Here is a 103,155-nt window from a genome sequence, read left to right on the forward strand (position 1 = left end):
CTGGCAAACTGGATAGACCCAGCGCCCGAAACAACCATTCCACTGGTTAATGATCTCGACATTACCTTTCACGCCGCGCAACACTCTGAACTCTGCTTTGGCTTTGTCATCAGTCGTGCTGACATTCCTCTGATTGGTTACACTGCCGACAGCGGCTGCTTTGCACCTTTATATGAAACCCTCTCTCACTGCCAGGTAGCCATATATGATGCACGTCCGAAAGGAAGCCTCTGGCATGCCGGACTCGATGAAGTAGCTCCTTTCCTTAATGACCACGCTTATATTATTGGCCACGACATGGATGAACAAAGCATCCCTGAAGGCAGCCGACTGCTTCGACCCGGACAGTACATCAACCTTGCAGGGGATCATTAAGATGAACTTCGCCGAGAGCGTTAAGCGAATGATTCAAGCTATCTTTATGCTGTCTCCCTATTACTGGGCTGACCGTTATCTGAAGATGCGTGAATTTAGTTTTGCAGAGGGTAGCGACGAACAGAAGTTATGGCGTAACCGTCGGTTAATCGTTTCGGAAAAGTACATTGTTTACTGGCTGTTTGGCGCTATCGCACTGTTCGTGCTTTCGCCGGCGTTGCCGCAATGGGCTGCTATTCTGCTACTACTTCGTGCACTGGGCATCATCAATAAAGAACTTGGGGTGCTTCTATTTGGCACCTGCAAAATAACCGAAGGCACTATGGTGGCCGCTTCCGGCCGAGTCATTGTGTTGGGCTTGGTCAACTTTTTAACCGCCATGTTTCTCTTTGCTGGCACCTACGCGCTGATCGGCACCTTTGATAACATTCCTGCCTATACCGAACGAATGCTACCCCTGTGGGCACTCATACAAGCGATGAATGTGCAGTTCACCTTGTCGAGCGCCTTCGAACCAGCCAACCTATTAACCTGGTTTATCTCCTTATTCCAAAGCGGCTTCTGCTTTCTATTTGGCACCATCGTTATCTCGATGTTTGTTTCGTTATTGAATATTCAGCCACTGCATAAGTGATACCAACAACAAACAGTCACTAAACCGTCGCCATGATCACCCACTTAATAACGCTGACGGCGGTCCAATACACCTTCGACCACGGGATTATCTTTAACCTGTTTGATAAATAGAGCCAAGACAATTAAAACCATTGCGGTCAGCTCTAATCGATCTAAGTGATCGCCCAATAAGATAGCGCCAGTGAGCAGGGCAACCACCAGCTCTAATGAGCCAGTTAAGGCATTCTTATCGGCACATGACCGGGGCGCGCCCATCATAAACAGTACTTGCGGGATAGCTGCTGCCAGAAGGGCAATGCCTAACACCGCCAGAATACCGATCGTAGAAACCGGTAAAACTTGCGCTGGCGCAACCCAGATAGCAATCGGTAGCAACACCAATACGTGACCCATGGTTATCCAAGCCATGCGATTACGGGTAGGAATCACTGCCCTCGGATTGGACAGATACTGCACCTGTGTCGCGACCACTATGGGTGCCAGAAAGCAGGCGACAACGGCTAATAGCGAACCCGCGGGTAAAGCTTCAGGCCGTATCGTTAATGAAGCGGCAATGGCCACTAACGCCGCCGAGACCAGTGCATTTTGAGAGGGTCTTCGGTGAAACACTAACCAGCCGATCAATACGCTAAACACAGGGTAACTGTAATAGATCAGAATAGCGGTCGCGGCAGGAATCGTATCCAGTGCATGAAAATAGCCAAAAATGGAGATCCCACTGAACACCCCCAATATCAAACATCTAACCGCTTCGGCTAAGTTCACCCGCGGCGTACGCAGAAAAAACAGGAGAAACATGGCCGGCAGAATAAAACGATACAGACTGACCATCTCTGCGCCCAAACCGTCCTTGAATAACAGCTGAGCAAAAAAGGGGTTAAGCCCGTAAAGGCAGGCGGCCATTAGCACCAGATACTGACCATCGATGGTTGATTTACTGTTCACGTGAATCTCATTCCATTGGATTGAAACAGAACAATAACGCGACACTGATTAAATAAATAGTGAATAACTTACCTTGCTGATTAAGTTTATGCATGTATAAATAACGCTTCATCAACAATAAAAGCTTGGGATAAATCCATGCGACTAGATACCAAACATTGGGAGATGCTCAATGCCATCGATAAAACAGGAACCCTACGGCAAGCTGCATACTTATTGGGCATAACACAATCAGCGATTAGCCACCGACTGGCCGAAGCCGAAAGGCGTTTGGGTGGTTTATTATTTGAAAGAGAGGGGCGCCGACTAAGGCAGACGGCGGCAGGGCGCGCCATAACTCAGACAGCCAATCAGATTGTGCCGATATTACAACGGGCTGAATTTGATTTTCAGCAAATGGCCATTAGTGAAACGACCGTGGTCCGCTTTGGTGTTGCTGCTTATAGTTGCTATCACTGGTTACCTGCTTTTTTGCAAACCATGGCCAAACAAGAGCCGGACATTCAACTGGAACTGGTCGCCTCCGCCACACAGAATCCATTGCAAAACCTACAGGATGGCACCGTCGATGTTGTCTTAGCTCCTGGGCATTTGGCGATCCCGGGTATCGATTCCATTCCGGTGTTTAAAGACGAGCTGGTACTCATCACACCTCGCCAACATAGCTTGGCAAGCAAACCTTTTATTGAAGCTACCGATCTTGAAGGGGAGCACTACCTAACCTATAGCAAATCGGCGCAACCAGGGTTTGAATATGAACGTTTCATTCGTCCCTCCGGCGTTATACCTCATCTCCTCACCGTAGTGGAGGTAACCGACGCCATCATCGAACTGATCGCCGCTGGCTTTGGCGTTGGTATCCTCTCCCGCTGGGCCGTTCAATCCGCCATTAAAAATGGCAGCATCGCCGCCATCAGTGCTAGTGAAGCTAAACTAGATCTTGATTGGTCCGCACTTATCCGTGAATCAGAACCTTCAACTGCCGCGGCAAGGGTTGTATCACGCCGACTCGCCGAGTGGTTTCAAGCTTAGCTGAAATAACCAAGCGTCAAATAAGCCATAACGGGAACTGACAACGACCTACAGGCTAAAAACCAAAAAAGCAGCCGAAAAGGGCTGCTTTTTACTCGCTAGAGACAATCTATCATCTCACACAATAAATGACAGATACTCTCATCAGATATCCAAGTTAGAGACGTTCAGGGCGTTGGTTTCGATAAATGCACGACGCGGCTCTACTTCATCGCCCATCAGGGTGGTGAACAGTAGGTCGGCGGCGATCGCATCATCGATAGTAACCTGCAACATCCGGCGCTGCTCTGGGTCCATGGTGGTTTCCCATAGCTGTTCTGGATTCATCTCACCCAGTCCTTTGTAGCGCTGGATATAGTAACCACGCTTAGATTGCTCCATCAGCCAGTTCAGGCCGGTGGTGAACTCCGTGGTGGGCAGGGTACGCTCGCCACGCTTAAAGTAAGCGGTCTCTTCCAGTAAGCCGTCGAGAGTATCGCCTAGGTTGGTTAGCGCAGCGTAGTCTTTCGATTCAAAGAAGGATTGATCGAAGGTGTAGTTATGGCTAACACCATGCTGAACCACATTGACGCTCGGTAAATAGGTACCGTGGCGTTCTTGGTTTTCAGCCGCCGATGAGGTGAATACATCGCCGCCATCAAGAGTATCTCCTAGACCATCACAGACCTTATCGATCCACTCCGCAACAGCCTGTTCATCTTGCAACTGTTCGACGGTTAAACGTGGGGTGTACACCATCTGACGCAGAATCTGCTCTGGATAAACACGGGATAAACGGGTCAACATTTTATCCACGGCGCGATAGCGGTTAACAATCTCTTCAAGGCCGGTGCCCGCAATCGGTGGCGCATCAGCATTCACATGCATAGAAGCCCCTTCAAGCGCGCCCTGAAGCAGGTAGTTATCCAGCGCATCATCATCTTTCAGATACTGCTCTTGCTTACCTTTTTTGATCTTGTAGAGCGGCGGCTGGGCAATAAAGACATGACCGCGTTCTATGATCTCTGGCATCTGCCGGAAGAAAAAGGTGAGCAGTAGGGTACGGATGTGTGATCCATCCACGTCGGCATCGGTCATGATGATGATGGAGTGATAACGCAGTTTGTCCGGATTAAACTCTTCGCGGCCAATACCAGTACCTAGCGCCGTAATCAGAGTGCCCACTTCGGCGGAAGCCAGCATCTTATCGAAACGGGCTTTCTCGACGTTAAGGATCTTACCCTTAAGTGGCAGAATCGCCTGAGACTTACGGTTACGGCCCTGTTTGGCAGAACCACCCGCAGAATCACCCTCCACCAAGTATATTTCAGAGAGAGCGGGGTCTTTCTCTTGGCAGTCGGCGAGTTTGCCAGGCAAGCCGGCAATATCCAGCGCGCCTTTGCGGCGAGTCATTTCACGGGCCTTACGGGCCGCTTCACGGGCACGGGCCGCATCGATCATCTTCGAGACGACCGCTTTAGCATCCTGCGGGTTTTCTTGCAGATAGTCGTTTAGCTGCTCATACATCGCTTGCTCAACCGCGGTTTTCACCTCCGAAGACACCAGTTTATCTTTGGTTTGCGATGAGAACTTAGGATCGGGCACTTTCACCGAGACAATGGCGGTCAGACCTTCACGGCAATCATCACCGGTGGTTGACGCTTTACCATTCTTATTGAGCTTTTCCGCTTCAATATAGTTATTCAAAGCACGGGTAAGGGCGGTTCGGAAACCGGCCAAGTGAGTACCACCATCCCGCTGGGGAATGTTGTTCGTAAAGGCGTGGATACTTTCTTGATAGCTATCATTCCACTGCATCGCCACTTCCACACCCACGCCATTTTCATGCATGACGTTAACGTGGAACATCTTGTTTGCCGGTGTTTTGTTCGTGTTGAGGTAATCAACAAAGGAACTCAGACCACCTTCATAAGCAAACAACTCTTCATCGCCGCTACGTTCGTCTTTCAGACGAATAGCCACACCGGAGTTAAGGAAGGAGAGTTCCCGTAGGCGCTTCGCCAGGATATCGAATTTATATTCTAAGTGGTTATGGAAGGTGTCTTCGGAAGGCCAAAAGCGTACCGATGTACCGGAAGTTTCTGTCCGGCCAACCACTTTCAAGGGTTCATCAGGTACACCGTGACGGTAGGTTTGCTCAAACACTTCACCTTTACGGCGAATGGTCAGCTTGAGTTCCGCGGAGAGGGCGTTAACAACCGACACACCCACACCGTGCAAACCACCGGACACTTTATAAGAGTTATCATCAAACTTACCACCGGCATGCAGTACGGTCATGATAACTTCGGCAGCGGAAACGCCTTCCTCTTCATGCATTTCGGTGGGAATACCCCGACCGTTATCCGAAACAGTCACACTGTTGTCCGGATGAATAATCACTTGAACCTCGCTGCAATAACCCGCCAGAGCTTCATCGATGGAGTTATCCACAATCTCGAAAACCATATGATGCAGACCAGTACCGTCGTCGGTGTCGCCTATATACATTCCTGGGCGCTTACGAACCGCATCCAGCCCTTTTAGGACTTTAATACTGGAAGAATCGTATTCCTGATTTTCGCCGCTCATTCAAATCTCCTGGCTGTATTACTGAGTGCTAAACGCACCCTCTTGTATATTGAAAAAACGTAACTCGGCCTGGTCGGACCAGTAACCGGTGAGTGCCTCTTTATCCACACTGGTGATAAAGCATTGGCTCGCCGTTTTTTCTAAATAATGACAGAACAGTCTGCTATGCTGCTGATCTAGCTCTGACGGAAGGTCATCAATCAGATAGATGCAGGCGCGACTGTTCAACTTGTAAAATAAAACGCCTTGCGCCAACTTGAGGCTGCTCACCACTATCTTCTTCTGTCCCCTTGAGAGACGTTCTGCAGCGGTGTGGCCATCAACTTTAAGTCGCAAGTCAGCCCTTTGAGGTCCGGCGCTGGTATAACCCTGACGCAAATCGCGTTCAAAATTATCATCCAATACCTGATCAAGGCCGCGTTTTTTATCCCATCCGGGACTAAAACTCAGATCGATGCTGACGCCTTCAAGCAGATCAGCAAGGATCAGATCAAATTCGGGTTTTAATGCTTCAATATACAGCTCGCGAAGCGTATTTAACTGTTCGGCGTAGGTAATAAATTCCTGGTCCCAGACTGCCCGAATTCGTTGCTCAATTTTACCATATTTCAGTAAAGAATTTCGCTGTTTTAATACCCGCTTAAAACCACGCCAAAGCCTTATAAATTCAGGATTTGAATGGAATGAACCCCAGTCCAAAAACTGGCGTCTAACCGCTGGGCTACCCTCCAAAATCATAAAGGTTTCGGCGTTGATCACCTGAACCGGTAACAGCTCTGCTAGCGTGGTTATATCGATGTTATTTCCGGCATAACGAATACGACAATCGCTTTCGAGATTACGCTCAACCCCCAATGGCTGACTCATACCACTACCCATCGCATCCACTTGAGCAAACACCGTGCACTGGGTCTCGCCGGTTTGTATCAGGTGATTTAATTTATTGGTACGAAATGAGCGGCATAACCCGAGCATATGGATCGCTTCAAGCACACTGCTTTTACCACTACCGTTTGGGCCGTGGATAATATTGATACCGGGTGAGGGAGACAGGCTCAGCTCGCTAAGATTGCGAACGGCGCGAATATTCAGCTGGGTTATTGGCATATAAAGGAGGTAGAAGAAGGGGCCTAAGGGCCCCTGGCAGGATCACATCCGCATCGGCATCACAACATAGAGAGAGTTGGCATCATCGAGGCCCTCAATCAATGCACTGCTGTTTGAGTCGGCTAGGGTGAAACGTACCACCTCTGAACTGACGATTGATAACACATCCAGCAGATAGTTAACGTTAAAGCCTATTTCTAGCGTATCGCCTTCATAATCGACGGCAACGGTTTCTTCCGCTTCTTCCTGCTCGGGGTTGTTCGCCATCACCTGTAGGTAACCATTGGTTAAAGACAAACGAACACCACGGTATTTCTCGTTCGACAAAATAGCGATCCGGCTAAACACCTGACGCAATTCTTGCCGAGTCCCCAACATGAACTTATCGCCACCTTGAGGGATAACGCGCTGATAATCGGGGAACTTACCGTCAACCAGTTTAGAGGTGAAGGTGAAATCACCGGCATGGGCACGGATATGATTCGCACCGACCACGAGTTTGACTTGCTCATCACCGCTTTGCAGTAGACGCGCCAGTTCAAGAATACCTTTACGTGGCACGATAAACTGATGATTCGCCGGACCATTCGTATCGACTTCAGCCACACTGGTCGCCAGACGGTGACCATCGGTTGAAACCGCCCGCAGGCTGTTTTCGGTAATCTCGAGCAACATACCGTTAAGGTAGTAACGAACGTCCTGCTGCGCCATCGAGAAGCCGGTCTGATCAATCAGGTGACGCAGCTGGCTTTGCAGTACATTGAGCTCAAATGATTCAGGACTATCCTCAACATTTGGAAACTCAGCCGCCGGCAGGGTAGAGAGAGTAAAACGACTGCGGCCTGCTTTAATAACCATTTTCTGGCCTGTCAGCGTCAACTCAATCTGAGCAGAGTCTGGCAGGGATTTACAGATATCCATCAGCTTACGGGCTGGGACAGTAATCGAACCCGCTTCAGCCGGCTCATCCAACTGCACCCGACCAACCAGTTCAACTTCCAGATCTGTACCGGTCATCGACAACTGATCACCTTCAGCGACCAGCAGGATATTGGAAAGCACTGGCAGTGTCTGACGACGTTCCACAACCCCTGCAACCAACTGCAACGGCTTAATTAGCGCTTCTCGCGAAATAACAAATTTCATCTTTTGCTACCCTTAATTGATCAGACCACTACGCCGTCAGATGACGCAATAAGTTCTGATAATCCTCTCTTATATCCGTATCGGTCTCACGCAGCGAAGCTACTTTACGACAACCATGCAGTACTGTTGTGTGATCCCGTCCGCCAAAAGCGTCACCAATCTCAGGCAAACTGTGATTGGTCAGCTCTTTAGACAGAGTCATAGCAACCTGTCTCGGCCGAGCCACAGAACGACTGCGTCGTTTCGAAAGTAGATCCGATACTTTGATCTTATAATAATCGGCGACAACCCGCTGAATATTATCAATACTAACCTGTTTATCCTGCAATGCCAGCAGGTCTTTCAGTGATTCTTTAATAAAAGGCGTGGTTATTGCATTTCCAGTGAAGTGAGCATTCGCAATCACTCGCTTCAGCGCCCCTTCAAGCTCCCGCACGTTGGAGCGAATCTTTTGTGCCAAGAAGAAAGCAGAATCATCCGGTAGGCGTACCTGCGCTTCTTCGGCCTTTTTCATCAGGATCGCCACACGGGTTTCAAGCTCTGGCGGCTCAATAGCCACCGTTAGGCCCCAGCCAAAGCGAGATTTAAGCCGTTCTTCAACACCATTAATCTCTTTCGGATATCGGTCACTGGTCAGAATCATCTGCTGACCACCTTCCAACAGCGCGTTGAAGGTATGGAAAAACTCTTCTTGTGAACGCTCTTTACCGGCAAAGAACTGAATATCATCGATCAACAGTGCATCGACCGACCGGTAATAACGTTTAAAGTCATTAATCGCATTAAGTTGTAACGCTTTAACCATATCGGCAACAAAGCGCTCGGAGTGCAGATAGACGATCTTGGCCTTCGGATTTCGCTGCAACATCTCCATACCCACCGCGTGCATCAAGTGGGTTTTACCCAAGCCAACGCCGCCGTAGATAAACAGTGGGTTATATGAACCACCCGGATTGTCCGCCACTTGCTGCGCTGCCGCTAATGCCAACTGGTTAGACTTACCCTGAACAAATGAGTTGAAGGTAAATGATTGGTTCAAGTTGGACTGATGCCGAACACTACCTTCTACATCAACATTACGTGAGGGCGAACCAGACATCGTTGTCGGAGTAATAATTTCACGGTGGTTGATCGGCTGGAAACTACTGTCATCAATCGCCAACTGATAGGGTGGGTTTTCCTCTATCGGCGGATTAACTGGCTGAGCGGGGCGATTGCGCGGTGCTGAAGAAAAAGACTGACTATCATCAAAACGAGTATCTGCGCGGCGGGCCGGTGCCGGCGGTGGAGCAGGGCGAACCGGTCGCTGTGAAAAGCCGCTAGCTCGCCCGGCGATATCGATACTGACCGTGCCAGCAATATCACCACTAACCGCATTCACGACTTCGTTAATACGTTTAAGGTATTTATCGCTCACCCAGTCTTTGACAAAACGATTAGGCGCCAGCAATACCAAACCCGCGTCAGACTCCGAAGACACCTTCAGAGGCCGGATCCAGGTATTGTATTGTTGTGAGGGGAACTCATCTTGAAGATTTTGAAGACACTGTTCCCACAACTCAGCCGACATAGCTAATCCTTAAACATCCTCTGTTTTCACTCTACTTGAGTGATCGAGAATAAGATCGAATACATAAAAAATATCAGCAGATAATACCCTGTAACAGCCCGCTTATCCACAGTTAGAATCAATCTGTTGCTAATTCTTTTTCCGCCTGTTTTTCAATCAGTTAGCCTCAAATCCAGATATTATGCGGGAAACAGGTCGATCGTTTAAAAACTATCCATACTTTAAATACAGTTAATATTCAGACATATCAACAAACTATATATATGATTTATAATAAGTTTATTGACTTAATAACAAATTATTATGCATATCTGAATAGATTCTTAAATCATTAAAAAACAGCTGCTCCTTCTTCCATATAGGTAACTTCGATTTAGCGTTGAAAACGATTTAGAACCGCTTTTTTAACTTTATTGTCAGTAAGGGTTTGCAATGCCAATATGTTTTCCCTATAATTTCGCGTCTGTTTTTGACCGTGGGATTCAGCCAACCTTACTGATACCACCACACTGTATGTTAGTAGGACTGACCAATGAAAAGAACATTTCAACCAAGTAATCTTAAGCGTAAACGCACTCATGGTTTTCGTGCCCGTATGGCAACTAAGAACGGCCGCGTTATTATTAACCGTCGCCGTGCTAAAGGCCGTAAGCGTCTGTCAGCATAATTTTTGCCTGTCAGGCTCTCTGAATGAATGAATTCAGCTATCCCCGTCAGTTGAGACTTTTGACTGGTGGGGATTTTAAACAGGTATTCAGCCGAGCCAGCCTCAAGGTATCAGATAAGCATCTGTTGATCCTTGCACGTCCAAACGAGCTAGAGCATTCCCGCGTTGGCTTTGTCTTCTCCAAAAAAAATATCCGTTTAGCTGTTAATCGTAACCGCGTTCGGCGTATTATTCGCGAGTCTTTCCGTCTTAATCAGTATAAGTTACCCAACGTTGATATCGTCATTCTGGCCAGACCCGGTTTAGGTGATCTCGATAACAGCGAAGTTCAAGCGCTTATTTTAAAAAGCTGGAACAGACTGATTGGCCGGGCCAAGGCAAAATCCGATAAAACAAAATCAAACTCATAACTGAATGGTCCAGAAACCATGGATGTACAGCGCATTATATTGATCGCAGCACTGGCAATAATCTCCTATATGCTGGTGCTTCAATGGAACCAAGATTACGGTGTTAAAACCGTACCTGTTGCCCAAGCAGAATCGGTTTCAGCTTACGGGTCTACAGTAGATCCAGTAGCAACAGCAGGTAGTGACCTGCCGACAACAGACGGTGCAACCTCTGCCAATACTGATCTGCCAGAAGCGAAAGCTAATGCTGCAGCAGCACAGCAGCAACTGGTTTCAATTAAGACCGATGTGCTTGAACTGCTAATCGATACCAAAGGTGGTGACATCATTGAACTGGCCCTGCCAAAGCACAAAGCAGCGCTAGATAATGATCAGCCTTTTGTCTTGCTTGAGCAGAATGGCAACCGTACCTACGTTTCCCAAAGCGGTCTGATTGGTAAAAATGGTCTCGATGCCAGCCCGAGTGGTCGCCCACAATACACCTCCGCTAAAAACAGCTATCAGCTGGAAGGCGATGAACTAGTCGTCGACTTAGTTCATAACGGTGATGATGGTGTGGTGATTACTAAACGTTTCCGCTTCACGGCTGGCAGCTACAAGATTGAACAGGATTTTCTGGTCAATAATGGCTCTGCTGAAGCGTGGCAGGCGAAACTGTTTGGTCAGATCAAACGTGACGGTTCGAAAGATCCATCACAAACCACCAGTATGGGTATGCAAGCCTTCCTTGGCGCGGTGTTCTCCACAGAAGATGAGCACTACGAAAAAGTAACTTTCGATGATATGCAAGAAGCTAACATCAAGAAAGTCAGCCAAGATGGCTGGGTGGCTATGTCACAACACTATTTCTTGAGTGCTTGGATTCCAGCGCCTGGCGCAGAATACAGCTATAGCAGCCGCGTTAGTAACGGTAACTATATCGCCGGTTTTGTGTCTCCAGAGTTTACGGTTGCTCCTGGCGAAACGAAAACGGTTAACGCCAGCTTCTATGCCGGTCCTAAAGATACCGACTTGCTCGAACAGGCTGCGCCTAACCTAGAATTGACCGTTGATTATGGCATTCTCTGGTTCATCGCTACACCGCTGGCTTGGTTGCTAAAAACCATCCATGGCTTTGTAGGTAACTGGGGTGTTTCAATCATCTTCATTACCATCATTGTTAAAGCGCTGCTGTTCCAAGTGAACGCGAAAGCCTTTAAATCGATGGCGAAGATGCGTAAATTTGGCCCAGAGATGACTCGTCTGAAAGAGCTTCACGGTGATGACCGTCAGAAGATGTCTCAAGCGATGATGGAACTCTACAAGAAAGAGAAGATCAACCCGCTAGGCGGCTGTCTGCCTATCGTGGCGCAGATGCCGGTGTTTATCGCCCTGTACTGGACCTTGATGGAATCGGTTGAGCTACGTCATGCGCCATTCGCATTGTGGATTAATGACCTTTCCGTCATGGACCCTTACTTCATGCTACCTATCCTGATGGGTGCTACGATGTTTATTCAGCAACTGCTGAACCCAACACCTCCAGATCCTATGCAGGCGAAGATTATGAAGATGCTACCCATCGTCTTCACCTTCTTCTTCCTATGGTTCCCTGCAGGTCTGGTTCTGTACTGGTTGGTTAACAACATCCTGTCGATCACTCAGCAGTATATAATCAACAAACAAATTGAAGGCGAAGGCAGTAGTAAATAAGCCTACCCGCTGCTTGATAAAAAGGTCTCTTCGGAGGCCTTTTTTTTGCCCATTGCTCTCCTACCTATGCAACAGCGTTATTTCCAATCGCTATGTTTAAACCCTTACTGAAACCATTTAACAATGGCTTTTTCGAACAACGGGCAAGTCACACTTTTTGTGACCTTGATACAACGAGCAGCGGCGCTTGACGTCTCTTAAGTTCGAGCAACAAGCGACTCATATGCTAAAATCCTCAGCTTCAACTATATTGCTTAACCATTTTCCGAGGTATCAATGACGCTGATTAACCAGGACACCATCGCCGCTCAGGCAACCCCTCCCGGACGCGGCGGCGTTGGTATTGTTCGCGTGTCAGGCAAGCTCGCTGCCACCATTGCCGAACAGGTGGTCGGATTTATTCCCAAGCCTCGTTATGCTCACTATGGCCCCTTTTTTGATGCCGAAAAGCATCAACTAGACCAAGGGCTGGCCCTCTATTTTCCAGGCCCGAACTCCTTTACCGGCGAAGATGTGCTCGAACTTCAGGGCCATGGCGGCCCGATTATTATGGATTTCATCCTCCGTCGCGTCGTCGAATGTGGCGCCCGACTGGCTAATCCCGGTGAGTTCTCTGAACGCGCCTTCCTCAATGACAAACTCGACCTCACCCAAGCAGAGGCGATTGCCGACCTGATCGACTCCAGCTCTGAACAGGCTGCCCGTTGTGCTCTGAAATCCCTACAAGGGGCCTTCTCTGATCGCATTCATCAACTTGTGGAAGCGCTGACACAACTGCGTATCTATGTTGAAGCGGCAATCGATTTTCCCGAAGAGGAGATCGATTTTCTCGCCGATGGCAAAGTGGCGGGGGATCTACAACAGATCATCGATAAACTATTGGAAGTTAAACAGGAAGCTCGTCAAGGCAGTCTTATCCGTGAAGGGATGAATGTGGTCATTGCAGGCCGGCCTAATGCGGGTAAATCCAGCCTATTAAACGCCCTAGCGGGTAAAGAATCGGCCATCGTCACCGATATTGCCGGCACCACTCGGGATGTTTTACGCGAACATATTCATATCGACGGTATGCCACTGCACATCATCGATACCGCCGGTTTACGGGATTCCCCTGATGAAGTAGAGCGGATCGGTATCAGCCGTGCTTGGGATGAAATTCAGAAAGCCGACCGCGTACTGTTAATGGTCGATGGCAGCACCACGGCTACCGATGATCCACAACAGATCTGGCCCGAGTTCGTCAGTCGCTTAGACGATCAAAGCAAAATCACCGTTATCCGCAATAAATGCGACCTAACGTCAGAAGATCCAGTTATCGGTGAACATCATGGACATACTTTGATATCACTATCAGCCAAGGCCGATATCGGGGTTAACAACCTACGCCAGCACCTTAAGGACTGCATGGGTTATGCAAGTACGACAGAGGGAGGCTTCCTCGCTAGACGCCGCCATATCGATGCGCTCAACCGCGCAGAGAGCCTATTATTAACCGGACAAGAGCAGCTTATCTATGGTGGTGCAGGGGAGTTACTCGCAGAAGATCTACGCGAGGCTCAGCACCACCTGAGTGAGATTACTGGCGAATTTAGCTCTGATGACCTTTTAGGTCGGATTTTCAGTTCGTTTTGTATCGGGAAGTAAACCAAACCAAGGCTTGTTTTAACAATCGATAACAAGCCTTGGGCTTTAAAACGTACCTTTCAATAACGACCAATACCCGTGCGCAAAAATATTACCTATCAACGATTTTCTGGCTTAAAAACCCGATTAACCCACTCAATATCGTTATTTTTTATCTACTCTGCGCAGCTGAATCTCTATTGATAATGGATAAGAAGAGGGTCGTTAACAGCGATAGACTAATCAGTATTCTCTGTGGCCAACTAAAAACAGGGAAAAGCATCACTTAGCTTTTCTGCATAAGTACATTAAGCATTAATACGTAACTTTGATCAAAACGCCGTTTATATATAAAAACAAGTCGATTGCGTATCACAGACAATGCTTTACCTCGGTATAAGATAATTCCACGATTACATAAAAAAAACGTCGAATCTTATTAGGATAGTCTAATGCAGTCACTTGATAACACTTTAGAAATAGCATCCTTTACGCCCTATCATATTAAACAACTCCCTATCGACGTGAGCCTCAATGATGCGTCACTGACGATTACATGGGATGATGATCATAAGAGTGAGTTTCACTATTTATGGTTACGTGATAACTGTCATTGCTCCAAATGCATCGCTCAACTGACCAGAGAGCAAATGTTTGAGATCTGTGACGTCCCATTGGATATAAAACCCGCTGAAGCCTATATCTCTGACGAACATCGATTAGTGATTACTTGGGATCATCAAGCGCATATCAGCCACTTCCACCCGGGTTGGTTACGAAGCCATTGCTATAGTGAAGCGAGCCTACAAGCCAAACAGTGGCAGCCAAAGATATGGGACAAAGCGCGGATTCAGGCAGAACTGCCTAAGCATCAAGCCAAAGAGGTCCTAGAAGATGACCCATCGCTGCTTAACTGGTTAAAAGAGCTAAGAGATTACGGCCTTACGCTGGTCGAGCAAGTCTCAACCGAACCCAATTCTTTAGTTAACGTGGCTAACCGAATTTCATTTATTCGTGAAACTAATTTTGGCACCATTTTTAATGTGCAAGCAAAGGCCGACGCCAACAGTGCAGCTTATACCGATTTGCGACTCCCTCTGCACACCGACTTGCCAACGAGAGAACTACAACCCGGCCTACAGTTTCTGCATTGCTTAGTGAATGATGCTGAAGGAGGGGAGTCCATTCTGATTGATGGCTTCAAAATTGCTCAACACATGAAAGAACATTACCCAGATGACTTTCACAGCCTGAGCACCTTCCCGATGTCGTTTTACAATAAAGACAAGCTCACTGACTATCGCTTTCGAGGCACGGCCATCGTGACAGATAGTAATAATGAAGTCGTAGAGGTCCGCTTAGCCAACTTTTTGAGAGGCCCTATCGATGTGCCTGCCCATCAAACAGTTCCTCTCTATCAAGCTTACCGACGCTTCATTGCCTTAACTCGAGACCCTCAGTTTCAATTCTTTTACCGCCTGAATGCCGGTGACCTCATTGTGTTTGATAACCGTCGTGTATTGCACGCACGCAACGCCTTTAATTTAGAAAAAGGGCACCGACATCTGCAAGGTTGTTATGTTGATCGCGATGAATTGCTCTCGCGTATCCGTGTGCTAGAAAGAGAATAGCGGCCACTTAATAGCAATCAATCTTCAAGGTTGTTCCCAATTCTGGGAGCTCAACCTTGAAGATTATTTAATCATCGAACGATATTTAGACGCGGTCATGCCGTAATGCTCTTTGTAACGACAACTAAAGTGAGCCGTTGAACTAAAACCTGTGGCCAACGCAATTTCTGTCACGCTTAAACTGCTGTCCGACAATAAATGTTTACCATGCTCAACACGTAAACCTAAATAGTAAGCAGCAGGGGTGCACTTAAAATATTGCATAAACAGACGCTCTAACTGTCGACTGGAAATACAGAGAAGAGTCGATATCTCTTTCGTCGTCAGCGGGTTTTCAATATTTTCAGACATTAGTTTCAATGCCTTAAGGACTTTTGGATGATGAATATTCATTCTTTTCATCCAATCCATTTTTTGGTTATCCGAACGATTGCGCATGCCATTCTTAATCAATTGATCGCATACTAATTTAGCTAAATCAGAGCCTCCGTATTCAGCAATTAGATACAGCACCATATCGCTGGCCGCCGTACCTCCAGCACAGGTCATGTAGTTGCCATCGATTTCAAATAGCTCATGGGTTACCTCAATTTGGGGATACCTTTCCTGAAACGAGGGTAGCGCCTCCCAATGGAGAGTGACTTTGCGATGATCTAACAATCTAGCCTTTGCTAATAGATAACAACCGGTATCTAAAGCGCCAATGATGCCACCTTGATGCTGTAGCGTTCTGAGCCATTGAATCGTTCTCTCATTGATATGGCGTTCCGGGTGAAAACTGGCATTAACAAACAGATTACGGGGTGCGCTAACTTGCTGAAAATGATGACTCGGTTGCAACGCCATACCGTTGCTGGCCGTCACCAATTCGCCATCATCACTTAAACATTGCCAACGAAAAACCTCTTTTTCGAGTAAACGGTTAGCAATACGTAACGGCTCAATCGCCGATAATAAGGACACCATTGCGTACTCTGGTAAGAGTAAAAACGATAATGTAAAAGCACCGTCATCATCAGCCACTAATGTCGATAATGCGATTGGAGAATCACTATCCATACCTTTATCTCACATCAAAAAAAACGACACGCGAAAATCACGTGTCGTATTGGCTAAAACCGATCAAGCTCGATCCAATCGATCCTATACAGCTTGCGATTCCACTAGTTTTTTTGGCTCAGTCAGTAAGGATTTTAAGACCCCTAACGTCATGATAATGATAATAAAACTTAAGGGTAGAGCAGCCGCTATATTAGCCGTTTGCAGGGCGCTTAGCCCTCCCGCCACCAGCAAGGCAGCAGCCACAAAACCAATAACAATACCCCAAAAAATACGGAATGCTTTGGGTGGCTCTTCATTACCTAAAGACAGAATAGTCGTTAATACCAATGTACCGGAATCTGATGACGTTACGAACCAGCTCATTAACAAGAAGACCATCATAGCTGAGACAAGCCAACCCACCGATCCATCACCGAAAATACCATCGGAGCTAGCAAATAAAGCCGCAGGCAAGTTCCACGCATTTACCAGATCAATAATCCCAGCGGTACCAACACCGTTATCGGCAGCCAACTCTTGATAGAGCGCTGTGCCACCAAAGATACCTAACCAGACAAAGATAATAATGGTCGGCACTAACAACACACCGATCACAAACTCTCTCATGGTACGGCCACGTGAAATACGCGCAATAAACAAACCAACAAAAGGAGCCCAAGCTAGCCACCAGCCCCAATAAAAGACAGTCCAGCCATTTTGCCACTTCGCTGGGCCTTCTTCTTCAGGAAACCAAAGCCCCATAGGCACAAAGTTAACTAAATAATCACCCAAAGAATCCATAAAGATGCCGACTAACCAACTCGTTGGTCCTCCGAATAAGAAGAATGCGACCACCACAAGGGAGATAATAATGTTCCATTGGGAAATAATGCGAATACCTTTACCCACGCCTGATAAAGCAGAGAGGATCGAGATAATGGAAATGATAACAATTAAAACCAACTGTGTGGTCAAGCCAGAATCAACGCCAATCAGTCGCTCTAAACCAACCGACATTTGACTGACGCCTAAGCCCAAAGATGTCGCGACACCAAAGACACAGCCTAACACGCCGAATATATCCACCGCATGACCTATGGGCCCATAAATACGATCGCCAATAAAGGGATACAAAGAAGAACGTAATGCGAGCGGTAGTTTTTTACGGTAGGCAAAGTAGGCTAACGACATTCCAACAATCACATAGACGGCCCAACCATGGAACCCCCAGTGAAAGAATGTCACTCTTAATGCATCGACAGCACGTTCATAACCCATTTCCCCAGCACCGGCTAGGTCGGCATAAGGGTTATTGGGATAACCAAAAGCGCCGCTGTTATCGAGGTAAAAAATAGGTTCAGCGACACCAAAAAACAAGATACCGATGCCGATACCCGCTGAAAATAACATTGAAAACCAAGCAAAATTACTAAAATCTGGACGACTGTCGTCGTCTCCTAAGCGAACACTACCGAAACGACTAAAGACCACAAACGCACACATGGCAATCAAGAAGACGATGGTTACCATGTAATACCAACCAAAAGTCACTTCAATCCATGTTCGAATCGTGCCAAAAAGCGATCCCGCTAGCTCCGTATTCGTTCCAGTAAACAGTACAAATAGCAGGACTAGCAGGGTAGACGAAATTGTCATACCTTTATGCATACCTTTAAAAAGGCCATGTTTTGCTAATGTATCCGATTTAAACACCCCTGATTCAGATGATTCAAAACCGGATTTAAGATTAGACGACATAAGCGTATTCTCCGTTTTTATAGTGAGGCTTTTTGTGATTTATTTTCTGTTTATAACAACGTACCTTTGTCGAGAGCATCCTTGCTTGTAAAACATCCCATAACGGAAAAGTCCGCTAACTTAACGCTTAATACCTTTTTCTTCTCGGTATTCGTTGAGTGTCTGCATAATGCGAATTAAACAATCATCTCGTTCTTGAATAAGCTCATTAATCGAGGCGCCGTTTGCCTGCGTTAAACAACCTTCAACCATGTCATCTTTAAGTTTTTGTGTTAATTTCGGCGCTTTCAGACGGGTCCAAGGCTCTTCTAAGGACTCTTCAAAATGATCCAATAAATGTGCCATCCCCCCCTGTCCACCACCGAGATGATACGTCAAACAATGACCCATGATTGCCCAACGTAAGCCAGGTCCATAAGCGATCGCCTTATCGATGTCTTCCACAGAACATTCGTTATTCGCCACCATATGTAGCGCTTCTCGCCACAACGCTTCCTGTAGGCGGTTACCAATGAAGCCCGGCAGCTCTTTATCCATTTTAGCGACTTGTTTTTCGGTGAATTCATAAAATTCAGCCGTCCAATCCACGACGTCCTGACTGGTTCGTTCGCCACCACAGACTTCACAAAAAGGCACTAGGTAAGGCGGGTTAAACGGGTGTCCAACCACAAAACGTTCTGGTTGAAGTTCAAGATTCACCGCCATATCCGTCATAGCAAAACCCGAGGTGCTCGAAATAATAACCACCTCCGGTGGCGCAATTCGATCAAGCTCGGCGAATAATTGCCGTTTCGCATCCAGTTTTTCTGGCGTACTTTCTTGAATCACTTGGACGCTGTTGGCCAGCTCTTCTAGTGAATCAACAAAGCGTAAATTCTGTTTACTGGCACCTTCTCGAAGGCCTAATTTGGTGATGGTAGGCCAGATGTGGTCAACCATCGCTAATAGCTTTTCTTCGGAATTTGGGCCTGGATCATAAGCAACAACTTCCATGCCCATGCGTAAGTAATGCAGTGCCCACGCACCACCGATCACTCCCGTACCAATGACACCTACTTTTGTTACTTCGTTTGGATTAGGACGAGCCATCATTCATCTCCTACACTTTAAATATTATTGAATGCCACTTAGGCCAAGTTTTTCACGAGCTTCGGTCGGATTAAGAATACGAGCACCCATGTTTTCAATAATATTGACTGAACGTTCAACCAACTGACCGTTGGTCGCAAGCACGCCTTTTCCTAAATACAGATTATCTTCTAACCCAACGCGCACATGGCCACCTAATAACGCCGATTGTGCAACCCAAGGCAATTGGTTGCGGCCTAATGCAAAGGCGGTCCAATTTGTATTCGCCGGTAGCATATCAACCATCCCTTTTAGCAAAGCAAAGTTGGGTGGTGTTCCCCAAGGGATGCCTTGGCACAACTGGAACATAGCATTGTCGTCCAATAGGCCTTCTTTCATCATTTGTAGGGCGAACCAAAGGTTGCCGGTATCAAAAATTTCTAGCTCAACGGTGACCCCTAATTCTTGAATACGAGCGGCACCAATGCGTAGCATCTCAGGCGTCGACACATAGACTAGATTGCTATCACCAAAATTTAATGAACCACAATCTAAGGTACAAATTTCAGGTTTCAACTGTTCGATATGTACCAAACGTTCATGAGCACCGACTAAATCAGTATCCTGAGTAAAAGCCGTCGGGTTTTCATCTGGGCCGATATAGAGATCACCACCCATGCCTGCGGTTAAGTTAATAACGATGTCGCAGCTAGAGGCTCTTAATCGCTCACAAACTTCGGCGTACAGCTCAACACGTCTAGAGCCTTGAGTCGTCTCAGGATCTCGTACATGGATGTGAGCAATAGCCGCTCCGGCATTCCAAGCTTCAATAGCAGAATTGGCTATTTGCTCAGGCGTCACAGGGACATGTTTATTACGTTCTGCGGTATCCGCTGCACCATTTATAGCGCAAGTGATAATGACGTCTTGATTCATCATTCAAAGCTCTTTTATAAGTTCAATACACACTAAAGCGACGCTACTGTGATCGCTCTAACCATCAACAGTTATAAAAGTTACAGATTAAATGAGTTCAATTTTGTCTAAAGACGATGACTCTTAGCTTAAAAAAACAACATTGACCAAGTAACAGGCTAAATAACACCTACAGATAAAGCCCGAAGATCTCGCGGGTGAATAGGTGAATGAACAAACCGTTAGCGTTCATCGCTGGGTTTTTTACAAAAGGTCTGTTGATAGCTACGGGTAAAATGGGACAACGAAATGAAGCCACATGCCATCGCAATCGAGGTCACACTGCTTCGGGTTTGTTGTAGCATCCAACGGGCTTTTTCTAGCCTTAGGTTGCGATAGAAAGACTTTGGCGTCTGCTGTAAATGACTCTTAAATAGACGCTCTAACTCCCGGCCCGAAATGCCGAGATGGTCGGCAAGCTCCGTTATTAACAGAGGCTCTTCAATATTTTGCTCCATTAGCTGCACGGCATCTATTAGATGAGGATTGCGAGTGTCTAATCGTAATTGCATCGAACGGCGCTGCGGCTCCGTATGGGCTCTTTCATGGGTATAGACCAACGCATCCGCGACCTGTGAGGCTAACGCTTTACCATACTGGGTCGATACCAAATAAAGCATCATATCTAATCCAGACAGCGCCCCAGGGCAAGAAAAGCGTTTTCGATCTATGACGAGTAACTCTTGAACAAAAGTTACTTTTGGAAAAGTCTGCGATGCACTTTCATGGTTCTCCCAATGTATGGTGGTTCGGTAACCATCTAATACGCCCGCAGCCGCGGCAATATAAGCCCCCGTATCCTGGCAGCCAATGTCCGCACCAAAGTTATTCTGCTGTCGAATAAAACCGAGTAAAGCCGCCGTTTTCGATAACCAAGGATCGCGCCCCGAGCAAATAATCAACGTTTCACATTTATCGACGTCCTTAATGCTCACATTGGTCATAATATCTATATTGTCACTGCTACGAATTAAGCCTCCGGATTCAGACACGAGAAACCATTCGTACAGATCATCATCACTAGTCCCGTTCGCATGCCGTAAAGGACCTAACATGGAGGTTAGGCCAAACAATGAAAAACCCGGAAGCAATAAAAAATGAATTTTTTGTGGCCCAGCCTTTAATCGATCACCAAACACCTAGCCCCCTCGTATTTACAGACTGCGCTTAATTTCAGTCTATAAAAATCAATTAGTATGCGATTTTAGTCAATTCTATTTAACATTACATTTTATGATTGGCCACTGAACTCCCACTTCTTACTGTTTAGGAATCATAATGTCGCAACTAATAAATTTATTTGAAAGTGATGTACTCACGGATTGGATAGACTATAACGGTCATATGAACGATGCCTACTATGTCGTCGCTTTTAGTCAAGCTATTGACGCTTTTATGGTTCACATTGGCCTAGATGAACCTTTTCGAGCAGAGCATCAGGTTTCTATCTACACCCTACAAAGCATGGTGCAGTATTTAAAGGAAGTGAGTGAAGGTGAACCTCTTATCATCAAAGGCCAATTGCTCGAGAGTGACAACAAAAAACTGCGTCTCTATATGACCATGTTCCATGGCCAAACCCATGACGAACTAGCCACAATGGAAACCTTACTGCTTCACATGAATATGGAACTTCATCGAGCGGCACCGTTTCTACCTGTCACCCAGGCCATTGTCGATAACATTCAAGCATCTCATAATGAACTGGAAACACCCGTCACAGCGGGCAAAGGAATTAGCTTAAAACGTAAGTGAGACCTCGGTATTAAAAGCGCTCACAACACAAATGAGCGCTTTACTTGCTACACCACTAAACAGTATCAGCTCTGAAACCCATACAATATTTCGCCTAATATAGGCGAACCCTTTTTTCCTACTCGTCTAATGCAGCCGCTCAAGCTCAAATGATCCCGATATCACTAACCATAAGCCGTCTATGACTAGGGAATAACCTCTAGACTCAGCTGTCCATATCGCTAATGCATGCTGGTGGCTAATCCCGCCCACCCCTGATGGAAACGGAGCAAACTCACACAAAGTAATCCAAAACGTTAACACTAATGCCAAGCAAACCGGTTGAACCCGATGCTTAGCATTTTTACGTTGGCTCTTTATCGATAAGAAATACGCTACCCTGACATGTGATTTCGGAGTAAAGTCTTATATAGCACATTGCTAATATGAGTAACCTATTGAGAAAAACCGATCGATAGGCTAGATCACTAAGTACGTTTAGTTAGTAAGGACTCACCATGACTACCAGTATCTGCTGTCCCAACTGTTCAGCCACCAATAATGTTCCCACCGCCCGACTCAGTGATGGTCCCAAATGCGGTAAGTGTAAACAACCGCTGTTTCAAGGATCTACCACCGCTCTAACCGCCGCTAATTATCAGAGCATGATTAACCGCAATGATATCCCTGTTTTAGTGGATTGCTGGGCGAGCTGGTGTGGACCCTGTCAGCAATTTGGACCTATCTTTGAACAGGCCGCAGGGCAGTTTGAACCCAAAATCCGATTAGTAAAACTCGATACCGAAGCAGAGCAGACCATCGGTGCTCAATTACAGATTCGCTCGATCCCAACGTTAATCCTATTTCGTCAAGGCAAAGAGGTCGCTAGAGTCAGTGGCGCACTTCCGTTAGGACAGCTAAAGCAGTGGTTAATACAAAATGGGGTCGATCTTTGATCGCCCCTGAATAAAATTCACTTATCCACCTAAAACCTGACAAAAATAGATTTGCCAGGAACATCGCTAGTTACCCACAGCTTATATTCAGCTTCATCCCATCAGCCTTCCAAGCACCTTCCCCTAAAGTTACGAACAGTTCTCAAAAACAGAACGTTAATATTTTATCTATATTTATCATATAGTTAGATAATAAACTTTATTAACACCTTATAATTACTCACAGCAAACTGTGGATAGCCTATGGATTAAGGGTCTATAAAGTGTGTAGATCCGGTGTTTAGCTGATAACAATAATCACGGTGCTTCAGCTACTGAAACAATCAAGCCTTATCGCCGGTACCTGGATTGCATCACTAAACACAGAGTAAGTTATTGTTAATCAATATATTTATCCTAAAAAAACCCTTGGAAGTATCTGTTATCAGTCTTAAGTAGCTTTGTTAGTTATCCTCAGCCTAAAGATCCTTACCAAAGACTTTGACAGTGGATCAGATGAACTCAGCAAGGGTTCATTTTTATCCACCAAACCCTGTGCGTAAACTGTATAACTATCGTGGAGTAACCGGTTGATGAAGCTGTGCATAATATGGCCTGTGCATAAACAGCCTAGTTACGCACAGCTCTGTGACACCCTATCCATCGGTTAATCGCAGTTATACAACAGCCTTTTATTCGTTGTAACTATCTGAAAACAATATTCTTTATAGGCTTATCAACTGAAAAGTGGCTGCTTAATAGTAATCATAAAAATAAAGAACATATCTTAAGAACATATTTAATTAATATATATAAAAACATAAAAAGAGAAGTTGATTAAAAGGTGTTCAAAGTTTAACCATTTCTATATTGACCCCTTAGGTTTATACTTAGCGCCTTTTTCTGAGCCACTGCCTACAGGCATAAAAATTCAGGCTCTCTTTAATTAGATAATGAGGTTAAGCAGTGGATTATCCTGACCACTTTGATGTGATTGTAATTGGTGGTGGCCATGCTGGAACGGAAGCAGCACTGGCTGCTGCTCGTACAGGCGTTAAAACACTTTTGTTAACCCATAACATTGAAACGTTGGGTCAGATGTCTTGTAACCCTGCTATCGGTGGTATTGGTAAAAGTCATCTGGTGAAGGAGATCGATGCGTTAGGCGGAGCAATGGCTATTGCCACCGATAAAGGTGGTATTCAATTTCGTACGCTTAATTCTCGAAAAGGTCCGGCTGTTCGAGCAACCCGTGCTCAAGCGGATCGTATTTTATATAAAGCGGCCATCCGTGAAATTCTAGAGAACCAGCCAAACCTACAGCTGTTTCAGCAAGCCGCTGATGATCTGATTATTGAAGGTGATGACGTCAAAGGGGTGGTTACCCAAGCGGGATTACGTTTCTTTGCTAATAATATTGTGCTGACGGTTGGTACCTTTCTCGGAGGTAAGATCCATATTGGGTTAGACAACTATTCAGGCGGTCGAGCTGGAGATCCCCCATCGATTGCATTGGCTGACCGTTTACGTGAATTACCGCTACGGGTTGACCGTTTAAAAACCGGCACCCCTCCACGTATTGATGCTCGCAGTGTTGATTTCAGTTTGTTACAGGAACAGCCTGGCGATACACCCACACCGGTTATGTCGTTTATGGGATCGGTCGCGGATCATCCCCGTCAGATCAGTTGTTATATTACTCATACCAATGAGCGCACCCATGATATTCTGCGCTCGGGTCTTGATCGCTCACCGATGTACACCGGTGTGATCGATGGTGTTGGCCCACGTTACTGTCCATCAGTTGAAGACAAGATTGTTCGCTTTGCGGATAAAACCAGTCATCAGGTATTTGTTGAACCTGAAGGGCTGACAACCCATGAGCTGTATCCCAACGGTATTTCGACCAGTTTGCCATTTGATATTCAGCTGGCGGCGGTGCGGTCGATCAAAGGGTTTGAACATGCTTTTATCACCCGACCAGGCTATGCCATTGAATATGATTTCTTCAATCCGCAGGATCTAAAGCACACCTTAGAGACCAAAGTGATCAATGGTCTCTATTTTGCCGGTCAGATCAACGGTACGACCGGTTATGAAGAAGCTGGGGCTCAGGGGTTACTGGCGGGTGTTAATGCCTCCCTGCGTGCTCAGGAGAAGGATCAGTGGTATCCACGACGTGATGAAGCCTATCTCGGTGTGCTAGTCGATGACCTTATTACCATGGGCACGTCAGAACCTTACCGTATGTTTACCAGTCGAGCGGAATACCGTTTGATTTTACGAGAAGACAATGCGGATCTACGTTTGACCGAAAAAGGTCGTGAGTTGGGCTTGGTCAACGATGAACGCTGGCAGCGTTTCTGCGATAAGCGTGAAGCCGTTGAGCTGGAAAACCAACGTCTGAAAGAAACTTGGATACAGCCGGGCACACCGGAAGCCGACGTGTTGAATGCAAAATTACAACAACCGATTAACCGTGAATATAATCTCAAAGACTTGGTTAAGCGCCCAGAATTGAATTACGCCGCGGTAGCGGGTTTGAAAGGCGTACCGGTAACCGATCCACAGGTGGCTGAACAGGTTGAGATTCAGATCAAATATGCGGGTTACATCGACCGTCAAAAAGAAGATATCGAAAAAGTGCGGCGTCAGGAAGATACGCTGTTACCGCTCGACTTTGATTATGCCTCGGTTGGTGGTTTGTCCAATGAACTGACGTCTAAGCTCGAACAGGTCAGACCCGAAAGTATTGCTCAAGCGGCACGGATTCAGGGCATGACACCCGCGGCCATTTCGTTGTTATTGATTCACTTGAAGAAGAAACAGATGACCCAGAAGAAGGCGTTGAATTGATGCCGCAGTACCGTGATTTACTCGAACAACAGTGCCAACAAATTGATCTACAGCTCAGCGATGAGCAGTACATCCAATTGCTGAAGTATCATGCATTACTGGTTAAATGGAATAAAACCTTTAACCTCACGGCAGTGCGCTCGCCTGAAGAGATGATCAGCCGGCACCTGATCGATAGCTTGAGTGTGTTGCCCTATATCGATGTTGAACGTTTAATTGATGTGGGCAGTGGTCCAGGACTGCCGGGAATACCGCTGGCGATCTGCCGTCCTGATCTGCCGATTACACTGCTGGACAGTAATATTAAAAAAAGCCGCTTTCAGTTTCAGGCGAAAGCGGAGCTTGGGTTGGATAATGTTGATGTAATCCATGAACGGGTTGAGAAATACACACCTGACGTACTCTTTGATGGGGTGATATCAAGGGCATTTGCATCATTACAAGATATGCTTCACTGGACAACGCACCTGTGTGCCAACGACGGTATTTTTCTTGCAATGAAAGGCATGTATCCTGTTGAAGAGATTGAGTTATTACCCGAGTCTATTAATCTGCGTCAAAGTGTCCGTCTGAATGTGCCAGGCACTGAAGGCGAGCGGCATCTGCTGATGTTAGGGAGAACTTGAACGTGACCAAAATATTAACCATCACCAACCAAAAAGGTGGCGTAGGCAAAACAACGACCTGCGTTAACCTAGCGGCGTCTCTCGCTGCCACCAAGAAACGGGTGCTGATGATTGATATGGACCCACAGGGCAATGCGACCATGGGGAGTGGGGTCGATAAGCATCATCTGAAAAACTCAGTCTATGAGGTGCTTATTGGTGAAGCGACCATGGAAGAGTCTATTATCACCGATGCACCCGCTGGATATGATCTGGTTGGGGCTAATGGTGATTTAACCGCCGCCGAAGTCGAGCTATTACAGTTGCCGCGCCGTGAATTCAGAATGAAAATGGCGCTGGAGAAAGTAAAGGCTAACTATGACTTCATTCTGATTGATAACCCGCCTTCACTTAATTTATTGACGGTCAATGCGCTGGCCGCCTCTAGCGGTGTGATTATTCCGATGCAGTGTGAGTACTATGCATTGGAGGGGATCAGTTCACTCGTTGGTACCATCAATAAAATTAACAAACGCTTGAATCCCTCATTGAAAATTGAAGGTATTCTACGCACCATGTTCGACCCTCGAATGAGTCTGACGAAAGATGTTTCAGATCATTTGGTTGAATACTTTGGTGATCAGGTTTACCGCACGGTTATTCCTCGGAATGTTCGTTTGGCGGAAGCGCCTAGTCATGGGCTACCGGCGTTGATGTATGATAAAAACTCGCGAGGCTCGGTGGCCTACCTAGCACTAGCGGGAGAGTTGATTCGTAAATCGAAGCAACATGATAAAAAACAGGCAGATAAACAGGAACAGGAAGACTGATTGATGGCGGCTAAAAAGCGTGGTTTAGGACGAGGACTGGATGCACTGTTATCAACCAGTACTAAATATGCAGAGGAAGCTGTAACAGAGATTCAACAAGACGGTAAAGATGGCTACTGTCTGATGTCGGTCGATCAGATTCAGCGAGGAAAATATCAGCCCCGTCGCGATCTTGAGCCGCAAGCATTAGAAGAGTTGGCCAACTCCATCAGAGCTCAAGGTGTAATGCAGCCGATTGTGGTGCGTCCGATTGCGGATAATCTGTATGAGATTATTGCTGGCGAACGTCGCTGGCGCGCGAGCCAGATGGCTGGCTTAGAGACGATTCCTGCGATTATTCGTGATGTACCCGATGAAGCAGCGATTGCGATGGCGCTAATTGAAAACATCCAGCGTGAAAATCTTAACCCGATGGAAGAAGCGATCGCACTCGATCGACTGAAAATAGAATTTGAGCTGACGCAGCAAGAAGTGGCTGATGCAGTCGGCAAATCCCGCTCAGCGGTGACCAATCTGCTGCGCTTGATGCATCTCTCTGATGAAGTAAAGAAAATGCTTGAGCATGGCGATCTCGAAATGGGGCATGCGCGCGCATTACTTACATTAGATACAAATGCTCAGTTAAAAGCCGCCCAAGGTGTCGCTGGCCGTGGACTCTCTGTCCGTCAAACCGAAGAATTGGTACGAAAGTTACGCGAATCAGAAGGGCAAGCGACACCGCCGCCGGCAGCAAAGAAAAAAGATCCTCAGCTTGAACAGTTAGCAACGGAGCTATCGCAGCGTTTTGCGGCGAAAGTTGCGATCAATCAGAATCCTAAAGGTAAGGGCAAGATTACTATAAATTACGAATCTGCCGATGCTTTAACGGCCATTTTGGCCCACTTAAGGTAATAAAGTATCAAGTAGTATCGATCCGCTTAATACATTAGTGCAAAACCCTTATTGACTGGTTGAGTCTGAAGCCTTAACCCCATATAATCGGCTCGCTGATTAGGATGATCTATGCAAAATTCGGCATTTAAAGAGCTAAGTATTCGAACGTATCTGTGAAACAAGTAAAAAAAAGAGTACCTGGAGCCAAGTTTACTCAGTGGACACGGGCGAAGGTAAAGAGAATTTTTCAGATACAGATGGCGGTAACATTAGCCATCGCTTTAGCGGCACTGCTACATAGTGTTGTTGCGGCATACTCGGCTTTAATCGGTGGCATTTTATATTTGTTGCCGAATGCTTTTTTTGCGTGGCGAGTCTTGGGTCGCCAGACGAATACCCCTAGAGGGGTGCTGGCGGATATGTATATTGGTGAAATATGGAAAATGGTGATATCGATTTTCTGCTTTGCAGCGGTCTTTATCTTGGTTCAACCAGTGAGCCCATTTCCCTTATTTCTTACTTTTATTTTGTTACAGGTGCTTAACTGGTATCTGCAAATGAAAGTAGACGACCAATTCCTAAAACTTTGAAACGAGAGAACTGAGAATGGCGAGTAGCGGTGACACATTAACATCCTCAGAGTATATATCCCACCACTTGACGAATCTGACTTTCGGCTACCATGAGGGTACCGATAGCTGGCGTTTTGTTGATACCTCACACGGTATCATGCCAGAGGATTTTGGCTTCTGGGCAATACACGTGGATACAATGCTCTGGTCTATTGGACTGGGTTTGTTTTTTATCTGGTTATTTAAGAAAGTTGCAAACGCTGCAACCTCTGGCGTACCGGGTAGCGTACAAAACTTTGTCGAATCGATAGTCGAATTCGTTGATGACAATGTAAACAGTATTTTTCATTATAAAAATGCGTTGATAGCGCCGCTGGCGTTAACCATCTTTATCTGGGTATTCCTGATGAACTTGATGGATTTGGTACCGGTCGATTGGGTACCTTTCATAGCGCAAGAAATGGGCGTTGGTTACATGAAAATGGTGCCAACGACCGATCCAAACGCAACGCTGGGTATGGCTTTCAGTGTATTCTTCCTGATCGTTTACTACAGTATTAAGCAGAAGGGTGTTGGTGGATTTTTAGCTGAGTTGTCTTTCATGCCTCTGGGTAAATGGTTCTTACCATTTAACCTGTTCCTTGAGGTTGTCGGCTTGTTAGCAAAACCGATCTCTCTGGCACTGCGTTTGTTCGGTAACATGTATGCGGGTGAAATGATCTTTATCCTGATTGCAATGTTGCCGTTCTGGGCACAATGGATGTTGTCTGTGCCTTGGGCTCTCTTTCATATTTTAGTTATCACTCTGCAGGCCTTTATATTCATGGTATTGACGATTGTCTACCTGGCTATGGCTCACGATGATCACTAAGTAGTGTGCGGGTTTAACTTTTTACTTTAACTTTAACTTTGAAACTTTAATGGAGAAAAACTGATGGAAATGGCTAATGCTGTAGTATTTCTAGCTGCTGCGATACTGATGGGGCTTGCTGCAATTGGTGCCGCTGTAGGTATCGGTAACTTGGGTGGTAAATTCCTAGAGGGCGCTGCCCGTCAACCTGAGTTAGTGCCTTTGCTGCGTTCTAACTTCTTCATCGTAATGGGTCTGGTTGATGCGGTTCCTATGATCGGTGTTGGTCTTGGTATGTACCTGATGTTCGCTGTTGCGTAATTCTCGGATAGAAACTATCTACATCGAGTTATAACGTAATAATGAACAGCGAGGGGTAATGGCGTGAATATTAACTTAACCATCATCGGTCAGGCCATCTCATTCGCAATCTTTGTAATGATCTGCATGAAGTACATATGGCCACCAATTACTGGTGCCTTAGCAGAGCGTAAAAAGAAGATTGCTGATGGTCTAGACGCTGCTGACCGCGCTCAACGTGATTTGGAACTAGCTCAAGAAAAAGCTGTTGCCGATATGCGTAAGAGCAAGGAAGAAGCCGCCGCCGTCATTGAACAGGCTAATAAGCGAGCTAACCAGATCGTTGATGAAGCTAAAGAGAAAGCTCGTGAAGAGGCAGCTCGCCTTGTCACAGCTGCTAAAGCTGAAATCGATCAGGAAGCTAACCGTGCCAGAGAAACTCTACGTGCCGATGTTGCTGCTCTTGTAGTAGCCGGTGCTGAGAAAATTCTTGAAGCGTCTGTTGACGCTAATGCGCACGCACAGCTTGTTGAAAAACTAGCTGCTGAGCTTTAAGCGAGGTTTACGATGGCTGAACTCAATACAGTTGCTCGGCCTTATACCAAAGCCGCTTTTGAGCACGCTGTGGCTAAGGGAAGTCTTGACCAGTGGTCTGAAATGCTGGCAACTGCTACGGCAGTCGCTAAGCATGAGACTATGAAACTGGTACTGGATAACCCTAGCTTTACACGTGAGCAAAAAGCTGAGGCAATGATCTCTGTCTGCGAAGAGCAGATGGATCAGTCAACAAAGAACTTTATCCATTTGTTGGCAGAAAATCAGCGTTTGGCTTTGTTACCAGAGATCTCTGAACAGTTTGAACAGTTGAAAGCAAATCAACAACACAGTGTTGAAGTGAATCTGACAACTGCCTTTGATCTGGGCGAGCAGCAGCAACAAAAATTAACTCAGGCACTGAGCTCCAAGCTTGGCCGCGAAGTGAGTCTGACTACCGAAGTGGACAAATCCATTATTGGTGGTGTGATCGTTCGAACCGATGATATGGTTATCGACGGCTCTATTCGTGCTCGACTGGCTAAGCTAGCCGAAGCAATGAACTCCTGAGTGTGAGGATTAAACATGCAGCAACTGAATCCATCTGAGATCAGCGAGATTCTTAAGAGCCGCATCGAGAAACTTGATGTCTCTTCTGAAGCACGTAATGAAGGTACTATTGTCAGCGTTTCTGACGGTATTATCTTGATTCACGGCCTAGCTGACGTAATGTACGGGGAAATGATTGAATTCCCTGGCGGTATCTACGGTATGGCGCTCAACCTTGAGCGTGATTCTGTCGGTGCTGTTGTACTGGGTGACTATCAGGGTCTGGTAGAAGGTATGACCGCGCGTTGTACTGGCCGAATCTTGGAAGTACCTGTTGGTCCGGAATTGCAGGGTCGCGTTGTAGACGCCCTGGGTATTCCTATCGACGGCAAAGGCCCAATTGAAACTAAATTGACTGACGCTGTAGAAAAGGTTGCACCGGGTGTAATCGAGCGTCAATCAGTTGATCAGCCTGTACAAACAGGTCTGAAATCCATTGATGCCATGGTGCCAATTGGCCGTGGTCAGCGTGAGCTGATCATCGGTGACCGTCAGATTGGTAAATCTGCGATCGCAATTGACGCTATCATCAACCAGAAAGGCACCGGTGTTAAATGTGTCTACGTAGCAATCGGGCAGAAACAGTCCACTATTGCCAACGTAGTACGTAAGCTGGAAGAGCACGGCGCAATGGAACATACCATTGTTGTTGCTGCGGGTGCTTCTGATCCTGCAGCGATGCAGTTTCTAGCGCCTTATGCTGGTTGTACCATGGGTGAATATTACCGTGACCGCGGTGAAGACGCTCTGATCGTATACGATGATTTGACTAAACAAGCTTGGGCTTACCGTCAAATCTCCCTGTTGTTGCGCCGCCCACCGGGTCGTGAAGCATATCCAGGTGATGTATTCTATCTTCACTCCCGTCTGCTGGAACGTGCTGCACGCGTTAACCCAACCTATGTTGAGAAATTTACAGAGGGTGAAGTTAAGGGCAAAACAGGCTCTTTGACTGCTCTACCTGTTATCGAAACACAGGGTGGTGACGTATCTGCATTCGTACCAACCAACGTTATCTCCATCACCGATGGTCAGATTTTCTTAGAAGCGGATCTGTTTAACTCAGGTATCCGTCCAGCTATTAACGCTGGTTTGTCTGTATCCCGTGTAGGTGGTGCTGCTCAGACTAAGATCATCAAGAAATTGGGTGGTGGTGTTCGTTTGGCTCTGGCTCAGTATCGTGAACTGGCGGCATTCGCTCAGTTTGCCTCTGATCTGGATGATGCGACTCGTGCTCAACTTGAGCATGGTCAGCGCGTCACCGAGCTGATGAAGCAGATGCAGTACTCACCAATGTCAGTTGCTGACATGGGTTTGAGTCTGTTCGCTGCAAACGAAGGCTTCCTGAACGATATCGACCTGAGCAAGATCCTTGATTTTGAAGCGTCTTTGATCGCTTATTTCAACAGCGAGTATGCTGATGTAATGGCTAAGATCAATGAAAGTGGCGCTTTCAACGATGAGATCTCGTCTCAATTTAAGGCTGGTATCGAAAAGTTCAAATCTACCCAAACTTGGTAATTGCTCATTAGAGTGGGGGTCTGTATGAACGATTGTGCAGGCCTGAACTAAGTAAAGGTTTAATAGGTGGAACTATGGCAGCCGGAAAAGAGATAAAGACACAGATAAGCAGTATTCAGGGTACACGTAAGATTACCAGCGCTATGGAAATGGTGGCTGCATCTAAAATGCGTAAAGCTCAGGATCGCATGCAGGAAAGTCGTCCTTACGCTCGGAATATCCGTAGCGTAATTCAGCACCTGGCGAAATCCAACCCTGAATATAAGCATCTGTATCTGCAACAGCGCGAAGTAAAGCGAGTCGGTTTCATTGTATTAGCGACTGACCGTGGTCTCTGCGGTGGCTTGAACATTAATGGGTTCAAAGCAGCAATTGCCAAGATGAAAGAGTTCAAAGACCAGAACATCGAAATCGATATCTGTGCTTTGGGATCTAAGTCTGTAAGCTTCTTCAAAACCTATGGCGGTAATGTAACCGCAGCAAAAGCTGGCTTGGGTGATAAACCTGAATTAGTTGAGCTGATTGGTACCGTCAAAGTGATGCTGGATGCTTACGATGAAGGCAAGCTGGATATGCTGTTTATCGTGTCTAACGAATTCGTTAATACGATGACGCAGCATCCACAAGTAGAGCAGATTCTTCCGCTGAAAGCAGAAGACGATGATGACCGTCTTAACCATCACTGGGATTACATCTACGAGCCCGATGCAAAAGAGCTGTTGAACGGCTTACTGGTTCGTTATATTGAGTCCCTCGTCTATCAGGCGGTGGTTGAGAACAATGCCTGTGAACAGGCAGCACGAATGCTGGCGATGAAGAATGCAACTGACAACGCCGGTGACCTCATCGATGAGCTGCAAATGGTTTATAACAAGGCTCGTCAAGCTGCGATTACTCAGGAAATCTCTGAAATCGTAAGTGGTGCTGCTGCTGTATAAGGCAGTTAACAGGTTTAAATGTTAAGAGGATCCGAACATGAGTAGCGGACGTATTGTTCAGATTATCGGCGCAGTCGTCGACGTGGAATTCCCACGAGACAATGTACCGAAGATCTATGATGCACTAGTAGTTGAGGCAAAAGGCCTCACACTTGAAGTTCAGCAGCAGCTGGGTGATGGTGTTGTACGTGCAATCGCTATGGGTCAGACGGAAGGCGTTAGCCGTGGTCTGGACGTAGTTAATACTGGTGCGCCAATTTCTGTACCTGTCGGTACAGCAACACTGGGTCGTATCATGGATGTATTGGGTAACCCAATCGATGAGTGTGGACCTATTGGTGAAGAAGAGCGTATGCCTATTCACCGTAAGGCACCTTCTTATGCTGACCAAGCAGCTTCTAACGAACTGCTAGAAACCGGCATCAAGGTAATCGATTTGGTATGCCCATTCGCGAAGGGTGGTAAAGTTGGTCTGTTCGGTGGTGCCGGTGTAGGTAAAACCGTTAACATGATGGAACTGATCCGTAACATCGCGATCGAGCACTCTGGCTTCTCCGTATTTGCGGGTGTAGGTGAGCGTACTCGTGAAGGTAACGACTTCTACTATGAGATGAAAGAATCCAATGTATTGGATAAAGTATCTCTGGTATACGGTCAGATGAATGAGCCTCCAGGTAACCGTCTGCGTGTAGCGCTGACAGGCCTGACCATGGCTGAGAAATTCCGTGACGAAGGTCGTGACGTACTGTTGTTTGTTGACAACATCTACCGTTACACACTGGCAGGGACAGAAGTATCTGCACTGCTAGGTCGTATGCCTTCTGCGGTAGGTTATCAGCCAACACTGGCGGAAGAGATGGGTGTTCTTCAGGAACGTATCACCTCGACTAAGACGGGTTCTATCACGTCTATCCAAGCGGTATACGTACCTGCGGATGATTTGACCGATCCATCACCAGCAACAACTTTCTCGCACCTTGATGCAACAGTTGTACTGTCTCGTCAAATTGCCGAGCTGGGTATCTATCCTGCGGTTGATCCACTGGATTCTACTTCACGTCAGTTGGACCCACTGGTTATTGGCCAAGAGCATTATGATACTGCTCGTAAGGTACAGGGTGTATTGCAGCGCTATAAAGAGCTGAAAGACATCATTGCTATCCTAGGTATGGATGAGTTGTCTGAAGAAGACAAACAGGTTGTAACGCGCGCACGTAAGATTCAGCGCTTCCTGTCTCAGCCATTCTTCGTAGCTGAAGTATTTACTGGTTCTCCAGGTAAGTACGTTTCTCTGAAAGACACTATCACCGCATTCAAGGGTATCCTTGCAGGCGATTACGATAGCCTACCAGAGCAAGCGTTCTATATGGTTGGCGGTATTGACGAAGTGGTTGAAAAAGCTAAGAGCATGTAAGTGCGCTTAGTTAATCTTTTAAAAGGATAACAACATGGCTATGACTGTTCATTGTGACATCGTAAGTGCTGAAGAAGAGATCTTCTCTGGTCTTATCGAGTTCGTTTCAGTGACAGGTAGCCTGGGTGATCTGGGTGTTTACCCAGGTCACGCTCCGCTTCTGTCGGAACTGAAACCAGGTCCTGTAGAGCTAAGGAAACAGGGTGGTGAGCAGGAGATTTTCTACGTTTCTGGTGGATTCATCGAAGTTCAGCCACACAAAGTCTCTGTCCTAGCGGACGTTGCACTGCGTGCGGGTGACATCAATGAAGCTGCTGCAGAAGAAGCGAAGAAGCATGCTGAACATGTGATGGCTGACAAGAGTACCGAACTGGATTATTCCCGTGCGACTGCTCAATTGGCCGAAGCTGCAGCTCAACTGCGTACTATTCAGCAGATTCGTAAGAAATTGGGTAAATAATCCAGTCTTACTAAACTGCTACTCGAATAAAAAAGCGACCTTAGGGTCGCTTTTTTTTTGCCAAAACTTTAAAGCAGTGACTCGATTGTTACAAAAAGTTGACTTGCTCGTTGTTATAAACCGCGTGTAAACGAGTGAATAAGCACCGACTTCGGTCTATCCCTTAAAGCAGTCCCCATAGCGTATCAAAGATAATCTTCTGAGCGGTGGCCACCTCTTTTGATTCAATCACCACAGCAGTGGGGTAGTTAGCTGAGGCTAGGGAGATAATCGCACACTTGGGCGGATAAACAGCGATATAAGCCGCATCGACTTTACCTTCCGTTTTAATCCACTTTCGTTCACTCAATTCGGCATCTTCGCCGCCTTCGCCAATGGCGATCACTTTTACCTCGATACCTTTCAGAATCCGTTGTGAGGTAAAGTTGGGGAAAGGTCGGTACAGGTGATTACGAATGGGTTTTGACGAAAACACTGAATAGCGTTTGGGCTGCTGAGTTTCAACGGTATTGAGAATATCCCGGAGTACCTGCTCGATGCCACTATCGCCTTCATAATAACTGACATTGGCGGTATTAAAGTCGGGCATGAGATGGTGCAATTCTGGTACGACTTTGGTTTTTAACTGATCAATGGCTGAATTCAGAGAATGACGACGCTCCTCCGCTAATTGTAATAGCACCTCGGGCTCTCGAGCGCTGAATAAGCGGCGTTTACCTTTGGGGAGATAGGTGACAATACCTTTTTGTTGCATCTCTTTTAGGCAGTCGTAGGAGGTGCCTCGATTGATGCCCGCTTTTTCGGCAATTGTTCGGATGGCACTCGGCCCAAGCGAGAGCAATGCTCGGTAAAGAGTGATCTCACGCTTGCTCAGGCCGAGTAGTTCAAACAGTTCGTCATTCATAATTGTCAATTTTTCTCTGACATTTGATATTGCATATACAACCAATTAGATTAAAGTTCTGTTAAATCACCGTTTGTGTCAACAGCTGACAGCATCATATTGGATCGCGGCTGTAATTAACTAGGGAAGTCACCGCTTTGAATACCCTTGATATCGTTATTCTGGCTGCAGGTCAGGGTAGCCGAATGAAATCATCTTTACCAAAAGTACTACATAGCATCGGTGGAAAATCGATGTTACAGCGTGTGATCGACAATAGTCGGTCATTGGATAATGCCAATATTCATGTTGTCGTTGGACATGGCGCAGAGCATGTTAAGACCGCTTTGTCAGGCCAAAATGTACAGTTCGCCTTACAGGCAGAACAGCTAGGCACCGGTCATGCGGTCGCTCAAGCAATGCCCAATATTGCTGATGATGGGGTAGTGCTGGTGCTTTACGGTGATGTGCCACTTACTCAAACTGAAACCATGGCTGAGTTGGTTAAGATCGCTGAACGTGGTCAGTTTGGTTTATTGACGGTTAATCTCGATGATCCGACCGGCTATGGGCGTATCATGCGCAGTGATGCCGGTGATGTGGTTGCCATTGTTGAGCATAAAGATGCCAGCGAAGCGCAACGAGCTATCTGTGAAGTGAATACGGGTATTTTGGCGTTACCGGCACAACTATTGAGTGACTGGATACCTCAGTTGTCTTCTAACAATGCTCAAGGAGAATACTACCTAACCGATATTATTGCGATGGCTGCTGAACAGGGTGTTCGTATTCAGGCGATTCAACCAGCAACCGAGCAAGAGGTTCAGGGGGTTAATAATCGTTTACAACAAGCTGAACTTGAGCGTTGGTATCAGCGGCGTCAGGCGGAAGCTTTAATGCTGGAAGGGGTTTCTCTGGCTGATCCGGCGCGGCTTGATGTGCGCGGTGAGGTGAGTGTTGGCCACGATGTCGCTATCGATATCAATGTTATTCTCGAAGGCAAAGTGACTATTGGCGATAATGTCACGATTGAAGCCAACTGTATTATTAAAGATTCCATTATTGGCTCTGGTAGTCATATCAAAGCGAACTCAATATTAGAACAAGCGGTGGTTGCTGATCACTGTGATATAGGTCCTTTTGCTCGGTTACGGCCCGGAAGTCAGTTGGCGAGCCACGCTAAAATCGGTAATTTTGTCGAAACTAAAAAAGCCTTTATTGGTGAAGGCAGCAAAGTGAGCCATCTGAGTTATATCGGTGATGCGCAGATTGGTGCTGAAGTGAATGTTGGTGCGGGCACGATTACCTGTAACTACGATGGGGTGAACAAATCGATTACCGAGATTGGCGACGGTGCTTTTATCGGATCGAATAGTGCGTTAGTGGCGCCGGTTAAAATTGGCGCAGGTGCCACGGTGGGCGCTGGATCAACGATCACTAAAACGGTCGAGGCTGAGCAACTGGCACTGACCCGGGCGAAACAGACAAACCTGAATAACTGGCAGCGTCCAGTTAAAAAATCTTAAGGGAGCGGAATCATGTGTGGAATAGTAGGCGCTATCGCCGGCCGGAATATTTCAGCGATTCTGCTGGAGGGCCTTAAACGACTGGAATATCGGGGCTATGACTCTGCTGGAATGGCGGTTTTAAACAGTGAAACTGGTCAACTTAATTGTCTCAAACGGGTGGGTAAGGTCGCTCAGTTAGAGGCTGCGTTAAGCGGGTCGCCCTTGCCGGGTCATCTGGGAATCGCTCATACCCGTTGGGCAACCCACGGTAAAGCGGAGCAACGAAATGCCCATCCGCACCTGTCTGACAACCGTATCGCGGTGGTTCATAACGGTATCATCGAGAACTACACGGCACTGAAAGAAGAACTGAGTGCTGATGGCTATGAGTTTCTATCGGATACCGATACCGAGGTGGTCACCCATCTGATTCACCGGGAAGTCATCGCCGGAAAAGAGTTGAAAGAGGCGTTGCAGATAACCTTAACCCGGTTAGATGGCGCCTATGCATTAGCGGTGATCGATCAGCAGCAACCGGATCTCTTATTGGCGACCCGTATGGGCAGTCCGCTGGTGATTGGCGTAGGGGTTGAGGAGAGTTTTATTGCCTCTGATCCACTGGCACTACTACAGGTGACCGATCGTTTTATCTATCTGGAAGAGGGTGACCTCGCTGTTATCAGTCGTTGCGAGGTTAATATTGAGAATGCCGCTGGTGAAATCGTTGAGCGGGATATACAGCGATTTGAACACGGCCACGATGCCGCCGATAAAGGTGAATATCGTCACTATATGCTCAAAGAGATCTATGAGCAGCCTCAGGTAATCCGCAATGCACTGGAAGGTCGGATTCACCAAGGGCATGTGTTGGAGCAGGTGTTTGGTAGCGATGCCTCTGCACTGTTTGATCAAGTAAAAGCGGTACAGATTGTCGCCTGTGGTACGAGTTATAACGCTGGGGTAGTCGCCCGTTACTGGATCGAAAAACTGGTGGGTATTCCCTGCATGGTCGAAGTGGCCAGCGAATTCCGTTATCGCAAAACAGTCTGTATGCCCGGCACACTCTTTATTACCCTGTCTCAATCGGGTGAAACGGCTGATACGTTATCCGCTCTTAGGGAAGCTAAAGAGCAGGACTATGTTGCCTTTTTGTCAATCTGTAATGTGGCTGGCAGCTCATTGGTGCGGGAGTCCGATTTGGCGATTATGACCAATGCGGGTCCTGAGATCGGTGTGGCCTCAACCAAAGCGTTCACCAGTCAACTAGTGGTATTGATGCTGACGACCTTAGTCTTGGGGCGTCGCTATGGTTTGGAGGGCGAAGCAGACTTTGTAGCCCAGTTAGAGCAGCTTGCCGGATTAACAGAGCAGGTATTAACACTGGATTCACAGATTCAGAAAATGGCCGAACACTTTGTCGATAAACACCATGCGCTATTTTTAGGGCGCGGTACTATTTATCCGGTGGCGGTCGAAGGCGCTCTCAAGCTTAAAGAGATCTCCTATATCCATGCAGAAGCCTATCCCGCCGGTGAGCTGAAACACGGCCCTCTGGCATTAGTTGACGAAGATATGCCGGTCGTCGCGATTGCTCCGAATAACTCTCTGCTAGAAAAACTACAGGCAAACCTTGAAGAGGTGCGCGCGCGGGGTGGCAAATTGTTCCTATTTGCTGATTCCAAAGCTCAAGTTAAACCTGGCGCTGATCTTGAGTTGATCACTTTGCCGGATGTACCGACGGTGATGGCGCCGATCATCTACTCGATCCCGCTTCAGTTGCTGGCCTACTATGTCGCCGTACTTAAAGGCACCGATATTGATCAGCCACGCAATCTAGCAAAATCAGTGACGGTCGAATAGACGCTTCATCATAGTGTTTGTCCTTGTGAGATGACAATAAAGTTTGATAAATTACAATAAAGTTTGATATTTTACAATAAAGTTTGATATTTTCTGGTCTCTTGCTATTCTGAGTCAATAGTAAGGGGCTAAGATATGCTAGATACAGAAAGGCCGTTAGATCCGAAAGATGAAAAGCGACTTAAAACCAGAGGTGTTGGATCTGGTAAGGATTATGAGCCTTTCATCAAAGTACATGAGATAAGTAGTACGGGTGAGAGTTATCGTATATTCGGTAGGAACTCAGCTCGTTCACATCATTTGCTATCCCGACTGGAGTTATCTGCCTTCCTTGTTTTTGATCGCTATCAACTCACAACTGATATAAAGGAACAGTTTCCTTTACCCATTGCAGATAGTTTAAGCATCTGTAAGCGATTAGGGATCAAGCACCCTCAAATGTACGGAAAGCTGAAAGTTGTTACTACAGACCTTGTTGTAGAGTTTGCAAATAGGTCTGGCTTAGCTATTGCTGTGAAGTATACCGATAATTTAGATGACCCAAGGGCCGTCGAAAAGCTGCAAATTGAAAAAGTCTTTTGGGAACAGCAGGGTTATGAATGGAAGCTGTTTACTGAATATCAAATTACGCCTGCTATCAAAGAGAATTTAGAGTGGCTTCATGCCGCACATCGAAATTCTAATAGTCTTTATACCGAATTATCTGATCATGATATTCAATTAGTTGTTGAGCGACTGAGTGGTCTCAATAAACGGCTATCTACAGCTTGTTCTACACTTGATGATGAGTATTCATGCGAGCCTGGGTTTCATATGGGGGTTGTTCGTAAATCGATAGCAGCTAACTTAATTGATGTGCCTTTAGATAAAGCCTTTAGGCAATGGTTATGTTCTGATATTGCTCTCGTTCAAAGCTTTGATTCGATCGATAGAGGAGTCTTCGGTGTATCTTAATCGAGTATATATCGACCCTTACTCTGAGCCTCCTTCTCAGCTGAGAGTTGTCTTTGATGATATTGATTTCTTAATGTTGATAGATATTAATGATGATAAAACATGGCCGTATCGGGTTGAGGCTTCTGAATTTGAGAGGTTAGGATTAGAGGAAATACCTGATCCAGTTATTTTGATAACTCCTGAGCCAAACTCAAAGTCTGAAAAAGCGAGAGATCGTGCTTTTCAGACTTTATTGCCTTTACTTGATGATTACACAGAGTTGTTTGATAAACGATCACGTAATAAGCGTATCAAAGCTCTTCTTGATAGTGTGGGAGGGTCACGGCTCTATATCACTCGTCAATTAAGGCGGTATTGGCAAAGAGGCATGACTCCAGATGCTTTAACACCAAATTATAAAAATTGTGGAGCACCGGGCAAAGAGCGAAGAAACACCACAAGTAAGCTAGGACGTAAGCGGACGATTACGTCTGGAGAAGGTACGGTTATTACGGATGAGATAGCTGAAATCTTTCGTTTAGCAATAGAGAGCTTTTACCTCATTAGAGATGATATTTTTTTGTCAAAAGCTCGTATTAAAGCTATTGGTTTGATTAAGTCTCGACATCCAGAAGTTAGTTCCGAAAACTTGCCCACGATGAGGCAGTTTCGTTATTTTTTCGAAAAAAATTACAGCAAACCTGATGTTGTAAAGGCGCGTACATCCAGTATTGAGTACGAAAAAGATATAGCACCTCTTAAAAGCACCTCTGTGGCTAATAATTTTGGTCCTGGAGCTCGCTATGAAATAGATGCCACGATTGCTGATATATATTTAATTTCCGAGCTTGATCCTAATCGAATCATTGGCCGCCCAATTATTTACAAGGTAAAAGACGTATTTAGCCGAATGACGGTTGGGTTATATGTAGGTTTAGAGAACCCCTCATGGGCTACTGCTTCAGTTGCGTTAGCCAATGCTTTTTGTGACAAAGTTGAGTATTGCCGTCGATATGGAATAGAAATTTCTTATGATGATTGGCCTAGCGTAGGGACACCTGCGACCATTACAGCTGACCGTGGTGAGTTGTTAGGTAAGCATGGGGATATATTGGTTAATCGGTTTGGTATTACGCTCTCTAATACACGAGCCTATCGCGGTAACGATAAAGGAGTAGTGGAAAAATCCTTCGATATGATGCATGTGGATATATTGCCTTATGTACAAGGCAAGGTTGAACCTCTTAATGGTAAAAAGAAAGCCGGTAAACGTAATGAGTTATCGGCAAACTTAACATTATTCGACTTTACAAAGATGGTCATTATTTCAGAGATCAATCGCAATACGACTGTCCCATTAGAAAAATATGATTTTGAGTTTGATATGCCAACAGACCTCCCTCCGATTCCTGTTCGGCTATGGCATTGGGGAATCAGTAACCGCACAGGCGTATTGCGAGAAGTAGATCAAAAGCTAACGGCTATTAACTTACTACCTCACGGCAGGGCGACAGTTTCAACGCTAGGTATCTGTTTTAAGGGGTTGTATTACACTTGCTCTGAAGCGGTGAGCTTAGGTTGGTTTCATAAGAACAAAGCCTCTAAAAGACCAAAGAGCATTACCGTTGCCTATAACACGTTAGATACCAATATTCTTTATGTTCGGCCTGATCGGCAGTTTGATAGTGTTTGGGTGTGCTCATTACAATCGCGCAGTCGTCGCTACCAAGATATGAGTCTCATAGAAGCAATGACTATTCAGAAGGAGTCTAAGGGAACGATTGCTAAAGCGAAGCAAGAGGCGGATTATAAAGCGCCGGATGTGCAGGGAGAGCTAGAAAAAATCGCTCTGCTTGGCAAAAATAGGCAAAAAAATGCTGATTTAACTAACGACTCACAAAGGCTGAAGGGGATTAGGGATAATCGGCAGGGGGAAAAAGAACTAGAGCGTCAAAAAGACAGGGACTCTGATAAGAAGCAGTCGAGTAAGGGGAAAAGAGCAACAGTAACCCCCATTCATTCAGAAAATAGCTCTGACCAAGGCTTTGATTTTCCTGATTTGGATGACTTTTAAGGGAGCAAATATGGCCATTTTTGAAACAGCTTCTTATATAGATGCAGAGATCTCTGAGTATGAAGATCACCCGTTGATTAATGCGTTGCCTCCTATCAACTCTCCACAGCAAACCGCTCAGCTTATTCGTCGTATACCTGAAGTGCATCCTGAAGAGGTCACTCTGCCTGCGCATATTAGGAGGCATGCAATGCTGCGGATTATGGATAGTTTCTTATATCCTACCAAAGCACATTTGCAGCTTGAGCAAACCGTCTCGTCGATGATTAGACAGGGTTACTTGAGCCGAAATATTGCGGACAAAAGCTATCAGGAAACTTTAAATAAAACAGCAGACCTATCTAAAACGGTTAGCCGTAATGCTGGTAATGAAGCATTGGCAAGCTCTGTTATTGGTTGTTCTGGTGCAGGGAAGTCGACAGCCGTTGAAGCTATTTTAGCTGGCTATCCGCAAGTGATTATGCACCCTCAGTATCAGCATGTGCAATTGGTATGGTTAAAAGTAGAGTGTCCTCACGACGCATCTGTAAAGAGTTTGTGTATCAACTTTTTCCGAGCTCTAGATATTGCATTGGATAACAATGGCGAATACGAACAACAGTATGTAAAGCCACGGTCTAATGTTGAAATGTTGCTGGGTGACTTCGCGCGTATCGCGGCATTGCATTCGATAGGCTTACTTGTCATTGATGAAATACAACATCTTGAACGTTCTGTTTCGGGTGCTTCAGAAAGAATTCTTCGTTTCTTTGTTCAGTTAACCAATACGATTAAGCTTCCTATTTTATTTGTCGGAACACCAAAAGCTTATGATATCTTTTTGCCAAGCATGCGTTCGGCTAGACGAGCATCACAATTTGGAAGCATTAATTGGAACCGGTTCAACACAGCCGATAAAACAGGGAAAGGTAGTGATTGGGACCGATTCTTTAGCCAACTGTGGGCCTTGCAATGGTTTAAGTCCCCACAGCCGCTCACAGATGAGATAAAAGGCCTTTTTTGGGATTACTCTCAGGGGATTGCCCATGTAGCAGTAACGCTCTTCTACCTATGTCAGACGCGCGCTGTGGTCATTGGTCGTGAGCTTATCAATAGGGAGTTGGTCGATACTGTTTTTAATGATGAACTTCATATGATCCGACCGATGATTCGAGCCCTACAGAGTAGACGCGAAGAAGAAATTCAGAAGTATGCGGATCTTGAAATACCAAAGGCAAGCTTAATTCAACATGAGCCTATTTATTCACATGGAGAGGGAAATACTCATGCAGAGGCTCGCCAAAGCGCTGAGAAAGGCAAATTACAAAAGCTTGTGAATATGCTTGAGCAAGCAGGTGTTGGTGAAGATATTGCTCCCATTGTAGCCGAACAGGCTGTTTCTGAACTTCCTAATGGCAACTTATTTGAGCTGATAGCTCATATCAATAGCTTAGAAGAAAAGTCTCCTAAACCAGAGAAGAAAAAATCTAAAGTTACCAAGCTGACACCTGCTTATGTTGAGAATGATCTTCGGATGATGGTTAGCAGTAAAGGCAATAGTTACAAATCTATGCAAAGTGCCGGTGTTATATTGAAATTATCAGATTATTTGTAACCGCATCTTGTCGGACAGGGCATCCGCTGCCCAAACCAGCCGCAAATGCGGCCGTTATGCGTTTTTGAAGGAACATCAATGTCGATAGAATTAATCAAAGATCTAATATTTCAGTTTTTATCCTCAGATCAGCTGTAGTGTTCAACAAAAGGAGATTGCTAGTAGAGCTACCGAGGCACTTCGAAGAATTGCCTCTGAGAGTGAAATTAACAAATGTAGTGGCACAATAAATTTGGCCTCCTAACTGGACGTTCAATACGGTAGACAAGGAATGAACCGACGCTCACGTTTTGCCATCCAGCTATAGTCGATCAAGAGGCTAATCTCAACTCGATAGCAGATTGTTCGATTTTAGCAATAAAGCACCTGTCTGGTAATAATAAGGCGCTCTACGTGCGGCAAGCCGACAGCAATCGCCGCTACGCGATCACTAGAAAAAACAGAACAAACTAGCCTTTGTAGTCATTAATAAGCTTCTAGGATATAGTTATACACGATGGGTACTGGGAGTACCTGTATCATAGTCTGTTATTGCAACTAACCTGCGCGACGTAGGCTGCTCAGACGGGTATTCAGGATGAACACCACTAATCCTTTTCCCTATCTTTCTGACAGCCTTTGCCTTTGCGAACTGAGCCTCAGACTCCTGATACTTAGAGCTTCTTCGATACATAGCTTCTCCCATCCATGGGTTTACAATGACTTTATGAGCCATACAAGCTTACTAGGGATTAAAATAAATTATACGACAGATAAAAAGGCTGTCCTACATGAATAACGATTGAGGCGAATATGGAGTTCTGGTTATTAATAGGAGGTACAGTGATTTTGTACTACGCGATCAAAGCAATGGCAACGCCCTCAAAACAGCAAGCTCATAAGAATAATAGATCAAGTTCCGAAAATGAAATTCGTGTAACTGTAACTACAAATAATCGGGATGTTGCGAACAGTAATCGTGACGATGATCTGGCTACCTTCAGTATTTCGTACGGCTATGAGGAGGAAAGAAGCAAAAACAAAACGCCGGGAAAATGGATAAAATCCGGTGAATCTATCACCATAAAGGGACAAGCATTTACTAGCGGTAATTTTTATTTTGGAGGGAAGCTCAGTTCGTTAGATGGGTACGGAACGGAAGCATCATTAGTTGATGATTCGCTAAAAATTGAAAACAAGCCATCAAATTATGAAGATGAAAGTTTAGGATATTGGCCGAAATTTATCTCACTAACACCTAAAGGGCGTGGTGCTTTCCTTAGTTGGCTATCCAGTAATAGAAGTGATCCAGAGACACCTTTAGGTTATGTGTTTATTTATTTCTATGGCATTGAAAGGCGTATTACTGTTGATTCAATTAAACAGGCGGTGGATGACACGGAATTTAAATCGTTGTTTGACGAAATACTACGCTTAAAAGGCATTTACGGTAGTAGTCGTTCCTTTTCAAATTATGCTACACGTCTTTTAGAAATAATGTGTCTATTACGGCCTCACGTAGTGTCACATCCGGAACTTGAAAAAACACCTCAAAGAGATTCACTGCTATTTAAGCATCGTCTAGCCAGAACGGTAAATGAAGAAAAGCCCGTGTCTGCTGAACTAGCGTTGGCATGGGTTAGGTTTTATCCGGATTATAATCTAAAGAAACCGGCGCGGCGTTGTAGCTATGAGTTCAGCCAGATGTTTACACGCCTCTATAGCAAAAAATATGGGGACGGCATTATCGTCAAACCCAATAAAACACGGTTAAAGATTGAATATCATCCTGCTAGCTCTTCTTTGCGTGGAGTATCATTTCCTCAACAGGATCTTCCCGACCCAAGCAGCTTGAAAGGCCCTGTAAATAAACTTATTGTTATTGCAGATGAATGTACTACTGAATTAAATGCGTATAGCCGCTACCTTGCTAAACCCGACACATCCCGCACCGATATTGAAGCCGTATTATTACTGCCGGACGATCTTAGTGACGTGGGTGCTACGCTAGGATTAGGAAAGTTTAAGAAATGGGCGGATGATGCCATTTCAACGAAAAATGGGCTGGTAAGTGTTGAAGAGTTCTGGACATATACCAAATTGCCATTACCTGCCAAGATCAACAAAAAGGAAGCTGAATTAATTCAGAACCTTGCACAAAAAGCCGGTTACGGCATAGCACCCGATACACGTTACCACCATGCTAAAACAAGCGCAGATGGAAAGCTGGTTCTATTTCCTGAAGGACATGGTAAATACTTTGAACCCTCCAAAGCATTTAGTGAAATGGGTATGGCACTGCGTCTAGGCGCCATGATCGCCACCATTGATTCACATGTCGATCAGGCGGAATTGCATTTATTAACTCAACTCATTGACCACGATACTAATTTATCGCCTACCGAGAAACGATCACTACATGCCTATCTTGTATGGAGACTTAATACACCTTCAAATGTCACGGGCTTAAAAGCTAGAGTGGAATTGCTCGGTAAAACAGAAAAATCAGCAGTTAGCCGCATATTGGTCAGTGTTGCGATGGCTGATGGAAAAATTGATCCGGAAGAAATCAAACAGCTTGAAAAGCTCTATATCTTACTAGGATTAGATAAAACCCTTGTTACTGGAGATATTCATGGAATGTCATCAAGTAAAACGGGAGCACGATCCATCAGCCCTCAATCAGAAACTATTTCGCCAGCTTCCACTACATTCCAGCTCGATGAAAGTATCCTCGCAATACATGAATCAGAAACCAAAGATGTACAAAGCATGTTAGGCGCTATATTTGTAGAGGACGAACCCGAAGATGAATCCAGTGATTCATCTATGGATAACTCTGTACCAGATGAAGAAACCGGAATTGATAAACCGCATTATGCGTTGTTTGAAAGCCTGATACGAAAAGATAAATGGGCTCGTGAAGAAGTGGAAGCACTATGCCGTGATTATGGCCTGATGGTTAGTGGAGCATTGGAAACTATTAATGACTGGTCATTTGAAAAAGTGGATGCAGCTGTACTTGAAGAGGACGGTGACGCTATTTATGTCGATCAGGAAATCCTAGAAGAGATAGAAGGTTAAACCTATGGAAAAACGTATCCGATTAAAAGAACGTGACGCAATCATTCAATCACTGAAGTCAGGTGTGACCCCCAAAATTGGGATTCAGCATATTCAGGTAGGGCGAAGTAATGAAGTCAAAGCGTTGTATAAGGACATTGAAAGAATCTCTCAAGGCGGCGCAGCATTCAGGCTCATCATTGGTGATTATGGATCAGGCAAAACATTTTTTTTGAGTGTGGTACGCTCTATTGCTCTTGAAAAAAAACTGGTCACGGTCAATGCGGATCTTTCGCCGGATCGGCGTGTGCACGCCTCTTCAGGGCAAGCACGTAATCTTTATTCCGAGCTTATGAGGAATCTGGCTACCCGTAATAAACCGGATGGAAATGCTTTAGCTAGCGTTGTAGAGCGTTTTGTAACTCAGGCTCGTAAAGAAGCAGATGAAAAGAACACTGATGTTTCAACAGTAATACATCAAAAACTGGCGTCCTTGTCAGAATTGGTTGGCGGATATGATTTTGCAAAAGTCATTGATGCTTACTGGAACGGTCATGAGCAGGATAATGAAGAGTTAAAATCAAATGCCATTCGTTGGTTACGTGCTGAATACACTACTAAGACAGATGCGAGAAGGGATCTTGATGTCAGAACAATTATTTCAGATAACTCGTTTTACGATGCGTTAAAGCTTATGAGCCTATTTGTTCGTCAAGCGGGTTATGAAGGTTTGCTTGTTAATCTGGATGAGATGGTCAATCTTTATAAATTAAGTAGTACACAAGCACGTACATCTAACTATGAGCAGATTCTTCGGATGCTGAACGATTGCCTTCAGGGTTCGGCTGAATATCTTGGGTTTTTATTGGGTGGAACGCCGGAGTTTTTATTAGATCCACGCAGAGGATTATATAGCTATGAAGCACTGCAATCCCGTTTAGCTGAAAATAGCTTTGCGCAACGTGCAGGTGTTATTGATTATTCATCTCCAGCACTACATCTAGCGAGCTTAACACCAGAAGAGCTTTATATTCTCCTGAAGAACCTGCGTCATGTATTTGCCGAGGGTGACACATCAAAATATCTCGTTCCAGATGATGCACTAAAATCATTTCTTCATCATTGCAGTCAGACTATTGGGGATGCCTATTTTCGAACACCGAGAAATACCATCAAAGCGTTTTTGGATATGCTGGCAGTACTAGACCAAAACCCTTCTATGCAATGGTCACAGTTAGTTCAATCCATTGCTATTGAGGATGATCGTCCAAGTGATACAGATGAGATTATAATGAATGAAGAGACAGGCGAAATATTGAATTCTGATGGACTAGCTGATTTCAAATTATGATAGAGGAATATCAGCGCCTTGATAAGCGTGTACAAAAATGGTTATTTAATCAGGGATGGCCTGATTTAAGAGAAATACAAAAACGGGCAATTGGACCTATTCTAGCCGGTGATAGAGATGTTCTGATTAGTGCATCAACGGCGGCAGGAAAAACAGAAGCTTTTTTTCTGCCAGCATGTAGTGCAATTGCCGAAGAGGAAAACGGCTTTGGTATTTTGTATATCAGTCCTTTAAAAGCATTGATTAACGATCAGTACCGTAGGCTAGAAAGTTTAAGTGAAATGCTCGATATGCAGGTTACGCCGTGGCATGGTGATAGCCTCCAATCCAAAAAGAAGAAAGCCAGAAATAATCCTTCCGGCATTATTCTTATTACCCCTGAATCCTTGGAGTCACTCTTAGTCAGAGAGCCGGGATGGGTTAAGCAATCCTTCACCTCACTCAAATATATTGTCATTGATGAATTTCATGCGTTTATCGGAACAGAGCGAGGTCAGCAGTTACTTTCTCTACTTACCCGCCTAGAGCATATTACTGGTCGAATCTCTAATCCCATTCCACGGGTTGCGCTAAGTGCGACACTCGGAGAGCTTGAAAAAGTACCGTTATCTCTCAGGCCGAATAAAAGTCTGCCTTGTGAAACCATTACCAGTAGTCAGCACCAAAGCACTATTAAGGTTCAGGTTAAAGGATATTTAGAACCGGTAGACATCATGGCAGATGAAACACGTACCTCCGCCGAACAGCAGATTTGTCAGGAAATTTATACACTTTGTAGAGGCGACTCACATCTGGTTTTTGCGAATAGCCGCAGCCGGACGGAAAGCATAGCTGCGCAACTAAGTGACTTATGCGAACAGCAGGTCGTACCGAATGAATTTTTCCCTCATCATGGCTCATTAGCTAAAGAACTTCGAGAAGATTTAGAAGCAAGATTGCAAAAAGAAATACTGCCAACTACTGCTATTTGTACCATGACATTAGAGCTAGGTATCGACATTGGGAAAGTGAGTTCTGTTATTCAGGTTACTGCTCCACATTCTGTATCAAGTTTACGTCAGCGGTTAGGTCGCTCCGGCAGAAGAAATTCACCATCTATTTTACGAATGCTTATCGCTGAAAATGAACTGAGTGATAAATCCAATATAGTAGATGGTCTTAGATTAGAGTTGGTTCAATCACTAGCAATGATACGGTTACTCATCGTAGAGAACTGGTTTGAACCGGCAGATACAAAGCAAATGCATCTTTCTACGTTTTTACACCAGATTCTTGCTGTAATTGCACAGTGGGGAAGTGTCAGAGCAGACCAGTTGTACTCTTTATTATGTGAGCAAGGACCCTTCAAAGAAATATCTATTCAGCACTTCAAACAGCTACTATCCCATATGGGAACAATTCAGTTGATACAACAGCTCAATAGCGGTGAACTAGTCTTAGGAAGTGAAGGCGAGCGTCTTACCAATTCCTATACCTTTTATGCGGTATTTAAAACACCAGAAGAATTTCGCATTGTTGCCGGAAGCAAAACACTCGGAACATTACCCGTTGATTCGCTAATCCTCAAAGATCAACACATTATATTTGGTGGCCGTAGATGGAAAGTCACGGATGTTGATGATGAAAAGAAAGTCATCTATGTCACTTCTACAAAGGGCGGCAAGCCCCCAAAGTTTAACGGTAGTGGCATGTCTATTCATGACAGAGTTAGACAAGAGATGTTAAAAATCTATCGAAACGGTGACTACCGCATTGAGGTTGGCAATCAGAAAATAGATTTTTTAGATAGTCTCGGAAGACAGCTATTTCAAGAAGGAGCATGTCTTTTTAAAGAAGCCGACCTTGAGAAACAACCTGTTTATCAAAGCGGTAAGAATAGTTATATTTTCTCATGGATGGGCGACAAAGTAGTTAACACGCTTAGTGTTTTACTTATTATGAATGGATATATATGCACTAATTTTGCTGGTGTTATTGAAGTTCAGAAATCAAATATAGATGACATAAAAAATTACTTAATAGAAATAGCAAAAGATAACCTACCGGATGAAGCCGAGTTGGCTAGAACACTTTCATTGCAGCAAAAACTTATCGAAAAATATGATGAATACCTTCCTGAAGAGCTACTAACCGAATGCTATGGACGAAAAGCATTTGATTCCAGATCGGCTAAACAGTGGATATTAACTTGCCTTAAATGACAAGCTCCACCCTAATTAACAGATGAGAATTTAACGGTAAATCATTCAAAGATTAGAACTATTTTTCACACCCCAAACGGGAGCCATGTGCAATGGTTTCTACTCCTTCCGCTATGACTTGTCGGAGGAAAGCTGAAGCTAGGCCAATTACCGCCTTAACGATGGCCTGCTCATCTGGGTTTTCTAGCAGTTATAGCATGAGCGACTATTATGAAGGAGTACTTAGATAAATACCGAAGATGAAAAACTTATCTAGCAAACCATACTCTAGGAATTATGGGACATTAGGCTCGAGAAAGACAGAGTAAATGACGAGACCTTGTTTGGGTCTCGTCATATTGAGTATTAAATTTGAGCGAATGCTTTAATGAAGGGTTTTTGATCCTGATGAAATCGGAGATGCCCCTCTGAATTTAATCTTTTTTTACTTTCACTAAATGCGGGCACTATATAGCCCCAGTTTGAGTTCCGGCAAAAGTAAATGACATAATCGATACAGACCTCTCCCCACTTATTTTCAACAATTACATTGTCGTTAATAGCTTCGATCGTTTTAATCTGAATACGATAGTAATTGGATTCATCTGCAATGACTAAATCAGTTTTCATACCATGATCAACCAGAGGTATGAGAACCTCCCAACCGTCGCCGGAAAGCCAACTGGCTGTTAGTGTCTCAAAAGAGACATTTTTATAGTATTTAGATGCATCAGGAGTACGGGTAACATTCTTAACAGGCATAGTGACACCTTTACTAAAATTGATGTCGTATGCCAAGTATAGGTCACCTGTTTACGAGCCGGAGTTCTCGATGGGAAACTCCCCAATTTAGTATCACCATACAAACGATAGCTTGTATCGAACAACAAAGGCTACCAACCTCGATGATTCCCAGACGGGGTTTTCATCATTAATGATGCTCTCAGACTCTAATGAGCCGTGAACTGTTGTATTTAACTCAAAATATAATATGGCCAACAAGAATAATTTTCAATAGTTAACCGAACCGGTTGTTGGGACACGAAAAATCGGCCAGTTATGGCATGAGCGACTATTATGAATGGGTACTTATGCTTCTAATGAGGAAGCACATGGAACAAATACTGAAGATAAAAAGCGTATCTAGCTAACCTCATTCCCCTGTGGCTCACGAAATCAGGCTGATCTCGGGCTTTTGTGACTTTTAGATCTTCTAGTGAGGTAGCCGATGATACTTCAGTTTCCATTAGCTCACGAAGATGAACTGCTCGTCAGTGTTTTAGCTCGCTTTATTGCACGGCAAGGCTTGAGAGATGATAAAGTAGCGCTGGAGGTGCTGTTTGGGTCTCGTAATATTGTACCGTCAGCCTTATTACAGGGGCATATCGGTGAGTTGTTGATACGAGTTGGCCATCTGTGGAGTATCACTAGCGATGAATTGATTTTTCGTCATTCCATCCTTCCTATTTACAAGCCATTTGTTGAGAGAGATAGGTACCTAGCTATCAGTGAAGAGATGGTAGTTGATGATAAAAGTCGCTCAATGGTTAAAATTGGTATTAATGCATCATCTCTTAAATATCCGCGTTATTACCGATACTGCCCATTATGCGCGAACGAAGATCTTCAAAACTACGCTTATCAATACTGGCGTCGTCAGTTTCAGCTACCTGGGGTAAAGGTTTGCTCAAAGCATCGGTGCTTACTCAGAAATACAATATTTGAGTTGAAGCCCAGCCGGCGTCACATGTTTATCGATCCAACGTCGATCGATATTCCTAATACACCTATTGTTGTAGAGGTTTGCCAAGAAAAAAACCTTATTACCTTAGCTCAGGACATTGTAGAACTATTACATACCGATTTTGCTTATATTTCCCCTGAGCAGTGGACCGTCTTCTATGATGAAAGGCTTCGGGAGTCTGGGTTAAAAAGTTCAACAGGTGTGCATCACAAGCAGGTAGGTTTTTTGGTTGAGCAGTTTTGGGGGCGGGAGCTATTGTACGAAGTTGGTTTGGAATTCAGCGGTGAGGTAACATGGCTGCATACCTTTTTTAGAAAGCAGCGAAAACATTTCAGTTATCTCCACCATTTGTTCTGCCTTAGGTCTCTTTTTCCTGAATACAGCCTAATGCATGCTATTGATGCGGCCTCCAAGGTTAATGTTCAGTTTAAAAAGCATCGTTACTTTTCTTCTAAGGCATTCATCCGGTCACCTGAATACCGTCACTTATGGGTGGGGTTACGGTCGCAACATCACACGCTGAAGGAGATTCGAAAGACAAGAGAAGGCGCGCGAATATATTCATGGCTGTACCGGTATGATAACAATTGGTTAACTGATAATTTGCCAAAGCGAGCCACTAATAATGTTGGGAGGGTTGTGGATTGGCAGCAAAGAGACCTTCAGCTTGTGAAAGAGTTGCTTAAGATCCTGCAAAGTGTAGAAGAGCAATATAGCCTACCAAGAAATACGATCAGTTGGTTTATTTCACAGTTAGGGGTTCGCTGGGGTGTTCGAGAGCACCTGGACAAGTTGCCTCTATGCCGTAGCTTCTTTATTAAATATGCTGAAACAGTTGAGGAGTACCAAGTTCGACGAGTTCTAGCTATTATGGTTAGCGCCATCGATAACCGAGAGCCATTCCCCAAAACGTATGAAATTGAACGCCTTGCTGGACTCAGCAAAAAACGTATTCGACGACCTGCCGCAGAAATTCTCAAAATGGATTTCGATAAATTTTCCAGCTATACGGCAGTTTCCGATAGGTTTAGAGCTTTATAAGGTTCATGGTGTATTCCGGTCAAATGCTCTGCTTCAGAGTAAAAATTTATTCATAGCTGTTGAGTGGATGAATCGAAGGTACACATCTATACCGATTGAACTGGCTACTCTAATTGCTCCAGGAAGAGTGTTTGCTGATAAAAAAGTGATTAAGCAATCAGAACTAGAGCGCCTGGAGGTTAAAATTATCCGAAAAGTAGGTGTTGACCGCTTTTCAGAGAATTATCATTTTAAATACGATACAGATAAAGGAGTCATATCTGTACTAGGATTCGAGCTTGCCCGAGTCCTTTTCTTTCATAATCGACATTTAGTGAATGCTGCATACTCGGCTAATGGCTTAGCAGAGTTAGCCTTTATAGATCGAAGTTCGCAGCCAATAAAAATCAGATTTCCAGATAGTACGAGTTATCCAGTCAGCCATCTTCAGACGAAGAAATCCAGAGCACATCTTGCGTGGCTTATGTTGGATGAGAGGGCTCGAAGCAGTTTTTTCACTATTTACCAACGATTTAATGGAAATGGTAATCGCATTGCTTTTGACTTTTCACCTCCCGATCTCACTGATTGGATACTGGAAGTATCCATCGAAAGAGATATCTCAACAGGTGATATGAATGTGAGGCGAATTGAGAATATTACTGTAGGGGGGATATCAGAGAGTATTTTTCGTAGTGAAATCTATCATCCAAAGCAAAAAACAAGAGTTCGATTGAGTAGCGCAGGTACTGGGAAGCGTGGAAAGGCCCCTGATGTAGACATTGATCCTGAATTAGATATGGGGGATATTCCCGCCTTTAGTGCACGGCGGCACAATCAAAAGGAAGAAGGCTTTTCATTCAATATTCCTGATAGCCCTGATGTAGTATTGGTTGATGTAAATGAGTCCTCTGTACCGTCCCCGATTGCTATTGAGGGTATCGATACTGAACCTGAAAAGGCAGGTGTGGGTATGCCGAGCAGGGATGGTACAGCCCAAGAATTTGATCCAGTGTTAAACCAAGTAGATGACGTGATTGATGAAGCGAAAGAGCTTCCGCATAAATTTTTAATATTCGAAGAAGTTGTTAACAAGCTAGGCCTAGCAAAGGGAATAAAGCTGGTGTCACTCAAATGTGGCAACTTTCCGGTTCCGACCAACAAGAGTGAAGTCATATATCAAACTAAAGATAACAAACCATTACGTTACTTTATGGCAATACTTGAAGTGAACCAAAGAAAAGTTATCATGCTGGAAGCTGATATGACTAGCCTTACTAAGACTAAAGGTGCCAGCACCTTAATTCTTGGTCTTAAGGACGATACAGGTAGAAATTTTCATGAGATCGTGCAGCATTTTTCAGATAATAGTGCATCATGGGGTCATACGTACATACGTCAGCGAACTAACTTCCTTAAGCGGTGTAATCACCCTAGATGGAAAGAAAAAGGTAAAACGCTGACCGAAGCAGAATATCTGCACAAGTGGGTCGACGTGCTTAAGCGTAAACTATCTGAAGTCCCTAGAGTAGAAGAATCAACCTAATACCGTTTTCCATGAGCATGGATGATGTTGGCGAATCCGGAAAATATCAAACTTTATTGTCACTCTGTGGTGGCTGCAATACCATCAAACAGTCAAACATTAGCCAGTGAGTGCCGTTTAGAGGGGCTTATTTTGATCAAACTTTATTGTCATCGCACAGTCCTTGTGATCAATCGTTTTAAATAAAAAGCCCACAGGTTAACCACTGACGGGCTTTTTGTTTTTTGATCTAAGCGAAAAATCTTTTTCACTGAATTAATGATAGTAGGTACCCGTAAGTAGCCAGGCGTTGGTTAACTCGGTTCTGAAAGTGATGATAAAAACACCCAAGGGTTGCTCATACGCTCGATGATCATCTGCCGAAATGCACTAACGCGGGCAGAGACTAATTTACGGTCGGCCCAAACGATATAGACGATACCGGTAGGGCATTGGATATCCGGTAGTAACTGAATCAACTGATTGCGTTCGACTAACGGTTCTAAAATCATTTTAGGAATTAAACAGATACCCACGTCGGAGCAGGCGGCTTTGATAATAAGACGTAAACTATCGATCGCGTATTTGGGTTTGACCTGAATCCGAATCGGTTGAGCGTTCTGTTTAAACTCCCAATGGGGCAGGGTGTTGCCAGCAAGTAAGTCATGTTCCGTTAATTGCTCAACGGTCGTTAATGGAGTGTGCTGAGCGATATAGGCCGGTGACGCGGCCAATGACAGTTGCATGTCGAATAATCGGCGCTGCACGAGGTGCGGTATTTTCGGTGGGTTGGTCGATATTGCTAGGTCGATCTGATCATTGAAGAAATTATCGGTGTCGGATGAGAGTTCTATTTGAATATTAACGTTAGGGTGATGAGTCATAAACTCAATTGCTGCTTGCTGTAAAAAACTGTCGGCAAATGATTCTGGGCATGAGATAGAAATATCACCGGTTAGTTGAGTTTGGTGGTTGGAAAGTTGATCCCAATGGCCGTCCAGCTGTTGTAACAGTGGCGCGAACTGCTGGTAATATTTTTCGCCTGCGGCGGTTAGTTTGAACTGTTTAGCATTACGATGTAGCAGCTTCTCACCGAGTGTTTGTTCCAGTTGAGAGACAGCTCTTGAAAGCGTGGGGGCTGAAACCTGTGCGACTAAGCTTGCAGGGGTAAATCCTCCATACTCAACCGATTGACAGAACCAATATAGATTACTGATCTCTTTAGCTTTCATATATGCACGCTTAAAATTCATTACTGGTTGTTTTTGCAAGATATTTGCAATGGTAAATTGTGTGTTACATAAAAACAATCGGAGTTCCCCGATGAAAAAATTTCCCAGAAAGCTTCAATATCCGTTGATGATGTCGATGGTAATGCCCACCATGTTAATGGGAATGCCGGCTATTTTGACGTATCAGACATTAGCCGAAGGTGCTTCTTTCTTGAGTGCTTGGATGGAGATGCTAGGGCGGATTGTCCCTTTTGCATTGCTGCTATTCTTGGTGGTGGCACCGATAGTCCGCTTATTTGTCATCCGCGTGTTGTTGGAGCCAGAGGAATAAAGTCACAACTGGCTTAGACGCGATTGTTTAGCTGATTGGGGCGAGTTGCGGTTGTTTGGCCGGCTCGCGTGATTTGAGCACTAATAACAGCACGCTACCGAGAGCCATAATAAATGCAGCCATATAAACAGCGTTGGTATAGCTGCCGCTGTGCTCTGCTAATAACCCCGCTAATGCGGGTGCGATGATCTGTGCCGAGCCAAACGAGAGTGTCATCTTGCCCATCATTTTAGCTGGGCGGGTGGGGTAGTAACGCCCCGCCATAGTGAGCACTAGACAGACCATACCAACAAAGGTACCGCCATATAAGATAGCTCCGATCATGGTGAGTATGAAGTTGGCTTCGATTACGGGGAGTAGTATGCCGATCACTTGCAACATGCTACAGGTGATCAACGCGTTGAGTGGACCAAAGCGTCTCGCAACCAAGTCCCAACCGATCGCGCTGGGGATGGCGGCCAATCCCATGATAAGAAACGCCCAAATACCTTGTCCCTCAAGCCCTGGTAGTTGGTCGATAATCGCTACGATAAAGGTGGCGCTGATAACATAACCGACACCCGCACAGAAATAAGCCACCTGAAAAATGCGCATAAATGCCGCACTGGGTGGCGAATCAATCAATGCTTCGCCGCTGGTGGTATGTTGGGCTTTATCCGGCGGTGGCAGCCAGCGCCAAGCCGGTATTATGATCAGCACGCCAATCAGTGTTAATAATCCCCATTGTTGATGCCAATCGAAATAAGGTTGCATCCATTCGATAGCGATCGCACAGAGGACAATACCCAGACCGACACCGCAAAAATGAATGCCAAGCTCACTGCGGTGACCGTGACGAATTAACCAGTTAAGAACCAACCCAGCCCCAAGCAGTATGCCTGCTGCGCAGCTAAGGCCTGCGAGAAAGCGAAACAGGGCCCATAGCCAGATGTTTTCAGTTAACCCCATGCCGATGGTGGTGACCAATGCCATCACGAGCCCAATACGGTAGAGGCGGTCTTTGATAACAAGGTCACTGATCATGGCCACCACCAAAGCACCACAGAGGTAGCCCAGATAATTAACGGCTGCCAGCCCGCCGCCTTCTGATATGCCCAGCCCTGCGTGTTCTTGCATGATAGGCAACATAGGCGTTAAGGCGAAGCGGCCAATCCCCATGGTGAGTATCAGGCTAAGGATGCCGGAGCTGAGCACTTTTAAACGTTGGGCTTTAGTGTGCATGGTGTGTCCTTTGATTAATCTTTGATCAATCAGTTTTGCTTAGCAAAGTGCTTTTTCGACCCATTCAAGACGATCTTGGCCGAAGAACAATTCGTCGGCGACAAACATGGAGGGGGCGCCAAAGACACCCCGTGCTGTTGCGGCTTGGGTGGCGTCGATTAAGGCGGTTTTCACGTCAGGTTGTGTGATCGCGTCCATCACGATGGCGGCATCAAAACCGGCATTGTTTAAAACCTCTTCCAAAACGGGCTTGGCGGACAAGTCTTTACCGTCGACCCAAGCGGCAGTAAACATCGCCTGATTGTAGGCTTCTAGTTGATCGTGAGCCTGCGCCCAGAGAGCCCCGCGCATGGCGTTAACGGTGCTGAACGGGAAGTGTGGGTTCAGTTGATAAGGTACGCCGTAATGATCGGCATAACGTTGAATATCTTTTTTAACCCAAGCCCATTTGGCGGGAATCGTTATCGGGCTAATATTGTCACAGGCGTTAAAAACACCGCCTAATAACATCGGTTTGTAATGAATACGAGCACCGGTGCGTTCAGATATTCCTTCTAGTTGAGTCCAGGCGAGGTAGGAGGCGATACTGATATAGTCATAATAAAAATCGATTGTTTTTGTCATGGTGTATTCCTTAAATGATAGCGATTACCAAGGCTCAGCGAAGGGCCGGACATCCTGTTCGAAGGTCCAAGCATTCGCTGGTTGGTGGTGAAGTTGCCAGTAAATTTCGGCTAAATTATCGGGGTGTATGATGCCGTTCTCTCCTTTGCTGGCGTAGAGATCGGGTAGGTATTCCGCGGTGGCTTGGTTTTCTATAAGACCGTCAATGACCACGTGAGCGACATGAATACCCTGTGGGCCTAGCTCTCTGGCCATACTCTGAGCCAGTGCGCGTAAAGCGTGTTTGCCGCCAGCGAAGGCTGCGAAGCCACTGTTTCCTTTTAGGCTGGCCGAGGCGCCGGTAAACAACAGGGTGCCCTGCTGACGAGGAAGCATTTTTTTGGCTAATTCACGTCCAAATAGAAAGCCTGCAAAGGCACACATCTCCCATACTTTGCGATAGATGCGGCTGGAGGTGTCACAAATACCATAGCGCACATTGCCGCCGACATTGAATACCGCTACCTGAATGGGGCCAAGCTCAGTCTCGATTTGATTGATTAGATTAATAACCTGTTGCTCATCACGGGCATCAGAATGGAACGGGGTCGCACTAGAGCCTAAGGCTTCTACTTCAGCGACGAGCGTACTTAAATCGCCACGGCGGCGGGTGGCAACGATATGAAAACCTTCCCGTGCGAAACGTTTGGCAATGGCCGATCCGAGGTGGTCTCCTGCCCCGATGATTAGCGCAATGGGTTTATGAGTTGCGTTCATCTACTGTTCCTGAATGATCGTGATGAATAGCAAAAGCTTAGAGTGTCTCTTATAATAAATAAAATCGATTGTTCCTATGATTGTCATAAGCAGAGGTTATGGTTTGGAGCTACAACAGCTACGCTGCTTTTTAGCCGCAGCGGAATTAGAAAGTTTTACTCAAGGCGCTAAGCGTGCTTTTGTGTCGCAACCGGCACTCTCGGCTTCAATCTCAAAGTTAGAAGCAGAGATGGGGGTGAAGTTGTTTACGCGTAATAAGCGTAATGTGATGTTGACCCCCGCAGGGCGGATGCTACTGAAGCGGGCGAAACGGATCGTAGAAGAGTGTGCCCGGGCCAAAGATGAGCTGAAGCATCACGAAATGCCACGAGTGTTGCGTTTGGGGGTTATTAATACATTGTCGATTACCCATGTTGCTCGGCTTATCGAGCAATACCGTCGGCAAAACCCTCATCTTCGCTTGAATGTCTTTGACGCCAGCGAAGCTGAGATGGAGCGGCTTGCACAGGCTGGGCGTATTGATATGGCGCTGACGGTATTGCCGCAACAATCGGATAATGGCAAACCATTCAGCCATTCACAGGCGCTATTTTCCGAGTCTTATGTGGTGGCGATGGCAACGGATCATCATTTGAGTCAATCGCCTTCAGTTAGCCTAGCCGACTTAGAACATGAGCCTTTTATTGCGCGCTCTCACTGTGAATATCGGCGGATATTTCAAGAGTTGCTGAAAGCCAATGATGTGCGTTTGAATATTGCCTATGTCACGAATCAAGATGACCGAGCGTTACGGCTGGTGGAAGAGGGCGTTGGTGTGGCCTTTATTCCGGAGCATTACACTTCAGCAAGCATCGTTAAACGGCCGTTACTTCAAGCACCGGGGCAAAGAACCATCGGTTTTGAATGGGGTGCGGGTGAAAATCAGTCTGAAATCGATCAATTAGTGGCCTTTGCCTGTACGGCTCGCTGGCCATAAAGGGTGGTTGAGATTGTGTTGAACAATTGCTCAGGCTATACTTGAACAAATGCTCAAACGGATTGGTAATCAAGGTGTCAAACGTAAAATATGATCGGCAAGAGGCTATTAACAGAGCGACGGATCTGTTTTGGGCTAAAGGCTATCACGCTACCTCCATGCGTAATCTTCAGGAGGCTATCGATATGCGACCAGGCAGCATCTATGCTTGCTTTGGTAGCAAAGATGGGTTGTTTAAAGAGACGTTGCAACACTATGCTCAGATGAGTCAGCAGCGGCTCAAAGAGTGCCTTGCTACTTCTGCATCGCCTATCGAAGGGTTGAAACTGTTTGTTCGTGGGGCCGTCAGTCATTGCGATACCTCTGCTCCGAGCGGTATGTGTATGCTCGTGAAAACGATCTCTGAGTTGACCCAAGAAAATACAGAGTTACTCGTTGAGGCACAGCAGTTATTACTGCGTATCGAAGGCGCTATGGCGGCCATCTTACTTCAGGCTCAAGAGCAAGGTGAGATTAGTCGTGCTAAAACACCCGAGCGTATGGCGCGTGCACTGCAAGTGCAGCTGATGGGGTTACGTGTATATGCCAGCGCGAGCGCAGATAACAAACAGGTCGATGAGTTGATCGACGATATGTTTGATAGTCTGCGCTGAGCTGATAAAAGGCGATTCTAAGCAAACTTAGGCCATTGATTAAAATGCTGTTTTTCTAACTGCATCTCGCCTTTTTCATCTTTATAAATATTGATCCAAGCCTGCCAGTTTTCGTTATCAATCTCGGGATAGTCCAGTCGGTAATGGCTGCACCGACTTTCGGTCCGCATCATTGAGGCTTTAAGTTTCATCTCGGCAGTGATGGTCATATTCATGGTTTCATGGGCAAGGCGTAGATGATGCCGATCAGACGCCATCAGCATGGGTCCGTGATGCTCTTTTAACTCTTCAATATAGGCTAGGGCGGCTTGTAGCATCCGTTCTTTTTTAATGTACAAAACAAAGTTAGGAATCATCACACTTTGTAGTACTTGGGTGGCCCAGGCTGGGCTATAGCCCGTTTCGCGTTTTAACGGCGCGAGAATCTCCGCTTTAGTTTGTGCTATTTTTTCTGCGGGTATTGAGATCGAAGTGACCGACTGACTCGCCTTCGCCGCAGCTTCGCCGGCCAGTGCTCCTTGAATAGCCGAGCCGGCCATAGAGCTACCGATTTGTGTATAGATACCACCAGACATATAGGAGCCCAAGGCATCGCCTGATGCCCATAAGCCAGGAATAGAGCTTAAACCCGTTTCATCGACAGGCACGAGACCTTCAGATTTGTGTATCGCCATGCCGGCGGTTGATCCGCCGACAGACTCTGAACCCATACCCGGAGGGCCCTGAGGCTTGTCTTTGCTAAATATCGCTAACAAGCCTGAGGGTCTTTCGGGTTGAGGCGGTGGCCCCGCTTGGCGGAAGGCTTCGGGTACGTAAGGGCCTGCGGGAACATCCGTTGTTTTTTCTTCTGATTGACTAGCGGGCCCCATACTGACGGGCCCACCATTAACATAGGCGGCATAGTTCATATCAACGCCTAGGTGATGATTCACTTGTTCCGATGTTGTGCTGGGACGCTCTTCTATTTGGCCATGCCAATTGTCATAACATGAGCCTGAGTTTTTGGCCGAGGCAGGGTGACCATCATTCCATTCTTTGCCGGTGACTTTAGCGCCAATGTTATAGGCCATAATGGTGCCATCATGGGTTAAGTCACACAGTGGAAAGCCACTCGCTTTAAAACCGCCGGAGCCGGTACATAAGATGACGGTTTTAGCGGAAAAGTTGAATATCGTATTATGATCCAGACTAAAGCCTGAAGCGCCGACAACCCGATCCTGTTCTTTATGCAGGTGAGTCATCATGATGCGTTCCATGATGGGAATATCCCGCTCACGCATCGGCTTGGAAAAACTTTCAAAGCATAATGCTGAGTCGAAGAACCCCCACTCTCTTAATTCAGCTACTCGGTCGGCAGAGTGATCTAAAAGCTGGCGAGTAAAGACGGGGTTATTGGTGCCAATCGCAGAATCGGCTATTTTGGCGAGGTATTCATCAGGGGTCATTTTGGCGTTATCTTTATCATAACTAAAGATACCTTTACCAAAAGGCGTTAACCCTGAGCTACCTAAACGGCCCTTTGATACCATTAATACTTTAGCGCCGGCATCATGGGCTTTCACGGCGGCAAAGAGCCCCGCAATGCCGCTACCAATCACTAATACATCGGTTTCTAGCGTTTCTTCTTTGAAACTATCGGCATCGATATTGGGTTGGTTTCGGGTGGGTGGTTGATCCATCGGCGGCATAGGTGGCATGTTGCCGGCGATGGCTGTTGCACCGATAGCGCTGCCGGCAATCCCGAGAAACGTCCGCCGCGAAATAGTTTTAGCATCAGACATGATATTACCTCCAAGCAACAACCACAGGGATCGATTTTTCCGGTGTGATAGTAATGGCATCTACCGGACAGTAAAGGCGACATAAATGACAGATCTGGCAATCTTCAGGATAAGCGATGTACGCTTTTTGCTGATCATAATCAAACTGGATGACGTCGGTTGGGCAGGTTTGCACGCAGGTTTTACAACCGATACACCCCGCAATTTCACTAATGGGCATGTTGGGATCCTCCTACACCGGTTAAAATGAGAGTTGTTCGTAATGAATATGGGCGGCCGGTATTTTCAATGACTTCAGGCTCTTATTAACCGCGGTAATCATCGGTTTTGGCCCACATAAATAGACCGTCCAATCGTACGGAGCGATAGCGTTGATAACCTGCTCCAGACAGGGGGTATCGATAACGCCTTGATAGATATCGTTGTCATCCGTCGCAGTGGCACAAACTAACTGTTGTTTAAAGTTAGGCATGGTTTTCTCTAAGTGTTTGATCTCGTCCTGCAGTACCATCTGATCGAGATGGTTATTACCGTATATCAGGCGTATCGGCCGCGGATCATTCTGTTGGGCTAAGCCTCTAAGTAGACTTAACATCGGGCCGATACCCGCGCCGCCTGCGATTAATACGATCGCTTTCGCGTTAGCAGATTCCGCTAAACTAATGCTGCCGTAAGGGCCATCGACATAGACATCTTGGCCCACCTTGAGGGTATTCAACTTTGAGGTGTAATCACCTAGGTTACGAATAATAAAGGAAATCTTTGGTAGATCTGCGTGGCATGACGCAATCGAAAATGGATGCTCTTTTACGCCGCCACTGTGTTGGCTGGTGTTTAACCACACAAACTGACCGGCGGCAAAGGTAAAATCTGAAGCACCTTGTTTCTCGATGGTGACCTGCCAATCGGTACGGCTAACCTGAGTAACATCAAGCAGCTTAAAGGGCTGTGAGCGCAGTGCTAGCGGTTTAATGAAATAGTTATATAGCACCATTCCTACAGAGGCGGAGCACAGAGCCCACCAAATAAGATTGAAGCTTGCCTGAAACTGGCCATGACTACCGACGGTTGTTACATGCAGTGTGGCGAGTATAGTGATGACCACAAAACCTAACATATGGGTAAAACGCCAAGTTTCGTAACGCATCTGCAGGCTATCTTTAAAGATTGCGGTGAGTATCCAGATAATCATGCCGACCCAAGCGATCAGTCCGGTGAGCATTTGTGGGGCGGTAATGACGGATATTAAACTGTGTACACCATCGTTGAACGACACCATAAAGCGGGGAGCAAGAATGAGCACCGGATGTAAGAGAAAAATAAGCCCCAGCCATTGACCGATTTTCTTATGATGCGAAATGTTCCAATCAATATTGGCGAACAACGGGATGCGCTTTAAGCGGCTAGCCAGTGGAAATTGCAGATAAAAAGCCATCATGGCTAGGGTGTTGATGATGGTCAGGGTTGTGGCATACAGCGTTTTATCTTCCATATCCAATGTCAATGTGGCGAGGAAGGGTAGCGACATTAAGCTTAAATACCCCAGTATTAGCCAACGTTTCTGACCAAATTTAAAGGCGAAACGGTCACTGGACCGACCTAAAAGGGTTGATAGAGTCGTCATTGTTTTCATCCAACGTAATAGATTGTCAGGCACTAAGTGCTAGATGCAGATTAAATTCCTCTCTAATAATGAATTATGGGCTCCAAATGCAATATAACCATGGATAGATTGTGGATTAAATAAGGAAATTACTCAGGTAACGCCGACCATCATGATTGGCTTGTTGGTTAATGCCTGATTTAAAAAGCGATAACCGTGTCTAAGTTGGCTATCATCATCAGGGTTCTGGAATGGAATCCTCATCGCTAGATGGCACAAAATGATGATTGCAGCCGTAGGCAATGACGGTCTAACAGGATAGGATTGGCGCTGAGGTATATACGTGCCGATAGACAATAACAAGGAGTATGGAACATGACTGATCCCGTCAGCAGCTTTGCGATTAATTTCGTAGCAATTCTTGGCGGCATTCTGCTGTTGACCATTATTGGAGGGCTGATTGCAGGGCTGATTATTTATCAGATTGATAAAAATCAGACGAAACAAACCATCCGACGCAATTATCCGCTGTTTGGTCGTTTCCGTTATATGTTTGAACACCTAGGTGAGTTCTTTCGGCAGTATTTCTTTGCGATGGATCGTGAAGAGATGCCATTTAACCGGGCCCAGCGCAGTTGGTGCTATCGGGCGGCCAAGAATATTGATAACACTATCGCCTTTGGTTCTAGTCGTGATTTGCGTACCCCCGGAACCTACTACTTTCTTAACTGCCCATTTCCAACCTTGGAAGAGGATGCAGTGAAAAATCAGCCATTACAGATCGGGCCTTTCTGTCGCCAGCCATACGACGCTAAATCCTTTTTTAATATTTCCGGTATGAGCTTTGGGGCGATTTCTAAGCCTGCGATTCTGGCGCTTTCGAATGGTGCTCGGGAAGCGGGCTGTTGGATGAACACCGGTGAAGGGGGTCTATCGCCTTATCACCTCGAAGGAGGCTGCGACATCGTCTGTCAGATCGGTACAGCTAAATATGGTATGCGTGATGAGCGCGGTTTGCTGAGTGACGAAAAACTTAGAGAAAAGGCAGCCTATAAACAGGTGCGGATGTTTGAGATTAAACTGAGTCAGGGAGCTAAACCTGGCAAAGGTGGCATGTTACCAGGGGCGAAAGTCACCGCAGAGATTGGTGCTATTCGTGGCATACCCGAAGGGGTTGCTTCGATCAGCCCGAATCGTCATGTCGAGGTTGATTCGGCGGATGACCTGTTGGATATGGTCAGCCATATTCGCGAAGTAACCGGCAAGCCGGTGGGCTTTAAGTTAGTGCTGGGCTCGACCGGTTGGTTGGATGAGTTTTGTCAGCGAGTGGTTGCTCGGGGGCTTGAACAGGCGCCGGACTTTATCACTCTTGATAGCAGTGATGGTGGAACCGGTGCGGCACCGATGCCGTTGATGGACAGTGTGGGTCTGCCATTGCGGGAGAGCTTGCCAATCTTGGTGAACAAACTGATTAAGTACGGCTTGCGTGAACGTGTGCGAGTGATCGCGTCAGGTAAGTGCATTAACCCAACGGATGTAGCAGCAGCCCTGTGTATGGGGGCGGATTTCTGTGTCAGTGCTCGAGGCTTTATGTTCGCCCTCGGTTGTATTCAAGCATTACAGTGCAATAAGAATACCTGTCCGACGGGGATCACCACCCACAATAAAGATCTGCAGCGGGGCTTAGTGCCTGAAGATAAAGCGGTGCGGGTGACTCACTATCACAACAATATGGTTAAAGAGTTAGAGATGATCGCGCACTCCTGTGGCGTGCCTGAGCCGAGAAAGCTGAAACGTAAGCATGCGGCGATGGTGGTTGATAGTGGCCGGTCAGTACCGTTGGATGTGCTTTACCCCGAGGTATAGTCTTTACGGGATGTAAAAAAGCCTGCACTCGATGCAGGCTTTTTTATGTGGTGAGTTTAGGCTTCATCGACGAGGTCATCGAACCAACGTTCATCATTAATTTGATATTCGAGTTCTTTTCGTTGTCTGCGCTCTTCAATGGCGCGTCTAACGGATAAGCTTTTTTGGCTGGCTTGTTTTTGTTTAGCTTGCTTTTCATGCTCATCAATACCAACGATGATATCGAAGATTTTGGTTTGGATTTCGTTTAGATCCTGGTCTTTTCGTATAAGCATCGCAATGACTCCTACACCTTCTGCAAAGCTTACCTGAAAGCCGTTTAAGTGAAGAGACTAACAGGCCGTTTAGCATTTCTGATTAACAGGGAATCTCTTTTTTATAACACTCAAAAGAGAATATCAATAAATTATAGGCCTAAGCGGAGGCGCTAACGGATACTGATCTTGCCGTACAAGTGTTACAGAAATAGGAAAACGGGGGGCGATTTATTCTTCAGGCTTGCGTAAAGGGAGGCGTTTATCGTTCTGGCGCAGGCTTTTAAGGCTACGTTTGATCGTTTTGAGATGATCCAACAAGCCCGGTCCGAGCTTCATGGCAACACCGACCGCCAACACATCGATAACGACGAGGTGTACCACTCGGGATGACATCAGTGTGCTGAGGTCTTTATCTTCTTCAAGATCAATATGGATAGCGATACTGGCTAAATCAGACAGCGGGGTGTTACTCGGGCAGAGGGTGATAACGGTTACACCGGCATCTTTAACCAGTTTTACTGCATGTAACAGATCTTTGGTCCGGCCGGTTTGGGAGATAGCAATAACCACGTCCCGTTCAGTGAGCGTTGTCGCAGAGATCATCTGCATATGTGGATCGGAGTAGGCCGACGCAGCAATTTTAAGCCGGTGAAACTTATGTTGGGCATCATTACACACGGGTGCTGAGGCGCCAAAACCGTATAGCTCTAACCGGTTTGTGCTAGCGATGGCGTTAATCGCTTCTTCTAGAGTGTTGGCGTCGAGTTCTTCTCTGACTCGCATCATATTGCCGACGGTCGAATCGAAAATCTTCTGCTTAAACTCACTGACGGTATCTTTCGTATTAAGAGAGAACTGCTCAAAGTTGGCATTACTTGCCAGCCCTTGGGCCAGCGTCAGTTTGAAATCCTGAAAACCATCGTAATTAAGTGCCCGACAAAAACGGACAACAGTAGGCTCGCTCACATTCGCTTCTGAGGCTAGATCGACAATCCGCATATGAATAACGTCGGAAGGGTTTTCCAAGACGTAATCAGCAACTTTTTGTTCTGATTTTCGCAGACTGGGTTTAGCATCAGCGATAGATTTAAGTAGATTAAGCGACTGCAAACTGGTTTCCGTTTTCTGATTATGCGTAACAGAAAGAGTATATCAGTAATTCCGAGCAATAGAATAAATGGCTCTATCATTATTGCTGCATTTTATGTTTGCGAAAACAAAACTTCGGGCCTTTGCTTACTATTTGAAATTGCAGCTATTATAACTTGGTGCTATGTTCAAGGGCTCATTAAAAAACATACAATAACGTTAGATACCGATAGAATTAGAATGACGAATATGGAGAAGCCTTGTGAAACGTCGTGATATTGTCAAAGTCCTCGGTTTAGGGGTCGCTGCTGCAGGTTTAGCGGCCTGTACTGAGGAAAAAGAAGCGGTGGCTGCTGATTGTGCACAGCCCGCTGCTGCTATGCCAGAAAAACCGGAAACCGTTGAATGGAAAATGGTAACGGCTTGGCCGAAGAATTTCCCTGTTTTGGGTACGGGTGCCAATGAACTGGCTGAATTGATTGGCCAGATGTCCGGTGGTCGGATTCATGTCAAAGTGTATGGCGCTAACGAGTTGGTTGGTGCGTTGGAAATTTTTGATGCTGTTTCCCGTGGTACTGCGGAAATGGGTCATGGCGCTTCTTACTATTGGAAAGGCAAAATCCGTGCGGCGCAATTCTTTGCTGCGGTTCCGTTTGGGTTAACGGCTCAAGAGATGAACGCTTGGCTTTACCAAGGTGGCGGTATGGAGCTTTGGGAAGAAGCGTATGCTGAATTTGGTCTGATTCCTGGTGCTGCGGGTAACACCGGCGTGCAGATGGGTGGCTGGTTTAACCGAGAGATTAACAGCGTTGCCGATCTAAACGGTTTGAAAATGCGGATCCCTGGGCTAGGTGGTGAAGTGCTTAAGCGTGCGGGTGGTACACCAGTATTACTGTCCGGTGGTGAAATCTTCCCGTCGCTGCAGTCTGGGGCTATCGATGCAACCGAATGGGTTGGGCCTTATAACGATCTAGCATTTGGTCTGCATAAAGCCGCTAAATTCTATTATTACCCAGGCTGGCATGAGCCAGGCACCACTCAGGAGTGTTTCATTAACAAAGAAGCTTTTGAGAAATTGCCAGCGGATCTGCAGTTGATTGTACGTAGTGCGCTACGCATCGCTAACCAAAATATGTTGGCTGATTTCACGACGAAGAATAATCAGGCATTGCAGCAGTTAGTGGACGAAGAAGGCGTTGAATTACGTAAGTTCCCTGATGATGTACTTAGAGAGCTTAGAACGTTATCGGCTGAAGTTGTTGCTGAAGAAGCAGCAAAAGATCCGATGTCACAAAAAGTATACGATTCGTTTGTGAAGTTCCGCGAACAGTCGATTAAGTGGCATGCGGTTTCTGAACAGGCTTATCTCAATGCTCGTTCAATGAATTGATTTGCGCTATAAAAAAACCCGCTAATTAGCGGGTTTTTTTATGTCTGTCGTGCGGTTAAGCTCCGTGAGTTTAACCATAGACCAGATGGGGTAGCCAAGTCGCTAGGGCTGGCCATTGTGCCAGTGCCATCAATGCAACTAACTGAATCATAATAAAGGGAATAACTCCTTTGTAGATCTGCATAGTTGAAATACTGGCGGGTGCTACACCACGAAGATAAAAGAGAGCAAAGCCAAACGGCGGTGTCAGGAACGAGGTTTGCAGGTTAAGGGCGATCATGACGCCAAGCCAAATAGGATCGAGTCCCATGGCGAGTAGTATCGGGGCAACAATCGGCACGACCACGAAGGTGATCTCGATAAAGTCCAAGAAGAAGCCGAGTAAGAAAATCACCAACATGACGAGTGCAACAGCACCAAACACCCCACCCGGTAGGTCGGTTAGGAAGTTACGCACCAGATCATCACCGCCAAAACCACGGAACACCAGTGAAAAGATTGAAGCGCCCACGAGGATGATAAACACCATCGAGCTGACTTGAGTCGTGGAGCGCATCACCTCTTTCAGAATTTGTAAGGTGAAGCAGCGACGCATCATGGCTAACAGGATAGCGCCCAAAGCACCCACTGACGCGGCCTCTGTCGGAGTCGCCCAGCCACCTAGAATAGAGCCTAACACCAAACCCACGAGAAACACGGGCGGAAGCAGAGCAAAGAGAACGCGCTGAAATAGGTTGTCTACGGCATCCCGTTCTTCTTTGGGAATGGCTGGCACGGTTGTTGGGTGGAAGATCGCTTTAAATATGAGGTAAGAGATATAGGCGCTTACCAAGAGAAGGCCGGGCAGCAGCGCACCGAGGAAAAGATCACCCACCGTGACGGTTTTTGGTGAATAAATACCTTGGTCCAGTTGCGATTGTTGGTAGGCCGACGAGATAACATCCCCTAGTAATACCAGCACGATCGATGGCGGGATAATCTGTCCCAGTGTACCGGAGGCACAGATGGTGCCTGTAGCAACACCTGGATCATATCCGCGACGTAGCATGGTTGGCAACGAAAGCAGGCCCATGGTGACGACGGTCGCTCCCACGATACCGGTACTGGCGGCCAGTAACATACCGACAATAGTGACGGATATACCTAAACCACCTCGAACAGGGCCAAACAATGTGGCCATGGTATCGAGCAGATCTTCCGCGATTTTGGATTTCTCTAGCATCACTCCCATGAAGACAAACAGAGGCACGGCGATCAATACCGAGTTATTCATAATACCAAATAAGCGGTTTGGTACGGCTTCAAGGAAGCTCGCTTCAAAATGACCGGTCATAATGCCGATTGCCGCAAAAATAAGACCGGTGCCCGCCAGTGAATAAGCAACGGAGTAGCCGAGTAGAAGAACAAAAATAGCGCCGAAAAATAGCAGCAGAGGGAGAAGTTCTATCATATTGGATGCTCCTGAGAGTCCTCATCGATCAGGTGTGCCTGCCCGGTTAAGACGAGAATATTACGTCCGAGTTCGGCGATGCCTTGTAAAATCATTAGTACTGGCATAATTAATAACGAGGTTTTTAGAAGGTATAACGCTTCAATACCGCCCGCTTCTTGTGAACCTTCCATGGTATGCCATGAGAAGGCGACATAATCCCAAGAGATCCAAAAAATAAAGACGGATACGGGTAATAGCAGCATCAAAATACCAATAAGATTGATGATAGCTTTGCCGCGCTCACTTAATGGCCGATAAAAAATATCGACCCGTACGTGCCCGTCATGCTTGAGTGTATAGCCAGCCCCGAGGAGGAAGACAAAGCTATGCATGTAGATAATAGACTCTTGTAATTGGACATTGCCGATGTTTAAAACATAACGCATCACAACGACAATAAAGGTCACCAGTACCATCAGCAGCGTCAGCCAGGCAATACTGCGCCCAGTCCATTCGCTGAAGCAATCCAGTCCTTTTACGAGGGTCGCGAGAGGATTTTTGTCATTCATGGTTCATCTTCCGCTAGGTGCTTGCAATTCAGCGGGGGAGTATACAATAAAAAGAGATAGCGAATCAGAGGATTAATGCTTGAGAAGCCGGATAAAAGTGGTTTAATGCCGGAATCTTTCAATCCCGTATAACAGCTGCAAAATGATTTCGGCGCTGTACAATAGGGGAAAATAGAGTTTTGGAGTTTATCTGATGTCACAATGGTCGCTAGAAAAAGAGCTTAAAGCGCTCGATGGCTGGCAGTTAAGTGCTTTCTCGGTTGCTATCGCAGAGCGTATGTTTCCTAACTTTGCGCTGTTTTCAACCCTGCTTGATTTTGGTGATCGTGATCAGGTGCGCAGTATCATTGATGGTGTGTGGAATAAGCTGGGAAACACCGGTGCGACGATGAATTTTGAGGTTCAGCAGGCGAATGTTGAAGCCAATATGCCGGATCTCGATATCTTTGAAATGTATGGTGCCTCACCTGCGCTGGATGCGATGGTGGCGTTAGACTTAGCCATCAACTGTTTATTAGAGCCTAACCGTACTGATGCAGCCAATGTAGGTCATCTATCACTGGAATGTGTTGCGACCTTTATTGAAGTAACCGCCGATACGGATATGTCTGATGAAGCGTTGCTACGCTACATCGGTGATCACGATATGATGCTGCAGGAAGAGAGTTTTCAAGAAGAAGTCATTCAGCGTCTTGCCGGTGTTAAAAATGCCAGTGCTGGATTGATCAAGCAGCTGAAAGTGTTATCGGCTAATGATGGCATCAGCAATATCGGGGTTAGTGAAGAATAATGCTGCGCTTGGGTTTATTGTTATTGATTCTGCCGGGTGTCGTGTTGATGGGTGTATTCTGGTCGGAGCTGAGCGACGTTAATGCGTGTTTATCAGCGGGTGGCTCGTTTGACTATCACGCATCTGTTTGTGATATGAATAGCAGTCACGCGTTTGTTCCTTTTGCTGCCCGAAATCCTCTGTTTGTTAATTTAACTATGCTGGCCTCTGCGGTTGGTTTTTGCTGTTGTCTTTTCGGCCTTTATGTCCGAGGCCGCTGAATAAAAGGATTTTTCGATTATGCGACGTTTTTGGTTGGGCCTGTTGTTGGTGGTCATTGTGGGGGCTGTCTATAGTTGGTTGAATGCACCTCAGTGGCTCGAAGGCTGGAATGAAGAGCATCAAGAGATGCTTAATAGGCAGCGTCAGGCGGGTATCTCCGCTGGTGAAACGACCGATCAGCAAGGTTGTGTTTCTATGGCATTGCAGCGGGTTGAACATTGCGATGATTCTGAATACCGCTGCACGGTGGGTGGTGGCACCTTCTTTAAAGCCTGTTGGCAGCAGAGTCAGCCATCGGCAACGGTGTGTAACGATATCCCGCCTTACCATGAGAAACCGACCGAGGATGATAAAGCCTGGGTTAAAGACCGCTGTATTGAACAGGGCTTTCTGGCGAAAGGTTGCCGTTTGATCATGCGCCAGCAACAGCAACTGTGTAGCGCGAGCGCTGGGTAATAAACAGTCAACAGGAAAGGTAAGGTCGCTTAAACGGCCTTACCTTTTTACTTCCTAGATGGTCAAAATAAGTTTGCCGCAAACGTGACCACTCTGACTCAGTGCGAATGCATCGGCGGCGTTCTCCAGTGCAAAGGTATTACCAACCTGTAGTTTAAGTTGTCCGTCGGCCACTAACTCACCAATTTTATGCAATTGTTCGGCCGAGGGTTCACAACGAATCGCTTCGACTCGGCGTCTTTGCGCCTTGCCTGCAGCGATAACCTGATCTTTAGTCACCGATGGCAGCGTTACGAGAATACCGTCGGGTTTGAGACAGGGCAGGGCTTGGATGCCGGTTTCTCCACCGACACAGTCGATCACGAGATCAAAACTATTGGTATACTCAGTGAGGCTTTGATGGCGGTAGTCGATGGTCTGTTTACAACCGAGAGACGCCAGAAGTTCATGATTATGTGATGAGGCGGTGCCTGATACCTGAGCTCCAGCCCATTGAGCGAGCTGAACCGCGAGATGACCGACGCCGCCCGCAGCACCCAATATCAATACTTGCTGACCGGCTTTCAATTCGCCTTTATCAAACAGCGCCTGCCAAGCGGTTAAGCTGGCTGTTGGCAAGCCTCCGGCGGTAACAAGGTCGACAGCATCGGGCAGTTTGGCTATCTGGTCTGCTGGGGCGGCAATATATTCGGCATAACAACCGGCTGGCTGAGGGAAACGGATCATACCGAATACGGCGTCACCCTTTTTAAAATCGGTATCGCCTGCCTCTTCGATAATGCCCGAAAACTCCCAACCGGGAATAAAGGGCATCTCTTTAATAAAGCTGCTGGCCCCGCCACCGGAGCAGGTTTTCCAGTCGATGGGGTTAACCCCAACAGCGGCTGTTTTAACCAATACTTCGCCAGAAGCTGGCTGAGGTCGAGATTGTTTACTGTAGATCAGCTCATCAAGGCCACCAAACTGATGTATTGATATTGTATGCATAAGAGACTCCGGTGAATGATGGGTGATTTTTATTCGTAGGCGGTTTTGATCTGCACATAAAGTTATAGGCTAAAGCCACCACTAATGCAGTTTATTTCTGTTAATCTTAGCATCCTAAATAGTAATTGATGGTGATAAAAAAATGACTCTGGCGGTGTTGGAACAGCTGTTAATGATGGTAGGGTTTGGTGTCTTTTTGGTGTCACTGATACTCTATGTTCTGCGAACCAGTGATGTGAAATCGATACTGGTGTTTTGGCAGGCAACCATTAACTTTACTAAACGAGAGTTTATGATTAACCGGGTCGGCTTATCGATGATGCTGCTAGCCGTTATCGTACGTTTTTGTAACCACTTTTTTGCCTGATTCGGATCGTTAATCAATTGAGGGAAAGATGAAAGGAAATCCATTACGCGGCGCAAATTTTTTATTGCGCGGCTTGGCTATGTTGCCAGAAAAAGGGATCCGACACTTTGTCGTGGTACCGTTGTTAATTAATATCTTTATTTTCACCGGTGCTATTTGGTTGTTGTTTGATCAGATGGGCTATTGGATCGATTACCTGCTGAGCGCTATCTTACCGGATTGGGACTGGCTACAATTTTTACGCTATCTGTTGTGGCCATTGATTGCGGGACTCGTGCTGATTTTGGTGTATTACAGCTTCAGTGTGGTGGCGAATATTATTGCCGCCCCGTTTAATGGCATTCTATCGGAGAAAGTAGAGCAGCGGCTGCGCGGTGTAACGGTGACCGACTCGGGCTGGAAAGAGATCGTGGCGTTGATTCCGCGGACGATCGCTCGAGAGCTTTCTAAGCTGGTCTACTATCTGCCGCGCCTACTCTTCTTGATCATTTTGGCTTTTATTCCGGTGCTGGGCATGATTGCACCTATTTTATTATTCCTGTTTGGTTGCTGGATGATGGCGATTCAGTACTGTGATTATCCGATGGATAATAATAAAGTCAGCTTTCGACAGATGAAAGATTCCCTTAAGCAGCGTCGTTTTACCTCTTTGGGCTTCGGTGGTTTGATCTCGTTGGGAATGATGGTTCCGTTGCTTAATCTGTTGCTGATGCCAGCGGCTGTTGTGGGTGCGACTATCTTTTGGGTTGAAGAGTATACCAATGGCAGTGAGATTGATTTAAGCGGTCTAATGGGTCAGGAGCAACTGGACGATAAGCGTTAATCAGGGGTTAAATTGACCGATTAACTCAAAGCGCACACCTACTCGTTAGGGTGCGTTTTTTTATGCGTGAACCTTGGGTATCGTTAGTCTTGTTCGGTTTCTTCGACGTCGGCGGGGATGATCAGTTCATTCGGGAAGTGACAGGTGAAGGTACTGCCTTTGCCTAGATGGCTACTGATCGTCAGCTTACCACCGTGTCGCAGCATCACATGTTTGACGATTGCTAGGCCTAAGCCGGTGCCGCCACTGTCAGATGAGCGGCTCTCATCAACCCGATAAAAGCGTTCCTGTAATCGAGGAAGGTGGATGCTGTCGATACCGGGCCCGTTATCTTGTACCGCGAAGTGGCCACCCTCTTTATCGGTCCACCAGCGTAGTTTGATCGTCCCTTTCGCCGGGGTGTAGCGCACCGCATTGAATACTAAATTCGAGATCGCACTATAAATCTCGGATTCCTGACCTAACAGGGTGCTGCTGTTTTCTAGATCCAGTTTAATTGTCTGGTTTTTGTCCTGCCCTAGCACGAGGCCATCTTCGCGGATACGGGTGACGATAGCGTGGAGAGGGATCGGTAGCTCATCGGCGACGTGGGCGCTGGTTTCCAAGCGGGATAACAGCAGCAGATCCGCAACGAGATTTTCCATCCGCCGAGATTGACTCTCCATCTGACTCAGGCCGCGTTGTAGCGGGCGTGGCAGATCTTGGTCGAGAAAGGTCTCAAGATAGCCACGGATCACGGTGAGTGGTGTGCGCAGCTCGTGAGAGGCGTTGGCGACGAAATCCTGACGGGTTTGCTCCAGTTGTTTAAGGCGAGAGATGTCTCTGGCAACGAGAATACGATCACCGGCACCGAAACGGGTAATGCGGTATTCGAGCACCATATCTTTCTGAATCGGCGAGGTTAGCTGCAGAGGGTCGTCATACATATTTTTACGGTAATAACGCACAAAGCGCGGATCGCGTAGCAAGTTCATCACCGAGCGGCCCCGATCTGTCTGGGCTTTCATGCCGAGTAGCTTTTCGGCGGCTCGATTCCACCATTCCAAGTGGTTCTGCGCATCGATAATCACGATGGCATCACTCAGGGCGGCGGATGATTGCTGGAAGCGGTGGATGACGTTGCGTAGCGATTGGGTTCGTGACAGCTGACGCTTTTGATCTCTGGACAGTTCGTCGAACAGTTCGCCCCAATAACCTCGGCTTTCAGGCACATCGGTATGGTCGCTACGCATGAGCCACTGCTGCAAGCGATTAAACTGCTTAACTTGATACAGGGCCCAGCCCAGTAGCGCCAGTGCTAGCGTCCATCCGGGATAGCCGATAACAAAGCCAACCACTAAGCTAACCGTTGCGGTGAGCGCAAGATTGCTGGTGATTGAATGGCCGGAATTGTACATCAGTCAGGCTCAGGCTGACTGGGATGAAAAGCGGTAACCCGTACCGCGAACGGTTTGGATTAGATAGTCATGGCGTTCGCCGAGTGCCTTACGCAGCCGCCGGATATGAACATCAACAGTACGCTCTTCGACATAGACGTTACCGCCCCATACTAGATCAAGCAGTTGGCTACGGGTGTAGGCACGATCTTGATGGGTCATGAAAAACTGTAGTAGGCGAAACTCTGTTGGCCCAAGTTCCAGTGGCTTGAGTTCAGAACTCACCCGATGGGATACCGGATCTAGGGTTAAATCATCGACTGTAATCGGCTCTTCGATACCTTTCGGCGTGGTGCGTCGCAGTACGGTTTTCAATCGGGCAACCAGTTCCCGAGGGGAGAAGGGCTTAGTGATATAATCATCAATACCGGTTTCCAGTCCTTGGATCTTATTATCTTCATCGGTTTTAGCGGTTAGCATGATGATGGGAATATCCGCTGTCATCTCATCCTTTCGCAGACGCCGTGCGAATTCGATCCCGCTAATGCCAGGCATCATCCAATCCAGTAAAACCATATCTGGTTTACAATCTACAATCATTGGATGCGCGGCTTGTGCGGAATCCGCTTCGACACAATCGTATCCAGCCATTTCGAGTGCAACAGCGATCATCTCGCGAATCGGAGCCTCGTCATCAACAATCAGAACGCGTTTACCCGACGTCATGACCAATCACCTCATTTATTTATAATGTATTAAGACGGTCATTAGATTATGAAACTGTTACAGAAATATGACAAAGTCGTCCGCCATGCAAGAGTATTTGTTTTTAAATGGTTAGGTAGTGCAGAAATAGGCCGATAAAAACCGCCATCCCCGCATAATTGTTGTTGAGAAAGGCGGTAAAACAAGCTTCCCGCTGACGCTCTCTGATGAGGTATTGCTGATAGATAAAGAGTCCCGCCATCACCGTCACACCGAGATAGAACCAGATCGATAGATGTAATTGAGCGCCAACCATAAGCAAAATAATCAGGGTGAGTAGCTGCAATATGCCGATAATCACTTTATCCATATCGCCGAATAACACGGCGGTGGATTTAACCCCGATACGAATATCATCGTCCCGGTCGACCATGGCATACATGGTGTCATACACCACGGTCCAGATAACCGCTGCGGTATAAATGAGCCAACTGATGAGTGGTACTTCACCAAGGGTCGCACTAAAGGCCATAGGTACAGCCCAAGAAAACGCCATACCCAATACCACCTGCGGTAGATGGGTGTAGCGTTTCATAAAGGGATAGCAGAACGCGAGAATAACGGCGCCTATCGATAGATAGACGGTGGTGGTATTGGTAAATAGTACGAGCGCAAAAGAGGCCAGCAGTAGAACAACAAACAGTATTAAGGCTTCTTTGGCAGAGATTCTACCGGCAGGTAGCGGGCGTTGTGCCGTTCGCTTTACATGAGCATCAATATTGCGGTCGGCAAAATCATTGATGACACAGCCTGCGGAGCGCATCAGGAATGTTCCCAGAATGAAAATAAACAACAAGCCGTATGAAGGAATGCCCTCAGCGGCAATCCATAGAGCCCAGAGGGCCGGCCACAGCAGCAGAAAACTGCCGATCGGTTTGCTGATTCGCATAAGGTCGCCACAGGCTTTCAACTTCTGCCAAGCGGGGCTAGTGTTTTGAGTACCGGGTTGCATCATTAATGATCCATCGTTATTTGTGCCGATAGTTTACCTGTTGCAACGCTGGCAGGAAAACTTCAGCAACAAGAAGAGGTTTATTCGCTAAGTAGAACAACGAGCGGCGTGCCCAAGTGGTTTCGCCATTGCTCAGCGATATGCGGCTGATCTCTAGAGGGGAGCGTTTCATGGTGGGGTCACGAAATAAAATACTTCCCAGTGAGCGAGTTCCGAGGGTATGGAGTTTGCGCTGTTTACCGGTCAGAGTGGAGGCTGGAATAATGGTTCGGGCAAAAACCCAAGGCTGATTATGGCCAAGTAATTGGACTTCCCGAATCAGCACTTTTTGTCGTGTTGGGATTTTTAGCGCTTGAGCTTCAGCGCGGCTGGGCCGTCCCCAACATTGGCGTAGCACTTTGACTCTAAAATCACCCTGACTGGCGTGGATCAGATGCTGTGTTAACGAGCCTTCATCCAATAGCCATTTTCGCCAGATACGCGGCGCATCGGTTGTTGCAGGGCGTTTTAAGGCATGCCAACAGGTAGCAAAACGGTTCTGATTGAGAGCGACAGGCACAATAATTTCTCAGCAAAAAAAGTGGCCGTATAGTACCCTAACCGGAGGTAAAAGTATTGGTTTGCATCGCTCAGGATTAAGTGGAAAGTATGGTTAAAACGCAGCAAGTCTATTCAGCGGAACAGGTAGAACAGTTGACCCGTCAGTGGGTCGAGAGCATGGTTGTCGGTTTGAATCTATGCCCCTTTGCCGCCCCAGTGGTCAAGGATCATTCGCTGCGTTATGCGGTGACGGAGGCTGAAGGTGGCGAAGCGCTGGTCGCGGCTTTTTTGGCTGAGGTTGAGCGATTGGTTGAGGCCGATGAGCAATCGCTATCAACCACACTGTTCATTGTGCCGACGGGGCTGGCAGATTTCTATGATTACCTCGATCAGCTGCAGTTGTTTGAAAACTTACTGCAAGAGGCGGGTTTAGAGGGCGTACTGCAATTGGCTAGCTTTCATCCAGGTTATCTCTTTGCGGGGGTGGCGGAAGATGATCTCAGCCATTGGAGCAATCGAGCACCTTGGCCAACCTTTCATATTATCCGAGAGGCTGAGATGAGTCGGGCATTGGCGCACTATTCACATCCAGAACAGATTCCAGAGCGAAATATTCAACGGTTAAGAGCGTTAGGCCGAGAGGCTCTCATTAAACGTTTTCCGCCTTTTGCCGATTATTGCTAGATCGATTGATAACGCTTTCTTCGTGCCTCAATTGTCGGTGCTCTTTGTGTGAGGATTTGTGGCACGTCACTTGTTTTTCTATCCGCATAAAAATTCATCAAAATCGGCCTTATCCCCCATATATGTTGGCTAATCTGGCTATCTTGAGTACCCGATAGCGGCGAACTACGTTAAAATTTCTGAGCAGCATCTGCGTCTGAAATCAGGTAATGCTGCGTCAAAATAATAATGCTCAGCGAGATAAGTTGTACGCCGAACGAGAGATAACCAATGTAGGATGAAGGCGTGTCAGTTGATCTAAAGAGGGGCTCCCAGAATATGGGAAATAAGCGTCACTCATCGCGTAAAGTGGGTGAAGCCGTTTGTGATATGCAAGGTGATTTGTGGGACCTTGACGGCATATTTTTGATCTCGATGAAACAGCTAGTGCCGGGCTGGAGTGGTGGTACTTTACCGTCAGAGATCATGCCCGAGTTAAAAAATACCGGTAAGTTTCATGCGCATGGGTTTTTACTCACGGCTGAGCCGGTTGCTGGTGGGAAGATTGGTTTGCGCATCTGTGTCTTTGATGACTAAGGGCACTTGATCTAACGCGTCGTGAAATAGAAAAGGCAGCACGAAGGCTGCCTTTGATTTATCGAATGATACGATTTACTTCTTATGTTCGACTTCGCGGACTGTCCGTTTAATCTCTTTCAAGCTGCTATGTCGCACATCCGTGCCGCTTACCAGATAGATAAGATGTTCCGCCATATTACGGGCATGATCACCAATCCGCTCAATACTACGTAATATCCACATGACATTCATGATGCTAGTGATATAGCGTGGATCTTCCATCATGTAGGTCATCAATGAGCGCATTGCGGTGCGATACTCAGAATCGACTTCTTTATCCTGCTTAGCCACCTTATAGGCCATCTCCGCATCGCTGCGGGCAAAGGCTGTGAGGCAGTTCTGTAACATATCACGTACCAAGTTGCCGATATGCCGGACTTCTTGGAAGCCGCGGACATTTTTGCCATCATCCGCCAGTTCAATGGCATAGCGACAGATGCGGCTGGTTTCATCGCCGATGCGCTCGAGGTCGCTAACCGCTTTACTGACGGAGATAATCAGCCGTAGATCGGCGGCGGCAGGTTGACGACGGGCGATAATCAGCGTGCACTGTTCATCGATCATCATCTCCATATCATTGATGCCCTGATCGCTTTTGCGGGCTTGTTCAGCCTTATCGGTATCACCCGTGACCAATGCTTCTACGGCCTCGCTCAGTTGACGTTCAACGAGGCCTCCCATGGTTAGCAACTCGGTGCGGATCTGCTCCAGCTCTTCATTGAAGCTCTGGGAGATGTGATTGCTATGACGGTCCTGTTCGTAACTCACTATAATTCTCCCCTAATTAACCGTAACGACCGGTAATATAGTCTTCGGTTTGTTTCTTTTCTGGATTGGTAAACAGACGATCTGTTACCCCGAATTCGATCAGATCGCCCATATACATAAAGGCGGTGTAATCAGACACCCGAGCCGCTTGCTGCATGTTGTGGGTGACGATCACGATGGTAAAGTCTTTCTTTAATTCGTTGATCAGCTCTTCGATCTTCAGTGTTGAGATCGGATCCAGTGCGGATGCTGGCTCATCCAGCAACAAGACCTCTGGTTTCACCGCGATAGTACGGGCGATGACCAGACGTTGCTGCTGACCGCCGGACATGCCTAAAGCGCTCTCGTGCAGACGATCTTTGACTTCATCCCAGAGAGCGGCGGATTTCAACGCCCACTCAACGGTTTCGTCGATGACACGTTTTTTGTTAATACCCTGAATCCGCAGACCGTAGGCAACATTTTCGTAGATGCTTTTCGGAAATGGGTTGGGTTTCTGAAACACCATGCCAACACGACGACGTAGATCAGCAACATCCACACCGCGTTCATAGATGTTTTGTCCATATAGGCTCATCTGGCCTTCGATACGACAGCTATCAACCAGATCGTTCATCCGGTTAAAGCAGCGCAACAGGGTGGATTTACCGCAACCGGATGGGCCGATAAAGGCAGTCACCCGATTTTTAGGGATATCCATGGTGACGCCGTGCAGGGCACGTTTGTCGCCATAGAATAGCTCGAGATCACGCACTGTCAGGGCAATGGTCTCATCTTCAAGGCGCAGACTCTGATTCTGGCGCTGAAGAGCGGAAATATCGATTGAATGGGTCTTAGCTTCCATAGTCATCATTAAACCTATCTAGTGTTCGGCTTACATCTCAAGCGCTTTGTATTTTTCGCGTAAATGGTTACGGATAGCAATGGCTGACATGTTCAGCAGTGCGATAACCAAAACCAGCAGCAGAGCGGTGGCATAAACGAGCGGCCGAGCTGCTTCAACATTGGGGCTCTGGAAGCCCACATCATAGATGTGAAAACCCAGGTGCATAAATTTTTGATCCAGATGGATGAACGGGTAGTTACCATCTAAAGGTAGGCTAGGCGCTAGCTTAACAACCCCCACGAGCATTAGCGGGGCCACTTCACCGGCCGCCCGAGCAATCGCCAAGATAACACCGGTCATCATCGCTGGGCTTGCCATCGGTAAAACCACTTTCATCAGTGTTTCAAACTTGGTTGCGCCGAGCGCTAGGCTACCTTCACGCAATGCTCGAGGAATACGGCTGAGGCCTTCTTCTGTTGCCACAATCACCACCGGTACCGTCAGCAGTGCTAGGGTCAGGGAGGCCCACATTAGACCTGGCGTACCAAAGGTCGGGGCAGGCTTAGCGGCAGCGAAAAATAGATCATCAATATTGCCGCCAAGAAAGTAAACAAAGAAGCCCAAGCCGAATACACCATAAACAATGGAGGGTACACCGGCGAGGTTATTGACCGCGATACGGATGAGTCGGGTGACAAAGCCCTGTTTAGCATATTCGCGCAGATAAACCGCGGCGATAACGCCAAAAGGAGTCACCAGCAACGACATCAGCAACACCATCATCACGGTGCCGAAGATAGCGGGGAATATACCCCCTTCGGTATTCGCTTCGCGGGGCTCATCACTCACAAACTCCCAGAGTTTAGCCGCATAATGGAGCATTTTCTCTCCAGTATTCATCGCGTTAGGGCGGAATATACGCACGATTTTAGCCAGCTGAATCTCAACAACTTTGCCGCCGGCCACTTCTGCGGTTAAGGCGTCCCGGTTAATCTGTGTATAAAGGTCTAGCAAACGTTGTTGCATTCCTTCATAAGCAGCATCGAGCTCTTTACGACGCTGATTGATTGCTGCGTATGGCGCCTGATCGGTCACATTATCGAGTTGTAAGCCTCGTTCTTTCAAACGTAGACGCTCCAACTCGTAATTGATAGCACCGATCTCATGCTTCTCAATGACTAAAATATCTTCACGAATTTTCAAGGCACGTTCAACGCGCTTATCAAGCTCTGCCCATAAGGCAATATATTCCGCTGACTGATCATAACCATCGACACGGGCGATCTCTTTACCTGACTCTTTGAGCGAGCGGAGGTAACCATAAAGGTTACCCCATTCCCGTCGTTCAGCGGTGAAGAGCATGGCGGGCTTCGATTGGTCTGTGAAAAACTGTTCCAGCGCCCAGCTAAAGTCAGAGCCGTACACATCACGGTTACCGACTTTCAACAGATGTCGGGTAGAAAATTCAGTATCATCCGGAATTTTAATACCCGCTTCAATCAACTGTTTAGTGAGCACTTCATTGGTTTCGACAACCTCACCGGCAATCGTTTTAGACTGTCCATCGACGGTATAAGTGCCCTGAACAATGTCGGCTGGCCAGAAGTGACTCAGGCCACGTACGGCAATTAGCCCTAGCAGGCCGACCACCATAATCAGGCTGATCGCAACTGCACCGGCATTCAGCCATACCCAGGGTGAACCGGATTTAAACCATTCTTTTACTGAGATGTTCATATCTGTTATTTCCTCAACAGCCCAGGTTACAGGGAGCCATATTTATTGCGTAGCCGCTGACGTATCACTTCTGCCATCGTGTTAACGGCAAAGGTGAACATAAACAGCACAAAGGCGGCTAGGAAGAGAATTCGGTAGTGAGTACTGCCGACTTCAGATTCCGGCATCTCGACAGCGATATTCGCCGCTAGCGTACGCATCCCTTCAAAAATATTGGCGTCCATAATCGGTGTATTACCGGTCGCCATCAGCACGATCATTGTTTCACCGACGGCTCGGCCCATACCGATCATCACGGCCGAGAAAATACCTGGGCTTGCGGTCGGTATCACCACCCGTGTCAGGGTTTGCCACGGTGTTGCTCCGAGTGCTAGTGAGCCATAACTCAGATGCTTTGGTACGGCAAAGATGGCATCTTCGGTGATGGAGAAAATAGTCGGAATGATGGCAAAGCCCATGGCAATACCGATGACCATGGCATTACGTTGATCGTAAGCGATACCTAAGTCATTCGTGAGCCAGTGGCGCATATTGCCGTCAAATAGCGTCAGCTCAATCGAGGGACTAATAGAGATACTGAACCAGGTCGCTAGCATAATGACAGGAATCAGGAGTAGGGCATCCCAGCCATCGGGCACCAGCCAACGAATCTGTTTAGGCATCTGCGCCCAAGCATAGGCAAAGGCTAATACGGCCAGAGGTATCATGAGCAAGGTGACAAAGATACCGGGTAAGTTTTCCTCCATGAACGGTGCCAACCAGAGGCCAGCAAGAAAACCTAGGATAACGGTGGGGAGGGCTTCCATTAACTCGATAAAGGGTTTCACCTTACGGCGTAGCGTCGGCACCATGAAGTAAGCCGTGTAGATCGCGCCACAGATCGCTAAGGGTGTAGCGAGTATCATCGCATAGAAAGCGGCTTTCAGGGTGCCGAAGGCGAGCGGCATTAGGCTGAATTTGGGCTCAAAGTCGTTGTTGGCTGCCGAAGACTGCCAAACATATTTAGGTTCCTCATAACCTTCATACCAGACTTTGCCCCAGAGTGAACTCCAAGACACTTCAGGATGTTCGTTATCGATATGCAGCAGTGTTAATTTGCCACCTTCTTCAATCAGGGCCGCATTAGCTCGAGGTGCGAGCGTGATCATCGATGCGTTCGCTTGTGCGACTTTTTCGGCCAAGACATTGACGTTGGCGGTGGTGTTATAGAGGCGTAGTTCACCGGCGGCATCAATAGTAGCGAAGCCTTTACGGCGGTGCTCAATCGCTAAATCTGAAACGGAGGTATTGCCCGTATCGAATGAGCGGATTTTAGTCATCTGCCACTCGCCTTGATCATCACGCACCAAGAACCACTCTGAGACGTCACCCTCGGCGTTACCCAACAGAAGCGCGTTGCCGCCAAGGAGTAGGTCAAAGGTGGTGATTTTGCTAGATGAAGCTTGTAATACTTGGGTAATGACGGGCGCATCTTGATTACGCAGATTTACCACCGCCATTTTGCCACTCTCGCCGGCAACAAATAACCAAGCAAGATCTGGCATGAGCAGCATTTTTTTAATCTTAATACCGAGATCTGGCAGTTTAGTCGTCGACTCTTCGAGTTCTACGTCACCGGTAAACATGTTCTCGGTTTGCGAGATAAAGATCGCCTGTAGATTTTCTTGATTGCCGCCGATGAGTGCATAGCTGCCTTCACTACCGCTGATGGTCAGATGCTCTAAAGCCGTTGATGCGACATCGATAGGCTGTTCACCCAAAGGGTAGGCAATATTCGGCAGAATAACCCGCTTACCATCTGGATAGGTCGACTTATAGGTATGCTTGAAGACCAGCGCTTGGCCGTTACTGAGTCCGAGAGCAAACATACGGCTGTTCTCGGATACCATGGCGAAGCTGGTAATGGTTGCACCGACGGGCAGTGAGGCTTGAATGCTTTTAATCACCTCACCAGAGGTCGTACTAAAAAAGATAATATTGCCCTGATCGGTAACCCGAATGCCGATCTCAGCTTGCTCTTCCATCGCCATATAAAGCGTTTTTCCAGCACCGGGAACCGCATAAGGCTCAACAACCTGATCGTTGTGTACCCAAGGCTGAACTTCAGCCGAACGAAACATCGGTATGACTTCATAAAGAAGATAGAAAAAGATCAAAAGGATCGCGATGATGACGCTGACGCCACCGAGACCGATGCCAACGCTGGCCACCTTGTCTTTGAGTGCCCGGAGTTTACGTCCACGGCGTGCTGCCGGCGTATTAAAATCCAGATCAGGAATAACGGAGCTGTTCTCTATACTCATGACAAATTTCTACAATGATAAAAGTTATGGCGCCAAGATAAACGCAAATGATGACAGAAATGTTACAAAGCGGTAATAAAAGCTTTAGACATAAAAAGGAGCCCTAGTGGGCTCCTTTTTATGTGATGCATGAGCCTCGGGAGAGGCGCAAAGCTAAAGACTCAATTATAGGCCCAGTTCTTTCATCTGCTTTTCAACCAGAGCCGCTGGCAGAGGGATGTAACCATCCTTCACAACCACTTCTTGACCGACTTTAGCCATAACCATTTTCAGGAATTCACGTTCCAATGGTGCTAGGTCCTGGCCTGGTTTCTTGTTGACGTAAACATACAGAGCACGCGCCAGTGGGTAAGAACCGTTCAGTGCGTTTTCTGGTGAAGCCGCAACGAAAGGTGTACCGGCTTTTTTAGTCAGTGGCAGAGCACGGACAGAGGATGTTTTGTAACCGATACCTGAGTAACCGATACCGTTCAGCGAAGTTGATACAGACTGTACAACAGAGGCAGAACCTGGCTGCTCGTTTACATTGTCACGGAAGTCACCTTTACACAGAGCTTTGCTCTTGAAGTAGCCGTAAGTACCGGATACAGAGTTACGACCAAAGATCTGGAAGCCTTGCGTGGCGATAGAACCGGTAGCGCCTACATCACCCCATTTGCTCACTTCTTCAGGTAGTCCGCACTTACGAGTGGAAGAGAAGATGGCATCAACCTGAGGAATCGTTAGACCTTCGATAGCGTTATCTTTGTTAACGAAAACGGCTAGAGCATCGATAGCAACAGCAACTGGCGTTGGTTTATAACCAAATTTCTTTTCAAATGCGCCCAGTTCTTTGTCTTTCATCTTACGAGACATTGGACCGATGTTTGAAGTGCCTTCAGTCAGCGCTGGTGGTGCAGTAGAAGAACCAGCAGCCTGAATCTGAACATTGACGTTAGGGTAGTTACGTTTGAACTCTTCAGCCCACATGGTCATCAGGTTAGCCAGTGTATCTGAACCAACAGAAGACAGGTTACCGGAAACGCCAGATGCTTTGGTGTAGGTTGGTAGGTTTGGATCCAGCAGATCGGATGCAGATGCAGTCATGCAAGTTGTTGCTAGGGCAACGGCTGCAAAAATTTTCTTCATTGGTTTCATTACAAGCTCCACAGAGTATGGTTTGAATTCGCTTTTAAACGTTCAGTGTTAATTCGATGATGGAAATATAAGCGGCTTGTGTGACAGTGATGTGACAGCGCGAAACATTTTTTATCGGTCTGGAATAGTAATCACTCATATTTTAGCTAGACCTATGTCGGGTAGTTAATAGTAAAATACGTGCTGATAACAATAATTGGATCTTGGAACCTGATATGAATACCGATAAGACATTGCTCAAACCCGAAGGCGAACTTAGCCTGCGTTGTCCTGCCTCCGGTGCGGCGGCTAACATGTTTGGCGATGTATATGGTGGCTGGGTTGCATCACAGGCGGTACTTGCCGCTGAAATTCGTGCGGGTGAAGTCGCCGAAGGGCGGGTGGCAACGGTTTCCATTGGTGCAATGAGCTTTATGGCACCAGTGCTTGAGGGCACTATTCTGAGTTTTTACACGCGGATCAAAGAGCAGGGCACCAGTTCATTGCGTATCAAGGTTGAAGTGTGGGGCTGTTGTCCTGATGGCCGCGACCTGCGTAAGGTGTCTGAAACCGAATGCGTTCAGGTGGCTATTGATGGGCACGGACATATTCGGGCACTCGATTTCGGCCATTAATCGGCTCAACTTGTGCTTTTAGCGTGCGGTATTGCTTAGCCAAAGAACCAATAGCCCACCAAAATAGCACTGATAATGCCCACGAAGTCGGCGGTGAGCCCGCAACTGAGTGCGTGGCGGGTATGGCGAATACCGACTGAGCCGAAATAAACCGCCAGTACGTAAAAAGTGGTTTCCGTTGAGCCTTGAATAATCGCGGCTACCCGCCCGGCAAAAGAATCGACGCCATGAGTGTTGATGGTGTCGAGCATCATCGCACGGGCCCCTGAACCACTCAGCGGTTTCATCAGCGCGGTAGGTAGTGCATCGACAAAGCGGGTATCGATCCCGAGCAGTGAGATCCCTTCGCGCAGCAGCCAGATCGCCCCATCCATCACGCCGCTGGCGCGAAACACACCGATGGCCACCAGCATCGCCAATAGATAGGGGATAATCATGATGGCGACCGAAAATCCCTCCTTCGCGCCTTCCACAAAGGTTTCGTAAATATTCACCCCTTTCAGGTGGGCCGCCCCGAGAAAGCAGATAATGGCGCTGAAAATCATCAGATTACCGATCAAGGATGACTGTTGCTGTAACTGTGCCACGGTCAGGGTGGCGAAATAGCCAATAAACGCGAGCAGTAGGGCAAAAAAGCCACCCAAGTAGAGCAGAGTGACCCGCTCCCAGAGACGAATTTTTTGTACCCATGCCACCGCCAATAAACCGGCCAGTGTCGAGCTACAGGTGGCGATTAGAATGGGAATAAAGACGGAAGTTGGGTCGGTCGCGCCCTGCTGGGCTCGATAGAGAAACACGGTGATGGGAAACAGGGTCACGGACGAGGTATTGAGTACCAGAAACAGAATCTGGGCATCCGTAGCGCGGCTCTTATCGGGGTTTAAGCGTTGTAGATCCTGCATCGCCTTGAGCCCGAGCGGGGTGGCGGCATTATCTAGTCCAAGCATATTGGCCGATAGGTTCATGGTCATTGAGCCGATTGCTGGGTCTCCTTTTGGGACTTCCGGCATCAGGCGGGTAAACAGTGGACTAAGACCGTTGGCCAGCTTGGTGATTAAGCCGGCAGCTTCGGCCAGTTTCATAATGCCTAACCAGAAGGCCAGTGTACCAATCAGTCCCAGTGCCAGCTCAACGGATAGCTTAGACATATCAAAGGTGGACTGCACCATTCGCTGAAAGACAGCGCTATCGCCACCGATCAGCCATTGGTATAAACCACCCGCAAAAGCGAGCAGAAAAAAACCAAGCCAGATTCTGTGTAACATTCCGCTTCCTCTCAGGCTGTTTCAACACTAGGTATCTTAGGACACAGTATCGCTGGCCGAGTAGGCAAAATCAAAAGTGTTAGTTCTAGTACAGGTATTACACCGCCTGTAGATTGGCGTATCCCACGACTAACCACTTACTACCCTCGGAATCGAAGTTGACCTGTACCCGTGCTTTAGGCCCAGACCCTTCATAGTTAACGACAATACCATCGCCGAAGGTGGCGTGTGATACCCGTTGACCGAGAATAATCTGCGTATCCGGCACTTCGGCGTTAGCAAACATCGCTGGGCGCTGTTGCTGACGGGCGGTGACCGGCCGACTGACACTGGCATTTAAACGCACCTCTTCTAAGCAGCTATCCGGAATCTCGCGGATAAAGCGGGAGGGGCGGTTAAAGGTTTCATTGCCGTGAAGGCGACGGGATTCCGCATAGGTGATATACAGTTTCTGCATCGCCCGGGTAATGCCCACATAGCAAAGGCGGCGTTCCTCTTCGAGACGATCGCCCTCTTCGAGTGACATCTTGTGGGGAAACAACCCTTCTTCCATACCGGCGAGAAATACCAGTGGAAACTCTAGCCCCTTAGCGGAGTGTAGCGTCATCAACTGAACTGAATCTTGATGTTCGTCTGCTTGCGCTTCACCGGCATCCAGTGCTGCATCATCGAGAAAGGCTGAAAGAGGCGTGCTGTTTTCGTTGCCCTCTTTATCTGGTTGCCAAGTTGATAGGTATTGCCGTGCCGCGCTGATCAATTCCTCAAGGTTTTCGATGCGGGCCTGCGCCTTTTCACCTTTTTCTTTGAGATGATGATCAATCAAGCCTGATTTTTGAATGGCATGTTCGGTTTGTTCATGCAGGTCGGTGCCTTCGGTGTCCTGCGCAATCTGGTTGACGAGGTCGATAAAGGCTTGCAGCGCATTAGCAGCACGCGCGGTGAGTTTATTAAGCTCGATCACTTCATTAGCGGCACGCCACATTGAGATACCTTCGGTGCGGGCATGTAGACGAATCTCTTCGATCGTTTTGCCGCCAATACCACGCGTCGGGACGTTAATCACCCGTTCCATCGCGGTATCATCTTCGCGATTGTTCACTAAGCGCAGATAAGCGAGCGCATTTTTAATCTCTAAGCGGTCATAAAATCGCTGACCACCGTAGATACGATAGGGCATGCCCGCGCGAATCAGTGATTCCTCAAGCACCCGTGATTGGGCATTTGAGCGATACAGAATGGCACTTTCGCTGCGTAGATTGCCTTTATTTACCCAGCTTTCGATTTGATCAACAATGAATCGTGATTCATCCTGCTCATTAAAAGCGGCATAGAGGGAGATCTGCTCGCCATCGGGCTGATCGGTGTGCAGCTCTTTACCTAAGCGGCCTTGGTTGTTACGAATCACATCATTGGCGGCTTGCAGAATGGTGTTGGTGGAGCGGTAGTTTTGCTCCAGTTTTACCACCATGGTGTCTTTGAAATCTTGATTGAAACGCTGGATATTTTCAATTTTCGCGCCCCGCCAACCGTAGATCGACTGATCATCGTCACCCACCGCCATCAGTTTTTCTGGCTTGGGTTTGCGGGGATCAAGGGGCTGGCAGAGTAGTTTTAGCCAAGCATACTGAATCGAGTTGGTATCCTGAAACTCATCCACCAAAATATAGCGAAAACGGTCTTGGTAGTGTTCTAGCAATGAGGGATTGTGATCGCGCAGTAGCTCGAGAGAGCGAAGGAGTAGCTCACCAAAATCGACCATGCCGCCGCGATCACAGGCGTCTTCATAGGCAGCATAAAGTTTTACCATAACCTGCGCGTGAGGATCGCCGCCGGCATCAATATGTCGGGCGCGTAGGCCTTCATCTTTCTGGGCGTTGATATACCACTGAAACTGACGGGCCGGCCAGCGGCTATCGTCCAGATTCATCTCTTTGGCTAGCCGTTTAATCAGGCGCAGTTGATCATCGGAATCCATAATCTGGAAATTCTGCATCAGCCCCGCATCATGCCAGTGGGCGCGGAGTATCCGGTGAGCCAAGCCGTGGAACGTACCGACCCACATGCCGCTGGGATTTAGTCCCATCAGTTCTTGAATTCGGCCACGCATCTCTTTGGCGGCTTTGTTGGTGAAGGTCACCGCCATAATAGAGTAGGGTGAGAGCCCCTCGGTCTGTACCAACCAAGCGATTCTGTGCACCAGCACCCGGGTTTTACCGGAACCGGCACCGGCCAGTACGAGCATATTGCAGACTGGCGCAGAGACAGCTTCACGCTGGGCTTCATTGAGTGAATCGAGTAGGTAGGATACGTCCATAGGATTTCTTCAGATAGCTGTATAAATATTCAGTAAGATTATAGCGACCAGAACGGCCAGTGGCTATTAAAAGCCGCAAGCGGCTGCGGTGTAGGAAAGAGAAATCGCCTTTGCTCGGTATTGGCAGCCGCTGATCTCTCTTTTCATGCGTCAGATCTTCCTTAAGGCAGTTTGGCAGGATGGTCGATGCGATATTGCAGTATCCGCCGGAGTTCATTGGGGTCTTTAATTTTTTGTGTGGTGTCTGGGTCTAGTGCTGGAATCAGTCGGGATAGCCAGAAGCGCATAGCAGCGGTGCGCACCAGTTGTGGCCAGGCTAAGTATTCATTGTCTTCGAATGGGCGCACGGCAGCATAGGCGTTCAACAGTGCGTTTTCTCGTTCTGAGTCGATAGACCCGTCGGCATTGACGCACCAGTCATTCGCCACAATGGCCAGATCAAATAACAGGTAGCCGTTACAGGCGTTATAGATATCGAGAATCGCGCTGAGTTGATCACCTTGAAACAGCGCGTTATCAAAGAACAGATCCCCATGAATGACCCCTTGTGGCAGATTCCAGGGTTGCTCACGAAGCTGATCAAACAGATCGACTTCATTGCGCAATAGTTCTGCTTCGTCAGCGGATAATTGGTTGGCAATATGCTGTGATTCACGACGCCACCAAAATACGCCACGATGGGCTTGACGTTGCAGGTAGAAATCTCGGCCGGCCTGATGGAATTTAGCCAGTGCGGTACCGATCTGACGACAGTGGACATCGGTCAACGATTCAACATGGCTGCCCATTAAGCGGGGTTGTAGTAGGGCGGGCCGGTTATGCATCGTCTTCAGGGCGATGCCGTTTCTATCTTTAAAGGGGAACGGAACCGGACAGCCCCGATCGGCCAGCCAAGTGGTTAGCTCAACAAAATAGGGCATCTCCTCTTGGTTGAGCTCCTCGAAGAGAGTGAGTACATACTCCTCTTCTTGGCCACTACTATCACGTAGTGTGACAAAATAGTTGGTGTTCTCAATGCCACCGTCTATGCCTTGAAAATCTACCAGCTGACCCCGCTGGAAATCCTGTAACAGGTTTTCCAGGTCAGTCCGGCTAATATTGGTGTATACAGCCATAATTACGCTTCGTTAGTTACTGCTTAAATCGAGTTACCAGCTGAATAGAATCCATTTAGGTAGCATCAGGGTTGAGTCTTCAAAGCGTTGAAAGTCGCCATCGTCTTTCGGTACTAGGTAATAAGTTTTACCGACCACAGGCTTAACTTTGATTTCTTTCAGTTTGCCATTGATTCGATATTCGTAATAGGTCGCTTTCTGCCCGTGACGAATAGTGACAACTGGGTCGTTATTATCAAATTCTGGCAGAACATCGGCGCTCACTGTCGATACCATCGAAAACGAGCAAAGCAGAGTTAACAACAACACTATTTTTTTCATAACCACTCCGTGAACTGGGGTCGCCCCTTCTGTGTCAGAGGCTAATCTAATATGATGGTGTCTTCCGGACACCAAACCCGCTAACAATATCTCCTGACGGACAATGACTGCAATACCATGACCGCAAATACTTCCCCTATTATCTTAGTCGATGGCTCTTCGTACTTATACCGAGCCTTTTTTGCTGCCCAACAGGCCGATATGCGCACCTCTGAAGGGGTTCCCACGGGAGCCGTCAGATTGGTGACGAGTATGTTGCGGAGTCTGATTAAGCAGTATCCGCAGAGTCCGGTGGCTGTCGTGTTTGACGCCAAAGGCAAAACCTTCCGTGATGACATATATCCTGAATATAAGGCGCATCGTCCATCGATGCCTGATGATCTGCGTACCCAGATAGAGCCGATTCATAAGATCGTTAAGGCCATGGGCTTTCCGCTGATCTCTGTCGAGGGGGTCGAGGCTGATGATGTGATCGGCACACTGGCCCGTGAAGCGAGCGCCAAAGGGCTGGATACCATTATCTCCACGGGCGATAAGGATATGGCACAGCTGGTGGATAAGCATGTCACCTTGATTAATACCATGAACGATTCCCATATGGATATCGATGGGGTTAATGAAAAGTTTGGTATTCCACCGGAGCTGATTATCGATTATCTGGCGTTAATGGGCGATAAAGTCGATAACATTCCCGGTGTGCCCGGCGTCGGTGAAAAAACAGCGTTGGCCTTATTGCAGGGGATCGGCGGTATTAAAGACCTGTATGCCAATCTGGATAAAATCGCCGAGTTGGGTTTCCGCGGTTCCAAAACGATGGCGAAGAAGTTGGAAGAAAACCGCGAAGCGGCGGAGCTTTCCTACCTGTTAGCGACCATCAAAACCGATCTCGAACTCGAATGTGGTATCGAAGATATTCCGCTGCCGGTCGCCGATAATGAGCAACTACAAGCGTTGTTTCAGCAGTGTGAGTTTCGTACTTGGGTCAGTGACCTAGGTGCTGCGGCCGCCGATGATGCGCGGGCGGTGGAAAATCAAGCGCAACTACCGGACGAGATTGTTTATGAAACCATTCTCGATCAGGAAAGCTTCGACCGCTGGTTTAAGGTGTTGGAGTCTGCCGAGTTATTTGCGTTTGATACCGAAACCGACAGCCTTAATTATATGGAAGCTAATCTGATTGGTTTGTCGTTCTCAGTAGAGCCGGGTAAAGCTGCCTATCTTCCCGTTGCACATGATTATATGGGCGCGCCGGCTCAGTTGGATCGTAATGCGGTGTTACAACAGCTCAAGCCGTTGCTAGAAAGTGAGACACACAAGAAAGTGGGTCAGCATATTAAATACGATATGAATGTGCTGGCACGTTACGATATTGAGCTGAAAGGGGTCGCTTTCGATACGATGCTCGAATCCTATGTGCTGAACTCTACGGCGAGTCGGCATAATATGGATGCGTTAGCGGATTTCTATCTAGGGGTGAAAACAGTTAAGTTTGAAGAGATCGCGGGCAAAGGCAAAAAGCAGCTCACCTTTAACCAGATCGAAATGGAACAGGCCAGTCCCTATGCCGCCGAAGATGCGGATATCACATTGCGCTTACATCAGCAGCTCAGCGCTAAGTTAGCGCAGATTCCTACCCTCGAAAAAGTATTTGCGAATATAGAACTGCCGTTAATTCCCGTATTGGCTCGCATGGAACAGCAGGGTGCGATGGTTGATGCGGCGCAGTTGGCTATTCAGAGCCGAGAACATGGCATTCGCTTGGCCGAGTTAGAAGCCAAAGCGCATGAGCTGGCGGGCGGGCCGTTTAATTTAAGTTCGCCGAAACAGCTGCAAGAAATTCTCTTTGAGCAGCAAAAACTGCCCATTCTTAAGAAAACGCCGAAAGGTGCACCGTCTACGGCGGAAGAGGTCTTGCAGGAATTGGCTCTGGATTATCCATTGCCAAAAATGATTATCGAACATCGCAGTCTAAGTAAGTTGAAAAGCACCTATACCGATAAGCTACCGCAGATGATCAATCCCGCTACTGGACGGATACACACCTCATATCATCAGGCGGTGACTGCGACGGGGCGACTCTCTTCATCGGACCCTAACTTGCAAAATATTCCGATCCGATCAACGGAAGGCCGACGTATCCGTCAGGCATTCGTCGCTCCGAAGGGCTATAAGCTGGTGGCGGCGGATTATTCTCAGATAGAGTTGCGGATTATGGCTCACCTATCGCAGGATAAAGGCTTGTTGAATGCTTTCGCCCACGGTGAAGATGTCCACAAGGCAACGGCTGCCGAGGTGTTTGGCGTCGAGCTGGCAAACGTTACCACGGATCAGCGCCGCAGTGCCAAGGCGATCAACTTCGGTTTGATCTACGGGATGTCGGCTTTTGGTTTGGCTAAACAGCTGGGTATTGGCCGGAATGAAGCGCAAACCTACATCGATCATTATTTTGCCACTTACCCAGGTGTGCAGCGTTATATGGACGATATTCGTCTACAGGCGGCAGAGAATGGCTATGTCGAAACATTGTTTGGTCGACGCCTCTATCTGCCAGAAATTAAAGCCAGTAATGGTATGCGTCGTCAGGCTGCTGAACGCACCGCGATTAATGCGCCGATGCAGGGCACGGCGGCGGATATTATTAAAAAGGCGATGGTTGCTGTCGACCAGTGGCTGCAGAGCAGTGATACCGGTGTGCGGATGATCATGCAGGTACACGATGAATTGATTCTAGAAGTGCCCGAGGCGCTGGTGGACGAGGTATCGGCTCAACTGGTTGAGTTGATGCAGGGAGCCGCTGATCTGGATGTGCCACTGCTCGTGGAAGCGGGTATCGGTGATAACTGGGATGAGGCTCACTAAGCTAAGAGCACATAGAACTCAGTGCCGGAGTGCGGCACTGAGCTTTTGTTTATTCCGCTTCTGAACTGTCTTCTTGGTCGCCTAATAGCCAATGATTAAGATGTTCGCGTAGCTGATCAACCCCGGTGGTTTTCAGCGCCGAGAATGTTTGGATGCTGAGCAGAGCATTATTTTTAACATCCAACGCCTGCTTCATTTTTAACAGTGCATTTTGCGCCGCGCCTCGGTTTAACTTATCGGCTTTAGTCAGCAAAATGTGTAACGGCATCTCCGCTTCACTACACCATTCAATCATCATCTGATCGAACTCTTTCAGCGGGTGGCGGATATCGACCATCAATACCACGCCCCGTAAACAGTCACGATTTTGCAGATAATCATTCAAGTGTTTTTGCCAATGCTCTTTCATGGCGATAGGCACTTTGGCATAACCGTAGCCGGGGAGGTCGACAATACGCACGCCTTCGATATTGGTATCGAAGAAGTTTATCAGTTGGGTTCGACCAGGGGTTTTACTGGTACGCGCCAGTTTAGCATTGGTTAATGTATTGATGGCGCTGGACTTGCCTGCATTGGAACGACCGGCAAATGCGACCTCGGCTCCGGTGTCTTCAGGACACTGGCTGAGTTTGCTGGCGCTAGTGTTAAAGCGGGTCATATGGTATTGAATTTGAGGTAAAGACATATACTTTTTGCCTATCAGCCTGCTAATGCAGACATTTATCGTTCCAGTTTGTGTGGATATTAGGTTATAATCTCGCCGGAATTCTACCTGTGGCTGGGATATTACACCAGTCCGGGTGTTGGTTCGGTAGCCCTGTTTCAATCTGATTAGCTTCAGGTTGCGGCAGAAACCGTTAGCAATCTATAGCAAGAGTCTGGGTTAGTCGATGAATAAACTACTGATCGCCATACTGGCAAGCGTGAGTATCATAAGTGTTGCACATGCGGCGGGAGATGCTGCTGCAGGGCAAAGTAAAACAGCAGTCTGTGGTGCATGTCATGCGCCTGATGGCAATAGTGCTGTGGGTAACTTCCCTAAGCTGGCAGGCCAGAATGAGCGTTACCTGCTTAAGCAGCTGCAGGATATTAAAGCTGGCAACCGTCAGGTTGTTGAAATGACAGGTCTTCTGACCAACCTGAACGATCAAGATCTGGCCGATATAGCGGCTTATTTTGCATCGAAGAATATTCAAATTGGGGCTGCTAAAGCAGACTTGGTTGAAGCGGGTGAAAAAATCTACCGTGCGGGTGTTGCCTCTAAGGGTATCGCTGCATGTACTGCCTGCCATGGTGTACAGGGTAAGGGTATTGCCACTGCGGGTTATCCGCAACTGGGTGGGCAGCATGCACAATATGTTGAAACCCAGCTGAAGAACTTCCGCGTAGGGGCTCGTAATAACGATCCTCAAGCGATGATGAGTACTATCGCGGCTAAACTGAGCGATAAAGAGATTCAGGCTGTTGCAAGTTATATCCAGGGTCTGAATTAAGTTAAATTCAGTTCCGAGTCAGGAAAGGCAGCGTAAGCTGCCTTTTTTATTGGAAAATATATTTGCGGCAAGGATGAACTTGACGCACATTGGCCGGTCTTATAAGACTGAATTTCTCAAAGGTTGGAGATAGACATGTTAAAAAAGCTCGCTATTGGGTTAGTTTTTGCCCTTACTGCAGTAGTAGCACAGGCTGAAGACTATAAGGCTGGCATCAATTATGATGTGATTGCTATGCCAGTGCCTACCGCTGATAAAACGAAGGTTGAAGTTGTTGAAGCCTTTGGTTATCTCTGCCCTCACTGCGCTAGTTTTGAGCCTATGCTGCATAGCTGGACAAATCAGCTGCCCGCTGATGTGAATTTTGGGCGTGTACCGGTGGTTTTTTCCCGTTCTTGGGAGCCATTAGCTCGAGCGTATTACTCCTCAGAACTTCTTAATGACTTGGATAAGACCCATCAAGCTACATTTACTGCTTTGCATAACGAGCGCCGTCGTTTTAATAGCCTAGAAGATCTAGCTGATTTCTATGCAGATTTAGGTGTTGATAAAGAAAAGTTCATCAAAATGAACCGTTCTTTTGCGGTTAATATGCGTATGAATCAAGGTGTTTCTAAATTAAAAGGCTATGGGGTACAGAGTGTACCGACGCTAATCGTCAATGGTAAATATCGTATTACTGCGGATAAAGCGGGTGGCCATGCCGGTATGCTTAAGGTCGCTGAATACCTTATCGAGCAGGAAAAAAAGACGCTATAAATTTAGCGCTGTCTAAAAAAGTCGCATTATGCGGCTTTTTTATTGCCTATTTATTCGACAACCGAAGTCTGGGGCTGGCTTGTCAGGCCTGAACTGGCATAACATTGAGCCAATAGTTTATTGACTGGCCGGGTTGTAGGGATTTGGGATGGAACAGGACGACTGGAAAGAACGTTATAAATTACTTTCTGATCAGATGGATGCGCTACAGGCTCAGCTTGAAGATCAACCTCTTCAGCATCTAGTGTGTCAGATGACTGTTGCTCTCGATGGTCAGTCAGCGGTACTGGACCAAGCACTTAATACGCTATGTGTTCAGCTGAAAAATAATCAAACGGCATCGCCTGACGTTATTCAACTGGTAGAGAAGCAGCTGCGAGGTTTGGATATTGAGCAGGAGTTGCATCGTAATGAGCTGTTGCTCGGGCTGCGTAAGTGGATCTATCAGCTACAACTTAATCTGACTTCCGAGACTGCCAATCAACGTCTGAGTGATATTGAAGAAAGTATGCGGCCGTTTACGGGGCAGCTCGCCGTTGTTTCAAAAATCATCAATGGCTTAGTTCAGCTCCAAGAATCGGTGCTAACGGATGATTTTAATCGTGGTCGTCAGCATGATGTACTTGAAGACGACGAGTTGCTGCAGAAAATAGGTGTTGAGTTACTCAGTCTTATTTCGGGCTTAAATATACCGCCGGGTGATATGTCCTTGGCGCGAGAGTTGGTTGGCCGAATAGAAGAGGGCGTCACGCTGAGCGGGCTTTCGAGTATTGTTCAGGATCTTGTCGGACTGGTGTCCCGTTTTAATGCCTATAACGGCGCGGAGTTTGAAAATTATCTGCAAAACCTTACGGGCCATCTGGCGGAAGTGCAGGCCTATGTAAAGGCGGGGCAATCCGACGAGTTAGTCGCAGATGAAGTGGCTCTGCTGACCAATGGTATTCAAAAGGATGTTCAGTCTATTCAGACGGTTATGCAGGAGTCGAATGATCTACAGCAGCTCAAGAGTAACGTCTCTTCGCAGTTACTGAGTATTGTTAAGTCGGTTGATCTGTTCAAAGAGAAAGAAGAGCGGCGCGAGCAGCGTTTGTATGAGCGTTATCTGCAGTTACAGAGCCGTTTTGAGCAGATGGAAGAACAGACACATCAGATGAAAGTGCATATAGAGTCGGAGCGGCATAAGGCTCTCACCGATTCGTTGACCTCTTTGCCCAATCGGGCGGGTTATGATGAGCAGTTACATGCAGAGTTTGAGCGTTGGAAGCGTTACGGCCAGCCCTTTTCGTTAGCCGTTGCCGATCTTGATTTGTTTAAGCGAATCAATGACACCTACGGTCACCAGGCGGGCGATAAGGTTCTGCGTTTAATCGCGAGCATTCTCACTAAGCAGAGCCGCTCGACAGATTTTGTTGCTCGGTACGGGGGGGAGGAGTTCGTTATTCTGATGCCTGGGACGACTGCGAAACAAGCGATGGTTGCAGTCGATAAAGTACGTCAAGCGGTCGCGCAAAGTCCATTTAATTTTCATGGCGATCCAGTCCAAATTACACTTTCTCTCGGTTTAACCGAGGTGAGGTCTAACGATTCTATCGACAATCTGTTCAGTCGTGCAGATAAAGCGCTCTATACAGCAAAACGTTTAGGGCGAAATCGTATTGAGCTGGGTTAACCTTTTGTTCTTCGGTATGATGCAGCTCTTTACCTTCGATTCCGAAGTGGGCAATATGCCTGCCTTATTCCAGAACTACTACCACGGAAAATAACAGCGGTGCGACGTTTACTCCGAATTTTCAAAATTGCACGGGTTTTTGCACGATACCGGCTCGATACTTTTTTTGAGCAGGTCAGTCTGCACTGGTATGCCCGACTGCTTTTAAAATTGATGCTATGGCGCTATTTCATTCCCGTAGGGCCGCGCTCACAGGGTGAGCGATTGCGATTGGCGCTAGAAGAGCTGGGTCCTATCTTTATTAAGTTTGGCCAGATGTTATCTACTCGGCGTGATCTGTTGTCGGATGATTTGGCGCTGGAGCTTAAAAAACTACAGGATCAGGTTCCACCTTTTGCGAGTGCCTATTCGCAACAGCTAATCGAAGAAGCGTTAAACGCTCCCGTAGAGGAGTTGTTTGCTGAGTTTAATGCTGAGCCTATGGCCTCGGCCTCAGTGGCACAAGTGCATGAAGCTTTGCTGTATAACGGCGAAGAGGTGGTTATTAAAGTTATCCGTCCCGGTATTGCTAAAACCATCAAAAAAGATATGGCTTTGCTTTACACCTTAGCGCGGCTGGTTGAGGCGCTTTGGGCTGAAGGGCGTAGACTGAAACCGGTGGAGGTGGTTGCCGATTATGAAAATACCATCTTCGATGAGTTAGATCTGCGCAAAGAGGCCGCTAACGGCTCGCAAATTAGACGTAACTTTGAAAACTCACCACTGCTTTATGTTCCAGAAATCTATTGGGATCTAACCCGTCAAAATGTGTTGGTGATGGAGCGGATACACGGTATCCCCGTGGCGGATATAGAACAGTTAAAGGCTCAGAATACCGATATGAAAAAATTGGCTGAGCAGGGCGTTGAGATCTTTTTCACTCAAGTATTTCGCGATAGTTTCTTCCATGCGGATATGCACCCAGGAAATATTTTTGTCTCCCGTGAAAACCCTTCATCACCACAATATATCGCCGTTGATTTTGGTATTGTGGGTTCGCTGTCACCGGAAGACCAAAGTTATCTAGCGCGTAATTTCTTAGCCTTCTTTCAGCGGGATTATCGTCAGGTTGCACAATTACATATTGATTCTGGCTGGGTACCTGCGGATACCAATGTGCAGTCATTTGAAACGGCTATTCGTAGTGTCTGCGAGCCTATCTTTGAAAAACCGCTAAAAGATATCTCCTTTGGGATGGTCTTGATGGGCTTATTTCAAACGGCCCGCCGTTTCAATATGGAGGTTCAGCCTCAGTTGGTGCTGTTGCAGAAAACCTTGCTGAATATTGAAGGCTTGGGACGACAGCTCTATCCCGAGTTAGATCTGTGGCAGACTGGCCAACCGTTTTTGGAACGTTGGATGAAGGAGCGTATGGGGCCGAAAGCGGCTTATCGTTCGATTAAACAACAAGCCCCCGATTGGCTTGATAAAATGCCTCACCTGCCGCAGATGGCATACGATGCACTGAATCAATTAAAGAACATGGATGACACTCGCCGGCGAGATATGTTGGCCATGAGCGTGGCTCGGCAAGAGTTGCAGCAGAAGAGTAGTCATCAATGGCGCTGGGTCGGTGTTGTCTGCCTGATTGTAGCTGCGGGCCTTTCATTGGATGATCCGTTGTTAGCGTTTCAGGAGTTGCCAGCGATCAGTTGGCTATTGGGCGGCGTTGGCGCGGTCTTATTGCTGCGTCACTGAATTGAAACAATAAACGATTAGGCTAGCGGCCTCCCATATTTCGGGGATAGTAGAGTCGTAGAGGATCAGGTATCCTTGCCTGCTTATATGATAAAGAATACTGATATGTCAGAACCCTGGTTAGAACAGATTAAATGGAATAGTGATGGCCTAGTGCCTGCGATTGCTCAGGATTTCACGTCGGGCAAGGTGTTGATGGTTGCGTGGATGAATCGTGAAGCGCTGGCGTTGACGGTACAAGAGAATCGGGCTATTTATTGGTCCCGTTCGCGGCAGAAATTATGGCGTAAGGGTGAAGAATCCGGTCACGTTCAGCAGTTGCACGATCTTCGCCTCGATTGCGACGATGATGTTATTCTACTGAGTGTCGAACAGTTGGGTGGCATCGCCTGTCATACTGGGCGCCAACACTGTTTCTTTAAAGCCTTGAAAGAAGGTGAGTGGGTGGCTGTTGAGCCTGTTCTGAAAGACCCAAGTAAGATTTACGATAAGTAAGGTCAGATATGAGTGATGTATTAACGCAGTTGGGCGATATACTCGAGCAACGAAAAACGGCAACGACTGAAAAATCCTATGTGGCCAGTCTACATGCTAAAGGGTTAAATAAGATTCTAGAGAAAGTGGGTGAAGAAGCCACAGAAACCATTTTGGCGGCTAAAGATGCTGAAGTGAGTGGTGATAATAGCGATGTTGTTTATGAAACTGCAGATTTGTGGTTTCACTCACTAGTCGCTTTATCCCACTTAGGTGAGCGACCTGAAGCGGTAATTAATGAACTGGCACGTCGTTTTGATATGTCAGGTTTAGAAGAGAAGGCCTCAAGGTCAGAGCAAAAATAAATTGGGTCATGTTGGTATAGCTGAGTAAGCGTTCGCATAATCTGAAATCATTGAACGGGCGGTTTAGATCGCTCATGTTGTAATACGGAGCACAATAATATGTTAGGTGGCATTAGTCTTTGGCAGTTGGCTATTCTTTTGGTAATCGTAGTACTGCTGTTTGGTACTAAGAAGCTGCGTAATCTAGGTGGCGATCTAGGTGGGGCAGTGAAGGGCTTTAAAAAAGCGATGAACGAAGAGCCTAAAGAAGACGATAAAAAAATTGAAAGTGATGCCGACTTTGCTGAGACGGATAAAACGGCAGCGAAAGAACAGAGCAAAGACGAGCCAAAAGCTGATAAGTAACTGGCAGGTAGCTGTAAATGTTTGATATCGGTTTTGCGGAATTACTGATTATTGCAGTCGTCGGATTAGTAGTACTGGGGCCAGAAAAGCTGCCGGTTGCTGTCCGCACTGTTGGCTTATGGGTGAGTAAAGCAAAACGTACTCTCAGTGGTATTCAATCAGAAATCAGTGAAGAGTTACGCTTAGACGAGATGAAGCGGCAGATTGCAATGCAAAAAGATGAGCTTGATCGGGAGCTTAACGAAATGCGTACGCCATCTTCAGAAAGTGTTACGGGTTCTCCTAAAACTGATAGTACGCCAGCGCCTAAAGACAATCTTAGTCAGGTAGAGCGCGAGTCGCATACCGTCGTAGCGTCTGAACAGGAAAAGACCAAGACTGATGATAGATCCTAACCCGCTTGATGATGAGCAACCAATAGTCTCTCATCTTGTAGAGCTGCGCAGTCGCCTTATGCGCGCGCTATTGGCAATTCTTATTTTATTTCTCTGCCTGTTCTATTTTGCTAATAATCTCTATGAGATTGTGTCTGCACCGCTAACGGCATTACTGCCTGCGGGCACGAGTATGATTGCAACAGATGTAACATCGCCATTCTTCGCTCCCTTTAAGCTGACCCTAGTGTTATCTCTCTTTTTGGCGATGCCAGTCATTCTGCATCAAGTATGGGGGTTTATCTCTCCAGGCTTATATAAACACGAAAAACGCTTAGCTGTGCCGTTATTAGCATCGAGTATTGTTTTGTTTTATTCGGGCATCGCGTTTGCGTACTTCGTTGTATTCCCGTTGATCTTTGGTTTCTTTACGAGTGTGGGGCCGGAAAATGTTGCGGTCATGACGGATATCAGTAGCTATCTTAATTTTGTCCTGAAAATTTTCTTTGCTTTTGGCGTTGTCTTTGAGATTCCTATAGCAACCTTGCTGTTGGTGTGGAGTGGCATAACTGATGTACAAAGCCTCAGGGCAAAGCGAGCCTATGTTATTGTTGGGTGCTTTGTTCTTGGCATGCTATTGACGCCACCTGATGTCATTTCGCAAACATTACTGGCAGTACCAATGTGGTTGCTGTTTGAATTGGGTATTATTTTGGCGGTTGTTGTTAAAAGGAAGAGCCCTGAAGTCGAAGAATAAGCTATTTGATTGAAGTATTGATGGGTGATGAGTCGTCATCTGTATGGCTCGGCTGTGAAAATTGTTTTAACGCTAAAGTCAGTAACCACAAAAACCGCCGTTAGGCGGTTTTTGTGGTTTTGTTGGAGTCTCTTCTAGGGGCGATAGGTTATTGTCTTGGTCTTGATTTCTTAACCGCAACAAGTCGTGAAGTGGCGGTCTAGCGGCTCATTGTAAAAAGTTGGCTGCTTTTCATTAAATTGACACTTTTTCGTGCTGGCTCTGTTGACTCACTGGCTGTGCGGTGTAGAATGCGCCTCCTCGCTTGAGACAGCCACCGGAAACGGTCACTGAAACAGGTTGAGCTGTTCGATTAACCCATTGAAAGCACGGCGTTTAACGCAAGCTTTTAACAGCGGAAAGTTGAACCGGAAGTCACCGACTTCATTTGAGAATTTGCTAAAAGTTCTTAAATAAAATGGTTGACTTCATCAGGGTGTTGAGTAAAATACGCACCTCGCTTGAGACGACAGCCCAAACGGCTGAACGT

92 protein-coding genes and 1 pseudogene are annotated in these 103,155 nt (G+C 46.8%); 55 read left to right on the forward strand and 38 right to left on the reverse strand.

From position 1 onward, the window contains the following. Both KO512_RS19615 and KO512_RS19620 read left to right on the forward strand, forming a co-directional pair. Positions 1-375 (forward strand): annotated as a pseudogene (locus KO512_RS19615) (MBL fold metallo-hydrolase); the annotation flags it as partial. A gap of 1 nt (position 376) precedes the next feature. Beyond that, entirely contained in the window at positions 377-1,009 is a 633-nt protein-coding gene (locus KO512_RS19620; protein ID WP_215954014.1) for a hypothetical protein, read from the forward strand. A 44-nt stretch (positions 1,010-1,053) separates the two neighbouring features. Here the strand turns inward: KO512_RS19620 and KO512_RS19625 are convergent, their stop codons facing one another. Further along, on the reverse strand, positions 1,054-1,956 hold the full coding sequence (locus tag KO512_RS19625) for a DMT family transporter (RefSeq protein WP_215954015.1): 903 nt from the start codon (positions 1,954-1,956) through the stop codon (positions 1,054-1,056). A gap of 138 nt (positions 1,957-2,094) precedes the next feature. On the opposite strand from KO512_RS19625, the gene KO512_RS19630 reads away from it, so the two are divergent. Further along, positions 2,095-2,988 (forward strand): LysR family transcriptional regulator, encoded by an 894-nt coding sequence (locus KO512_RS19630; RefSeq protein WP_252735134.1) that lies wholly within the window; start codon positions 2,095-2,097, stop codon positions 2,986-2,988. A gap of 144 nt (positions 2,989-3,132) precedes the next feature. Here KO512_RS19630 and gyrB read toward each other — a convergent pair whose 3' ends face one another. Genes gyrB through dnaA form a run of 4 tightly spaced genes read right to left on the reverse strand, consistent with a single transcriptional unit; the run spans position 3,133 to position 9,382 of the window. Continuing rightward, complete coding sequence (gene gyrB / locus KO512_RS19635) at positions 3,133-5,559, reverse strand: DNA topoisomerase (ATP-hydrolyzing) subunit B (protein WP_215954016.1); 2,427 nt, start codon at positions 5,557-5,559, stop codon at positions 3,133-3,135. A gap of 18 nt (positions 5,560-5,577) precedes the next feature. Further along, positions 5,578-6,666, reverse strand: coding sequence for a DNA replication/repair protein RecF (recF, locus tag KO512_RS19640; protein WP_215954017.1), 1,089 nt, complete (start codon positions 6,664-6,666; stop codon positions 5,578-5,580). 42 nt (positions 6,667-6,708) lie between these two features. Then, positions 6,709-7,812 (reverse strand): DNA polymerase III subunit beta, encoded by a 1,104-nt coding sequence (dnaN, locus tag KO512_RS19645; protein WP_215954018.1) that lies wholly within the window; start codon positions 7,810-7,812, stop codon positions 6,709-6,711. 28 nt (positions 7,813-7,840) lie between these two features. Beyond that, positions 7,841-9,382 (reverse strand): chromosomal replication initiator protein DnaA, encoded by a 1,542-nt coding sequence (gene dnaA / locus KO512_RS19650; RefSeq protein WP_215954019.1) that lies wholly within the window; start codon positions 9,380-9,382, stop codon positions 7,841-7,843. A gap of 532 nt (positions 9,383-9,914) precedes the next feature. Between dnaA and rpmH the strand changes: the two genes are divergently transcribed. From rpmH to KO512_RS19675, 5 genes are all read left to right on the forward strand, one after another. Then, positions 9,915-10,049 (forward strand): 50S ribosomal protein L34, encoded by a 135-nt coding sequence (gene rpmH / locus KO512_RS19655; protein WP_215954020.1) that lies wholly within the window; start codon positions 9,915-9,917, stop codon positions 10,047-10,049. Between the two features lie 23 nt (positions 10,050-10,072). After that, entirely contained in the window at positions 10,073-10,459 is a 387-nt protein-coding gene (gene rnpA, locus KO512_RS19660) for a ribonuclease P protein component (RefSeq protein WP_215954021.1), read from the forward strand. Positions 10,460-10,477: 18 nt separating this feature from the next. Then, positions 10,478-12,151, forward strand: coding sequence for a membrane protein insertase YidC (yidC, locus tag KO512_RS19665; RefSeq protein ID WP_215954022.1), 1,674 nt, complete (start codon positions 10,478-10,480; stop codon positions 12,149-12,151). Between the two features lie 276 nt (positions 12,152-12,427). Then, positions 12,428-13,795 carry a tRNA uridine-5-carboxymethylaminomethyl(34) synthesis GTPase MnmE gene (gene mnmE, locus KO512_RS19670; protein WP_215954023.1) on the forward strand — a complete coding sequence of 456 codons (1,368 nt, stop codon included), beginning with the start codon at positions 12,428-12,430 and terminating at the stop codon, positions 13,793-13,795. A gap of 431 nt (positions 13,796-14,226) precedes the next feature. Then, positions 14,227-15,405, forward strand: a complete 1,179-nt coding sequence (locus tag KO512_RS19675; protein ID WP_215954024.1) for a TauD/TfdA family dioxygenase — start codon at positions 14,227-14,229, stop codon at positions 15,403-15,405. Positions 15,406-15,468: 63 nt separating this feature from the next. Here KO512_RS19675 and KO512_RS19680 read toward each other — a convergent pair whose 3' ends face one another. The 5 genes from KO512_RS19680 to KO512_RS19700 form a co-directional block, all read right to left on the reverse strand. Then, the gene (locus tag KO512_RS19680; protein WP_215954025.1) at positions 15,469-16,464 is read right to left on the reverse strand and encodes a GlxA family transcriptional regulator; all 996 of its coding nucleotides are present in this window, start codon (positions 16,462-16,464) and stop codon (positions 15,469-15,471) included. A gap of 84 nt (positions 16,465-16,548) precedes the next feature. After that, the gene (locus KO512_RS19685; protein ID WP_215954026.1) at positions 16,549-18,204 is read right to left on the reverse strand and encodes a BCCT family transporter; all 1,656 of its coding nucleotides are present in this window, start codon (positions 18,202-18,204) and stop codon (positions 16,549-16,551) included. Positions 18,205-18,324: 120 nt separating this feature from the next. Beyond that, positions 18,325-19,296, reverse strand: coding sequence for a 3-hydroxyacyl-CoA dehydrogenase NAD-binding domain-containing protein (locus KO512_RS19690; protein WP_215954027.1), 972 nt, complete (start codon positions 19,294-19,296; stop codon positions 18,325-18,327). A gap of 21 nt (positions 19,297-19,317) precedes the next feature. Continuing rightward, on the reverse strand, positions 19,318-20,208 hold the full coding sequence (locus tag KO512_RS19695) for a 3-keto-5-aminohexanoate cleavage protein (RefSeq protein ID WP_215954100.1): 891 nt from the start codon (positions 20,206-20,208) through the stop codon (positions 19,318-19,320). A 221-nt stretch (positions 20,209-20,429) separates the two neighbouring features. Next, positions 20,430-21,386 (reverse strand): GlxA family transcriptional regulator, encoded by a 957-nt coding sequence (locus tag KO512_RS19700; protein WP_303491828.1) that lies wholly within the window; start codon positions 21,384-21,386, stop codon positions 20,430-20,432. A 139-nt stretch (positions 21,387-21,525) separates the two neighbouring features. Here KO512_RS19700 and KO512_RS19705 point away from each other — a divergent pair, with 139 nt between their 5' ends. The 15 genes from KO512_RS19705 (at position 21,526) to KO512_RS19775 (ending at position 35,278) form a co-directional block, all read left to right on the forward strand. Next, complete coding sequence (locus tag KO512_RS19705) at positions 21,526-22,002, forward strand: thioesterase family protein (RefSeq protein ID WP_215954028.1); 477 nt, start codon at positions 21,526-21,528, stop codon at positions 22,000-22,002. A 497-nt stretch (positions 22,003-22,499) separates the two neighbouring features. Next, the gene (gene trxC / locus KO512_RS19710; RefSeq protein WP_215954029.1) at positions 22,500-22,937 is read left to right on the forward strand and encodes a thioredoxin TrxC; all 438 of its coding nucleotides are present in this window, start codon (positions 22,500-22,502) and stop codon (positions 22,935-22,937) included. A 945-nt stretch (positions 22,938-23,882) separates the two neighbouring features. Further along, on the forward strand, positions 23,883-25,772 hold the full coding sequence (gene mnmG / locus KO512_RS19715) for a tRNA uridine-5-carboxymethylaminomethyl(34) synthesis enzyme MnmG (protein WP_215954030.1): 1,890 nt from the start codon (positions 23,883-23,885) through the stop codon (positions 25,770-25,772). Further along, a complete protein-coding gene (gene rsmG / locus KO512_RS19720) occupies positions 25,772-26,398 on the forward strand; it encodes a 16S rRNA (guanine(527)-N(7))-methyltransferase RsmG (protein ID WP_215954031.1) in 627 nt (208 codons plus the stop codon). The genes mnmG and rsmG overlap by 1 nt, the downstream gene beginning before the upstream one ends. Positions 26,399-26,400: 2 nt before the next feature. After that, positions 26,401-27,207: a ParA family protein gene (locus KO512_RS19725; RefSeq protein ID WP_215954032.1), complete on the forward strand. Its 807-nt coding sequence runs from the start codon at positions 26,401-26,403 to the stop codon at positions 27,205-27,207. 3 nt (positions 27,208-27,210) lie between these two features. Continuing rightward, complete coding sequence (locus KO512_RS19730; protein ID WP_215954033.1) at positions 27,211-28,098, forward strand: ParB/RepB/Spo0J family partition protein; 888 nt, start codon at positions 27,211-27,213, stop codon at positions 28,096-28,098. A gap of 155 nt (positions 28,099-28,253) precedes the next feature. Further along, complete coding sequence (locus tag KO512_RS19735; protein WP_215954034.1) at positions 28,254-28,670, forward strand: ATP synthase subunit I; 417 nt, start codon at positions 28,254-28,256, stop codon at positions 28,668-28,670. Between the two features lie 16 nt (positions 28,671-28,686). After that, on the forward strand, positions 28,687-29,523 hold the full coding sequence (atpB, locus tag KO512_RS19740) for a F0F1 ATP synthase subunit A (protein ID WP_215954035.1): 837 nt from the start codon (positions 28,687-28,689) through the stop codon (positions 29,521-29,523). Between the two features lie 63 nt (positions 29,524-29,586). Beyond that, positions 29,587-29,823 carry a F0F1 ATP synthase subunit C gene (gene atpE, locus KO512_RS19745; RefSeq protein WP_215954036.1) on the forward strand — a complete coding sequence of 79 codons (237 nt, stop codon included), beginning with the start codon at positions 29,587-29,589 and terminating at the stop codon, positions 29,821-29,823. A gap of 63 nt (positions 29,824-29,886) precedes the next feature. After that, on the forward strand, positions 29,887-30,357 hold the full coding sequence (locus KO512_RS19750) for a F0F1 ATP synthase subunit B (protein ID WP_215954037.1): 471 nt from the start codon (positions 29,887-29,889) through the stop codon (positions 30,355-30,357). Positions 30,358-30,369: 12 nt separating this feature from the next. Next, a complete protein-coding gene (locus KO512_RS19755; RefSeq protein ID WP_215954038.1) occupies positions 30,370-30,906 on the forward strand; it encodes a F0F1 ATP synthase subunit delta in 537 nt (178 codons plus the stop codon). A 15-nt stretch (positions 30,907-30,921) separates the two neighbouring features. Next, a complete protein-coding gene (gene atpA, locus KO512_RS19760) occupies positions 30,922-32,466 on the forward strand; it encodes a F0F1 ATP synthase subunit alpha (RefSeq protein ID WP_215954039.1) in 1,545 nt (514 codons plus the stop codon). A 74-nt stretch (positions 32,467-32,540) separates the two neighbouring features. Next, positions 32,541-33,404: a F0F1 ATP synthase subunit gamma gene (gene atpG / locus KO512_RS19765; protein ID WP_215954040.1), complete on the forward strand. Its 864-nt coding sequence runs from the start codon at positions 32,541-32,543 to the stop codon at positions 33,402-33,404. 37 nt (positions 33,405-33,441) lie between these two features. After that, positions 33,442-34,818, forward strand: a complete 1,377-nt coding sequence (atpD, locus tag KO512_RS19770; protein ID WP_215954041.1) for a F0F1 ATP synthase subunit beta — start codon at positions 33,442-33,444, stop codon at positions 34,816-34,818. A 34-nt stretch (positions 34,819-34,852) separates the two neighbouring features. After that, complete coding sequence (locus KO512_RS19775; protein ID WP_215954042.1) at positions 34,853-35,278, forward strand: F0F1 ATP synthase subunit epsilon; 426 nt, start codon at positions 34,853-34,855, stop codon at positions 35,276-35,278. 163 nt (positions 35,279-35,441) lie between these two features. On the opposite strand, the gene KO512_RS19780 is transcribed toward KO512_RS19775, so the two are convergent. Then, the gene (locus KO512_RS19780; protein ID WP_215954043.1) at positions 35,442-36,182 is read right to left on the reverse strand and encodes a TrmB family transcriptional regulator; all 741 of its coding nucleotides are present in this window, start codon (positions 36,180-36,182) and stop codon (positions 35,442-35,444) included. A 137-nt stretch (positions 36,183-36,319) separates the two neighbouring features. On the opposite strand from KO512_RS19780, the gene glmU reads away from it, so the two are divergent. From glmU to KO512_RS19820, 8 genes are all read left to right on the forward strand, one after another. Next, on the forward strand, positions 36,320-37,687 hold the full coding sequence (gene glmU, locus KO512_RS19785; RefSeq protein WP_215954044.1) for a bifunctional UDP-N-acetylglucosamine diphosphorylase/glucosamine-1-phosphate N-acetyltransferase GlmU: 1,368 nt from the start codon (positions 36,320-36,322) through the stop codon (positions 37,685-37,687). 12 nt (positions 37,688-37,699) lie between these two features. Next, positions 37,700-39,529 (forward strand): glutamine--fructose-6-phosphate transaminase (isomerizing), encoded by a 1,830-nt coding sequence (gene glmS / locus KO512_RS19790; protein WP_215954045.1) that lies wholly within the window; start codon positions 37,700-37,702, stop codon positions 39,527-39,529. Between the two features lie 135 nt (positions 39,530-39,664). Further along, positions 39,665-40,483 (forward strand): TnsA endonuclease N-terminal domain-containing protein, encoded by an 819-nt coding sequence (locus KO512_RS19795; RefSeq protein ID WP_215954046.1) that lies wholly within the window; start codon positions 39,665-39,667, stop codon positions 40,481-40,483. Continuing rightward, positions 40,473-42,539 (forward strand): DDE-type integrase/transposase/recombinase, encoded by a 2,067-nt coding sequence (locus KO512_RS19800; RefSeq protein ID WP_215954047.1) that lies wholly within the window; start codon positions 40,473-40,475, stop codon positions 42,537-42,539. The genes KO512_RS19795 and KO512_RS19800 overlap by 11 nt, the downstream gene beginning before the upstream one ends. Positions 42,540-42,549: 10 nt before the next feature. Then, complete coding sequence (locus KO512_RS19805; RefSeq protein WP_215954048.1) at positions 42,550-44,133, forward strand: ATP-binding protein; 1,584 nt, start codon at positions 42,550-42,552, stop codon at positions 44,131-44,133. A gap of 792 nt (positions 44,134-44,925) precedes the next feature. Continuing rightward, on the forward strand, positions 44,926-47,196 hold the full coding sequence (locus tag KO512_RS19810) for a TerB N-terminal domain-containing protein (RefSeq protein ID WP_215954049.1): 2,271 nt from the start codon (positions 44,926-44,928) through the stop codon (positions 47,194-47,196). A 4-nt stretch (positions 47,197-47,200) separates the two neighbouring features. Then, positions 47,201-48,526 carry an ATP-binding protein gene (locus KO512_RS19815; protein WP_215954050.1) on the forward strand — a complete coding sequence of 442 codons (1,326 nt, stop codon included), beginning with the start codon at positions 47,201-47,203 and terminating at the stop codon, positions 48,524-48,526. Continuing rightward, positions 48,523-50,727, forward strand: a complete 2,205-nt coding sequence (locus KO512_RS19820) for a DEAD/DEAH box helicase (RefSeq protein WP_215954051.1) — start codon at positions 48,523-48,525, stop codon at positions 50,725-50,727. The genes KO512_RS19815 and KO512_RS19820 overlap by 4 nt, the downstream gene beginning before the upstream one ends. Before the next feature lie 345 nt (positions 50,728-51,072). On the opposite strand, the gene KO512_RS19825 is transcribed toward KO512_RS19820, so the two are convergent. Further along, the gene (locus tag KO512_RS19825) at positions 51,073-51,468 is read right to left on the reverse strand and encodes a group I intron-associated PD-(D/E)XK endonuclease (RefSeq protein WP_215954052.1); all 396 of its coding nucleotides are present in this window, start codon (positions 51,466-51,468) and stop codon (positions 51,073-51,075) included. 466 nt (positions 51,469-51,934) lie between these two features. On the opposite strand from KO512_RS19825, the gene KO512_RS19830 reads away from it, so the two are divergent. Further along, positions 51,935-53,491 carry a TnsD family Tn7-like transposition protein gene (locus KO512_RS19830; RefSeq protein ID WP_215954053.1) on the forward strand — a complete coding sequence of 519 codons (1,557 nt, stop codon included), beginning with the start codon at positions 51,935-51,937 and terminating at the stop codon, positions 53,489-53,491. Further along, positions 53,379-55,016, forward strand: coding sequence for a Tn7-like element transposition protein TnsE (locus KO512_RS20255; RefSeq protein WP_252735139.1), 1,638 nt, complete (start codon positions 53,379-53,381; stop codon positions 55,014-55,016). Before KO512_RS19830 ends, KO512_RS20255 begins: the two co-directional genes overlap by 113 nt. A 293-nt stretch (positions 55,017-55,309) precedes the next feature. Here KO512_RS20255 and KO512_RS19835 read toward each other — a convergent pair whose 3' ends face one another. After that, a complete protein-coding gene (locus KO512_RS19835) occupies positions 55,310-56,227 on the reverse strand; it encodes a LysR family transcriptional regulator (RefSeq protein ID WP_215954054.1) in 918 nt (305 codons plus the stop codon). 91 nt (positions 56,228-56,318) lie between these two features. Here KO512_RS19835 and KO512_RS19840 point away from each other — a divergent pair, with 91 nt between their 5' ends. Next, positions 56,319-56,558 (forward strand): hypothetical protein, encoded by a 240-nt coding sequence (locus KO512_RS19840; RefSeq protein ID WP_215954055.1) that lies wholly within the window; start codon positions 56,319-56,321, stop codon positions 56,556-56,558. Positions 56,559-56,585: 27 nt separating this feature from the next. Here the strand turns inward: KO512_RS19840 and KO512_RS19845 are convergent, their stop codons facing one another. Genes KO512_RS19845 through KO512_RS19855 form a run of 3 tightly spaced genes read right to left on the reverse strand, consistent with a single transcriptional unit; the run spans position 56,586 to position 59,159 of the window. Further along, positions 56,586-57,779: a YbfB/YjiJ family MFS transporter gene (locus KO512_RS19845; RefSeq protein WP_215954056.1), complete on the reverse strand. Its 1,194-nt coding sequence runs from the start codon at positions 57,777-57,779 to the stop codon at positions 56,586-56,588. A gap of 39 nt (positions 57,780-57,818) precedes the next feature. Then, positions 57,819-58,403 (reverse strand): 2-hydroxychromene-2-carboxylate isomerase, encoded by a 585-nt coding sequence (locus KO512_RS19850; protein ID WP_215954057.1) that lies wholly within the window; start codon positions 58,401-58,403, stop codon positions 57,819-57,821. Between the two features lie 24 nt (positions 58,404-58,427). Continuing rightward, the gene (locus KO512_RS19855; RefSeq protein ID WP_215954058.1) at positions 58,428-59,159 is read right to left on the reverse strand and encodes an SDR family NAD(P)-dependent oxidoreductase; all 732 of its coding nucleotides are present in this window, start codon (positions 59,157-59,159) and stop codon (positions 58,428-58,430) included. 103 nt (positions 59,160-59,262) lie between these two features. Here KO512_RS19855 and KO512_RS19860 point away from each other — a divergent pair, with 103 nt between their 5' ends. Next, positions 59,263-60,135 carry a LysR family transcriptional regulator gene (locus KO512_RS19860; RefSeq protein WP_215954059.1) on the forward strand — a complete coding sequence of 291 codons (873 nt, stop codon included), beginning with the start codon at positions 59,263-59,265 and terminating at the stop codon, positions 60,133-60,135. 74 nt (positions 60,136-60,209) lie between these two features. Next, positions 60,210-60,788 (forward strand): TetR/AcrR family transcriptional regulator, encoded by a 579-nt coding sequence (locus tag KO512_RS19865; RefSeq protein ID WP_215954060.1) that lies wholly within the window; start codon positions 60,210-60,212, stop codon positions 60,786-60,788. 17 nt (positions 60,789-60,805) lie between these two features. Here the strand turns inward: KO512_RS19865 and KO512_RS19870 are convergent, their stop codons facing one another. Genes KO512_RS19870 through KO512_RS19880 form a run of 3 tightly spaced genes read right to left on the reverse strand, consistent with a single transcriptional unit; the run spans position 60,806 to position 64,193 of the window. Further along, positions 60,806-62,569 carry an FAD-dependent oxidoreductase gene (locus tag KO512_RS19870; protein ID WP_215954061.1) on the reverse strand — a complete coding sequence of 588 codons (1,764 nt, stop codon included), beginning with the start codon at positions 62,567-62,569 and terminating at the stop codon, positions 60,806-60,808. A gap of 4 nt (positions 62,570-62,573) precedes the next feature. After that, positions 62,574-62,789: a 4Fe-4S dicluster domain-containing protein gene (locus KO512_RS19875; RefSeq protein WP_215954062.1), complete on the reverse strand. Its 216-nt coding sequence runs from the start codon at positions 62,787-62,789 to the stop codon at positions 62,574-62,576. A gap of 21 nt (positions 62,790-62,810) precedes the next feature. Beyond that, positions 62,811-64,193: a ferredoxin reductase family protein gene (locus tag KO512_RS19880; RefSeq protein WP_215954063.1), complete on the reverse strand. Its 1,383-nt coding sequence runs from the start codon at positions 64,191-64,193 to the stop codon at positions 62,811-62,813. A gap of 354 nt (positions 64,194-64,547) precedes the next feature. On the opposite strand from KO512_RS19880, the gene KO512_RS19885 reads away from it, so the two are divergent. Further along, positions 64,548-66,038, forward strand: a complete 1,491-nt coding sequence (locus KO512_RS19885; RefSeq protein WP_215954064.1) for an FMN-binding glutamate synthase family protein — start codon at positions 64,548-64,550, stop codon at positions 66,036-66,038. Between the two features lie 56 nt (positions 66,039-66,094). On the opposite strand, the gene KO512_RS19890 is transcribed toward KO512_RS19885, so the two are convergent. Then, positions 66,095-66,313 (reverse strand): PA3496 family putative envelope integrity protein, encoded by a 219-nt coding sequence (locus KO512_RS19890; protein ID WP_215954065.1) that lies wholly within the window; start codon positions 66,311-66,313, stop codon positions 66,095-66,097. Between the two features lie 210 nt (positions 66,314-66,523). Further along, entirely contained in the window at positions 66,524-67,405 is an 882-nt protein-coding gene (locus KO512_RS19895) for a MurR/RpiR family transcriptional regulator (RefSeq protein WP_215954066.1), read from the reverse strand. A gap of 241 nt (positions 67,406-67,646) precedes the next feature. Here KO512_RS19895 and KO512_RS19900 point away from each other — a divergent pair, with 241 nt between their 5' ends. Next, positions 67,647-68,774, forward strand: coding sequence for a TRAP transporter substrate-binding protein (locus KO512_RS19900; protein ID WP_215954067.1), 1,128 nt, complete (start codon positions 67,647-67,649; stop codon positions 68,772-68,774). 70 nt (positions 68,775-68,844) lie between these two features. On the opposite strand, the gene KO512_RS19905 is transcribed toward KO512_RS19900, so the two are convergent. Together KO512_RS19905 and KO512_RS19910 are read right to left on the reverse strand one after the other, a co-directional pair. Beyond that, the gene (locus tag KO512_RS19905; protein ID WP_215954068.1) at positions 68,845-70,224 is read right to left on the reverse strand and encodes a TRAP transporter large permease; all 1,380 of its coding nucleotides are present in this window, start codon (positions 70,222-70,224) and stop codon (positions 68,845-68,847) included. Continuing rightward, the gene (locus KO512_RS19910; protein WP_215954069.1) at positions 70,221-70,775 is read right to left on the reverse strand and encodes a TRAP transporter small permease subunit; all 555 of its coding nucleotides are present in this window, start codon (positions 70,773-70,775) and stop codon (positions 70,221-70,223) included. Before KO512_RS19910 ends, KO512_RS19905 begins: the two co-directional genes overlap by 4 nt. A 193-nt stretch (positions 70,776-70,968) precedes the next feature. On the opposite strand from KO512_RS19910, the gene KO512_RS19915 reads away from it, so the two are divergent. Both KO512_RS19915 and KO512_RS19920 read left to right on the forward strand, forming a co-directional pair. Continuing rightward, on the forward strand, positions 70,969-71,565 hold the full coding sequence (locus tag KO512_RS19915) for a YjaG family protein (RefSeq protein ID WP_215954070.1): 597 nt from the start codon (positions 70,969-70,971) through the stop codon (positions 71,563-71,565). A gap of 279 nt (positions 71,566-71,844) precedes the next feature. Then, positions 71,845-72,282 (forward strand): hypothetical protein, encoded by a 438-nt coding sequence (locus KO512_RS19920; protein WP_215954071.1) that lies wholly within the window; start codon positions 71,845-71,847, stop codon positions 72,280-72,282. Positions 72,283-72,336: 54 nt separating this feature from the next. Here the strand turns inward: KO512_RS19920 and KO512_RS19925 are convergent, their stop codons facing one another. Beyond that, entirely contained in the window at positions 72,337-73,269 is a 933-nt protein-coding gene (locus tag KO512_RS19925) for an NADP-dependent oxidoreductase (protein ID WP_215954072.1), read from the reverse strand. Between the two features lie 142 nt (positions 73,270-73,411). On the opposite strand from KO512_RS19925, the gene KO512_RS19930 reads away from it, so the two are divergent. After that, complete coding sequence (locus tag KO512_RS19930) at positions 73,412-73,636, forward strand: hypothetical protein (RefSeq protein ID WP_215954073.1); 225 nt, start codon at positions 73,412-73,414, stop codon at positions 73,634-73,636. A gap of 28 nt (positions 73,637-73,664) precedes the next feature. Then, complete coding sequence (cysZ, locus tag KO512_RS19935) at positions 73,665-74,459, forward strand: sulfate transporter CysZ (RefSeq protein WP_215954074.1); 795 nt, start codon at positions 73,665-73,667, stop codon at positions 74,457-74,459. Positions 74,460-74,542: 83 nt separating this feature from the next. Here cysZ and phoR read toward each other — a convergent pair whose 3' ends face one another. The 4 genes from phoR to KO512_RS19955 form a co-directional block, all read right to left on the reverse strand. Then, positions 74,543-75,856 carry a phosphate regulon sensor histidine kinase PhoR gene (gene phoR / locus KO512_RS19940; protein WP_215954075.1) on the reverse strand — a complete coding sequence of 438 codons (1,314 nt, stop codon included), beginning with the start codon at positions 75,854-75,856 and terminating at the stop codon, positions 74,543-74,545. Between the two features lie 9 nt (positions 75,857-75,865). Further along, complete coding sequence (gene phoB / locus KO512_RS19945) at positions 75,866-76,561, reverse strand: phosphate regulon transcriptional regulator PhoB (RefSeq protein WP_215954076.1); 696 nt, start codon at positions 76,559-76,561, stop codon at positions 75,866-75,868. Positions 76,562-76,664: 103 nt separating this feature from the next. Continuing rightward, complete coding sequence (gene ubiA / locus KO512_RS19950) at positions 76,665-77,555, reverse strand: 4-hydroxybenzoate octaprenyltransferase (protein ID WP_436792286.1); 891 nt, start codon at positions 77,553-77,555, stop codon at positions 76,665-76,667. 13 nt (positions 77,556-77,568) lie between these two features. Then, complete coding sequence (locus KO512_RS19955; RefSeq protein ID WP_354667756.1) at positions 77,569-78,111, reverse strand: chorismate--pyruvate lyase family protein; 543 nt, start codon at positions 78,109-78,111, stop codon at positions 77,569-77,571. 89 nt (positions 78,112-78,200) lie between these two features. On the opposite strand from KO512_RS19955, the gene KO512_RS19960 reads away from it, so the two are divergent. Further along, positions 78,201-78,776, forward strand: coding sequence for a DUF1415 domain-containing protein (locus KO512_RS19960; protein WP_215954077.1), 576 nt, complete (start codon positions 78,201-78,203; stop codon positions 78,774-78,776). A gap of 318 nt (positions 78,777-79,094) precedes the next feature. After that, positions 79,095-79,352 carry a hypothetical protein gene (locus KO512_RS19965; protein WP_215954078.1) on the forward strand — a complete coding sequence of 86 codons (258 nt, stop codon included), beginning with the start codon at positions 79,095-79,097 and terminating at the stop codon, positions 79,350-79,352. Between the two features lie 75 nt (positions 79,353-79,427). Here KO512_RS19965 and phoU read toward each other — a convergent pair whose 3' ends face one another. From phoU to KO512_RS19990, 5 genes are all read right to left on the reverse strand, one after another. Further along, a complete protein-coding gene (gene phoU, locus KO512_RS19970; RefSeq protein ID WP_215954079.1) occupies positions 79,428-80,162 on the reverse strand; it encodes a phosphate signaling complex protein PhoU in 735 nt (244 codons plus the stop codon). A gap of 16 nt (positions 80,163-80,178) precedes the next feature. After that, positions 80,179-81,012, reverse strand: a complete 834-nt coding sequence (gene pstB, locus KO512_RS19975) for a phosphate ABC transporter ATP-binding protein PstB (RefSeq protein WP_215954104.1) — start codon at positions 81,010-81,012, stop codon at positions 80,179-80,181. 24 nt (positions 81,013-81,036) lie between these two features. Beyond that, positions 81,037-82,725: a phosphate ABC transporter permease PstA gene (pstA, locus tag KO512_RS19980; RefSeq protein ID WP_215954080.1), complete on the reverse strand. Its 1,689-nt coding sequence runs from the start codon at positions 82,723-82,725 to the stop codon at positions 81,037-81,039. Positions 82,726-82,751: 26 nt separating this feature from the next. Continuing rightward, the gene (locus KO512_RS19985; RefSeq protein ID WP_215954081.1) at positions 82,752-85,028 is read right to left on the reverse strand and encodes an ABC transporter permease subunit; all 2,277 of its coding nucleotides are present in this window, start codon (positions 85,026-85,028) and stop codon (positions 82,752-82,754) included. A 165-nt stretch (positions 85,029-85,193) separates the two neighbouring features. Beyond that, entirely contained in the window at positions 85,194-86,165 is a 972-nt protein-coding gene (locus KO512_RS19990) for a PstS family phosphate ABC transporter substrate-binding protein (protein ID WP_215954082.1), read from the reverse strand. Between the two features lie 215 nt (positions 86,166-86,380). Between KO512_RS19990 and KO512_RS19995 the strand changes: the two genes are divergently transcribed. Beyond that, the gene (locus KO512_RS19995; protein WP_215954083.1) at positions 86,381-86,779 is read left to right on the forward strand and encodes an acyl-CoA thioesterase; all 399 of its coding nucleotides are present in this window, start codon (positions 86,381-86,383) and stop codon (positions 86,777-86,779) included. Between the two features lie 35 nt (positions 86,780-86,814). Here the strand turns inward: KO512_RS19995 and KO512_RS20000 are convergent, their stop codons facing one another. The 4 genes from KO512_RS20000 to KO512_RS20015 all read right to left on the reverse strand — a co-directional run bounded on the left by KO512_RS20000 (position 86,815) and on the right by KO512_RS20015 (position 91,794). After that, on the reverse strand, positions 86,815-88,044 hold the full coding sequence (locus tag KO512_RS20000) for a nucleoside recognition domain-containing protein (RefSeq protein ID WP_215954084.1): 1,230 nt from the start codon (positions 88,042-88,044) through the stop codon (positions 86,815-86,817). 97 nt (positions 88,045-88,141) lie between these two features. After that, the gene (gene uvrD / locus KO512_RS20005; RefSeq protein WP_215954085.1) at positions 88,142-90,358 is read right to left on the reverse strand and encodes a DNA helicase II; all 2,217 of its coding nucleotides are present in this window, start codon (positions 90,356-90,358) and stop codon (positions 88,142-88,144) included. A gap of 161 nt (positions 90,359-90,519) precedes the next feature. Further along, positions 90,520-91,473, reverse strand: coding sequence for a homoserine kinase (locus KO512_RS20010; RefSeq protein WP_215954086.1), 954 nt, complete (start codon positions 91,471-91,473; stop codon positions 90,520-90,522). A 33-nt stretch (positions 91,474-91,506) separates the two neighbouring features. Next, positions 91,507-91,794 carry a DUF2782 domain-containing protein gene (locus tag KO512_RS20015; protein ID WP_215954087.1) on the reverse strand — a complete coding sequence of 96 codons (288 nt, stop codon included), beginning with the start codon at positions 91,792-91,794 and terminating at the stop codon, positions 91,507-91,509. 117 nt (positions 91,795-91,911) lie between these two features. Between KO512_RS20015 and polA the strand changes: the two genes are divergently transcribed. Then, entirely contained in the window at positions 91,912-94,653 is a 2,742-nt protein-coding gene (gene polA, locus KO512_RS20020) for a DNA polymerase I (protein ID WP_215954088.1), read from the forward strand. A 49-nt stretch (positions 94,654-94,702) separates the two neighbouring features. Here the strand turns inward: polA and yihA are convergent, their stop codons facing one another. Continuing rightward, positions 94,703-95,338, reverse strand: coding sequence for a ribosome biogenesis GTP-binding protein YihA/YsxC (yihA, locus tag KO512_RS20025; RefSeq protein ID WP_215954089.1), 636 nt, complete (start codon positions 95,336-95,338; stop codon positions 94,703-94,705). Between the two features lie 205 nt (positions 95,339-95,543). On the opposite strand from yihA, the gene KO512_RS20030 reads away from it, so the two are divergent. The 9 genes from KO512_RS20030 to tatC all read left to right on the forward strand — a co-directional run bounded on the left by KO512_RS20030 (position 95,544) and on the right by tatC (position 102,626). Then, positions 95,544-96,146, forward strand: coding sequence for a c-type cytochrome (locus KO512_RS20030; RefSeq protein ID WP_215954090.1), 603 nt, complete (start codon positions 95,544-95,546; stop codon positions 96,144-96,146). Between the two features lie 135 nt (positions 96,147-96,281). Next, positions 96,282-96,905 (forward strand): thiol:disulfide interchange protein DsbA/DsbL, encoded by a 624-nt coding sequence (locus KO512_RS20035; RefSeq protein ID WP_215954091.1) that lies wholly within the window; start codon positions 96,282-96,284, stop codon positions 96,903-96,905. A gap of 148 nt (positions 96,906-97,053) precedes the next feature. Further along, positions 97,054-98,574 carry a GGDEF domain-containing protein gene (locus KO512_RS20040; protein ID WP_215954092.1) on the forward strand — a complete coding sequence of 507 codons (1,521 nt, stop codon included), beginning with the start codon at positions 97,054-97,056 and terminating at the stop codon, positions 98,572-98,574. Between the two features lie 99 nt (positions 98,575-98,673). Beyond that, positions 98,674-100,311, forward strand: coding sequence for a ubiquinone biosynthesis regulatory protein kinase UbiB (gene ubiB / locus KO512_RS20045; protein ID WP_215954093.1), 1,638 nt, complete (start codon positions 98,674-98,676; stop codon positions 100,309-100,311). Between the two features lie 105 nt (positions 100,312-100,416). Continuing rightward, on the forward strand, positions 100,417-100,806 hold the full coding sequence (gene hisI / locus KO512_RS20050) for a phosphoribosyl-AMP cyclohydrolase (RefSeq protein ID WP_215954094.1): 390 nt from the start codon (positions 100,417-100,419) through the stop codon (positions 100,804-100,806). An 8-nt stretch (positions 100,807-100,814) separates the two neighbouring features. Then, entirely contained in the window at positions 100,815-101,150 is a 336-nt protein-coding gene (locus KO512_RS20055; RefSeq protein ID WP_215954095.1) for a phosphoribosyl-ATP diphosphatase, read from the forward strand. A 99-nt stretch (positions 101,151-101,249) separates the two neighbouring features. Then, positions 101,250-101,495, forward strand: coding sequence for a Sec-independent protein translocase subunit TatA (gene tatA, locus KO512_RS20060; protein ID WP_215954096.1), 246 nt, complete (start codon positions 101,250-101,252; stop codon positions 101,493-101,495). 17 nt (positions 101,496-101,512) lie between these two features. Next, positions 101,513-101,890, forward strand: coding sequence for a Sec-independent protein translocase protein TatB (tatB, locus tag KO512_RS20065; protein ID WP_215954097.1), 378 nt, complete (start codon positions 101,513-101,515; stop codon positions 101,888-101,890). Continuing rightward, positions 101,877-102,626, forward strand: a complete 750-nt coding sequence (tatC, locus tag KO512_RS20070; protein ID WP_215954098.1) for a twin-arginine translocase subunit TatC — start codon at positions 101,877-101,879, stop codon at positions 102,624-102,626. The genes tatB and tatC overlap by 14 nt, the downstream gene beginning before the upstream one ends. Positions 102,627-103,155: the final 529 nt, after the last annotated feature.

The sequence above is a fragment of the Amphritea atlantica genome, assembly GCF_018860855.1.
Taxonomy (GTDB): Bacteria; Pseudomonadota; Gammaproteobacteria; order Pseudomonadales; family Balneatricaceae; genus Amphritea; species Amphritea atlantica_A.

What these genes read in the sequence shown, in the direction of transcription:
- KO512_RS19620 (WP_215954014.1), top strand. Translation starts at nt 377, where the DNA reads ATGAACTTCGCCGAGAGCGTTAAGCGAATGATTCAAGCTATCTTTATG.
- KO512_RS19630 (WP_252735134.1), top strand. Translation starts at nt 2,095, where the DNA reads ATGCGACTAGATACCAAACATTGGGAGATGCTCAATGCCATCGATAAA.
- gyrB (WP_215954016.1), bottom strand. Translation starts at nt 5,559, where the DNA reads ATGAGCGGCGAAAATCAGGAATACGATTCTTCCAGTATTAAAGTCCTA.
- recF (WP_215954017.1), bottom strand. Translation starts at nt 6,666, where the DNA reads ATGCCAATAACCCAGCTGAATATTCGCGCCGTTCGCAATCTTAGCGAG.
- dnaN (WP_215954018.1), bottom strand. Translation starts at nt 7,812, where the DNA reads ATGAAATTTGTTATTTCGCGAGAAGCGCTAATTAAGCCGTTGCAGTTG.
- dnaA (WP_215954019.1), bottom strand. Translation starts at nt 9,382, where the DNA reads ATGTCGGCTGAGTTGTGGGAACAGTGTCTTCAAAATCTTCAAGATGAG.
- rpmH (WP_215954020.1), top strand. Translation starts at nt 9,915, where the DNA reads ATGAAAAGAACATTTCAACCAAGTAATCTTAAGCGTAAACGCACTCAT.
- rnpA (WP_215954021.1), top strand. Translation starts at nt 10,073, where the DNA reads ATGAATGAATTCAGCTATCCCCGTCAGTTGAGACTTTTGACTGGTGGG.
- yidC (WP_215954022.1), top strand. Translation starts at nt 10,478, where the DNA reads ATGGATGTACAGCGCATTATATTGATCGCAGCACTGGCAATAATCTCC.
- mnmE (WP_215954023.1), top strand. Translation starts at nt 12,428, where the DNA reads ATGACGCTGATTAACCAGGACACCATCGCCGCTCAGGCAACCCCTCCC.
- KO512_RS19675 (WP_215954024.1), top strand. Translation starts at nt 14,227, where the DNA reads ATGCAGTCACTTGATAACACTTTAGAAATAGCATCCTTTACGCCCTAT.
- KO512_RS19680 (WP_215954025.1), bottom strand. Translation starts at nt 16,464, where the DNA reads ATGGATAGTGATTCTCCAATCGCATTATCGACATTAGTGGCTGATGAT.
- KO512_RS19685 (WP_215954026.1), bottom strand. Translation starts at nt 18,204, where the DNA reads ATGTCGTCTAATCTTAAATCCGGTTTTGAATCATCTGAATCAGGGGTG.
- KO512_RS19690 (WP_215954027.1), bottom strand. Translation starts at nt 19,296, where the DNA reads ATGATGGCTCGTCCTAATCCAAACGAAGTAACAAAAGTAGGTGTCATT.
- KO512_RS19695 (WP_215954100.1), bottom strand. Translation starts at nt 20,208, where the DNA reads ATGAATCAAGACGTCATTATCACTTGCGCTATAAATGGTGCAGCGGAT.
- KO512_RS19705 (WP_215954028.1), top strand. Translation starts at nt 21,526, where the DNA reads ATGTCGCAACTAATAAATTTATTTGAAAGTGATGTACTCACGGATTGG.
- trxC (WP_215954029.1), top strand. Translation starts at nt 22,500, where the DNA reads ATGACTACCAGTATCTGCTGTCCCAACTGTTCAGCCACCAATAATGTT.
- rsmG (WP_215954031.1), top strand. Translation starts at nt 25,772, where the DNA reads ATGCCGCAGTACCGTGATTTACTCGAACAACAGTGCCAACAAATTGAT.
- KO512_RS19730 (WP_215954033.1), top strand. Translation starts at nt 27,211, where the DNA reads ATGGCGGCTAAAAAGCGTGGTTTAGGACGAGGACTGGATGCACTGTTA.
- atpB (WP_215954035.1), top strand. Translation starts at nt 28,687, where the DNA reads ATGGCGAGTAGCGGTGACACATTAACATCCTCAGAGTATATATCCCAC.
- atpE (WP_215954036.1), top strand. Translation starts at nt 29,587, where the DNA reads ATGGAAATGGCTAATGCTGTAGTATTTCTAGCTGCTGCGATACTGATG.
- KO512_RS19755 (WP_215954038.1), top strand. Translation starts at nt 30,370, where the DNA reads ATGGCTGAACTCAATACAGTTGCTCGGCCTTATACCAAAGCCGCTTTT.
- atpA (WP_215954039.1), top strand. Translation starts at nt 30,922, where the DNA reads ATGCAGCAACTGAATCCATCTGAGATCAGCGAGATTCTTAAGAGCCGC.
- atpG (WP_215954040.1), top strand. Translation starts at nt 32,541, where the DNA reads ATGGCAGCCGGAAAAGAGATAAAGACACAGATAAGCAGTATTCAGGGT.
- atpD (WP_215954041.1), top strand. Translation starts at nt 33,442, where the DNA reads ATGAGTAGCGGACGTATTGTTCAGATTATCGGCGCAGTCGTCGACGTG.
- KO512_RS19775 (WP_215954042.1), top strand. Translation starts at nt 34,853, where the DNA reads ATGGCTATGACTGTTCATTGTGACATCGTAAGTGCTGAAGAAGAGATC.
- KO512_RS19780 (WP_215954043.1), bottom strand. Translation starts at nt 36,182, where the DNA reads ATGAATGACGAACTGTTTGAACTACTCGGCCTGAGCAAGCGTGAGATC.
- glmS (WP_215954045.1), top strand. Translation starts at nt 37,700, where the DNA reads ATGTGTGGAATAGTAGGCGCTATCGCCGGCCGGAATATTTCAGCGATT.
- KO512_RS19795 (WP_215954046.1), top strand. Translation starts at nt 39,665, where the DNA reads ATGCTAGATACAGAAAGGCCGTTAGATCCGAAAGATGAAAAGCGACTT.
- KO512_RS19805 (WP_215954048.1), top strand. Translation starts at nt 42,550, where the DNA reads ATGGCCATTTTTGAAACAGCTTCTTATATAGATGCAGAGATCTCTGAG.
- KO512_RS19810 (WP_215954049.1), top strand. Translation starts at nt 44,926, where the DNA reads ATGGAGTTCTGGTTATTAATAGGAGGTACAGTGATTTTGTACTACGCG.
- KO512_RS19815 (WP_215954050.1), top strand. Translation starts at nt 47,201, where the DNA reads ATGGAAAAACGTATCCGATTAAAAGAACGTGACGCAATCATTCAATCA.
- KO512_RS19820 (WP_215954051.1), top strand. Translation starts at nt 48,523, where the DNA reads ATGATAGAGGAATATCAGCGCCTTGATAAGCGTGTACAAAAATGGTTA.
- KO512_RS19825 (WP_215954052.1), bottom strand. Translation starts at nt 51,468, where the DNA reads ATGCCTGTTAAGAATGTTACCCGTACTCCTGATGCATCTAAATACTAT.
- KO512_RS19830 (WP_215954053.1), top strand. Translation starts at nt 51,935, where the DNA reads ATGATACTTCAGTTTCCATTAGCTCACGAAGATGAACTGCTCGTCAGT.
- KO512_RS19835 (WP_215954054.1), bottom strand. Translation starts at nt 56,227, where the DNA reads ATGAAAGCTAAAGAGATCAGTAATCTATATTGGTTCTGTCAATCGGTT.
- KO512_RS19840 (WP_215954055.1), top strand. Translation starts at nt 56,319, where the DNA reads ATGAAAAAATTTCCCAGAAAGCTTCAATATCCGTTGATGATGTCGATG.
- KO512_RS19845 (WP_215954056.1), bottom strand. Translation starts at nt 57,779, where the DNA reads ATGCACACTAAAGCCCAACGTTTAAAAGTGCTCAGCTCCGGCATCCTT.
- KO512_RS19850 (WP_215954057.1), bottom strand. Translation starts at nt 58,403, where the DNA reads ATGACAAAAACAATCGATTTTTATTATGACTATATCAGTATCGCCTCC.
- KO512_RS19855 (WP_215954058.1), bottom strand. Translation starts at nt 59,159, where the DNA reads ATGAACGCAACTCATAAACCCATTGCGCTAATCATCGGGGCAGGAGAC.
- KO512_RS19870 (WP_215954061.1), bottom strand. Translation starts at nt 62,569, where the DNA reads ATGTCTGATGCTAAAACTATTTCGCGGCGGACGTTTCTCGGGATTGCC.
- KO512_RS19875 (WP_215954062.1), bottom strand. Translation starts at nt 62,789, where the DNA reads ATGCCCATTAGTGAAATTGCGGGGTGTATCGGTTGTAAAACCTGCGTG.
- KO512_RS19880 (WP_215954063.1), bottom strand. Translation starts at nt 64,193, where the DNA reads ATGACGACTCTATCAACCCTTTTAGGTCGGTCCAGTGACCGTTTCGCC.
- KO512_RS19885 (WP_215954064.1), top strand. Translation starts at nt 64,548, where the DNA reads ATGACTGATCCCGTCAGCAGCTTTGCGATTAATTTCGTAGCAATTCTT.
- KO512_RS19890 (WP_215954065.1), bottom strand. Translation starts at nt 66,313, where the DNA reads ATGCTTATACGAAAAGACCAGGATCTAAACGAAATCCAAACCAAAATC.
- KO512_RS19905 (WP_215954068.1), bottom strand. Translation starts at nt 70,224, where the DNA reads ATGATAGAACTTCTCCCTCTGCTGCTATTTTTCGGCGCTATTTTTGTT.
- KO512_RS19910 (WP_215954069.1), bottom strand. Translation starts at nt 70,775, where the DNA reads ATGAATGACAAAAATCCTCTCGCGACCCTCGTAAAAGGACTGGATTGC.
- KO512_RS19915 (WP_215954070.1), top strand. Translation starts at nt 70,969, where the DNA reads ATGTCACAATGGTCGCTAGAAAAAGAGCTTAAAGCGCTCGATGGCTGG.
- KO512_RS19920 (WP_215954071.1), top strand. Translation starts at nt 71,845, where the DNA reads ATGCGACGTTTTTGGTTGGGCCTGTTGTTGGTGGTCATTGTGGGGGCT.
- KO512_RS19925 (WP_215954072.1), bottom strand. Translation starts at nt 73,269, where the DNA reads ATGCATACAATATCAATACATCAGTTTGGTGGCCTTGATGAGCTGATC.
- KO512_RS19930 (WP_215954073.1), top strand. Translation starts at nt 73,412, where the DNA reads ATGACTCTGGCGGTGTTGGAACAGCTGTTAATGATGGTAGGGTTTGGT.
- cysZ (WP_215954074.1), top strand. Translation starts at nt 73,665, where the DNA reads ATGAAAGGAAATCCATTACGCGGCGCAAATTTTTTATTGCGCGGCTTG.
- phoR (WP_215954075.1), bottom strand. Translation starts at nt 75,856, where the DNA reads ATGTACAATTCCGGCCATTCAATCACCAGCAATCTTGCGCTCACCGCA.
- phoB (WP_215954076.1), bottom strand. Translation starts at nt 76,561, where the DNA reads ATGACGTCGGGTAAACGCGTTCTGATTGTTGATGACGAGGCTCCGATT.
- ubiA (WP_436792286.1), bottom strand. Translation starts at nt 77,555, where the DNA reads ATGATGCAACCCGGTACTCAAAACACTAGCCCCGCTTGGCAGAAGTTG.
- KO512_RS19960 (WP_215954077.1), top strand. Translation starts at nt 78,201, where the DNA reads ATGGTTAAAACGCAGCAAGTCTATTCAGCGGAACAGGTAGAACAGTTG.
- KO512_RS19965 (WP_215954078.1), top strand. Translation starts at nt 79,095, where the DNA reads ATGGGAAATAAGCGTCACTCATCGCGTAAAGTGGGTGAAGCCGTTTGT.
- pstB (WP_215954104.1), bottom strand. Translation starts at nt 81,012, where the DNA reads ATGACTATGGAAGCTAAGACCCATTCAATCGATATTTCCGCTCTTCAG.
- pstA (WP_215954080.1), bottom strand. Translation starts at nt 82,725, where the DNA reads ATGAACATCTCAGTAAAAGAATGGTTTAAATCCGGTTCACCCTGGGTA.
- KO512_RS19985 (WP_215954081.1), bottom strand. Translation starts at nt 85,028, where the DNA reads ATGAGTATAGAGAACAGCTCCGTTATTCCTGATCTGGATTTTAATACG.
- KO512_RS19990 (WP_215954082.1), bottom strand. Translation starts at nt 86,165, where the DNA reads ATGAAACCAATGAAGAAAATTTTTGCAGCCGTTGCCCTAGCAACAACT.
- KO512_RS19995 (WP_215954083.1), top strand. Translation starts at nt 86,381, where the DNA reads ATGAATACCGATAAGACATTGCTCAAACCCGAAGGCGAACTTAGCCTG.
- KO512_RS20000 (WP_215954084.1), bottom strand. Translation starts at nt 88,044, where the DNA reads ATGTTACACAGAATCTGGCTTGGTTTTTTTCTGCTCGCTTTTGCGGGT.
- uvrD (WP_215954085.1), bottom strand. Translation starts at nt 90,358, where the DNA reads ATGGACGTATCCTACCTACTCGATTCACTCAATGAAGCCCAGCGTGAA.
- KO512_RS20010 (WP_215954086.1), bottom strand. Translation starts at nt 91,473, where the DNA reads ATGGCTGTATACACCAATATTAGCCGGACTGACCTGGAAAACCTGTTA.
- KO512_RS20015 (WP_215954087.1), bottom strand. Translation starts at nt 91,794, where the DNA reads ATGAAAAAAATAGTGTTGTTGTTAACTCTGCTTTGCTCGTTTTCGATG.
- polA (WP_215954088.1), top strand. Translation starts at nt 91,912, where the DNA reads ATGACCGCAAATACTTCCCCTATTATCTTAGTCGATGGCTCTTCGTAC.
- yihA (WP_215954089.1), bottom strand. Translation starts at nt 95,338, where the DNA reads ATGTCTTTACCTCAAATTCAATACCATATGACCCGCTTTAACACTAGC.
- KO512_RS20030 (WP_215954090.1), top strand. Translation starts at nt 95,544, where the DNA reads ATGAATAAACTACTGATCGCCATACTGGCAAGCGTGAGTATCATAAGT.
- KO512_RS20035 (WP_215954091.1), top strand. Translation starts at nt 96,282, where the DNA reads ATGTTAAAAAAGCTCGCTATTGGGTTAGTTTTTGCCCTTACTGCAGTA.
- KO512_RS20040 (WP_215954092.1), top strand. Translation starts at nt 97,054, where the DNA reads ATGGAACAGGACGACTGGAAAGAACGTTATAAATTACTTTCTGATCAG.
- hisI (WP_215954094.1), top strand. Translation starts at nt 100,417, where the DNA reads ATGTCAGAACCCTGGTTAGAACAGATTAAATGGAATAGTGATGGCCTA.
- KO512_RS20055 (WP_215954095.1), top strand. Translation starts at nt 100,815, where the DNA reads ATGAGTGATGTATTAACGCAGTTGGGCGATATACTCGAGCAACGAAAA.
- tatA (WP_215954096.1), top strand. Translation starts at nt 101,250, where the DNA reads ATGTTAGGTGGCATTAGTCTTTGGCAGTTGGCTATTCTTTTGGTAATC.
- tatB (WP_215954097.1), top strand. Translation starts at nt 101,513, where the DNA reads ATGTTTGATATCGGTTTTGCGGAATTACTGATTATTGCAGTCGTCGGA.
- tatC (WP_215954098.1), top strand. Translation starts at nt 101,877, where the DNA reads ATGATAGATCCTAACCCGCTTGATGATGAGCAACCAATAGTCTCTCAT.